General features: G+C 65.0%; 115 protein-coding genes, 1 tRNA gene and 1 other RNA gene (2 of these 117 running past the window's edge). 52 read left to right on the plus strand and 65 right to left on the minus strand.

Annotated elements, in window-relative coordinates; genetic code table 11:
• The 7 genes in view from ABIA30_RS20695 to ABIA30_RS20725 are tightly spaced (at most 27 nt apart) and all read left to right on the plus strand, a layout consistent with a single transcriptional unit that may run on beyond the window.
• Positions 1–228, plus strand: partial view of an MCE family protein gene (locus tag ABIA30_RS20695; RefSeq protein ID WP_370068822.1) — the 3' portion only. The gene continues 840 nt to the left of window position 1, outside the view; 228 of the gene's 1,068 nt are visible here — the last part of the coding sequence; the start codon falls outside the window, past its left edge; it ends in the stop codon at positions 226–228.
• The gene (locus ABIA30_RS20700; RefSeq protein WP_370068824.1) at positions 225–1,397 is read left to right on the plus strand and encodes an MCE family protein; all 1,173 of its coding nucleotides are present in this window, start codon (positions 225–227) and stop codon (positions 1,395–1,397) included. The genes ABIA30_RS20695 and ABIA30_RS20700 overlap by 4 nt, the downstream gene beginning before the upstream one ends.
• A 17-nt stretch (positions 1,398–1,414) precedes the next feature.
• Positions 1,415–2,536 carry an MlaD family protein gene (locus ABIA30_RS20705; protein ID WP_370069044.1) on the plus strand — a complete coding sequence of 374 codons (1,122 nt, stop codon included), beginning with the start codon at positions 1,415–1,417 and terminating at the stop codon, positions 2,534–2,536.
• The gene (locus ABIA30_RS20710) at positions 2,533–3,795 is read left to right on the plus strand and encodes an MlaD family protein (RefSeq protein WP_370068826.1); all 1,263 of its coding nucleotides are present in this window, start codon (positions 2,533–2,535) and stop codon (positions 3,793–3,795) included. The genes ABIA30_RS20705 and ABIA30_RS20710 overlap by 4 nt, the downstream gene beginning before the upstream one ends.
• A gap of 27 nt (positions 3,796–3,822) precedes the next feature.
• A complete protein-coding gene (locus ABIA30_RS20715; protein ID WP_370068827.1) occupies positions 3,823–4,476 on the plus strand; it encodes an Mce protein in 654 nt (217 codons plus the stop codon).
• The gene (locus ABIA30_RS20720; RefSeq protein WP_370068829.1) at positions 4,473–5,072 is read left to right on the plus strand and encodes an Mce protein; all 600 of its coding nucleotides are present in this window, start codon (positions 4,473–4,475) and stop codon (positions 5,070–5,072) included. Before ABIA30_RS20715 ends, ABIA30_RS20720 begins: the two co-directional genes overlap by 4 nt.
• Positions 5,062–5,862 (plus strand): hypothetical protein, encoded by an 801-nt coding sequence (locus ABIA30_RS20725; protein ID WP_370068831.1) that lies wholly within the window; start codon positions 5,062–5,064, stop codon positions 5,860–5,862. The genes ABIA30_RS20720 and ABIA30_RS20725 overlap by 11 nt, the downstream gene beginning before the upstream one ends.
• Here the strand turns inward: ABIA30_RS20725 and ABIA30_RS20730 are convergent.
• On the minus strand, positions 5,859–6,620 hold the full coding sequence (locus ABIA30_RS20730; RefSeq protein WP_370068833.1) for an SDR family NAD(P)-dependent oxidoreductase: 762 nt from the start codon (positions 6,618–6,620) through the stop codon (positions 5,859–5,861). The two genes, ABIA30_RS20725 and ABIA30_RS20730, sit on opposite strands and share 4 nt — an antisense overlap.
• A 152-nt stretch (positions 6,621–6,772) precedes the next feature.
• Positions 6,773–7,525 carry a 3-hydroxyacyl-CoA dehydrogenase gene (locus tag ABIA30_RS20735; protein WP_370068834.1) on the minus strand — a complete coding sequence of 251 codons (753 nt, stop codon included), beginning with the start codon at positions 7,523–7,525 and terminating at the stop codon, positions 6,773–6,775.
• A 441-nt stretch (positions 7,526–7,966) separates the two neighbouring features.
• On the opposite strand from ABIA30_RS20735, the gene ABIA30_RS20740 reads away from it, so the two are divergent.
• Positions 7,967–8,812: a hypothetical protein gene (locus ABIA30_RS20740; RefSeq protein ID WP_370069046.1), complete on the plus strand. Its 846-nt coding sequence runs from the start codon at positions 7,967–7,969 to the stop codon at positions 8,810–8,812.
• Here the strand turns inward: ABIA30_RS20740 and ABIA30_RS20745 are convergent.
• Positions 8,805–9,698, minus strand: a complete 894-nt coding sequence (locus tag ABIA30_RS20745; RefSeq protein ID WP_370068836.1) for a cutinase family protein — start codon at positions 9,696–9,698, stop codon at positions 8,805–8,807. The two genes, ABIA30_RS20740 and ABIA30_RS20745, sit on opposite strands and share 8 nt — an antisense overlap.
• A 291-nt stretch (positions 9,699–9,989) precedes the next feature.
• Here ABIA30_RS20745 and ABIA30_RS20750 point away from each other — a divergent pair, with 291 nt between their 5' ends.
• Together ABIA30_RS20750 and ABIA30_RS20755 are read left to right on the plus strand one after the other, a co-directional pair.
• On the plus strand, positions 9,990–11,120 hold the full coding sequence (locus ABIA30_RS20750; protein ID WP_370068838.1) for a VIT1/CCC1 transporter family protein: 1,131 nt from the start codon (positions 9,990–9,992) through the stop codon (positions 11,118–11,120).
• A 71-nt stretch (positions 11,121–11,191) separates the two neighbouring features.
• Positions 11,192–11,458: a UBP-type zinc finger domain-containing protein gene (locus tag ABIA30_RS20755; RefSeq protein ID WP_370068840.1), complete on the plus strand. Its 267-nt coding sequence runs from the start codon at positions 11,192–11,194 to the stop codon at positions 11,456–11,458.
• Positions 11,459–11,464: 6 nt separating this feature from the next.
• Here ABIA30_RS20755 and ABIA30_RS20760 read toward each other — a convergent pair whose 3' ends face one another.
• From ABIA30_RS20760 to ABIA30_RS20775, 4 genes are all read right to left on the minus strand, one after another.
• Positions 11,465–12,214 (minus strand): hypothetical protein, encoded by a 750-nt coding sequence (locus ABIA30_RS20760; protein WP_370068842.1) that lies wholly within the window; start codon positions 12,212–12,214, stop codon positions 11,465–11,467.
• Positions 12,215–12,525: 311 nt separating this feature from the next.
• Complete coding sequence (locus ABIA30_RS20765; protein ID WP_370069048.1) at positions 12,526–13,278, minus strand: sulfite exporter TauE/SafE family protein; 753 nt, start codon at positions 13,276–13,278, stop codon at positions 12,526–12,528.
• A 49-nt stretch (positions 13,279–13,327) separates the two neighbouring features.
• Positions 13,328–14,695 (minus strand): ferric reductase-like transmembrane domain-containing protein, encoded by a 1,368-nt coding sequence (locus ABIA30_RS20770; RefSeq protein ID WP_370068844.1) that lies wholly within the window; start codon positions 14,693–14,695, stop codon positions 13,328–13,330.
• Between the two features lie 53 nt (positions 14,696–14,748).
• Complete coding sequence (locus tag ABIA30_RS20775; protein WP_370069050.1) at positions 14,749–15,399, minus strand: cysteine hydrolase family protein; 651 nt, start codon at positions 15,397–15,399, stop codon at positions 14,749–14,751.
• A gap of 123 nt (positions 15,400–15,522) precedes the next feature.
• Here ABIA30_RS20775 and ABIA30_RS20780 point away from each other — a divergent pair, with 123 nt between their 5' ends.
• Together ABIA30_RS20780 and ABIA30_RS20785 are read left to right on the plus strand one after the other, a co-directional pair.
• A complete protein-coding gene (locus ABIA30_RS20780; protein ID WP_370068846.1) occupies positions 15,523–16,977 on the plus strand; it encodes an aldehyde dehydrogenase in 1,455 nt (484 codons plus the stop codon).
• A gap of 80 nt (positions 16,978–17,057) precedes the next feature.
• Positions 17,058–17,972 carry a class I SAM-dependent methyltransferase gene (locus ABIA30_RS20785; protein WP_370069052.1) on the plus strand — a complete coding sequence of 305 codons (915 nt, stop codon included), beginning with the start codon at positions 17,058–17,060 and terminating at the stop codon, positions 17,970–17,972.
• A gap of 21 nt (positions 17,973–17,993) precedes the next feature.
• On the opposite strand, the gene ABIA30_RS20790 is transcribed toward ABIA30_RS20785, so the two are convergent.
• Positions 17,994–19,391: an alkaline phosphatase family protein gene (locus ABIA30_RS20790; RefSeq protein ID WP_370069054.1), complete on the minus strand. Its 1,398-nt coding sequence runs from the start codon at positions 19,389–19,391 to the stop codon at positions 17,994–17,996.
• A gap of 76 nt (positions 19,392–19,467) precedes the next feature.
• Between ABIA30_RS20790 and ABIA30_RS20795 the strand changes: the two genes are divergently transcribed.
• Positions 19,468–21,078, plus strand: coding sequence for a CocE/NonD family hydrolase (locus ABIA30_RS20795; protein ID WP_370068848.1), 1,611 nt, complete (start codon positions 19,468–19,470; stop codon positions 21,076–21,078).
• Positions 21,079–21,091: 13 nt separating this feature from the next.
• Here the strand turns inward: ABIA30_RS20795 and ABIA30_RS20800 are convergent, their stop codons facing one another.
• The gene (locus ABIA30_RS20800) at positions 21,092–22,063 is read right to left on the minus strand and encodes an NADPH:quinone oxidoreductase family protein (RefSeq protein ID WP_370068850.1); all 972 of its coding nucleotides are present in this window, start codon (positions 22,061–22,063) and stop codon (positions 21,092–21,094) included.
• A gap of 59 nt (positions 22,064–22,122) precedes the next feature.
• On the opposite strand from ABIA30_RS20800, the gene ABIA30_RS20805 reads away from it, so the two are divergent.
• The 5 genes from ABIA30_RS20805 (at position 22,123) to ABIA30_RS20825 (ending at position 26,614) form a co-directional block, all read left to right on the plus strand.
• Positions 22,123–23,214 (plus strand): NAD(P)-dependent alcohol dehydrogenase, encoded by a 1,092-nt coding sequence (locus tag ABIA30_RS20805; protein ID WP_370068852.1) that lies wholly within the window; start codon positions 22,123–22,125, stop codon positions 23,212–23,214.
• Between the two features lie 60 nt (positions 23,215–23,274).
• Entirely contained in the window at positions 23,275–24,216 is a 942-nt protein-coding gene (locus ABIA30_RS20810; protein ID WP_370068854.1) for an alpha/beta fold hydrolase, read from the plus strand.
• A gap of 75 nt (positions 24,217–24,291) precedes the next feature.
• Positions 24,292–25,770: a flavin-containing monooxygenase gene (locus ABIA30_RS20815; protein WP_370068856.1), complete on the plus strand. Its 1,479-nt coding sequence runs from the start codon at positions 24,292–24,294 to the stop codon at positions 25,768–25,770.
• 194 nt (positions 25,771–25,964) lie between these two features.
• Positions 25,965–26,150 (plus strand): hypothetical protein, encoded by a 186-nt coding sequence (locus ABIA30_RS20820; protein ID WP_370068857.1) that lies wholly within the window; start codon positions 25,965–25,967, stop codon positions 26,148–26,150.
• Positions 26,151–26,239: 89 nt separating this feature from the next.
• The gene (locus ABIA30_RS20825; RefSeq protein WP_370068859.1) at positions 26,240–26,614 is read left to right on the plus strand and encodes a DUF4345 domain-containing protein; all 375 of its coding nucleotides are present in this window, start codon (positions 26,240–26,242) and stop codon (positions 26,612–26,614) included.
• A 157-nt stretch (positions 26,615–26,771) separates the two neighbouring features.
• On the opposite strand, the gene ABIA30_RS20830 is transcribed toward ABIA30_RS20825, so the two are convergent.
• Complete coding sequence (locus ABIA30_RS20830) at positions 26,772–27,887, minus strand: hypothetical protein (protein WP_370068861.1); 1,116 nt, start codon at positions 27,885–27,887, stop codon at positions 26,772–26,774.
• Positions 27,888–29,042 (minus strand): phosphotransferase family protein, encoded by a 1,155-nt coding sequence (locus tag ABIA30_RS20835; protein ID WP_370068863.1) that lies wholly within the window; start codon positions 29,040–29,042, stop codon positions 27,888–27,890.
• Positions 29,043–29,085: 43 nt separating this feature from the next.
• Here ABIA30_RS20835 and ABIA30_RS20840 point away from each other — a divergent pair, with 43 nt between their 5' ends.
• Complete coding sequence (locus ABIA30_RS20840) at positions 29,086–29,688, plus strand: TetR/AcrR family transcriptional regulator (RefSeq protein WP_370068865.1); 603 nt, start codon at positions 29,086–29,088, stop codon at positions 29,686–29,688.
• A 55-nt stretch (positions 29,689–29,743) separates the two neighbouring features.
• Positions 29,744–30,235 carry a hypothetical protein gene (locus tag ABIA30_RS20845; RefSeq protein ID WP_370068867.1) on the plus strand — a complete coding sequence of 164 codons (492 nt, stop codon included), beginning with the start codon at positions 29,744–29,746 and terminating at the stop codon, positions 30,233–30,235.
• Between the two features lies 1 nt (position 30,236).
• On the opposite strand, the gene ABIA30_RS20850 is transcribed toward ABIA30_RS20845, so the two are convergent.
• From ABIA30_RS20850 to ABIA30_RS20975, 26 genes are all read right to left on the minus strand, one after another.
• On the minus strand, positions 30,237–30,998 hold the full coding sequence (locus ABIA30_RS20850; RefSeq protein ID WP_370068869.1) for an enoyl-CoA hydratase: 762 nt from the start codon (positions 30,996–30,998) through the stop codon (positions 30,237–30,239).
• A gap of 102 nt (positions 30,999–31,100) precedes the next feature.
• The gene (nuoN, locus tag ABIA30_RS20855; protein WP_370069056.1) at positions 31,101–32,591 is read right to left on the minus strand and encodes an NADH-quinone oxidoreductase subunit NuoN; all 1,491 of its coding nucleotides are present in this window, start codon (positions 32,589–32,591) and stop codon (positions 31,101–31,103) included.
• A gap of 35 nt (positions 32,592–32,626) precedes the next feature.
• The gene (locus ABIA30_RS20860) at positions 32,627–34,141 is read right to left on the minus strand and encodes an NADH-quinone oxidoreductase subunit M (protein WP_370069058.1); all 1,515 of its coding nucleotides are present in this window, start codon (positions 34,139–34,141) and stop codon (positions 32,627–32,629) included.
• Positions 34,142–34,146: 5 nt separating this feature from the next.
• Entirely contained in the window at positions 34,147–36,030 is a 1,884-nt protein-coding gene (gene nuoL, locus ABIA30_RS20865; protein WP_370068871.1) for an NADH-quinone oxidoreductase subunit L, read from the minus strand.
• A gap of 2 nt (positions 36,031–36,032) precedes the next feature.
• Positions 36,033–36,332, minus strand: a complete 300-nt coding sequence (gene nuoK / locus ABIA30_RS20870) for an NADH-quinone oxidoreductase subunit NuoK (protein WP_370068873.1) — start codon at positions 36,330–36,332, stop codon at positions 36,033–36,035.
• Complete coding sequence (locus ABIA30_RS20875) at positions 36,329–37,078, minus strand: NADH-quinone oxidoreductase subunit J (protein ID WP_370068875.1); 750 nt, start codon at positions 37,076–37,078, stop codon at positions 36,329–36,331. Before ABIA30_RS20875 ends, nuoK begins: the two co-directional genes overlap by 4 nt.
• Positions 37,079–37,143: 65 nt before the next feature.
• Positions 37,144–37,689 carry an NADH-quinone oxidoreductase subunit NuoI gene (gene nuoI / locus ABIA30_RS20880; RefSeq protein ID WP_370068877.1) on the minus strand — a complete coding sequence of 182 codons (546 nt, stop codon included), beginning with the start codon at positions 37,687–37,689 and terminating at the stop codon, positions 37,144–37,146.
• On the minus strand, positions 37,682–38,899 hold the full coding sequence (nuoH, locus tag ABIA30_RS20885) for an NADH-quinone oxidoreductase subunit NuoH (protein ID WP_370068879.1): 1,218 nt from the start codon (positions 38,897–38,899) through the stop codon (positions 37,682–37,684). The genes nuoI and nuoH overlap by 8 nt, the downstream gene beginning before the upstream one ends.
• Complete coding sequence (locus ABIA30_RS20890; protein WP_370069060.1) at positions 38,896–41,229, minus strand: NADH-quinone oxidoreductase subunit G; 2,334 nt, start codon at positions 41,227–41,229, stop codon at positions 38,896–38,898. The genes nuoH and ABIA30_RS20890 overlap by 4 nt, the downstream gene beginning before the upstream one ends.
• Positions 41,230–41,362: 133 nt before the next feature.
• Positions 41,363–42,664 (minus strand): NADH-quinone oxidoreductase subunit NuoF, encoded by a 1,302-nt coding sequence (gene nuoF, locus ABIA30_RS20895; protein ID WP_370068881.1) that lies wholly within the window; start codon positions 42,662–42,664, stop codon positions 41,363–41,365.
• Positions 42,661–43,383, minus strand: a complete 723-nt coding sequence (gene nuoE / locus ABIA30_RS20900; RefSeq protein ID WP_370068883.1) for an NADH-quinone oxidoreductase subunit NuoE — start codon at positions 43,381–43,383, stop codon at positions 42,661–42,663. Before nuoE ends, nuoF begins: the two co-directional genes overlap by 4 nt.
• Positions 43,380–44,693 carry an NADH dehydrogenase (quinone) subunit D gene (nuoD, locus tag ABIA30_RS20905; RefSeq protein ID WP_370068884.1) on the minus strand — a complete coding sequence of 438 codons (1,314 nt, stop codon included), beginning with the start codon at positions 44,691–44,693 and terminating at the stop codon, positions 43,380–43,382. Before nuoD ends, nuoE begins: the two co-directional genes overlap by 4 nt.
• Complete coding sequence (locus ABIA30_RS20910; RefSeq protein ID WP_370068886.1) at positions 44,693–45,367, minus strand: NADH-quinone oxidoreductase subunit C; 675 nt, start codon at positions 45,365–45,367, stop codon at positions 44,693–44,695. Before ABIA30_RS20910 ends, nuoD begins: the two co-directional genes overlap by 1 nt.
• A complete protein-coding gene (locus ABIA30_RS20915; protein ID WP_370068888.1) occupies positions 45,364–45,921 on the minus strand; it encodes an NADH-quinone oxidoreductase subunit B family protein in 558 nt (185 codons plus the stop codon). The genes ABIA30_RS20910 and ABIA30_RS20915 overlap by 4 nt, the downstream gene beginning before the upstream one ends.
• Before the next feature lie 11 nt (positions 45,922–45,932).
• Positions 45,933–46,307 (minus strand): NADH-quinone oxidoreductase subunit A, encoded by a 375-nt coding sequence (locus ABIA30_RS20920; protein WP_370068890.1) that lies wholly within the window; start codon positions 46,305–46,307, stop codon positions 45,933–45,935.
• Between the two features lie 252 nt (positions 46,308–46,559).
• Positions 46,560–46,952 (minus strand): hypothetical protein, encoded by a 393-nt coding sequence (locus ABIA30_RS20925; protein ID WP_370068892.1) that lies wholly within the window; start codon positions 46,950–46,952, stop codon positions 46,560–46,562.
• A 47-nt stretch (positions 46,953–46,999) separates the two neighbouring features.
• Positions 47,000–47,317, minus strand: a complete 318-nt coding sequence (locus tag ABIA30_RS20930) for a DUF6285 domain-containing protein (RefSeq protein WP_370068894.1) — start codon at positions 47,315–47,317, stop codon at positions 47,000–47,002.
• A complete protein-coding gene (locus ABIA30_RS20935) occupies positions 47,314–48,270 on the minus strand; it encodes a phosphotransferase family protein (protein ID WP_370068896.1) in 957 nt (318 codons plus the stop codon). Before ABIA30_RS20935 ends, ABIA30_RS20930 begins: the two co-directional genes overlap by 4 nt.
• The gene (locus tag ABIA30_RS20940) at positions 48,271–49,509 is read right to left on the minus strand and encodes an acyl-CoA dehydrogenase family protein (protein WP_370068898.1); all 1,239 of its coding nucleotides are present in this window, start codon (positions 49,507–49,509) and stop codon (positions 48,271–48,273) included.
• Between the two features lie 13 nt (positions 49,510–49,522).
• Positions 49,523–50,134 (minus strand): TetR/AcrR family transcriptional regulator, encoded by a 612-nt coding sequence (locus ABIA30_RS20945; RefSeq protein ID WP_370068900.1) that lies wholly within the window; start codon positions 50,132–50,134, stop codon positions 49,523–49,525.
• A 1-nt stretch (position 50,135) separates the two neighbouring features.
• Positions 50,136–51,032: a hydroxymethylglutaryl-CoA lyase gene (locus tag ABIA30_RS20950; RefSeq protein WP_370069062.1), complete on the minus strand. Its 897-nt coding sequence runs from the start codon at positions 51,030–51,032 to the stop codon at positions 50,136–50,138.
• 5 nt (positions 51,033–51,037) lie between these two features.
• The gene (locus ABIA30_RS20955) at positions 51,038–52,264 is read right to left on the minus strand and encodes a CaiB/BaiF CoA transferase family protein (protein ID WP_370068902.1); all 1,227 of its coding nucleotides are present in this window, start codon (positions 52,262–52,264) and stop codon (positions 51,038–51,040) included.
• Positions 52,261–53,448, minus strand: coding sequence for an alpha/beta hydrolase family protein (locus ABIA30_RS20960; protein WP_370068904.1), 1,188 nt, complete (start codon positions 53,446–53,448; stop codon positions 52,261–52,263). The genes ABIA30_RS20955 and ABIA30_RS20960 overlap by 4 nt, the downstream gene beginning before the upstream one ends.
• Positions 53,445–54,551: a homogentisate 1,2-dioxygenase gene (locus ABIA30_RS20965; RefSeq protein WP_370068906.1), complete on the minus strand. Its 1,107-nt coding sequence runs from the start codon at positions 54,549–54,551 to the stop codon at positions 53,445–53,447. Before ABIA30_RS20965 ends, ABIA30_RS20960 begins: the two co-directional genes overlap by 4 nt.
• A gap of 84 nt (positions 54,552–54,635) precedes the next feature.
• Positions 54,636–55,787 carry an acyl-CoA dehydrogenase family protein gene (locus ABIA30_RS20970; RefSeq protein WP_370068908.1) on the minus strand — a complete coding sequence of 384 codons (1,152 nt, stop codon included), beginning with the start codon at positions 55,785–55,787 and terminating at the stop codon, positions 54,636–54,638.
• Between the two features lie 35 nt (positions 55,788–55,822).
• Positions 55,823–56,395, minus strand: a complete 573-nt coding sequence (locus ABIA30_RS20975; RefSeq protein WP_370068910.1) for a TetR/AcrR family transcriptional regulator — start codon at positions 56,393–56,395, stop codon at positions 55,823–55,825.
• 246 nt (positions 56,396–56,641) lie between these two features.
• Between ABIA30_RS20975 and ABIA30_RS20980 the strand changes: the two genes are divergently transcribed.
• Together ABIA30_RS20980 and ABIA30_RS20985 are read left to right on the plus strand one after the other, a co-directional pair.
• Positions 56,642–57,625 (plus strand): esterase family protein, encoded by a 984-nt coding sequence (locus ABIA30_RS20980; protein WP_370068912.1) that lies wholly within the window; start codon positions 56,642–56,644, stop codon positions 57,623–57,625.
• Between the two features lie 71 nt (positions 57,626–57,696).
• Positions 57,697–58,872, plus strand: coding sequence for a serine hydrolase domain-containing protein (locus tag ABIA30_RS20985; protein ID WP_370068914.1), 1,176 nt, complete (start codon positions 57,697–57,699; stop codon positions 58,870–58,872).
• A 30-nt stretch (positions 58,873–58,902) separates the two neighbouring features.
• On the opposite strand, the gene ABIA30_RS20990 is transcribed toward ABIA30_RS20985, so the two are convergent.
• The 3 genes from ABIA30_RS20990 to hisN all read right to left on the minus strand — a co-directional run bounded on the left by ABIA30_RS20990 (position 58,903) and on the right by hisN (position 62,429).
• Positions 58,903–60,114: an acyl-CoA dehydrogenase family protein gene (locus tag ABIA30_RS20990; protein WP_370068916.1), complete on the minus strand. Its 1,212-nt coding sequence runs from the start codon at positions 60,112–60,114 to the stop codon at positions 58,903–58,905.
• A gap of 48 nt (positions 60,115–60,162) precedes the next feature.
• A complete protein-coding gene (locus ABIA30_RS20995) occupies positions 60,163–61,557 on the minus strand; it encodes an acyl-CoA dehydrogenase family protein (protein ID WP_370068918.1) in 1,395 nt (464 codons plus the stop codon).
• A gap of 95 nt (positions 61,558–61,652) precedes the next feature.
• Positions 61,653–62,429, minus strand: coding sequence for a histidinol-phosphatase (gene hisN, locus ABIA30_RS21000; RefSeq protein WP_370068920.1), 777 nt, complete (start codon positions 62,427–62,429; stop codon positions 61,653–61,655).
• Between the two features lie 58 nt (positions 62,430–62,487).
• Between hisN and ABIA30_RS21005 the strand changes: the two genes are divergently transcribed.
• Together ABIA30_RS21005 and ABIA30_RS21010 are read left to right on the plus strand one after the other, a co-directional pair.
• Positions 62,488–62,829: a hypothetical protein gene (locus ABIA30_RS21005; protein ID WP_370068922.1), complete on the plus strand. Its 342-nt coding sequence runs from the start codon at positions 62,488–62,490 to the stop codon at positions 62,827–62,829.
• Positions 62,829–63,230: a PPOX class F420-dependent oxidoreductase gene (locus ABIA30_RS21010; RefSeq protein WP_370068924.1), complete on the plus strand. Its 402-nt coding sequence runs from the start codon at positions 62,829–62,831 to the stop codon at positions 63,228–63,230. Before ABIA30_RS21005 ends, ABIA30_RS21010 begins: the two co-directional genes overlap by 1 nt.
• On the opposite strand, the gene ABIA30_RS21015 is transcribed toward ABIA30_RS21010, so the two are convergent.
• A complete protein-coding gene (locus tag ABIA30_RS21015) occupies positions 63,231–64,607 on the minus strand; it encodes an FAD-dependent oxidoreductase (RefSeq protein WP_370068926.1) in 1,377 nt (458 codons plus the stop codon).
• Between the two features lie 147 nt (positions 64,608–64,754).
• Here ABIA30_RS21015 and prfB point away from each other — a divergent pair, with 147 nt between their 5' ends.
• The 9 genes from prfB to ssrA all read left to right on the plus strand — a co-directional run bounded on the left by prfB (position 64,755) and on the right by ssrA (position 71,749).
• The gene (prfB, locus tag ABIA30_RS21020; protein ID WP_370068928.1) at positions 64,755–65,867 is read left to right on the plus strand and encodes a peptide chain release factor 2; all 1,113 of its coding nucleotides are present in this window, start codon (positions 64,755–64,757) and stop codon (positions 65,865–65,867) included.
• Positions 65,860–66,822, plus strand: a complete 963-nt coding sequence (locus ABIA30_RS21025) for a mechanosensitive ion channel family protein (protein WP_370068930.1) — start codon at positions 65,860–65,862, stop codon at positions 66,820–66,822. The genes prfB and ABIA30_RS21025 overlap by 8 nt, the downstream gene beginning before the upstream one ends.
• Positions 66,819–67,331 (plus strand): hypothetical protein, encoded by a 513-nt coding sequence (locus ABIA30_RS21030; RefSeq protein ID WP_370068932.1) that lies wholly within the window; start codon positions 66,819–66,821, stop codon positions 67,329–67,331. Before ABIA30_RS21025 ends, ABIA30_RS21030 begins: the two co-directional genes overlap by 4 nt.
• A gap of 45 nt (positions 67,332–67,376) precedes the next feature.
• On the plus strand, positions 67,377–68,066 hold the full coding sequence (ftsE, locus tag ABIA30_RS21035) for a cell division ATP-binding protein FtsE (protein ID WP_370069064.1): 690 nt from the start codon (positions 67,377–67,379) through the stop codon (positions 68,064–68,066).
• Positions 68,066–68,962: a permease-like cell division protein FtsX gene (gene ftsX, locus ABIA30_RS21040; RefSeq protein ID WP_370068934.1), complete on the plus strand. Its 897-nt coding sequence runs from the start codon at positions 68,066–68,068 to the stop codon at positions 68,960–68,962. Before ftsE ends, ftsX begins: the two co-directional genes overlap by 1 nt.
• Positions 68,963–68,964: 2 nt before the next feature.
• On the plus strand, positions 68,965–69,459 hold the full coding sequence (gene smpB, locus ABIA30_RS21045; RefSeq protein ID WP_370068936.1) for an SsrA-binding protein SmpB: 495 nt from the start codon (positions 68,965–68,967) through the stop codon (positions 69,457–69,459).
• A complete protein-coding gene (locus ABIA30_RS21050; protein WP_370069066.1) occupies positions 69,456–70,301 on the plus strand; it encodes an EamA family transporter in 846 nt (281 codons plus the stop codon). Before smpB ends, ABIA30_RS21050 begins: the two co-directional genes overlap by 4 nt.
• A gap of 113 nt (positions 70,302–70,414) precedes the next feature.
• Positions 70,415–71,269, plus strand: coding sequence for a maleylpyruvate isomerase family mycothiol-dependent enzyme (locus ABIA30_RS21055; RefSeq protein ID WP_370068938.1), 855 nt, complete (start codon positions 70,415–70,417; stop codon positions 71,267–71,269).
• A 108-nt stretch (positions 71,270–71,377) separates the two neighbouring features.
• Positions 71,378–71,749: a transfer-messenger RNA gene (ssrA, locus tag ABIA30_RS21060) on the plus strand.
• A gap of 69 nt (positions 71,750–71,818) precedes the next feature.
• Here the strand turns inward: ssrA and ABIA30_RS21065 are convergent.
• Complete coding sequence (locus ABIA30_RS21065; RefSeq protein ID WP_370068940.1) at positions 71,819–72,604, minus strand: MBL fold metallo-hydrolase; 786 nt, start codon at positions 72,602–72,604, stop codon at positions 71,819–71,821.
• Between the two features lie 270 nt (positions 72,605–72,874).
• Here ABIA30_RS21065 and ABIA30_RS21070 point away from each other — a divergent pair, with 270 nt between their 5' ends.
• Positions 72,875–74,203, plus strand: a complete 1,329-nt coding sequence (locus ABIA30_RS21070) for a PE-PPE domain-containing protein (protein WP_370068942.1) — start codon at positions 72,875–72,877, stop codon at positions 74,201–74,203.
• 15 nt (positions 74,204–74,218) lie between these two features.
• Here the strand turns inward: ABIA30_RS21070 and ABIA30_RS21075 are convergent, their stop codons facing one another.
• Positions 74,219–75,673 carry a DUF4185 domain-containing protein gene (locus ABIA30_RS21075; RefSeq protein WP_370068944.1) on the minus strand — a complete coding sequence of 485 codons (1,455 nt, stop codon included), beginning with the start codon at positions 75,671–75,673 and terminating at the stop codon, positions 74,219–74,221.
• Between the two features lie 289 nt (positions 75,674–75,962).
• Positions 75,963–76,295 (minus strand): hemophore-related protein, encoded by a 333-nt coding sequence (locus ABIA30_RS21080; RefSeq protein ID WP_370068946.1) that lies wholly within the window; start codon positions 76,293–76,295, stop codon positions 75,963–75,965.
• A gap of 346 nt (positions 76,296–76,641) precedes the next feature.
• Between ABIA30_RS21080 and ABIA30_RS21085 the strand changes: the two genes are divergently transcribed.
• Both ABIA30_RS21085 and ABIA30_RS21090 read left to right on the plus strand, forming a co-directional pair.
• A complete protein-coding gene (locus ABIA30_RS21085; protein ID WP_370068948.1) occupies positions 76,642–77,103 on the plus strand; it encodes a hypothetical protein in 462 nt (153 codons plus the stop codon).
• 80 nt (positions 77,104–77,183) lie between these two features.
• On the plus strand, positions 77,184–77,609 hold the full coding sequence (locus ABIA30_RS21090) for a hypothetical protein (RefSeq protein WP_370068950.1): 426 nt from the start codon (positions 77,184–77,186) through the stop codon (positions 77,607–77,609).
• A gap of 6 nt (positions 77,610–77,615) precedes the next feature.
• Here ABIA30_RS21090 and ABIA30_RS21095 read toward each other — a convergent pair whose 3' ends face one another.
• Both ABIA30_RS21095 and ABIA30_RS21100 read right to left on the minus strand, forming a co-directional pair.
• A complete protein-coding gene (locus ABIA30_RS21095) occupies positions 77,616–78,806 on the minus strand; it encodes an acyl-CoA dehydrogenase family protein (RefSeq protein WP_370068952.1) in 1,191 nt (396 codons plus the stop codon).
• Positions 78,807–78,808: 2 nt separating this feature from the next.
• Positions 78,809–79,900 carry an acyl-CoA dehydrogenase family protein gene (locus ABIA30_RS21100; protein ID WP_370068956.1) on the minus strand — a complete coding sequence of 364 codons (1,092 nt, stop codon included), beginning with the start codon at positions 79,898–79,900 and terminating at the stop codon, positions 78,809–78,811.
• Positions 79,901–80,051: 151 nt separating this feature from the next.
• On the opposite strand from ABIA30_RS21100, the gene ABIA30_RS21105 reads away from it, so the two are divergent.
• Positions 80,052–80,651, plus strand: a complete 600-nt coding sequence (locus tag ABIA30_RS21105) for a GNAT family N-acetyltransferase (RefSeq protein WP_370068958.1) — start codon at positions 80,052–80,054, stop codon at positions 80,649–80,651.
• Positions 80,652–80,705: 54 nt separating this feature from the next.
• Positions 80,706–81,398 carry a YceI family protein gene (locus ABIA30_RS21110; RefSeq protein WP_370068960.1) on the plus strand — a complete coding sequence of 231 codons (693 nt, stop codon included), beginning with the start codon at positions 80,706–80,708 and terminating at the stop codon, positions 81,396–81,398.
• Here the strand turns inward: ABIA30_RS21110 and mbtN are convergent.
• The 7 genes from mbtN to crcB (ABIA30_RS21145) are packed head-to-tail and all read right to left on the minus strand — an operon-like array spanning position 81,388 to position 87,902.
• Positions 81,388–82,560 (minus strand): mycobactin biosynthesis acyl-ACP dehydrogenase MbtN, encoded by a 1,173-nt coding sequence (gene mbtN / locus ABIA30_RS21115; RefSeq protein ID WP_370068962.1) that lies wholly within the window; start codon positions 82,558–82,560, stop codon positions 81,388–81,390. The two genes, ABIA30_RS21110 and mbtN, sit on opposite strands and share 11 nt — an antisense overlap.
• 2 nt (positions 82,561–82,562) lie before the next feature.
• The gene (gene mbtM, locus ABIA30_RS21120) at positions 82,563–84,119 is read right to left on the minus strand and encodes a long-chain-fatty acid--ACP ligase MbtM (RefSeq protein ID WP_370069068.1); all 1,557 of its coding nucleotides are present in this window, start codon (positions 84,117–84,119) and stop codon (positions 82,563–82,565) included.
• 17 nt (positions 84,120–84,136) lie between these two features.
• Positions 84,137–85,699 carry a long-chain-fatty acid--ACP ligase MbtM gene (mbtM, locus tag ABIA30_RS21125; protein ID WP_370069070.1) on the minus strand — a complete coding sequence of 521 codons (1,563 nt, stop codon included), beginning with the start codon at positions 85,697–85,699 and terminating at the stop codon, positions 84,137–84,139.
• 17 nt (positions 85,700–85,716) lie between these two features.
• Positions 85,717–86,031, minus strand: a complete 315-nt coding sequence (locus ABIA30_RS21130) for an acyl carrier protein (protein ID WP_370069072.1) — start codon at positions 86,029–86,031, stop codon at positions 85,717–85,719.
• Complete coding sequence (locus tag ABIA30_RS21135) at positions 86,028–87,146, minus strand: DUF190 domain-containing protein (RefSeq protein WP_370068964.1); 1,119 nt, start codon at positions 87,144–87,146, stop codon at positions 86,028–86,030. Before ABIA30_RS21135 ends, ABIA30_RS21130 begins: the two co-directional genes overlap by 4 nt.
• Positions 87,133–87,510 (minus strand): fluoride efflux transporter CrcB, encoded by a 378-nt coding sequence (crcB, locus tag ABIA30_RS21140; RefSeq protein WP_370068966.1) that lies wholly within the window; start codon positions 87,508–87,510, stop codon positions 87,133–87,135. Before crcB (ABIA30_RS21140) ends, ABIA30_RS21135 begins: the two co-directional genes overlap by 14 nt.
• Positions 87,507–87,902 carry a fluoride efflux transporter CrcB gene (gene crcB, locus ABIA30_RS21145; RefSeq protein ID WP_370068968.1) on the minus strand — a complete coding sequence of 132 codons (396 nt, stop codon included), beginning with the start codon at positions 87,900–87,902 and terminating at the stop codon, positions 87,507–87,509. The genes crcB (ABIA30_RS21140) and crcB (ABIA30_RS21145) overlap by 4 nt, the downstream gene beginning before the upstream one ends.
• 70 nt (positions 87,903–87,972) lie before the next feature.
• Between crcB (ABIA30_RS21145) and pgm the strand changes: the two genes are divergently transcribed.
• From pgm to ABIA30_RS21160, 3 genes are all read left to right on the plus strand, one after another.
• Complete coding sequence (gene pgm, locus ABIA30_RS21150) at positions 87,973–89,607, plus strand: phosphoglucomutase (alpha-D-glucose-1,6-bisphosphate-dependent) (protein WP_370068970.1); 1,635 nt, start codon at positions 87,973–87,975, stop codon at positions 89,605–89,607.
• The gene (locus tag ABIA30_RS21155) at positions 89,604–90,869 is read left to right on the plus strand and encodes an MFS transporter (RefSeq protein ID WP_370068972.1); all 1,266 of its coding nucleotides are present in this window, start codon (positions 89,604–89,606) and stop codon (positions 90,867–90,869) included. Before pgm ends, ABIA30_RS21155 begins: the two co-directional genes overlap by 4 nt.
• Before the next feature lie 56 nt (positions 90,870–90,925).
• A tRNA-Ala gene (locus ABIA30_RS21160) sits at positions 90,926–90,998 on the plus strand.
• 80 nt (positions 90,999–91,078) lie between these two features.
• Here the strand turns inward: ABIA30_RS21160 and ABIA30_RS21165 are convergent.
• Genes ABIA30_RS21165 through ABIA30_RS21175 form a run of 3 tightly spaced genes read right to left on the minus strand, consistent with a single transcriptional unit; the run spans position 91,079 to position 93,449 of the window.
• Complete coding sequence (locus tag ABIA30_RS21165) at positions 91,079–92,257, minus strand: tyrosine-type recombinase/integrase (protein ID WP_370068974.1); 1,179 nt, start codon at positions 92,255–92,257, stop codon at positions 91,079–91,081.
• A gap of 2 nt (positions 92,258–92,259) precedes the next feature.
• Positions 92,260–92,838 carry a hypothetical protein gene (locus tag ABIA30_RS21170; RefSeq protein ID WP_370068976.1) on the minus strand — a complete coding sequence of 193 codons (579 nt, stop codon included), beginning with the start codon at positions 92,836–92,838 and terminating at the stop codon, positions 92,260–92,262.
• A gap of 2 nt (positions 92,839–92,840) precedes the next feature.
• Entirely contained in the window at positions 92,841–93,449 is a 609-nt protein-coding gene (locus ABIA30_RS21175) for a hypothetical protein (RefSeq protein WP_370068978.1), read from the minus strand.
• A gap of 59 nt (positions 93,450–93,508) precedes the next feature.
• On the opposite strand from ABIA30_RS21175, the gene ABIA30_RS21180 reads away from it, so the two are divergent.
• The 9 genes from ABIA30_RS21180 to ABIA30_RS21220 all read left to right on the plus strand — a co-directional run bounded on the left by ABIA30_RS21180 (position 93,509) and on the right by ABIA30_RS21220 (position 99,308).
• Positions 93,509–93,736 (plus strand): helix-turn-helix domain-containing protein, encoded by a 228-nt coding sequence (locus ABIA30_RS21180; protein ID WP_370068980.1) that lies wholly within the window; start codon positions 93,509–93,511, stop codon positions 93,734–93,736.
• A gap of 172 nt (positions 93,737–93,908) precedes the next feature.
• Positions 93,909–95,477, plus strand: a complete 1,569-nt coding sequence (locus tag ABIA30_RS21185; protein ID WP_370068982.1) for a YfjI family protein — start codon at positions 93,909–93,911, stop codon at positions 95,475–95,477.
• A gap of 551 nt (positions 95,478–96,028) precedes the next feature.
• Positions 96,029–96,331 carry a hypothetical protein gene (locus ABIA30_RS21190; RefSeq protein WP_370068984.1) on the plus strand — a complete coding sequence of 101 codons (303 nt, stop codon included), beginning with the start codon at positions 96,029–96,031 and terminating at the stop codon, positions 96,329–96,331.
• A 45-nt stretch (positions 96,332–96,376) separates the two neighbouring features.
• Entirely contained in the window at positions 96,377–97,084 is a 708-nt protein-coding gene (locus ABIA30_RS21195) for a helix-turn-helix domain-containing protein (RefSeq protein WP_370068986.1), read from the plus strand.
• Positions 97,081–97,398, plus strand: a complete 318-nt coding sequence (locus tag ABIA30_RS21200) for a hypothetical protein (RefSeq protein WP_370068988.1) — start codon at positions 97,081–97,083, stop codon at positions 97,396–97,398. The genes ABIA30_RS21195 and ABIA30_RS21200 overlap by 4 nt, the downstream gene beginning before the upstream one ends.
• Positions 97,399–97,512: 114 nt before the next feature.
• The gene (locus ABIA30_RS21205) at positions 97,513–97,743 is read left to right on the plus strand and encodes a hypothetical protein (protein WP_370068990.1); all 231 of its coding nucleotides are present in this window, start codon (positions 97,513–97,515) and stop codon (positions 97,741–97,743) included.
• Complete coding sequence (locus ABIA30_RS21210) at positions 97,740–98,384, plus strand: hypothetical protein (RefSeq protein WP_370068991.1); 645 nt, start codon at positions 97,740–97,742, stop codon at positions 98,382–98,384. The genes ABIA30_RS21205 and ABIA30_RS21210 overlap by 4 nt, the downstream gene beginning before the upstream one ends.
• Positions 98,385–98,387: 3 nt before the next feature.
• Positions 98,388–98,597, plus strand: a complete 210-nt coding sequence (locus ABIA30_RS21215) for a hypothetical protein (RefSeq protein WP_370068993.1) — start codon at positions 98,388–98,390, stop codon at positions 98,595–98,597.
• Between the two features lie 129 nt (positions 98,598–98,726).
• Positions 98,727–99,308: a hypothetical protein gene (locus ABIA30_RS21220; protein ID WP_370068995.1), complete on the plus strand. Its 582-nt coding sequence runs from the start codon at positions 98,727–98,729 to the stop codon at positions 99,306–99,308.
• 570 nt (positions 99,309–99,878) lie between these two features.
• Here the strand turns inward: ABIA30_RS21220 and ABIA30_RS21225 are convergent.
• The 5 genes from ABIA30_RS21225 to ABIA30_RS21245 are packed head-to-tail and all read right to left on the minus strand — an operon-like array spanning position 99,879 to position 104,619.
• Positions 99,879–100,652: an SDR family NAD(P)-dependent oxidoreductase gene (locus ABIA30_RS21225; RefSeq protein WP_370068997.1), complete on the minus strand. Its 774-nt coding sequence runs from the start codon at positions 100,650–100,652 to the stop codon at positions 99,879–99,881.
• A gap of 36 nt (positions 100,653–100,688) precedes the next feature.
• Entirely contained in the window at positions 100,689–101,501 is an 813-nt protein-coding gene (locus tag ABIA30_RS21230; RefSeq protein WP_370068999.1) for a mycofactocin-coupled SDR family oxidoreductase, read from the minus strand.
• A 16-nt stretch (positions 101,502–101,517) separates the two neighbouring features.
• Positions 101,518–102,585, minus strand: a complete 1,068-nt coding sequence (locus ABIA30_RS21235; protein ID WP_370069001.1) for a hypothetical protein — start codon at positions 102,583–102,585, stop codon at positions 101,518–101,520.
• A gap of 16 nt (positions 102,586–102,601) precedes the next feature.
• Complete coding sequence (locus tag ABIA30_RS21240; protein WP_370069003.1) at positions 102,602–103,738, minus strand: sulfotransferase; 1,137 nt, start codon at positions 103,736–103,738, stop codon at positions 102,602–102,604.
• Positions 103,739–103,740: 2 nt separating this feature from the next.
• Complete coding sequence (locus ABIA30_RS21245) at positions 103,741–104,619, minus strand: SDR family NAD(P)-dependent oxidoreductase (RefSeq protein ID WP_370069005.1); 879 nt, start codon at positions 104,617–104,619, stop codon at positions 103,741–103,743.
• A gap of 170 nt (positions 104,620–104,789) precedes the next feature.
• On the opposite strand from ABIA30_RS21245, the gene ABIA30_RS21250 reads away from it, so the two are divergent.
• The gene (locus tag ABIA30_RS21250; protein ID WP_370069007.1) at positions 104,790–105,743 is read left to right on the plus strand and encodes a LysR family transcriptional regulator; all 954 of its coding nucleotides are present in this window, start codon (positions 104,790–104,792) and stop codon (positions 105,741–105,743) included.
• A 374-nt stretch (positions 105,744–106,117) separates the two neighbouring features.
• Here ABIA30_RS21250 and ABIA30_RS21255 read toward each other — a convergent pair whose 3' ends face one another.
• From ABIA30_RS21255 to ABIA30_RS21265, 3 genes are all read right to left on the minus strand, one after another.
• Positions 106,118–108,082, minus strand: a complete 1,965-nt coding sequence (locus tag ABIA30_RS21255; RefSeq protein ID WP_370069009.1) for an ArnT family glycosyltransferase — start codon at positions 108,080–108,082, stop codon at positions 106,118–106,120.
• Positions 108,083–108,150: 68 nt separating this feature from the next.
• Complete coding sequence (locus ABIA30_RS21260) at positions 108,151–109,653, minus strand: sensor histidine kinase (RefSeq protein ID WP_370069011.1); 1,503 nt, start codon at positions 109,651–109,653, stop codon at positions 108,151–108,153.
• The gene (locus tag ABIA30_RS21265) at positions 109,634–110,335 is read right to left on the minus strand and encodes a response regulator transcription factor (protein WP_370069074.1); all 702 of its coding nucleotides are present in this window, start codon (positions 110,333–110,335) and stop codon (positions 109,634–109,636) included. The genes ABIA30_RS21260 and ABIA30_RS21265 overlap by 20 nt, the downstream gene beginning before the upstream one ends.
• Positions 110,336–110,561: 226 nt before the next feature.
• On the opposite strand from ABIA30_RS21265, the gene ABIA30_RS21270 reads away from it, so the two are divergent.
• Positions 110,562–111,329, plus strand: a complete 768-nt coding sequence (locus tag ABIA30_RS21270) for a DUF2127 domain-containing protein (protein ID WP_370069013.1) — start codon at positions 110,562–110,564, stop codon at positions 111,327–111,329.
• Here ABIA30_RS21270 and ABIA30_RS21275 read toward each other — a convergent pair.
• Positions 111,313–112,491: the 3' portion of an AMP-binding protein gene (locus tag ABIA30_RS21275; protein ID WP_370069015.1), read on the minus strand. It continues 282 nt past the right edge of the window; only the last 1,179 of its 1,461 coding nucleotides appear in the window; its start codon lies beyond the right edge, outside the window — the gene reads right to left on this strand; it ends in the stop codon at positions 111,313–111,315. The genes ABIA30_RS21270 and ABIA30_RS21275 overlap by 17 nt on opposite strands.

Here is a 112,491-nt window from a genome sequence, read left to right on the forward strand (position 1 = left end):
AGCAGCATGCACGACTTCGCCAAGATGCTTGCCGACCACGATGCCATGGTGCGCAGCATCTTGCAGGTTGCCCCGGTCACGGCGCGCGACTTCGCCAACATCCTGGGCAGTGGTAACGGCGCCGATGTCCAGCTGCCGGCCGGTGTCATGATCGACTCCTGGATGTGTGCGATCAGCGGTCGGGCCCGGCAGTTCAATCTCGTCGAGTACTTCAAGGACTGCAAATGAATAAGCGTCCCTTGATGATTGCCGCAGTCGCGGTCGCCGCCGTGGTGGTGGCGGTCGCCGCGGTGGCGTTCGCCGCGCCGCGATTCTGGCACCGCAACATCACCGTCCGCGCGCATTTCCAGGACGCCGTCGGGCTGTATGCCGGTAACGCGGTGTCGGTGTTGGGTATGCAGGTGGGAAAGGTCGACACGGTAGAGAACAAGGGTGGCTATGTCGAGGTCACCATGGACATCGACCGAAAGGTCCCGCTGCCCAGCGACGTAACCGCCGTCACGGTCTCCACGTCGATCCTGACCGACCGGCACGTCGAGTTGACCCCGCCGTACACCAGCGGACCCAAGCTGCGGGACGGCGATCTGATTGCCTTGGGTAACACCAAGACTCCGGTCGAATTCGACAAGACACTGTCGATGATCGACAGGCTCGGTACGGCGTTGCGCGGTAACGCCAATGGTGGTGGCCCGCTGGGTGATCTGGTGAACCTCGGCTCCCAGATCTCCTCCAACAACAGCGACCAGATCAAGTCCACGTTGGGCAAGTTGTCCGAGGCGCTCAAGGTTGGACCCGATGGTGGTGCCCAGACCGAGAAGAACCTGCAGGAGATCATCCGCAGCATCTCCGATCTGACCCAGTCCGCCGCCGACAATGACAGTGCCGTCCGCAAGTTCGGTTCCAACGTGCACCAGTTGAGCGACATCCTGGCCGATCAGAACCTGGGTGCGGGGCGCACGGGAGCCAAGATCAACGAGATCTTGCAGGAGGTCAGCGGTCTGCTGGACCGGCACCGGGACGAGCTCAAGGGCACGTTCGGGGATGCCAACACCGTCGTCAAGTCTCTGGCTGACAACAAGCGCGAGTTGGAAGAGACCCTGGACGTACTGCCGCTGACCCTCGACAACTTGTACAACGTACTCGATCCGGTGGGTGGCAGCGTTCGAGTCCATCTGGTGACCGACAAAGTGTTGGCCAACAACAACCTCAACAAGGAACTCTGCAACCTCATGGGTCTGAAGCAGCTGGGTTGTGCGACAGGAACATTGCAGGACTACGGACCGGATTTCGGGCTGACCTCGATGATGGACCTGATGGCCAACGGCATCGGCCCGTCCGGACAGGGTGAACCGCCCAAATCGGGAGCATCGCCCGCGCCGGGAGGGCCGACCCGATGACGATGTGCTTGACTTCCGTGTTGCGCCAGGCCCGGTGGGGTGTAGCGCTGGGTAGTGCGCTGCTGCTGACCGGTTGCGCTGCCGGCCTGGACCAGGTGCCGTTGCCGTCGCCCGGGTCCAGTGGACCGACCTATGGCTTGAACGCGGTGTTCTCCGATGCGCTGAACTTGCCGTCGAAGGCGAAAGTCCGCTTGTACGGCGCAGATATCGGCGAGGTCGAGTCGATCAGCGCCGAGGACTTCACTGCAAAGGTCTCCATGCGGATCCGCCGGGATGTGCCGTTGCCGGTGGGCAGCACCGCCGAATTACGTTCGGCCACCCCGCTGGGCGACGTGTTCGTACAGATTCGCCCGCCCGGTGTGCAGGGCGGTGCGGGCCGGCCCGAAACAGATTCCGGCCCGCTGCTGCACGACGGCGACACCATTGCGCTGGCGTCCACCGCCGCGGCACCGACGGTCGAGGAACTGCTCAACTCGCTGGCGATGCTGGTCAACGGCGGCGCCATTCGGGCCTTGACCACCGACGTCAACGGGGCGGGCCGGGCGGTCGGCGGGCGCGGTGAGAAGTTGGCCGGATTGATCTCGGAGACCAACGCGTTCCTGGCCAAGATGTCGGCGCGTTCGGCACAGTTGGATGCGACCCTGCGCTCGACGTCGAACATGGCCGCCGAGATCGCAGGCCACCAGCAGAGCATCGACACCGCGTTATCTGCCGGCGCACCGGCCCTGGCGGTGATCTCCGACAACACCACGCGGATCATGGATGTGGTCGACAACGTCGCCCGGATCACCCGGCAGTTGTCCAAGTTCCCGTCGATGCAGGGCACCGACACCCGAAGTGTGGCAGCCGACGTGAACAAGTTGTCGGCGGTGTCCAACGAGATCGCGCTGGACCCGGACCTTTCTCTGGCCGCGTTCAACCGATTGATCGGTGTCCTGGTCAAGTCCACCAATTCCACTGCGTTGCACGGTGACGCGTACATCTCGAAGATTGCCATCGCCGCTCTACCCGACAAGAACTACCCAGGCGACCCCGGTTTCCACGGACCTGACGGCACTGACTGGCACCTGATGATCGGCAGCCTCCGTTACGAGTGGAACATGCTGGTGGGCCGCATCAACGGACCGGACCGCCCATGATCAGCGCACTCAATTCCGTTCTGGCAGTGATCATTCGCGTCGTCAAGGCGGTGGCCAGCCGCAAGGTCCTGCTCGCGCTGGCGGGGTTGGCCCTCACCGCGGTGATCGCTTTCGGTTACATCGCGATCGATGGTTTGCGGTTCAACCCGTTTCACCGGACCATCGCGGTACGGATCATGTTGCCGGAATCCGGTGGGCTGCTGGCCAATCAGGACGTCACTCTGCGCGGCATCCCGATCGGCCGTGTTGCGGCGGTCAACCTCACCGACCAGGGTGTCGAAGCCGTCGCGTCCATCGACTCGTCGGCCCGCATTCCGACCGATAGTGCGGTGCGGGTGTCGGGGCTATCCGCCGCGGGGGAGCAGTACCTGGACTTTCGGCCCGAGCACGGCGGCGGACCGTATCTCGTTGACGGTGCGGTCATTTCAGGCAAGCAGGCCAGTATCCCGGTGACCTTGCCACACATCATCGACCACAGCCGCGGCGCTTTGGCCCAGTTGGATGCCGACAAGCTCGGCAAGATGTTCACCGAGCTGCATGTGACCAACGACGGACCGCGTAAGCTCGCCGCGATCCTCGATGGCGCCAGCTTGCTGGCCAACACGGTGGATTCGGTACTGCCGCAGACCGTGAGCATGATCCGCAGTACCCGGGTGGTCTTCGACACCGTCGCCGACGTGCGCCCGGGCCTGCAGGACACCACCCGGGACCTGTCTCAAGTGCTGGGCGGGGTGAACCGGATGGACGGAGGCTTCCGCACCCTGGTCGAGCGGGGCGAGCCGCAGTTGGCCACGCTGGACAATCTGATCGCCGACAACCGCCAGAATGTCGTGCAGATTCTGGGCAACCTGACCACGGTGTCGCAGATCATCTACCAGCGAATCCCTGCGCTGCAGTACATCTGGCGTCCAGATCGAGATCCGTTCATCGACCGCTTCTCCTCCGTGTTGCATGACGACGGCATCTGGGCGATCGGTGACCTCTATCCGAAGTACCGGTGCGACTACAACCTGCCTCAGCATTCACCGTCGGATGCGAGTTTCCCTGAGCCGTATAAGTACACGTATTGTGCTGACCAGGATCCGTCGCTGCTGGTCCGCGGTGCCCGCAACGCACCCCGACCGCCAGGTGACGACACCGCCGGCCCACCGCCGGGATACGACCCGCATGCGGTGACCGATAAGACACCGCACTACCCGGGTTACACCATCGACACCCTATACGGCGGCCCATCGATGCCGGCGCCGATGCCGAACTGACGGGGCCAATGAGATACGCGAGATGTGATGAGTAAACGAACCAGCGACCCCGACGTTTTCGAGCAGGCCCGCGACGTCGAACCCGACGCCGCGGACCTGGCGGAGCCAGATCCCGATGCCGGTGTCTCCGAGACCGATTCGGCCGACTCGGACCCGGCCGAATCAGATGTGACCGACTCGGCCGACGACGGCGGCGAGCGGACGAAGCGCCCACGGACAGTGGTTGTGCTGCTGACGGTGTCCTTGATCGTCATCGCGGCGGCGGCGGGCTTTCTGGGCTGGCGGCAGTATCAGCAGTATCGCCTCGATCAGGTCACCGCTGCCGCACTGCAGGCCGCCGAGGACTACGCGGTGGTGCTGACGACGTTGGACGCCAAGAACATTGACGACAACTACCGTAAGTCCCTCGACGGGGCCACCGGGGAGTTCAAAGACGCCTACAGTCAGGGCGCCAACCAGTTACGCCAGGTACTGATCGACAACAAGGCCTCGGGCACCGGCGTCGTTGTCGCCGCCGCGGTGAAGTCCGCGACCCCGGACAAGGTCGAAGTGCTGTTGTTCGTGGACCAGTCGATCACCAATGCGCAGAATCCGAGTCCACGGATCGACCGAAACCGTATCGACATCACGATGGACAAAGTGGGCGACCGATGGCTGGCCGGCAAGGTTGAAATCCTGTGACCACCAAGGAATCTGACGATGTCGACGTCGAGGCCGTCGACGAGGACACCGCGACCGAGGTTGAGTCTGACGGCGAACACGGCCCCAGGACCTACCGGATACGTCGCGCGGTCTGTTGGGCGGTCGGCGTGCTGGTGGTGCTGCTGGCAGCCGCGGCGGTGACGTTGGGAGCCCTGGTATTCCAGCAGCACCAGCGCGACGTCGAGGCGGCGCAGGCGATCGACGCCGCGCGTGCCTACGCGGTCACGCTGACCACCACCGACCAGAACACCATCGACAAGAACTTCGCGGATATCACCGGCGGTGCCACCGGCGAGTTCAAGGACGCTTACACCAAGGCGTGGTCGCAGATGCGAAAGATGTTGATCGACAACAAGGTCAGCACCACCGGGACGGTCATCGACGCGGCGGCCAAGGCCGTCCACGGCGATGACGTCGACGTGCTGCTGTCGGTGAAGCAGGTGATCACCAGTTCGGCGTCGCCGGATCCACGGAGTGATTTCGTCAGTATGTCCGTGACGATGCGCAAGGTGGGGGACAAGTGGCTGGCCGCCAACGTGCTGCTGGCCGGAGCGGACGGCAAGCGTGCTAAGTAGAGTCCTGGCCACGGTCTGTGCCGGGCTGTCCCTCGCGGTCACCGGTTTGACCGGCGCGTCGTCGGCCCACGCCTCGGTGGAGAGCTTCTGCACCGAGCTCGGCGCGGCGTGGGACGGCTCCACCTGCACAGCGGTGGTCAAATCGCAGCGCGAAGCGGAAATGCTGCTGTCGCTGAAGCTTCCGGCGCAGCTGATGGACAATCCGACGGCAGGTCCCGTGCTGCGGGACTACTACACCCGGTTGTTCAACGGCTGGCGCAACACCGGCAACACCACGCCCCGCGACAGCAGCGCCACGGCTGACTACGAGATCATTCCCGGGCCCGGTGGCGTGCAGTCGGTCGTCGTGCACGAGATCTTCGAGCCCTTCGGCATCCAGGCCAACAATGCCTTCCGGTCGTTCGTGTTCGACATGAACACCGGGCGCCGGCTGTATCTGCCGGATCTGTTTCGGCCGGGAGTCAATGTGAACCAAGCGGTTTCGGCCGCCGCCGCGCCGATCCTGCCGCCGCTGCTCGATGCCGCCGCGCCGCCCCACACGCCTGGGACCTACCCGTTCACAGTCGCAGAGTTCCAGCCGGACGTCGACGGCTCCGGTTATTCGGGCAACTACCGCGCGTTCGCGTTGACCGGCGATTCGCTGCGGCTCTACCTGCCCGATCAGCCGATGGTGCGCGAAAGCCCCACTCCGCCGGATCGACGGGTCTGGTCCATGGACGGCGGCGCCGTGGTGGCCAATGTGCCGCTGGCGTCGTTGGCCGGGCAACTGAAGCCGCAGTACGGCGGCTAGGTGATGGACACGCCGCCGTCGACCACGATCGTCTGCCCGGTGACGTAGCCGGCGGCGGGGGAGGCCAGCCAGAGCGCGGTGGCGGCGAGTTCTTCGGGATCGCCCTTGCGGCCCAGCAGCATCCGCGGTGCCATGCTGTCCAGGTAGCCGGGCACGTACTGGTCGGTCATCTCCGAGGCGAAGAACCCGGGTGCGATCGCGTTGACCCGAATTCCCTTGCGGGCGCTCCACTGCTGGGCGAGGTCGCGGGTCAGTCCGATGATCGCGGCCTTGCTGGCGGAGTAGGCGGCTTGGGGCAATGACGCGGTGGTGATGCCCAGGATGCTGCCGATGTTGATGATCGAGGAGCCGGGCAGCATCACTCGTGCGCAGGACTGGGCGGCCCAGAACGAGCCGTTGAGGTTGATGTCGACGACATCGCGGAATTGCTGCGGAGTCTCCCGGGTCGCCGGGACGGCGGTGCCGATGCCCGCGTTGTTGATCAATATGTCGACCCGTCCGAATTCGGTCATCGCCGCATCGACCATCGCCTGGACCTGTTCGGGGTCGACGACGTCCGTCTCGACACACAGGGCCCGCCGGCCGGCACCTGCGACCAGGCCGGCGGTGTCGTCGAGCTTGCCCCGGCGGCGGGCGGCCAGCACCACGTCTGCGCCTGCCTCGGCGAATCCGCGGGCGAAGGCGACGCCGAGCCCGGACGATGCGCCGGTCACGATGACCACGCGGTCGTTCATCTGGAATCGATCGAGAATGCTCACGGTCTGCCGCCCTTCGTCGAAGAATTGTGGGTGCCACGCATCGGATTCAGATTTGCATACGACAGATTGGTGCCGACAGCGAGCACCCTGCCGACGACGTTGGCGACAGGGTGCTCCGACCGGGGTGGATGGTGCCTAGCGCTGCCGTCTGCTCATCGCGGTGCCATCCGGATGGCACCGTCAAGGCGAATGACCTCGCCGTTGAGCATCGGGTTCTCGATGATGTGCTGTGCCAGTGCACCGTACTCGTCGGGGTCGCCGAGGCGGGCCGGGTGTGGAACCTGGGCGCCGAGGGACTTCTGGGCTTCTTCGGGCAGTGAACCCAGCAGCGGGGTCTTGAACAGACCCGGGGCGATGGTGCAGACGCGGATCAGTTCGCGGGACAGGTCGCGGGCGATGGGCAGGGTCATGCCGACCACGCCGCCTTTGGAAGCCGAGTACGCGGCCTGGCCGATCTGGCCGTCGAATGCGGCAACGGATGCGGTGTTGATGATGACGCCCCGCTCACCGTTGATGATGTCGGTTTTGGCGATGCGTTCGGCGGCGAGGCGGATGACGTTGAAAGTGCCGATCAGGTTGACCTCGACCACTTTTCGGAAACCGGCCAGCGGGAAGGCGCCGTCCTTGCTGAGGGTCTTGATGGCGTTGCCGATGCCGGCACAGTTGACGTTGATCCGGACCGGGCCCATGGCTTCGGCGGCGTCGAGCGCGGCGGTCACGCCGGCTTCGTCGGTGACGTCGGTGCCGACGAACTTGGCTCGCGCGCCGAGTTCGGCGACTGCGTCCTCACCCTTGAGGTCGATGACCACGACGCTGGCGCCGGCGTCCAGCAGCCGCTTGGTGGTGGCCAGGCCCAGGCCCGAGGCGCCACCGGTGACAACGGCGACAGAGTCCTTGATCAACATGTACACATTTCCTCTCGTTGGCTGCGACGTGCCGGCGAGCATGCACAGTTCGGTTGATGCACGGTCCCGCCGACTCGACCATATGGTAAACGTAGTTTACTAAGTAATGAACCTCGCGCCGAGGGTGGGTATACGACGTGTGGGCGTGCGCTGGCTCTTGTGGCGCTTGCGATTTGGCGTTGTCATCTTTTGTTGACACTGTCAGCAAAAGGTGACAGGTCTCAGTCGAAGTTGTGAGCAGGAGCGGACGCTGGCCTCAGCCCTTCGGCATAACCACGATTAGGTCGACGATCAGCACTCGGATCGGTGCTCCGACCGTAGCGATGATGGGTGCTGCCATGTGCTTCCCGGGTATCGTCGCACGCGCCCCAGATCGCGAGGGTATCGATAGTGGAGGGTGGATCGGCGGTGTCTGCGAACACGGCATCCCGGCGCACGGAACTGTCCGCGCGCAAGGACGCGGCGCTGCGTCGTGCCGCCCGGGCCTCGGCGCCCAGGCCCGCGGCGGCCCGCCGAGCGGCCGCTGATTTCCAGCAGGGCCTCGGGGCCGCGGTGCGATCGGAGATCCGCTGGGCGTTCACTGCGCCGCGCAGCTGGCTGCTGGGGGTGTTGACCAACGTCATTTTCGCGCTGCTGTGGTTGGCCGCACAGCCGTTGACCACGCACGGCCGTCACCAAGACTGGGTGATCCTGGTCGGCACGTACTTCTCGTCGTTCGTGCTGGCCGACGTGACAACCACCAATGTCCTTGGCGCCGACCATTACCGGGTGGTGCAGGGGCTTTCCAACGGCGTTGCGCCGTGGCGGATCTTGCTGATCAAGAACCTGGCGTTGCTGGTACTGGTGGGCGTGCCGACGCTGGTCGCGGCGGTGGCGTTGACGCTGTGGTTCGAGACACCGGCCAGGCTGGGCATCACCATTCCCACCGTCGCGGTGCCGATCGTGTCGTGGCTTGGCGTCGGCAACGTCATCTCGGTGCTGTTGCCCACCAGCGACGTGCCGTTGACGCGGCGCTGGCGGCAGCGGCACGACCGGTGGCGCACCGGCGTCTGGATCTCGTCTCTGGCGCTGCCGTACGCGCTGTACTACGTTGCCGATCCGATGGGTGGGGTCGAGCATCGCGAACTGTGGCGAAACCTGCCCTTGGTGTTCTCGCACATTTTCGGCCCGGTGTTGGGCCGCGATACCAAAAGCTTTGTCCACCTTGGGTTTGCGTTTGCCGTGTGGATAGTCGGAACGGTCATGGCCGACCAGTGGATACGTCGCCGCGGGGTGAAGTTCAGGTAGCCGGTGGCGGGACGGGCGGGGGTGGGCCGGGGGGCGGCTGGCTGGCCGGGTTCGGCGTGCCGGGCAGCGCGGGTGCGGTCGGCGGAAGATGCTGAGCCGGGCCGACCGGATTGGTCGAACCCGCGGCCGGGGATATCGCCGCGGGCGGCGGGGCCGGTGTGCTCGACGACGGTGTCAGCGCGTCGGCGGCCCAACCGGCCTGCAACTGGCTGACCGCGAAGCTGACGCCTTGGGTGACCATGCCGGTATCGACGTAGCTGTTGTGTGCATCGAAGCTTGTCCCGTGCGGATCACACACGACGTCGTCGTCCTCGCACAGTTCCTTGGTCTTGATCTGGTACAGCGGGCCAACGGTGACCGGCGGGTCGTTGATCGCGCGCATGAAGCGCAGCGACGGCTTGCCGAACAGCACAACGGCAGAAACGTGCGGTGCGACGTCCGGCGGCATCGGTGCCGGAACGTCTGAGGCGGACACGCCGTCCGGGATGGTTCCGGCGGTCACGAAGCCCATCACGGCGGCGCCTTGGGAGAAACCGCCCAGCACCATCTTGGTCTTGGGGCAGCTGACTGCAGTCGCGGTGATGTGGGTGCGGGCGTCGCGGATGCCGTCGACCGCGGTGGGGAAGTCAGTGGTGGCGGGGTAGTCCACGGAGTAGACGTCAAGGGTCTTGGGGGCGAGCTGCGCGCGCAGCGTGTGGACGAACGCATCACCGACGAAGCCGTTGCCGGGATCCTCGGTGGTACCTCGGGCAAAGATGGCTAGGGCGTCTGGGCAGTCCGCAGCATGCGCCGACGGCAGCGATGATGCTTGCAGCGCCCAAGGCGCAATTGCCCAGGTTACTGCTGCCGCAGCGCCGATCAGACTGCTGATTCGGCGTGGACTCACCAGCTAATGCTGACACATGGTGCCGCAATGTGCTTGGTTGTGACGGTCTCGGCGTGGCGTCCAGCAAAGTCCAGGACGCAGCGTGCACCCCGTCCGTGCGGCATCGATCCCGGTCTCGGGGGATCTGGCGAACGATCTATGTGATGTCGTTCCGACGATGCCGCCGATGGCTGGACGCCTCGGCGGGCGATTTTGGCTATTTTGGAATGAATCCAGAAATGATGGGGTTGCTGACTACATCAGCAACCTGCCGGGTCCGACGTCCGGCACCACGCCGCCGAGGAGATTGAGATGGCCACTGGGCAGGCAGACCGGTATCGCGAACTACTGGCCTCCGAACAACGCAGCGCCCGGCAATACGAAGGCCTGGCGCAGGCCGCCAGTGGGGAGCGCCGCCAGATTCTCAATGAGTTGGCCGCGGTCGAGCGCCGCCATGCCGAGCATTGGGCGGGCAAGATCACCGCCCTCGGCGAGCCCGTGCCCGCGCCGGCCCCGCCTGGCTTCGGGTCCCGCCTGATGGTGTGGCTGGCCCGCAAATCGTCGATCGACGCCGTGCTGCCGTACCTGGAGCGCGCTGAGCGGTCCGACGCGGGGCTGTACCAGGATGACCGTGACGCCACGTCGCGGATGGCCATCGATGAGCGCTCGCACGCCCGGGTACTGACACAGTTGCGCGACAGGGGGATTCAGTCACAAGGCGAGATTCGCAGTGCGGAGCGTTGGCACCGCGGTGACCGGTCGGGCGCGCTGCGGGCGGCGGTCTTCGGTGTCAACGACGGTCTGGTGTCCAACGCCTCGCTGGTGATGGGGTTCGCCGGTTCGGGCGCGAGTGGGTCGGTGACGTTGTTCGCGGGTCTGGCCGGGTTGCTTGCCGGGGCGCTGTCGATGGCCGCAGGCGAATACATCTCGATGAGCAGCCAGCGTGAGTCATACGAACGTGAAATCGCGTTGGAAGAGATGGAATTACGCGATGATCCCGAGGCCGAAGCTGAGGAGCTTGCGCTGATCTATCGGGCCAAGGGCTTGGACGAGGAGGCAGCCGAGCACATCGCAACCACCATCATGAAAGATCGCGAGACAGCGCTGGACACCATGGCCCGCGAGGAGTTGGGCTTGGACCCGGATGAACTCGGATCCCCGTGGTCGGCGGCGGCGTCAAGCCTGTTGGCCTTCGCGTTGGGCGCCGTGGTCGTGGTGTTGCCGTATTTGTTCGGATCGGGAACCGCGGCGTTGGTGACCGCTGTGGTACTGGCCGGTGTCGCGCTCTTCGCGGTCGGCGCGGCGTTGGGCCTGCTGAACGGACGCAACGGGTTGCGTTCTGGGGTAAGGCAACTGGTGATCGGCGGCGGCGCGGCGTTGCTGGTATTCGGGATCGGTCACCTGGCGAGTGTGCTGTCAGGGGTACACCTCGGGGCGGGCTGAGGAGTTCCCTTCCCGTGCGGTACCCGGCTACGGTGAACGTCTGTTGGCCGTCCGCACGAGGAGGAACGACCGTGGCATCCATTTTTCCCGACTCGCACCTGACGGACGTGCGCCTGGTCGCGCCACAAACGCACAAGGGATGCCAGGACTGCCTCGAGCTCGGTACCAGCTGGGTTCATCTGCGGTTGTGCCTGACCTGCGGGCATGTCGGCTGCTGCGATTCGTCGCCGATGCGGCACGCCAGTGCGCACGCGCAGTCGGCCGGGCACGCGATCGTGCAATCGTTCGAGCCGGGGGAAGACTGGCGCTGGTGCTATGTCCACGAGAGGTATGTCTGAGTCGGATCAGACCGGCTCGGGTACCAGTTCGCGATCCGTGGCGGGTCTGCGCAGGGTGAGATAACCCAACAGTGCAATACTGGCGGCCAGCAGGGTTGCGGCCACCACACCGTCGCCGTAGCCCAAGCCACCCGCTCGTGCCGGCTTGCCGAGCCAATCGGCAATCGACGCGCCGAGCGGGCGAGTCAGGATGTAGGCCCACCAGAAGACCGCGACGCTGTTGAGGCGGGACGACAGGCCACCGATGGCGGGCATCGCCATGAGGACTGCGAACAGCACGATCGATCCGGCAAATCCCAGGTGGAACCCGCTCGCGGTGAGGTCGCCGGCTGCGGTACCGAGTGCGAAGGTGAAAGTCACTGCGAGCCAATAGAACACTTCGCGGCGGCGGGTGGTGATGCTGTGCATCGACAGAGTGCCCTCGGCACGATGCCAGAGCAGGAAGGTGGCTGCCACGGCCAGTCCGTAGAGCAGCGTCGATGCCGCCAACGGTACGTGCAGTTCGTGGTGCAGCACGTCGGCAGCCATGGTGCCGAACACGGCGACCATCATCACCGCGCCCCAGTAGCCGAATGGTCGGTAGCGGTCCAGCCGGAACTGCAACCACAGGCTCAGCGCGAAGGCGACCGCGCCGAGTGCGACGGCGAGTGGGCCCAGCGTTCCCACAAGGAAGTCGGATGTGGCTTCACCCATCGCGGTGGTGAGCAGTTTGAGCACCCAGAACACCGCAGTGACCTCAGGCACTTTCGATGCCACGCGCGCGACGGTATTCGTTGCCGTTGGGCTGATTGTGGGCATGTGGACAGCCTGTCTGTGTGCCTGACGGAGCGAATTGAGTAGCGCCGCATTGATGTTCTCGACTTCGCCGAGGCTAGGGATCGGATATATGTCTTGCCTGGCTTGCTGCTGTGCGTTCGCTACGTGACGATGGTCACGGTGAATCGCTGACCACGCAGCAACATTCGCAACGGCACAGCGATGTCAAGGTTGTCCCGGATCTCGATCCTCTTGTTGTCGGCAAAGTCCGACACTCGTGTTTTGCGGCCCGTTTGTCCATTTCGGCGAGGTCAGTGCAGCATCATGACAGCGAACACCGTGAAGCTGACCACGACGATGCATGCCCGTAATACGTTCGGCGGCAACCGGCGTCCGGCCTTGGCTCCGATCTGGCCGCCGATGGTCGAACCGACGGCCAGGGTCAGCGCCGGCAGCCAAGCTACCTGCCCGATCGCGATGAAAATCAGCGCAGCCACGCCGTTGGCCACACCGGTGCAGATGTTCTTGACGGCGTTGAGACGCTGGATGTCGTCGCGCATGAACAGTCCCATCAGCGCGAGCATGATGATGCCTTGAGCCGCACCGAAATAGCCACCGTAGATCGCGCACCCGAAGATGCCCACATACAGCGGAACCAGGTTCGGTGAGCCGGTGCCGTTGCGGCGGTCCATTATTCGGCGCAGGCTCGGCTGTAGCAGCACCAGCACGCCGGCCAGGAGCACCAGCCACGGCACCACCAAGGTGAATGCCCCGGGTGGCAGGATCAACAGCAGCAGCGCGCCCACGATCGACCCGAATAGCGTTGTCACACCGAACTTCACGATGCGCGATCGTTGGCCGGTCAATTCGCTTCGGTAGCCGTAGGCGCCACTGAAATTTCCCGGGGCCAGACCCACCGTATTGGACATGTTGGCCACCAACGGTGAATATCCGACCGCCATGAGCACCGGGAAGGTGATCAGGCTCCCCGAACCGACCACGGTGTTGATGATGCCGGCCGCGATACCTGCCAGCAGTACAGCGGTGAGGGCCAGTGGGCTCAGCATGCCCAGGTGTGTCATAGGTGCGTCCTCGGGTGGCTGTCGACACTCGTCACCACGCGAATTCTTCACTGTGGATGTGTTTGCGGTGCACACCGGCCCCGATCGCCGCTGCTCGAGCGGCACGGAGCCAGCCCCCAGGCCCACACAGGTAGACATCGGAGTCGCCGATCGCGGGAACCAACTGGCTCAGTACGTCGACGTCACCGCCGGTGTGACCGGCCGGCAGCCAGGAGGACTCGTCGCGACGCGGGCCGGTGAGGTAACTGACCTGAATGCCGGTGGTGTCGGCCAGGGCATCGAGTTCGTCGACGAAGATCTGCTGCTCGGCCAGTGTGCATCGGTAGATCAGATGCGCATGGCCGGCTTCCGGTTGCAGTTCGCTCATCAGCGCCCGTAACGGGGCGATTCCGAGTCCGGCGGCAAGGAACACCACGTGCGAGTTCTCGCGTCGGTCCAACGTCATGGTGCCGTACGGGCCTTCGATGGCCACCCGGGTTCCCGGGCGCAGTTCGGCGAGCCGAGTGCTGCCGTCGCCGCAGGCCTGCACGGTGACCCGCAGCGCAGTGTCTGTCGGTGTGTCCGACAGTGAGAACGGATGGCCGTGCCACCAGTGCGGTCCGTCGAGGAACCGCCAGATGAAGAACTGACCCGACCGTGCGCGGAGTTGGTTCAGGTGCCGGCCGGACATCGTCACCGACACCACTCCGGGTCGCTCGAAGGTGACGGTATCGACCCGAAGGCGGTGGAAGACGCTGCGGTACAAGGGCATACCCACGCGAAAAATCAGGATCGCCGCGATGGCCGCGCTGTATATGGTCCACCAATAGAACTGGGCGCCCGCGCCATGGAAGTCCGGACCGTGCAGGATCTGGTGCGGTAGTGCAAAACCCATGCCCGCGTACGCGTTCAGGTGCACCAGATGCCATGTCTCGTAGCGCATTTTTCGGCGGGCCCAACGTGTCGACGTGACGACGACCACTGCGATCAGCAAGCTGCCGATGGTCGCAAGCAGCAGCCACCACCGCCACACGAAAAGATCCAGTAGCGCGACTCGTGGTGCGTCGGGCCGGCGCTGCAGGTGTTCGATCGTCTCCACCGTTATGTGCAGGATCATCAACCAGAACGACCAGAATCCGAGCCATCGGTGCCGCCGAGCGAGCAGGTCGTGTCCCCAGGTCTGCTCCAACAAGGGGATTCGGGCGATCAGCACCACTTGCACAACCATGAAGATGGACGCCAGGAGTCCGGCTGACAGTGCGATCGTTCGGGCTGCCTGGCTGCGGTCCAACGTTTGGTGTAGTCCGTGGTGGATCAGCCACATGAGCAGCGGTGAGATGATCAGCGCCAACCATGCCGTGGTCAGCGCGGGTCGGCGCGCGTGTATCGACGCGGTGCGTGCGGAGGCGAGGGTGACCATCGATTTCCCCCGTGGCTCGTCTCGGTACCTCGGATTGATGGTGCCTGGTTTTGCTATGCGTCGGCTAGCAGAGACCTGTCGATATCAGCCATGGTCAACAGCTCGACGCCGATGAGCCGTAGATCGTTGAGTCGTTCGGTGGTCACCTGCGAGGTCGCATCGGTCACCAGAGCGGCCCGGTAGTCGCGTTCCGAGGCGTCGAACAGGGTGGCCCGCGGGCAGTTCGGGAGGTTGCATCCGGCTACCACGACGGTGGTCACTCCCAGGTCGTGTAGATGCCGGTCGAGGTCGGTGCGGTAGAACGCCGACCAGCGCGGCTTGAACATCACGACCTCGTTGGCGCCGACGTGCTGGACGCCGCCCGCCAGCAGCGATTCGTAATCGAGGGGATGGGCCAGCAGCGTTGCGGGAATGGCGGCACCGTCGGTGTGCGGTGCGGCGATCTGCTGTCCTGCTTCGATCACGGCCCGCCGGGGCGGATCGGCGTCGCTGCCGCCCGGGACGTACAACCGGATGACATGGACGATCGGTCGATGCCGTGCTCGGTAGAGCTCGACCAGCCGTGCCATGGCGGGTAGGTGTTCGGCGGTGCCGTCAACTTGTGCGGTCCCGGAGACGAAGTCGTTCTGGACGTCGATCAGCACCAAGGCGCTGCGATCGAGTTCGGGAGAGGTGTAGTCGTGGCCGGCGCTCACGTCGTTGATCTTCTCAGACAATCTCGTGATCCGAGCGAACTCTTGACGACCCGCCAGGACGAATGCTAAGCAGGTGCTCAGCATTCGCGCTCGCTCGTCCGAGGGTGCGCCGGCGATGACGAGAGGGAATCGATGACGCTGCAGTCGGTCTTGGATGACATTGAGAAGCGCCCCGGCACGGGCGATGTCATCACGATCATCGATCCGGTGACCGAGGAGCCGCTCACCGAATTCCGCGACTGCGGTCCCGAGGCGGTCGACGATGCCGTCGCCCGGGCCAAATCGACCTTCGAGGACGGCGTCTGGTCAGGGCTGCCCGGCCGCGAGCGCGCGAAGATCATGTGGCGCATCGCCGACCTGATCGACGAGCACGCAGCCGAATTCGCCCAGATCGACTCGGCCAACACCGGCATGATGAAGATGCAGGCCGAATTGGTGGTGCCGACCTGCGCCGAGTTCTTCCGCTACTACGCGGGCTGGTGTTCCAAGATCAACGGCACCGCCTATGACATTCGCACCAGCGGTATCGCCTCGGACAGCTACGTCGACCAGCACGGCTATACCCTGCGTGAACCGTACGGCGTTGTGGGCCTGATCTTTCCGTGGAACGGGCCGATCTTCAACGCCTGCGCCAAGATCGCGCCCGCACTGGCCGCGGGCTGCAGCAGTCTGGTGAAACCCGCTGAGGAGACTCCGCTTTCGGCCGTCCTGCTGGATCGGCTCATCCATCAGGCGGGGGTTCCCGAGGGTGTGGTCAACCTGATCACCGGCTACGGGTACACCGCCGGCGCCGCCATCACCGCACACCCGGACGTCGAGAAGGTGGCGTTCACCGGATCGACCGATGTCGGCAAGGAGATCGTCAAGGCCTCGGCGGGCAATCTCAAGAAGGTCATGCTCGAACTCGGCGGCAAGTCGCCGGTGTTGATCTTCGACGACGCCGACCTGGACAAGGCCATCTTCGGCGCGGCCATGGGCATCTTCGTCCACTCCGGGCAAGGCTGTGTCTGTGGCTCAAGGATTTTCGTGCAGCGCGGCGTCTACGACCAAGTGGTCGAGGGCATCGCCGGCGTCGCCAATTTCATGAAGCTGGGCGGCCCGTCCGAAGAGGGTGTGATGAGTGGCCCGCTGATCAGCGCCAAGCAGCTCGACCGCGTCATGGGCTTCATCGACGAAGGCAAGCGCGACGGCGTCGATGTGGTCACCGGCGGATACCGGTTGGACCGCAAGGGCTACTTCGTGCACCCGACCGTGCTGACCAATGTCGACCCCGGAATGCGCCTGTACCAACAGGAGATCTTCGGTCCGGTGGTTTCCATCCTGCCGTTCGACACCGAGGATGAGGCTGTCGCGATGGCCAACGACACCAGCTACGGGCTGGCGGCTACCGCGTGGACCACCAATGTGAGCCGGGCCCACCGGATCGTCAAGCGGTTGCAGGCCGGCAGCGTTCAGGTCAACTGTCAGTTGGTGTTTGACCACGATCTGCCGTTCGGTGGCTACAAGCAGTCCGGCTGGGGACAGGAGTTCGGCCGCGAAGGCCTCGAGGCGTACCTGAAGAACAAGAGCGTTGTCGTCCAGCTCTGACCCGCGGACGCCTTGATCTTCAGGGGATTTGGACAGGATTTCACCAGAAACGGCAGCTTCGGCGGCGGCGTAACGTGGCAATCGTGCGATCGGTCGATGATTCCTGGGACATAGTGACAAGCGTGGGTGCCACGGCGCTGGCGGTGGCGGCGATGCGGGCCATCGAAGCCCGCAAGCCCGACGCAATCGCCCGCGACGAGTACGCGCAGCATTTCGTTGCGGCGACCGCGGGGCAGGCGCCGATCTTCACCGAGATGCTGGGCGACCCGGCAATTGCTGCTGAGAACGATGTGGTGGTGTTCAGCAGCTACCTCGGTGCGCGCACCAGGTACTTCGATGAGTTTTTCGCGGCGGCGGGAACAGCGGGCATCCGCCAGGCGGTGATTCTTGCTGCGGGGCTTGATGTCCGGGGCTACCGGCTGGAGTGGCCGGCCGGCACCACGCTATACGAACTCGACCTCCCGAAGGTGCTGCAGTTCAAGGGTGATGTGCTCGGTCAGCACGGCATCACCCCGAACACCACGGTCCGTACGTTGGCTGTCGACCTGCGTGATGACTGGCCGGCCGCACTGATCGAGGCCGGTTTCGACCGGACTCAACCCACCGCCTGGCTGGCCGAGGGCCTGTTGCCGTTCCTGCCCGGCGCGGCCCAAGATCTGTTGTTCCAGCGGGTCATGGATCTGTCGGCGCCCGGAAGTTGTTTCGCTGTAGAAGATTTCGCGCCGCTGGGCGGTGGGGCGTCGCAGATGGGAGCGGCGATGACCGAAGGCGGGGCGGTGCACCGAATGTTCGCAAGCTTCACTGACGGCAGTGCCGATCCGTCGGCGCTGTGGTTCGGTGACGAACGCGCGGACACTGTCGAATGGCTACGACAGCACGGATGGGCGATCAGTACCGTTACTGCACGCGAATTGCTGGTCCGGTATGGCCACACCCGCGATGACGATCTCACCGACCAGATGGGACGGTCTCGGTACTTCACCGCCGTCTTGTGACCCGAATGCGGTACAGGATCGTCAGTTCACGTGCGGCTTGGTGCCGGGTACCTGCACGGGCCGACTCTGCGGCATGGTCGGGACCACGGGCGCCGGCAACTGATCAGTTGCATTGGCCTGCAACACTTCCTGATCGACGTTCGGGAATTGCACGGGCGTGCCGACGGGTTGGTCCAGTCGCAATGCCGACCGGAGATCGCCAAAAGTCTTGCGTCGCCACGCGGAGATGTTGGGCTCGCGCACCCCGGTGAACCACTCCAGAAACTGGAGAATCGATGTGTGGTCGAACAATTCCGAGGCCACCCAGCCGCCAATTGTCCACGGCGACACGATGATGCACGGCACCCGATAGCCACCGCCGATCGGCTCCCCGCGGACGAACTCCCCGGCGGTTCCGGCCGGCGGCAGCGGTGGGATCACGTGATCGAACAACCCGTCGTTCTCGTCGTAGTTGAGTATGAACACGGTCTTGGCCCACAGCTCCGGATTGGCTGCGACGGCGTTGATCCGGTCCGCGATGAACTTGGCGCCATCGGCCGGGCGATAGTCGGGATGCTCGCAGGTCACTGCGCTGGGCATGATCCACGACACCGCGGGCAAACGGTCGGCCCGGGCGTCCGCATCGAAAGAGCCGATGGGGGAGAGCGCAATACCTTTGCGGTACAACGCCGAATCCTTCGGTGCTTGCTGATACTGGGTGAACTGCTCCAGGATGTTCAGCTCGTAGTCGTTGATCTCGTTGTAGACCTTCCAACTGACCCCGGCTTGTTCCAGCCGTTCCGGATAGGTGGTCCACGAATATCCGCCGGCGGGCGTGACATTGCGAGTGATCGGGCCGCCGTGTGTACCGGCCGGGTCGATGGTGCCGGTCATCCACATCATTCGATTCGGCCAGGTGGGCCCGAGCACCGAACAGTGGTAGGCATCGCAGACCGTGAATGCGTCGGCCAGCGCGAAATGAAACGGGATGTCCTCGCGCTGGTAGTACCCCATGACGAACGGTCCGTTGGCGCCGTCGGCCTTGCGGTGCGCCGGCAGCCAGTTGTCCATCCGGCCGCCGGCCAGTGCGGAGTGCTGCACCGACCAGGCGTGTGAGGTCGACGGGATCTTCTGCACGCTGTTGCGCGAGGTGTCGAGATGGAACGGCAAGGTGTACCCGTCGGGGTTCTCCGGATCGGGTTGCGCGAAAACCGATGCACCGTTGGGCAGTCGAGCCGCCGTCGGGTCACCGAACCCGCGTACCCCGCTCATGGTCCCGAAGTAATGGTCGAACGAGCGGTTCTCCTGCATCAGCAGCACTACGTGCTCGATCGGCTTCGGAGGCACCGGTTCCGCGAGCGCCTGCTGCACATGCGACGGCATCGCCGCGAAGGCGGCGGCCAACGCGGACCCGCCGATGAATCGTCGACGGGTGACCATCGGAAGCGAACCGCTCACGGGTGTTGATCCAATCACAATGCTGCACGTCATGACCCGGGTGTGATGACATGGTGCGATGCGTCGCGACATTCTGGCCGAGCTGGGCGCCCGGGTCATGTTGCGCCGCATGAAGCTCTCGCGCCGCCCCGTCCGCTTCCGGGTGCAGCGGTCACTGCCCGTGCCGATGCGCGACGGCGTGGAGCTGCTGGCCGACCACTACGGCCCGAGCACCCGTAAGCCCGCCGGAACCGTGCTGATCAGAACTCCCTACGGTCGCGACGGCCTGCCGACCCGGGTGATCGCCGGGGTGTACGCAGCGTACGGATTCCATGTCGCTCTGCAGAGCACTCGCGGAACCTTCGGTTCGGGCGGCGAGTTCGAGCCGGGACGACACGAGGTCGAGGACGGTGCGGACACCGCCGACTGGCTGCGGGTGCAGAGCTGGTTCACCGGGGACTTCGTCACGGTGGGGGCGTCCTATCTGGGCTACACGCAACTTGCGTTGCTGGTGGACCAGCCGGCCGACCTGGCTACTTCGGTCATCACCATGGCACCTCACGACTTCGGTCAATCAGTTTGGGGCACAGGCTCGTTCGCGTTGGGTGACTTCCTGGGGTGGACCTATCAAGTGGGTATCCAGCATGACGGTGGCTGGATCCGGCAGATGGTGCGGGGCAATGCCATTCGCCGGACACTGCGGCCGGCGTTGAGTGCGTTGCCGGTGAGCCAGGCCGCTGATGACCTGCTGGCAGGTCGCACGCCGTGGTTCACCTCCTGGCTCGGACACGACGATCCGGCAGCGCCGTACTGGCAGGGACTGCGGGTCGACCACGCGCTGGACCGGCTGAGCGGCCCGCTGCTGCTCATCACCGGTTGGCAGGATGCGTTTCTGGAGCAGACCATGGAGCAGTACCGGCGGCTACGGGAGCGCGGCATCGACGTTGCCCTGACGGTCGGGCCGTGGACGCACGGCGACGGCGGCACCGAGGCGCTGCGCGAATCGTTGGAATGGCTGGACGGCGCCCGCCGCATTGGTGCTCCGGTGCGGGTCTGTACCAATGACGGCGACTGGCTGGAGCTGCAAGACTGGCCCCCGCCCAGTGGTGAACAGGTGCTGTATCTGCATCCGGGTGAGGCGCTGACCGACGCACCGTCGCGGGGCGGACAACCATCGACTTTCGTCTACAACCCGATCGATCCCACGCCCAGTATTGGTGGGCGCCTTCTGGTTTCGGGCAAGTCGGGCTATGTGGACGACACCGAACTGGCGCACCGCAGCGACGTGCTGTGTTTCACCGGCCCGGCGCTGGCCGACGATGTCGAGACCCTGGGCGCGCCGATCGTCGAGTTGACCCACAGCACCGCCAACCCGCACGCCGACGTGTATGTCCGGATCAGCGACGTCGCGCCAGATGGGCGGTCCCGCAACGTCAGTGACGGCTATCTACGGTTGACCGTGCCCACCGTGGGGCCGCTGCGGATAGAGCTGGACCCGACCGCCTACCGGTTCCGGGCAGGCCATCGCATCCGATTGCTGATCGCCGGCGGTTGCTATCCGCGGTTCGCGCGCAACCTGGGTACCGGAGAACCGGTGGGCAGCGGTACCCGGATGGTGTCGGTGGTACACACCGTCGCGCACGGTGACGGTGGGCAGTCTCGGTTGATCCTGCCGGTCAGCGCACGCTGACCCCGGCTGACAGTCAGCGCACGCTGACGACCACTTTCCCTGTCGCCGAACGATTTTCCAGCGAACCGATGGCCTCGGCGGCCCGCTCCAGCGGAAACACCACCGGCTCCGGCGGCGCCACCGCACCCGAGGCCAGCAGCGGTGCCAGCTCGGCCCACTGCTCGGCCAGATAGCCCGGATGGCTGGAAACCCAAGCACCCCAACCCACGCCGACCGCATCGACGTTGTTCAACAGCAGCCGGTTGACCTTCACTGTCGGGATGTCGCCTCCGGTGAAGCCGACCACCAGCAGCCGGCCGCCCGGGGCCAGCGACCGCAGTGAATCGGTGAAGCGATCGCCGCCCACCGGGTCCAATACCACGTCCACTCCGCGGCCGCCGGTCAGTTCGGCCACCGCATCCTTGAATCCGTCGGCCATGACAACATCGGAAGCACCTGCCGCACGGGCGATCTCGCCCTTTTCGGGAGAGCTGACGACGGCAATGGTGCGCGCCGCGCCCAATGCCGGCGCCATCCGCAGCGTCGAGGTGCCGATGCCGCCTGCGGCACCGTGCACCAGGACCGTCTCGCCGGCAGCCAACCGGCCTCGGGTACGCAGCGCGCAGTGCACCGTCAGATCGTTGAACAACAGCCCCGCGCCCGCCTCGAATGACACCGTGTCGGGCAATGCGAACACCAATTCGGCCGGTAGCGCCACAACTTCTGCCATCGCACCGCTGAGCATGGTCAGCGCGGCCACCCGATCGCCGGCCGCCACGTGCGCGCCGGGCGGCGCGCTGCGCACCACTCCGGCCAACTCGGCGCCCGGCACATACGGCAACGCCGGCTTGTGCTGGTAGAGGCCGCGCGACTGCAGCGCATCGGGGAACGCCACACCGGCCGCATGCACCTCGATCACCACGGCATCGGTGCCGTCGGGTTCGGCGATCTCGGTGAGCTCGGCGGCCGACGGGCCGTCCAACCGGGCGATCTGTATGGCGCGCATGGTGTCCTCCTTATGCGCCGGGCTGTCCGGGCACAGATGCCTCCATCTAACATGCCGGAATGATCGACGCACGCGCGGCCGTACTGCGGCACGGGGGATCCGACCCGACCCTGCTCGACGTCCAGGTTCGGGAGCCGCAGGCCGACGAGGTCCTGGTCGCCATCGACGCGGTGGGTATCTGCCACACCGATATCAGCATCGCGGCGCGATGGCCCGACAAGCGAACGCCCATGGTGTTCGGCCACGAAGGCGTGGGCACCGTCGTTGCCGCCGGTCCGCAGACGCGGATCGACATCGGTAGCCAGGTGGTGTTGACCTTCGCCAGCTGCGAGCGGTGCGCACACTGCACTGCGGGCCGGCCCGCCTACTGCGACGCGGCGACCGGATTGAACATGGCCGGGGATCGTGGTGACCAGTCCAGCGCGCTGCGCCTCGACGGAGCACCGGTGCGGGGTGGATTCTTCGGTCAGTCCAGCTTCGCGACCCACGTCATCTCCAAGGCCTCCAACACGGTGGTGCTGACGGAGGCGCTCGACCCGGTGCTGGCCGCACCGCTGGGCTGCAGTGTGCAGACCGGGGTGGGTGCCGTACTGAACACGTTGGCGGCCAAGCCCACCGATTCGATCGTCGTGTATGGGGCTGGTGCTGTGGGGCTGTCAGCGGTCATGGGTGCGCGGATCGCCGGTTGTGCAACGATCGTCGCGGTTGATCCGATCGCCGAACGACGCACGCTGGCAGTCGAATTGGGCGCCACCGGTACCGTCGACCCGGCGTCGGACGACCTCATCGGCCGGCTCCGCGAACTCACCGCCGGCGGGGCCACATTGGCGGTGGACACCACCGCGCGCGCCGATGTGATCAGCACCGCGCTGTCGCTGCTGCACAAGTGCGGCACCCTGGCGTTGGTCGGGCTCGGGGCCCTGACGGCCGAACTGCCGGTGGGGTTGATCCTGGCCAACGGTCTGCGTGTGCAGGGCGTCATCGAGGGCGACAGTGAGCCGCACGCTTTCATCCCACAGCTCGCCGGCTACCTGCGTCGCGGTGAACTGCCGGTGCACAAGATGGTCCGCAGCTACCGGTTCGACGACTTCGATCAGGCCTGGGCCGACGCCAAAGGGGGCCGAACGATCAAGCCGGTTTTGGCGATGTAGGTAATGTGCGGGTTCTGGGGTTTCCCCACCGGCAACGTCGCCGAACAGAACGGAGCAACCGTGACCGTGTTCAACGAGGCCTGGTTGGCCAGACCTGGACGCCCCGCGGCGCTGCCGCCGGGCCAGTCGCTGGAAGTGCGCGGGGTTGACGGCACCCGGCTGCACGTCGAGGTTTTCGGCCCCGACGATGGCTACCCGATCGTGCTGGCACACGGCATCACCTGCGCCATCGGCGTGTGGGGTAACCAGATCTCCGACCTGTCCAAGGACCACCGGGTCATCGCCTTCGACCACCGCGGGCATGGCCTGAGCCAGGCTCCGCGCGGACGGGGCAAATACAACCTGGATTTTCTGGCCGCCGACCTGGACGCGGTGCTGGCCGCGACATTGCGACCGGGGGAGCGTGCCGTCATCGCGGGGCACTCGATGGGTGGCATCGCGATCACTTCCTGGGCTGAGCGGTATCCGGAGCGCGTCGCGGAATGTGCGGACGCCGTCGCCCTGGTCAACACCACCACCGGTGATCTACTGCGGCTGGTTCAGTTTCTCCCGGCGCCCCGACAGTTGGAAACTCCACGGGAGCGGGCCGCCGGCCGACTGCTCAAGACCTTCGGCGGTGCGCCTCTGGTGCCGGGCTCGCGTCGGCCCGGGCGACGATTCGTCGCGACCGTCGCAGTGGGTCATGACGCCGACCCGGCCATCGCCGACTTTGTGTTCGAGCTGTTCGAGGGCACGTCGGCGGCCGGCCGCAGTGGCTGGACGAACGCCTTGGTCGACAGCCTCGGCCCGCGCCACATCGGACTGGCCAATCTCACGGTGCCCACTTTGGTCATCGGCAGCGTCAAGGATCGGCTGCTGCCCATCGCGGCGTCCCGGCGGATTGCCGCCCACGCTCCGAATCTGTGGTCGTTCGTGGAGCTGACGGGCGGGCATTGCGCCATTCTCGAGCGCCCACACGAGGTCAACCAGCAGTTTCGGGCTTTACTCGCGGCAGTGTCCTAGCTTTTCTGTTCGCGTCGGCGGCCGTGTCCTAATGTGGTACCGGTGGTACCGGTTACGAACCAAGGGAGCTTCTTGATGGACGGGCAGCCCGAGTACTTCGATGTGTTGATCATCGGAGCCGGCATTTCCGGTATCGGCGCGGCGTACCGGTTGCAACAGCGCAATCCCCAGATGACCTACGCGCTGCTGGAACGTCGTGAACGCATCGGCGGCACCTGGGACCTGTTTCGCTACCCGGGCATTCGCTCCGACAGCGACATCTTCACGCTCAGCCTGCCGTATGAGCCGTGGACCCGGCCGGAGAACATCGCCGACGGCGACGACATCCGGGAGTACTTGACCGCGGCGGCGCGCCATCACGGCATCGACCGGCACATCACCTTCAACACTCATGTGCGCTCGGCTGATTGGGACTCGTCGACCGATACCTGGACCGTGCAGACCGTCCAAGAGGGGGTGCCCAAGGCCTATCGCGGGCGCTTCGTGTTCTTCGGTACCGGTTATTACAACTACGACGAGGGCTACACCCCGGAGTTCCCCGGTCTCGGCAACTTCGGTGGTGAGGTTGTGCACCCGCAGTTCTGGCCCGAGTCACTGGACTACGCCGGCAAGAAGGTCGTGGTGATCGGCAGCGGCGCGACCGCGATCAGTCTGGTGCCGGCAATGGCCAAGACCGCCGACCTGGTCACCATGCTGCAGCGGTCACCGACGTACATGATGTCCCAACCGCGGATCGATCCGATGGTCGCGGCGATCCGGAAGCTGTTGCCGCGCAAGATCGCTCACCGACTGGTGTGGTTCAGGAATGTGTTGATCTCGGTGCTTTCCTACAATTTGATGCGCAAGTACCCCGAGGGTGCCCGTCGACTGCTCCGCGGGCGTGCGGTTGCGGCGCTGCCGCCGGGCTACCCGGTCGACGTGCACTTCAAGCCCCGATATGACCCATGGGATCAGCGGCTGTGCGCGGTGCTGGACCGCGACATCTTCGAGGCCATCAGCGAAGGCCGGGCCCGCGTCGTGACCGACCACATCGATCACTTCGACGCGACGGGCATCGTGCTCAAATCGGGCGGACGCATCGACGCCGACATCATCGTGACCGCGACGGGTCTGCAACTGCAGGCGCTCGGCGGTATCGAGCTGAGCCTTGACGGCGTCGGATTCAAGGCCTCGGACCGGTTCGCCTACAAAGAGTTTCTGCTCGACGATGTGCCGAACATGGCCTGGTGCCTGGGCTACACCAACGCTTCGTGGACACTGCGGGCCGACATGACGGCTAGCGCGGTGGCAAAGTTGTTGGCATACATGGATGTTCACGGATACACCCACGCCTATCCGCATCTGGGTGGCGTGCCTATCGCAGAGAAGAAGACCTTCGATCTCGACGCGGGCTACATCAATCGCAACCCGCACGCGTTGCCCAGATCCGGCACGCATCGGCCCTGGCACGTCCGGCACAACTATGTGTTGGACGTCATCGACCACCGGTTCGACAACATCGAGGAGTCGATGGTGTTCGGACGGGCCTCGCAGCGGGCAGCCAAGTCCGCCTGAGTTTTCCTCGGGCCAGGCTGCGTCCTGGGCAAGTGTTTGCCACAGCGGCCCGCCACGGCAGCAGTCCGCCGACGCATGAGTGCCAGGGAATATATCTGTGACTTCGGTTGCTGAGTCCAGCACCAGCGCCGACGTTGCCGACGCCGACAAATCACAGATCCCAACATTGTCGGGGTTCATGAAGGGAAACCGCGATGACTGCTGCCAACACAGCCTTCGTTACTGTCAGGCCCGCGGCTACGGCCGCCCACTTGTGGGAAGCTGCGACCGCCGCCATCGTTGCCCGGGTGCATCGCGCCCTGCGGACGCACGAACACGAAGCTGATCGCTTCCGGTACCTCGAGCAGTCCGCCATGGAACGCGAAATGTGGAGGCTCTGAGTCATTTTCAGCAAGATCGACGGTTAGGTGCGGGCTGAACCACACATGAGTCATGCTGGGTTCCTGTCAGTTCTTGTCGGGAGGTCACCGTGTCCACAGCTTCCGTCGTCGTTCTCGGAGCCACTGCAGTGTTCTTCGCAGCCATGGGGTTGCGTGCGCTGACGGCTCCGTCCGCGATGCTCAATCCGTTCGGGATTGTCTTGGGTCAGGCGGCATCCCGGGCTGAGGTCCGCGCGGTCTACGGAGGCTTTGGGTTGGCCATGGCCGCTGTGCTCGGGTATTCGATCACTGCGGCCGAGCAGATCCGGGCCGGCATCGTGCTCACCGTGAGTATCGCGTTGGCCGGGATGGCGTTCGGGCGGATGTACTCAGCGGTCGTCGACCACCGAACCACGTTCTACCCCAACTGGTTCTACTGTCTGGTCGAGCTGATCGCCGCCGCGCTCCTGTGGTGGGCTCGTTGAGCCGAGCCCATAGGCGCGTTACGTAACTGGCCACGTCGTTTGCGCACCGTCCAGTCGTAACGAGATGAGCCTGAAAAAACAACTGTCCCCAGCACGCCATTGGGCCGGGGACAGTTGGCTCCGCTCGCCGAGGGGACGGAGCGGAGGACTTGGGGGGCTAAGGAGCCATGGTCAGCCAGTCCGGAAATCCCGACGGGTCATGTCGGCCGAGTGCACCGTGCTCGAACAGGCCCCAACCCTCGGCCGGCGGCTTGTTGCCTTCGTGGCAGACCGCGCGTCCGACATGGTCGATGACGCCGAAGCCGGAGCGGCCCACGACCGCGGGGTCGTTCATGTCGTAGGTGAGCCGCTCGGTGAACTTGTCGCCCTTCCACATGCCGTGCAGCCAGTCAGAGTCGCCACCGTAACCGCCGCCGACGTGAATCGGCACGGGCAGTTTGGATTCCACGTCGAACCGCACCGGCGAGCCATCCAGCGCCGTCGCCTCGATGGTGGCGCCGGTGGGGATCCGGGTGCCGGATCGGTAGTGAATCTTCACCCGTGGCCAGCCCAGCTGCTCGACGCGGCCGTCCTTCCAGATCCGGCTGCAGTCGTTGAGCGAGCGGAAGCCGTCGGGGGCTTCCTGGATGATCATCACGATCGCGAACTCTTCGAAGGCGATCGGCACGTACAACCACCACATGCCTTCGAACGGCGGATCGGCCGGCCGGCCGGCGGGTTCGGCCTCACCGATGGGCCGGATGCCCCAGGACCGGTCGCGGGATCCGATCCACGTCGACGGGTCAACCTTGATCTCCTCGCCGTCGATGGCGAGATGGCCGCTCCAGGAACCCAATTGGGCGAAGCGCTGGGCATTCAGGGAGAGCCGGTTGCCCTGCCGCATCAAATGCGGCTGCTCCTGGACGACATCGAACAAGCCGGCCCAGGTCAGGTCGGCGGCGATGCCGTCGGTCTCGTCGAGCACGATACGAATCTTGCGCAGCGGCTCGGTGACCTCGACTCGGTAGCCCAGGACGTGTTGATTGATGCGGTCCTGATCGATCGCGTCGGACAGGTGCACCGCTGTCTGCGTATCACCACGGCGCACCAGGAAGTACGCGTCCTTGACTCCGAGGTTCGGGTAATAGCCCAGACCGGTGATGATGAAGATGTCGCCGGTGCGGTCGTGCGCATTGAAGTATGAGCGATCGTAGAAGTTCCGGTCGCTGGACCCGGGCCAGGCGATCGGCTGCGGTATCTGGTGGATCGGGTATTCGTCCATGGGGCCGAGCATTTAGGCGGATCCTTCCAGAAGCTTCTCGAGCAGAGACCGGTGGTAGAACAGCGATTCGATGTCCGCGGGCCGTTCCATCTCGCCGAAATGCACCCGACGGGCTCCGGTGCGCATGAAAACGCAACACCACACCACGCCGGAGTAGATGTAGAACCAGCGCAGATCGCCGACCTCGACACCGGTCAGGTTCTTGTATTTCGCGCGGACGTCCTCTTCGCGTAGTACGTCCGGTAGTCCGGGGAGCCCGGCCAAGCCAGCGAGTTCCTCGAATACCTTGTGCGCGAAGATGATCCATGACACGTCGAACTCGCGGGGGCCGACGGTGGCCATCTCCCAGTCGAGCACCGCCGACGGCTTGAAGTCCTGGTACATCACGTTGCCGATCCGCGAATCGCCCCATACCAGAACCGATTCCGAGGCGGCGACGTCGTCGGGGAAGTTGGCCTCGAGCCATTCCAGCGCGCGTTCGACCAACGGCGAGCGCTCCAGGCCCGCTGCCGCGTACTGATACCAGTCCTTGAGCCAGCCGAAGTGCCGGCGCAACGCGGTGTCTCCGGGTGGGTCGATCTCGGTGAGGAAACCGAATGTTTTGTCGGCGTTGGGGATCGAGTGCAGCTTTGCGATGGCGTCGACGGTGGAGTCCTGCAGGGTGCGCTGCTGCTCCGCAGTGGCGTCGGCGAACCAGTTGCCGCCGAAGGTGTAGGGCATCACGTCGGGCGGTACCTGGCCGTCCACACAGTCCATCAGGAAGAACGGGGCGCCCAGCACCTCGCCGGTGGTCTCCAACCAACGCACCCGGGGGACGGGAACGTCGGTCAGTTCGCCGGCCAGGCGCATCACGTCGAATTGGTGGTCCAGTCGATAAGACGAAAACACCGGAACGTCTTCGTCGGTCGGTGCCACCCTGGCCACCCATTTCTGTTCCACCGGCCGGCCGTCCTCGGTCCACCTGCCGGTGAGAATAATTGTCTCCGAGGACATTCCGTTGGAGTCGATGCCGCTCTCCACGGTGATGTCCGGCCTGGTGCCGCCGTCCATGACCGTCGACAGCCACTGCGACAGGATGTCGGGCACGGTGGTGACGTCTCGGCTGGAGCGCTGGATGTGATCGACGTTGGTCTCGACCGACACCTCAGCAGCTGATTCGTTCGTCACAGACCGTCCTTTCCGGAATAAATACGATACTATGCGTAGCGTTATGAAATCAGACCTGCAACCGGTTGACAAGCCCTCGGGCGCCGGGCGGCCGCGTGACCCGCGGATCGACACCGCAGTATTGGCCGCTGCCGCTGAGTTGTTGCCCGAAGTCGGTTACGCCAACCTCACCATGGCAGCCATCGCAGACCGCGCGGGGACCACCAAGACGGCCCTGTACCGCCGGTGGTCGAGTAAGCCCGAGTTGGTGCACGAGGCCGTATTTCCGACCGCGCCCACCGCATTGGCGACCCCGGAAGGAGATATCGCCGGTGACATCCGTGGCATGATCGCGGCCGCTCGGGATGTCTTCACCAGCCCGCTGGTTCGCGCGGCGCTACCCGGGCTGGTCGCCGACATGAATGCCGATCAAGAGCTCAACGCACGTGTGGTGGGCCGCTTTCACGGACTGTTCGACGTAGTGCGGGTCCGGCTCGAACATGCCGTAGAGCGGGGAGAGGTGCACCCTGATGTCAACCCGGAGCGGCTGATCGAAATTATCGGTGGTGCAACACTTTTACGCATGCTTCTGCATCCGGCTGACGAGCTCGGCGAGAGCTGGGTCGACGAGACCACCGCGATCGTCGTCCACGGCGTCGTGCGCTGACCGCCGTCATCGCCCAAACGGACACATGGGTAGCTGCGGTGTGTTAGCAAGAGCCATGTTGTCGAAAATGTGCCTGGCGCCGCTGATCGTGCTCGGGGCACTCGCTCCGTCCGCGCACGCCGACCGTGCTGAACCGGTACCGCTTTACGGTTCATATGACACGTATCTGGACCATTCGCGCCAGACTTTCAATGGGCGTCCTGACGTCTCGGATCCGTCGACTCAGGCGGCCTCGTTCAGGACGGTGTGCGATGTCGGGGGCTGTGTGGCGCACTGGTTGAGACTGACTGAACTGCAAGAGAATCCGAATGCGCCGGCCCTGTTCGACTATCGGTGGAGTGGCGACCGGTGGGAGTCCTCCGGCGACTATCCGTTCCACTGCGGCCCGGGTGGCACTGCGGTGAACGCCGTCCGGTCGGACTTCCTGCGGCCCAACGGCGATGGCAGCTTCTCGGGTGAACGGACCTTCACGGTGTCCGGAGCCGGCTGCCCGGGTGACGGCCCGGGCGCCTATTGGTTGCCGTTCACCTTGACTCCGACGCCTTGATTCACAGCTGACTCTTGTTGCGTGCAGACACCGCCTGGAACCGATCGCCCAACCCCGCGAAATCTCGGGTCTGGGCGCCGGCGATGTCGTGTTCGGCAGCCAGTGCCGGATCGACGGCCGCGGCCGAGCCGCGACGATAGATCTCCTTGAGCCCGAGCATCGTCGGGCCGGGCACCTCGGCGATCTGAGCGGCCAGTTCGATGGACCGAGGTAGAAGCTGTTCGTGCACCACGACTTCGGTGACCAGTCCGATGTGTTCGGCACGTGCTGCGTCGATTACCTCGCCGGTCATCGACATCCGGCGGGCCATGGCTGCGCCCACCAGGTGCGGCAGGCGTGCGGTCATCCCGCCCCCGGGCAGAATGCTCACCCGGGCATGAGTGTCGGCGAACACCGCACGCTCGGAGGCCAGCAGGAAGTCGCAACCGAGTGCAAGCTCCAGCCCGCCGGTGAATGTCGCGCCGTTGATCGCGCCGATCAAGGGCTTGCGCAACTCGGCTGCGGCAGCGATGCAGTTGTGGGCCTGGAATTCGGCGAAGTAGTCCATGCCGTCGGCGGCCGCCTCTTTGAGGTCGACCCCTGCGCAGAATGCCGGATCACTTCCGGTTAGTACGACCGCGCGCACCGAGTCGTCTGCGTCGGTGGCAGTCAACGCGCTGTACAAGGAGCCAATCATGCTACGGCTCAATGCATTCCGAGCCTCCGGACGATTCATCGTGATGACACGTACAGCACCGTAGTCGGTTTCCAGGACGACGCTCATATGTCGAACTTAACCCAGATGGTGGAAGGCACTGTAGCGTCGAGGGACGCGGCCGTAGCCCTCGGCGACGTCGAACCAGACCTGCGCGCCGGCGGCCGGCGCTCAGCGCAGAAACTGGTCGGCGTTGTCAGCCAGATCCAGCAGCGGCTGTGGAAGCGCCCCCAACAGCAGGGTTACCGCCGCCGTCAGCACGATCATGGCTCGGCTCAATGCGCCCAGGTGTACTTCGGGAGCATCAGCGGGGGCTTCGGTGAAGAACATCAACACGATCACCCGCACATAGAAGTATGCCGCCACCGCGCTGGCGATCACACCGACCACCACCAGCGGGGCCGCACCGCCTACCGCCGCCGCCTTGAACACGGCGAACTTGCTGACGAAGCCACTGGTCAACGGGATGCCGGCGAATGCCAACAGAAACAACGAGAACACCACACCGATGAACGGGTATCGCCGGCCCAGACCGGCCCAGCGGCGCATGTCGGTCTCCTCATCGCCGGTGGCGTCGCGAACCACGCTGACCACCGCGAACGCCCCGAGTGTGCTGAATCCGTATGCGAACAAATAGAACAGCGACGCCGACAGGCCGCTGTCGTTGAGTGCGACCACTCCGGTCAGGATGAAACCGGTGTGGGCCACCGACGAATACGCGAGCATGCGTTTGACGTCGTGCTGTGCAATGGCCGTCACGGTACCCACGACCATGGTCAGCACAGCGATCACGGACAATACCGGGCGCCAGTCGGCCGCCAGTCCGGGCAACGCGACGTAGAAGACCCGCAACAGCGCGCCGAAGGCTGCGATCTTGGTCGCCGCTGCCATGAAGGCGGTGACCGGCGTTGGTGCGCCCTGATATACATCCGGCAGCCACGAATGGAACGGCACCGCACCGACTTTGAACAACAGACCCACCGACAGCAGTGCGATGCCCACCAGTGCCATGGCTCGCGAACCGGTGGTAGACGCAATCCCGGTCAGGCTCAGGGTGCCCGAGTAGCCATACAACATGGCGATGCCGAACAGGAAGAACGCTGATGAAAACGCGCCCAGCAGAAAATATTTGAGCGATGCCTCCTGTGACAGCAGCCGTCGCCGCCGGGCCAGCCCGCACATCAGATACAGCGGCAGCGACAGCACTTCCAACGCGACGAACAGTGCCAGCAGATCATCGGCAGCGCCGAACAGCATCATCCCGGTGAGGGCGAACATCGCCAACGGGAACACCTCGGTCTGCATGATGCCTGCGTCGTTGGCGGCCTTCTCGGTGGCGCTGCCGGGCACCGACGAGGCCTGGGCGGTGAAGGCGACCAATCCTCCCGCCGGAATGCGTTGTCCGATCAACAAAGTGGCCAACGGACCGATCAGTAGCAGGGTGCCTTGCAGGAAGAGCGCCGGCCGGTCGACGGCGACGGCTCCCACCACGGTGACCCTGCCCAGCGACGAACCCAGGTGCAACGCTTGGCTTCCGACCGCGGCCAGCGCCGCGATCTGGCCGCCGATGGCCAAGACCAATTGAGTCCGGTATCGGGCTGGGCGTGGGATGAACGCCTCCACCAGCACACCGAGGATCGCTATTCCGAGCATGATCAGCATCGGCGACAGCAGGCCGTATTCGATCGAGGGTGGTTTCACTGGAGCGACCCCTGGGCCGTGCTGGACAGCGTGTGACCGACAGCGGGGTTGATCACGTCGAGCGCGGGTTTCGGGTAGATGCCCAGCACCAGTAGCAGCGCGATCAAGGGCACCACCACGGCCAATTCGCGTGGTACCAGATCACCGATGCGCTCGTTGTCCGCCGACACCGGTCCGGTCATCATCCGCTGGTACATCCACAAGATGTAGATGGCGGACAGCACCAATGCGGTGGCCGCGGTGGCCGCGAACACCGGGAAGTGTACGAAAGTGCCGATCAATACCAGGAATTCGCTGATGAACGGCGCCAGCCCGGGTAGCGACAGGGTGGCCAGGCCGGCGACGAGGAAGCAGCCGGCCATTATCGGCGCCACCTTCTGCACCCCGCCGTACGCGGAGATGTTCCGGGAACCGTTGCGGGCCACCAGGAATCCGGCGATCAGGAACAGCGCAGCCGTGGAGATTCCGTGGTTGACCATGTACAGCGCGGAACCTGACTGTCCCTGGTCGGTCATCACGAAGATACCCAAAATGATGAACCCGAAGTGCGAGATAGAGGTGTAGGAGATCAACCGCATCACGTCGGTCTGCCCGATGGCCACGATCGCACCGTAGACGATACCGATCACCGCCAGCGTGATGATCAACGGCCGGAAGGTAACTGCCGCGGTCGGAAAAAGCGGTAGGCAGTAGCGGAGCATGCCGAATGTTCCGACCTTGTCGACAACGGCCATCATCAGCACAGCGGTGGCCGGGGTCGCCTGCACTGCGGCATCGGGTAGCCACCGGTGCAGCGGCCACAGCGGCGCCTTCACCGCGAAGGCGAACATGAATCCACCGAACAGGGCGTTGGCCAGCGCCGGGCTGATGTGCAGTTGCCCGGTGCTCACTGCGCTCACGATGGCGCGGAAATCGAAGGTGCCTGAACCGATTGCCGGGCTGTCGGCCGTCGCCACGTACAGGCCGATCACTGCGGCCAGCATGATCAACCCACCGAACAGGTTGTACAGCAAGAACTTCACCGCGGCCTTCGAGGCCGCCTTCCGGTCTGCGCCGAAGCCGCCGATCAGGAAGTACATCGGGATCAGCATGGCTTCGAAGAACACGTAGAACAGCAGGATATCCAGTGCGGCAAGCGATATCAGCACCATCGACTGCACGGCCAGGATCAATGCCAGATATGACTGGCTCTGTTCGCCGCCATCGTGCCAGCCGGCCACGATGAGCACCGGCACCAACACCGCGGTCAGCACCACCAATGCCAGTGCGATGCCGTCCAACCCGAGGATGTAACCGGTGCCGAATGACGGAATCCACCTGTGGTTCTCCACGAATTGGTACTGCGGTCCCGTGGGGTCGAACCGGACGGCCAACATGACGGCAACCGCCAGCACCACCAGCGACGTCCCCAACGCGACCCATCTGGCCGTGTTCCTCGCGGACGAGGGCAGCAGGATCACCAGGGCGCCACCGGCCATCGGCAACGCCCACAACGTCGTCAACCACCACATCCCGGTCACCACGCCCTCACCGCGAGAATGGCGGCCACCAGTAATGCCGCTCCGGCCAACATGGACAGTGCATACGAGCGGACGAACCCGGTCTGCCAACCGCGTAACCATTGGGCGGCTGCGCCCACCGTCGAGGCAAGAGTGCGGGTGACCCCCTCGACGGCGTTGTCGTCGAAATCGACCAGGTCGTCGGTGAACCGCTGACCCGGCAGCATCAGCACGCGCTCATTGAATGCGTCACCGTACAGGTCCTGGCGAGCAGCGGTGGTCCAGCCGGAAACCACGGTCGGCGCAGTCACCGGAATCGGACGTTGCCCATACATCCGGTACGCGACCCAGACCCCTCCGGCGACCACGGCCACAGTGATCAGGGTGAAGACCCAAGCCGGGACGCCGGCTTCGGACTCCGCGTGGCCGACCACCGGCTCCAGCCAATGCTGCAATGCGCCGCCCACTGCCAGCAATGCACCGGCGCCGATGGATCCGGCCGCCAGGATGACCATCGGCCAGGTCATGGTCGACGGTGACTCGTGCGGATGGGCGTCGGTACGCCAACGCTTTTCGCCGAAGAACGTCATCAACATGACGCGGGTCATGTAGAAGGCGGTGATGCCGGCACCGAGTAGCGCGGCGCCACCGAACAACAGGCCCGGGATGCCGCCGACGGCGAATGCGGCCTCGATGATCGGGTCCTTGGAGAAGAAGCCGGACAGCGGCGGCACTCCGATGATCGCCAGGTACCCCATTCCGAACGAGGCGAAGGTGACCGGCATCGCGGTCCGCAGGCCACCGAAGCGTCGCATGTCGGTCTCGTCGTTCATCGCGTGCATCACCGAGCCGGCGCCCAGGAACAGGCCGGCCTTGAAGAATCCGTGAGCCAGCAGGTGCAGGATCGCCAGCGCGTAACCAGCCGGGCCGAGACCGGCCGCGAGCATCATGTAACCGATCTGGCTCATGGTCGAGGCCGCGAGCGCTTTCTTGATGTCGTCCTTGGCGCAGCCGATCACCGCACCGAACAACAAGGTGACGGCGCCGACGATCGCTACGGCCAGTCGGGCGTCGGGGGATTCGTTGAACAGCGGCGCCGACCGGACGACCAGGTACACACCCGCGGTGACCATGGTCGCCGCATGGATCAACGCGGACACCGGGGTGGGGCCCTCCATGGCGTCACCGAGCCAGGACTGCAGCGGCACCTGTGCCGACTTACCGCAGGCCGCGAGCAACAGCAGCAGCCCGATCGTGGTGACCTGCCCGCTGGTCAGACTTGGCGCGGCGGCGAAAACACCTGAGTAAGAAAGGGTTCCGGCATAGCTGAACATCGCGGCCAGTGCCAGTGCCAGACCGATGTCGCCGACGCGGTTGACCACAAAGGCCTTCTTGGCGGCGGCCGCCGCGGACGGCTTGTAGGACCAGAAGCCGATCAGCAGGTACGACGCCAGGCCGACGCCTTCCCAACCGACGTACAGGCCAAGGTAATTGTCGGCCAGCACCAACAACAGCATCGCCGCGACGAACAGATTCAGATACGCGAAAAACCTTCTGCGAGCGGGATCGTGCTCCATGTAGCCGACCGAATACAGGTGGATCAACGATCCCACGCCGGTGATCAGCAGTACGAAGCAGATCGACAGCGGGTCGACGCGCAAGCCGAAATCGACGTGCAACTCGGCCACCGGGACCCAGGAGAACATCCGCTCATCGATACTGCGGTCCGCCGGTTCCCGGCCGGCCAGCCCGACAAACAGCAGCACGCCGAGAACGAACGAAGCCGCCACGGTCGCGCACCCCAAAAGGTGCCCCCACCTGTCGGTGGCCTTGCCGCCCAACAACAGCACCGCGGCACCGGCCAGCGGCAGCGCAATCAGCAGCCATACCTGGGTCGTCATGGTCAGTGCTTCAACAGGTTCGCGGCATCCACCGATGCCGAACGCCGGGTGCGGAAGATAGCCATGATGATCGCCAGACCGACCACCACCTCACAGGCTGCCACCACCATGGTGAAGAACGCCACCACCTGGCCGTCGAGGTGGCCATGCATCCGCGAGAACGTGACGAACGCCAGGTTGGCCGCGTTGAACATCAGCTCGACGCACATGAACACAACGATGGCGTTGCGCCGCAACAGAACCCCTGCCGCGCCGATGGTGAACAGTACCGCCGACAGCACCAGGTAATTTGCGGGATTCATGACCGAGACCTCCCCTCATCGGACATTGTCCGTCGCGGCAGGATGGCGCTGACCGAGATGTCAGCATCGGATCCATCGGGCAATCTGGCGGGCACATCGACTGCGTTGTGCCGGGCGTACACACCGGGATTGGGCATTGGGGTGGGATGGCCACCTGCGGTGAAACGTTCGACGGACAACTCGCGCTGGGTTTTCCTCCGATCGAGCCGCTCCCGGTGCGCCAGCACCATCGCTCCGAGCGCCGCGGTGATCAACAGTGCGCTGGTCAGCTCGAAGGCCCAGAGGTAGCGGGTGAATATCAGCGTCGCCAGTCCCTGCACATTGCCGGCGGCGTTGGCATCGTCGAGTCCGACGAATTGGATGGTGAGGTTGCCCATTCCGGCGATCAACACCACGCCGAACCCGAGACCGGCGACGATCGCGGCAATACGTTGTCCCTGAATCGTTTCCACCAAAGAGTCCGCGGAATCGACCCCGATGAGCATCAACACGAACAGGAACAGCATCATCACCGCGCCGGTGTAGACCACGACCTGAACCACCCCGAGAAACACCGCATCCTGGGCTGTGTACAGAACAGCCAGGCTGATCATGGTGGACGCCAGGAACATCGCGGAGTAGACGGCTTTGGGTGCAACCACCATCGCGATCGCACCGAGTACCGCCACCGTGCCCAGAATCCAGAATGCCGCCGCTTCAGCGGTTGACGTCCGTTGCAGTGCCTCGGCTGCCAGATACGTTGACATTCACACCCCCCGTCGCTTCGCTCGCCCCGGTGTCCTACCCCGTCGCTTCGCTCGCCCCACCGTCGTCATTCGGCCGCTCCCCGTCGGCCGACACCTTCAGCGGTGATGTTGCCGAGGTAGTAGTCCTCGACGGTGCTCTCCGCCGCCATCGCGTGCGGTGGGGCCGTCATCCCGGGCTGCAGTGGTGCCAGCAGCTTGTCCTTGCCGAAGATCAGGTCGGCCCGGTTGTCGTCGGCCATCTCGTAATCATTGGTCATGGTCAGTGCTCGGGTCGGGCAGGCCTCGATGCACAGCCCGCAGCCGATGCACCGGAGATAGTTGATCTGATACACCCGGCCATAGCGTTCACCGGGCGAAAAACGTTCTGTCGCGGTGTTGTCCGCGCCTTCGACGAAGATGGCGTCCGCGGGACAGGCCCACGCACACAGCTCACATCCGATGCACTTCTCCAGGCCGTCCTCATACCGGTTGAGCTGGTGCCGTCCGTGATAGCGCGGCGCCACCGGCCCGGGTTGTTCGGGGTACTGCTCGGTGATCGGCTTCTTGAACATGGTCCTGAACGTGACACCGAAGCCGGCGATCGCATCGATGAACTTGGGCCTATCAGGCATTGGTTACCTCCTTGGCCGGCAACGGCGGGACCGGGAACGCACCGGCGCCGGTCGGTGCCGGCTCGGGGGGAATGCGACGGTGGCGCAACGAGGACCACAGTCGTTCGCCGATCACCACCGCCACGACGAAGCCGCCCGCCACGAGCGCCATGGTCCACGTGGGATGGCCCTCGATTCGCGCACGCACGACCGCCACCGTCATGATCCACACCAAGGAGATCGGAATGAGCACCTTCCAGCCCAGCGACATGAACTGGTCGTAGCGCAACCGGGGCAAGGTGGCGCGCAGCCACATGTAGAGGAACATGAAGGTCCACACCTTGCCGATGAACCACAGCAGTGGCCACCACCCGGTATTGGCGCCGGGAATCAGACTCAACGGCCACGGCGCCTGCCAGCCGCCCAGGAACAGTGTGGTGGCCAGCGCAGACACCGTGGTCATGTTGACGTACTCGGCGAGCATGAACATCGCGAATTTCAGCGACGAGTACTCGGTGTGGAAGCCACCCACCAGTTCGCCCTCAGCTTCGGGCAGATCGAAAGGCGCACGGTTGGTTTCGCCGACCATCGAGGTGACATAGATAAGGAATGACGGAAGCAGCAGGAACACATACCAACGACCCTGCTGGGCCGAGACGATCTGTGACGTCGACATGGTGCCCGCGAGCAGGAACACCGAGGCGAACGACAGCGCCATAGCGATCTCGTAGGAGATCACCTGGGCGCTGGACCGTAGACCGCCCAGCAGCGGGTAGGTCGACCCGGATGCCCAGCCGGCCAACACGATTCCGTACACCCCGATGGAGGTAACGGCCAGTACGTACAGAACTGCCACCGGAAGATCGGTGAGCTGCAAGGGAGTCCGGTGCCCGAACACGCTGACCAGCGGGCCCAACGGAATGACTGCGAAAGCCATGACCGCGGGGATGACCGCGATCACCGGGGCCAACAAGTAGATCGGCTTGTCGACGCCCGAGGGGATCAGACCCTCCTTGAGGGCGAGCTTGATGCCGTCGGCCAGGGATTGCAGCAGCCCGTACGGGCCGACCCGGTTGGGGCCGAACCGCATCTGCATCCGGCCCAGGACCTTGCGTTCGACGAGAATGGCGACGAGCACCGTCAACAACAGAAACACAAAGATGCCAAGGGCTTTGGCGATGACCAGCCACCACGGGTCGTGGCCGAAAGAGTTGAGGTCGGGATAGTTCACGACGGATCACCGCCGCGGCGGACGGCGACGAACGATGCGGGCCCCAATGTCTCGTATACGTGCGAGCCCGGGGAGTTCATCGGCACCCATGCCACCTGATCGGGCATCTCGGTGATGCTCAACGGCAGGGTGATGGAGCCACGGTCGGTACTGACGGTCACTGCATCGTCATCCCCGGCGCCGATCTGGGCCGCGGTGCCGGTAGACATGCGGACCACCGCGGTACGGGCGGTGGCCGCCAGGCTGGCTTCACCGTCCTGGAGTCGACCGTCGTCCAACAACATCCGCCAGGTGGCCAGCGACACCTGGCCGGGTGGCAAGGCGACCGTAGCGGCGTCCACGGTCGGCGTCGACGCCCGCGAACCGGTCCAGGGGCCGAGTGCGTTGAGTTCGGCCCGCACGGTGGCAGCGTCGGGTAGTTCCAGATCGATGCACAGCTCATCGGCGAGCGCGGCGAGCACCCGCATGTCGGGGGTGGCGCTGGGGGACAGTGCTGCGGGGAATGACCGTTGTCGGCCTTCCCAGTTGACGAAGCTGCCGGCCTTCTCGGCAACCGGCGCTACCGGGAACACCACATCGGCCCGGTCGGTGACGGCGCTGCGGCGCATCTCCAGGCTGACCACGAAACCGGCCGCATCGAGCGCGGCCAGTGCCAGCTGCGGATCGGGAAGATCGGCCGGGTCCACGCCGGCGATCAGCAATGCGGCCAGAGAGCCGTCGGCCGCGGCGGACAGGATACCGGCGGTGTCCCGCCCTGCAGCACTGGGTAATTCGTCCACGCTCCAGGCGGCAGCGACCTCGGCGCGAGCCTGCGGGTCGGCCAGCGGACGACCTCCGGGCAACAGGTTCGGCGCCGCGCCGGCCTCCAACGCGCCGCGCTCACCGGCCCTGCGTGGCACCCACCCGATCCGGGCGCCGGTGCGGGCAGCCAGGTGCGCGACCGCCGAGAAGCCGCCCGCCACACCGGCGAGCCGTTCGCCGGCCAGGATCACCGAACCGGGCGGCATGACTTCGATGGCGTCAAGGGCCCGGGGTTCGCGGCCGGGTGCGGCGGTGATGAGGGTGCCGCCCATATTGCTCAGGCCGCGACTTGCAAATGGCGCGACGGCGACCACTTTCAGCCCATGGCGGCGGAATGCCTTGCGCAGCCGCAGATACACGATCGGAGACTCGTCCTCGGGTTCGAATCCCACCAGCAGCACGACTGGGGCCGCTTCCAAATCGGCGTAGGTGACGCTCATCGGTTGTCCGGCGACGGTCGATGCCAGGAACTGCTCTTCTTCCTGGCTGTGTGCTCGGCTGCGGAAATCGATATCGTTGGTGCCCAGGACTATTCGCGCAAACTTGGCGTAGGCGTAGGCGTCTTCGAGCGTCAGCCGCCCGCCGGTGAGGACGCCGGTGCCCGCTCCTGCGGTAGTCAAGCCGCGCAGGGCCACCACGATGGCTTCGGACCACGATGCCGGACGCTGAGTCCCGTCGTCGTCGCGCAGTAGCGGCGTCGTGATGCGGTCGTCGGCCCCGGTGTACGTGAATGCCCAGCGACCCTTGTCGCAGTTCCATTCCTCATTGACTTCGGGGTCGTCGCCGGCCAGGCGCCGCAGCACCTTTCCCCGCCGGTGGTCGGTGCGTTGCGCGCAGCCGGAGGCGCAGTGCTCGCAGACGCTGGGCGAGGACACCAGGTCGAACGGGCGGGCCCGGAATCGGTAGGCGGTCCCGGTCAGCGCGCCGACCGGACAGATCTGCACGGTATTGCCGGAGAAGTACGAGTCGAACGGGGCATCGTTCGCGATGCCGACCTGTTGCAGGGCACCACGTTCGAGCAGTTCGATGAACGGGTCGCCGGCCACCTGATCGGAGAACCGGGTGCATCGCGCGCACAGCACACAGCGTTCCCGGTCGAGCAGCACCTGGGCTGACAGGTTGATCGGTTTCGGATAGGTGCGTTTGACATCGTCGAATCGGGAATCGGTGCGGCCGTTGGACATTGCTTGGTTCTGCAAGGGGCACTCGCCGCCCTTGTCGCATACCGGGCAGTCCAATGGGTGGTTGATCAGCAGCAGCTCCATGACGCCGTGCTGGGCCTTGTCGGCGGCCTCCGAGGTCAGTTGGGTGCGCACCACCATGTCGGGGGACACGGTGGTGGTGCACGACGCCAACGGCTTACGTTGCCCCTCGACCTCGACCAGGCACTGTCGGCAGGCGCCCACCGGATCGAGTAGTGGATGATCGCAGAACCGGGGGATCTGAATGCCCATCAATTCAGCAGCGCGAATGACCAAGGTGCCCTTGGGCACACTGATCTGCTGGTCGTCGATGGTCAGCGTCACCATCTCGACGGCGGTGTCCTTCTCCGACTCGGCCAGCGTCACGCGCGAACCCCCTTTTCTTCCGCGAGCAGACGCAAATACTCCCGACACGCCGGGTATTTCGGTACATGTATGTCTGCTCGCGGGGGAACTGGAGTCATGCGCCGACCTCCTCGGTGGCGAAGACGGTCGAGGCGTGCGGATCGAATGGGCACCCACCGTCCAGGTGTGCCTCGTACTCCGCGCGGAAATACTTGAGCGAGGAGATGATCGGGCTGGCCGCGCCATCACCGAGCGCGCAGAACGACTTGCCCAGGATGGCGTCGGAGATGTCCAGCAGCTTGTCCAGATCGGATGGCTGGGCCTGACCGCTTTCCAGTCGTGCGTAGATCTGGGCCAGCCAATAGGTGCCTTCGCGGCAGGGCGTGCACTTGCCGCACGACTCGTGGGCATAGAACTGCGTCCACCGCCGCACGGCCCGCACCACACAGGTCGTTTCGTCGAAAATCTGCAGCGCCTTGGTGCCCAGCATCGACCCGATACCTGCCATACCCTCGTAATCCAATGGCACATCAAGGTGTTCGGGTGTCAGCATCGGGGTGGACGACCCGCCCGGCGTCCAGAACTTCAACTGATGACCAGTCCGCACGCCGCCCGCGTACTCCAGTAGTTCACGCAGGGTGACGCCCAGTGGTGCTTCGTACTGTCCGGGCCGGGTCACATGGCCGGACAGCGAGTACAGCGTGAACCCTGGCGAGCGCTCCGAGCCCATCGACTTGAACCACCCGGCGCCACGGCGAAGCACCGCGGGCACGCTGGCGATCGACTCGACATTGTTGACCACGGTCGGACAGGCGTACAGGCCCGCCACCGCGGGAAACGGTGGGCGCAAACGGGGTTGGCCGCGGCGTCCTTCGAGCGAGTCCAGCAGGGCGGTTTCCTCGCCGCAGATGTAGGCACCGGCGCCGGCATGGACCACCAGATCGAGGTCGAACCCCGACCCGGCGATATTGTGTCCCAGATGGCCGGCCGTGTAGGCCTCGGCCACCGCGGTCTGGAGCCGTCGGAGCACCGGCACCACTTCGCCGCGCACATAGATGAACGCGTGCCGGGCGCCGATGGCATACGACGCGATGATCGCCCCTTCCACCAGTGTGTGCGGTGACGCCAGCATCAGCGGAATGTCTTTGCACGTCCCCGGTTCGGACTCATCGGCGTTGACCACGAGGTAATGGGGACGGCCGTCGTCCGGGGAGATGAACGACCATTTGGTGCCGGTGGGGAAGCCAGCACCGCCGCGCCCGCGCAGCCCGGAGTCCTTCACGAGGGCGATCACGTCTGCGGGCGCCATGGTCAGCACCTTGCGCAGCGCCTGATATCCGCCGTGGCGCCGGTAGCTCGGCAGTGTCCAGGATTGTGGCTCGTCCCAATGGCGACTCAGCACCGGCGCCAGCGTCATTCTGGTGCCTCCATGCCGCGCTCCTTGGCGACCTGCAGGCCGGCCAGGGTCGGCTGGCCGGGGTCGGAGTCATTGCTGCCCGGCCGCTCATCGGCGAAGCCGGCGAGGATTCGGGCCGTCTCGCGGAACGTGCACAACGTTGCCCCGCGGGTCGGGGCGACCGGCGTCCCGGACTGTAGCGCATCGACGAGATCGCGTGCCGAACTTGGCGTTTGGTTGTCGAAGAACTCCCAGTTGACCATCATCACCGGTGCGTAGTCGCAGGCGGCGTTACATTCGATGTGTTCCAGGGTGACCCGACCGTCGTCGGTGGTCTGGCCGGGCTCCAGGCCGAGGTGTTCCTCGAGTGCGTCCAGTATCGCATCGCCGCCCATCACCGCGCAGAGCGTGTTGGTGCAGACGCCAACCAGATAATCGCCGGTGGGGGTGCGACGGTACATCGAGTAGAAGGTCGCGACCGCCGTGACCTCGGCAGGGTTGAGGTCCAATTGCGCTGCGCAGAAGGATATGCCGGCCGGTGTGAGGTATCCGTCCTGTGCCTGCACCAGATGCAGCAGCGGCAACAGGGCGGATCGGGAATTCGGGTACTTGGCGATCACCACCGCCGCGTCGGCCGCCAGCTGCGCGGTCACCTCGGCCGAATATGATTGCGGCCCTTCGCCGATCGGCGGTCCAGGCTCGTCGGGACGTTGACCGAGGCGGAGCTCCACGGCAGTCATCTGTCCACCCCTCCCATCACCGGGTCGATCGAGGCCACCGCGGCGATGGCATCGGCCACCATCGCGCCCTCACACATCGCCGCCACTGCTTGCAGATTTGTGAATGACGGATCACGGTAATGCACGCGGTAGGGCCGCGTGCCGCCGTCGGACACCATGTGCACACCCAGCTCACCGCGGGGAGATTCGACCGCGACGTACACCTGCCCGGCCGGCACCCGGATACCCTCGGTGACCAGCTTGAAGTGGTGGATCAGCGCCTCCATCGACGAGCCCATGATCTTGGCGATGTGCTCGTTGGAGTTGCCCAGACCGTCGGGACCGACCTTCAGATCCGCGGGCCAGGCCAGCTTCTTGTCGGTGATCATCACCGGGCCGGGTTTCAGACGGTCCACACATTGTTCGACGATCTTGATCGACTCGCGCATCTCACGGACGCGAATCATGTAGCGCCCGTAGGCATCGCACTGATCTTCGGTGATGACGTCGAAGTCATAGTCTTGGTAGCCGCAATAGGGTTGGGCCCGGCGCAGATCATGCGGCAGTCCGGTGGAGCGCAGCACGGGACCGGTGATGCCGAGCGCCATGCAGCCGGTCAGGTCCAGATACCCGACTCCCTGGGTCCGGGCCTTCCAGATGTAGTTCTCATTGAGCAGATCTTCGATGTCGCGCAACCGCTTTGGCAGCAGCTTGAGCAGGTCGCGTAACTGGGGCAGTGCTTCGTCTGGCAGATCGGCGGCCAGGCCACCGGGTCGGATGTAGGCGTGATTCATCCGCAGCCCGGTGATGGTCTCGAAGACTGACAGCACCAGTTCGCGTTCGCGGAATCCGAAGAACATCGCCGACATGGACCCCAGTTCCATGCCCCCGGTGGCCAGCGCCACCAGGTGGCTGGATATCCGGTTGAGCTCCATCAGGAGTACCCGAATCACGTTGGCACGCTCGGGAATGTCGTCGGTGACGCCGAGTAACTTCTCCACGCCGAGGCAGTATGCGGTCTCATTGAAGAAGGGGGACAGGTAATCCATCCGGGTCACGAAAGTGACACCCTGGGTCCAGTTCCGGTATTCAAGGTTCTTCTCGATGCCGGTGTGCAGGTAGCCGATTCCGCACCGGGCTTCGGTGATGGTTTCGCCGTCGATCTCCAAGATGAGCCGCAGCACTCCGTGGGTGGACGGATGTTGCGGACCCATGTTCACCACGATGCGTTCGCCGGCGATGGCGCTTTCCCGGGCCGCGGCGACCACCTCTTCCCAGTCCTGACCGCCGACGGTAACCACCCGGTCCTGGGAATCGTTGTGTGCGTTCATCAGTTGTAGGCCCGCCGCTCGTCCGGGGGAGGAATCGTGGCTCCGTGATACTCGACCGGGATACCGCCCAACGGATAGTCCTTGCGCTGTGGGTGTCCAACCCAGTCATCGGGCATCTCGATCCGGGTCAGTGCGGGGTGACCGTCGAAGATTATGCCGAAGAAGTCGTAGGTCTCGCGTTCGTGCCAGTCGGTGGTCGGGTACACCGAAAACAGCGACGGCACATGAGGATCAGCGTCTGGAGCTGTGGTCTCCACCCGGATCCGCTGGTTGTGCGTGATGGACATCAATGGATAGACCGCATGCAGTTCGCGGCCGGTGTCGTCGGGGTAGTGCACGCCGGACACTCCCAGGCACAGCTCGAAGAGCAAGGTGTCGCGCAGGGCCTGGGACACCGCGAGTAGGTGCTCCCTGTGGACCTCCACGGTCAACTCGTCGCGGAATACCACGATGCGTTCCACCGCAGCGGCAAAGCCGTCCGGGCCCAGAGCCTGTGCGAGGGCATCGACCACGTCATCGAAATAACTGCCGTACGGACGCGGCGAGCTGCCCGGCAGCGCCACCGTGCGAACCAGTTTGCCGTAGCCCGACGTGTCGCCACTGCCACGCACGCCGAACATGCCGTGCCGTGTCCCGATCGACTCGGGAGTCTCGGAAACGGGACCGTCCGTCATGACCTGAGCAGTCCTTTCAATTCGATGGTCGGGCGGGCCTGCAGCGCAGCCTCTTCGGCGGCGGCGATGGCCTCGGCCCGGTTGACCCCCAACGGCATCTCTTGAATCTTGGCGTGCAGCTTGAGGATTGCGTTGAGCAACATCTCCGGCCGCGGAGGGCAACCCGGCAGGTAGATGTCGACGGGAACCACATGGTCGACACCCTGGACCACTGCATAGTTGTTGAACATGCCACCGGAGGATGCGCAGACCCCCATGGCCAGAACCCATTTCGGTTCGGCCATCTGGTCATAGACCTGGCGGAGCACCGGGGCCATCTTCTGGCTGACCCGGCCGGCCACGATCATCAGATCGGCCTGGCGTGGCGTCGCGGAGAACCGTTCCATGCCGAACCGGGCAATGTCGAAGCGGGGGCCTGCGGTGGCCATCATCTCGATGGCGCAACAAGCCAGTCCGAAAGTGGCCGGCCACAGCGAGCCCGCCCGCACATAGCCCGCGACTTTCTCGACAGTGGACAGCAGAATGCCGCCGGGTAAGCGTTCTTCCAGTCCCATCTGTCCGCCCGTCAGTCCCAGTTCAGTCCGCCGCGGCGCCAGACGTAGGCGTAGGCGACGAATACCGTCAGCATGAACAACAACATCTCCACCAGGGCGAATGTCCCAAGGGAATCGAACGAGACCGCCCACGGGTACAGGAAGACGATCTCGATGTCGAAGACGATGAACAGCATCGCGGTCAGGTAGTACTTCACCGGGAACCGTTGTCCCGTCATCTGGTGTCCCGGCGAACCCGGCTCCATCGGTTCGATGCCACATTCGTAGGCCTCGAGCTTGGCCCGGTTGTACCGGCGCGGACCGATCAGTACCGCGATGCCGACCGAACCCACCGCGAACGCTGCCGCGATCACGCCGAGCACCAGGATGGGGATGTACACGTTCATGATTTCGTCATATCCGCGCGCGGCTCCTGGTCGGGCTGTCGATGTGAGCTGGCCCACAGCTTAGCCGTGTTAACGGTCGGGGTGGCCCGTTTTGGCTAGGATGATCTTGAAACTTCGGCGATCTCACGCGTCAGTGTCAAGAATACGAAGCGTCAACGGCCGCAGGCGATTTCGTGCTGTTAACGCCGTGTTGAGATGCTGTGAACGGCCTTCTGCGCAGCCGGTGCCGCGGGTTTGGCGGTATCGCTGAGGTCAGCGCTGGGGGGACAACACGGCTATGACCGCCTCGCCCAGCCGGATCGGATCGATCGGATGCGGCACCGCAGCTTCTGCACGTGACCACGATGCCAGCCAGGCGTCGTCTGGCCGGCCGGTCAACACCACGATAGGTGGGCAGTCCTCGACCTCGTCCTTGAGCTGTTTGGCCAGCCCCATCCCGCCGACCGGGGTCGCTTCGCCGTCCAGGATTGCCAGATCGATGCCGCCGGCGCCGACCGAGTTGACCACGACGGGCGCGGTCGCCACCTCGAGGTAGGTCAATTCAGGCAGGTCGGGGTGAATGCGGCGGCCCAGCGCGGTGCGTACCCGGTCCCGGGTGTTCGGATTGTCGCTATACACCAGGATCGTCAGCGCAGTGTCGGCCACCTTCGCGATGCTACGACAGTATGGTCGTCGGATCGGCCCGGATGGGCCTACTCGTTCTGGTAACCGGGATGTGCCGCGTCCAGGCGGTACCGCACCAGGGCCCGCAGCGCCGGGTTCAATTCGTCTGCGCGATCATCGAAGTCGCCGGCCCGAACGGCACCGGCCAGCTGCTGCTCGTCGCGATAGCCGAGCAGCTCGGGTTCTGGACCGTTCTGCTGCAGTTCGCGTTCGACGATCCGCAGGGCGTTCGCGGCGACTCGGGCGTGGAAATTGAGCGCCCCGTCGGTGGCCGTCCGAACGTCGGTCTCCAGGAATTCGGCCACCGCGGCGATGAGTTCGGTCGCAGTGGGGCGGTAGTGGTTCATCGCGCCTCCAGCAGATTGAGCAAATCCCACTCGGTTTCACAGACCCGGCGCCCGATGGCAGCCAACTCCACCGAACGACTCTGACCTGACAGGTGACGCTGCGCCTGGTACCGGCAGATGATGCCCCAGCGCAGCGTGGCCATCACCAACCACCAGTGGAAGTCATTGCGGTCCACGGTGACTGCGGCAGCCTGTTCGTAGGCGGTCACGAAGTCGTCGATATTGCCGAGTCCACCGGCGTCGAGGCGACGGGGTGCACCGAAGCGCCAGGCCCTGATGCAGAACCAGGCCAGATCCTCGGTGCGGGATCCCAGGTGGGTGAGTTCCCAGTCGAGCACGGCGGCCAGCCCGTTTGCGTCGACAATCAGGTTGCCCATCCGGAAGTCCCCGTGCACCAGGACCGGCCCTTCGGTTTCCGTCCGCCGATTGCGCTCCAACCACCGGAACGCCCACTCGAATACCGCTGTGGTGTCGCCCATCTCGTCGAGCTGCTGCCGCCAGTCGGCGAGTTGGTCGTTGGGGGACAGGTCGATTCCAGCGGGGTCGGCACGGTGAACGGCGGCCAGCGCCTGGGCGCATTGCCACAGAAGCGTGGCGCTGCCGTCGTCGTCGAGTGCCCGCTGGATCTTACGCACGATCGTCTCGCCGGGTACGAAGTCGCATATCAAAAATGGACTGCCCAGGGCCGCAACCGAATTGCTGGCCGCGAGCACCTGGGGGACCGGCGCTCCCGCGTCGGCTGCGCGGGACGACGCGGCAGCCTCCAACTCCATGCCGGCATGGGGCTCATCGGGTGGGCCGACCCGCAAGATCAGTGCACGGCTGTCCTCAGCGGTCACTGCGGAGAAGGCCCACGTTGTCCGGCTGGCGCCACCGGTCAACACGCGCAGCTGCTCGATGCTGACCTCACCCAGTACCGGTTTCAGTACCGCAGCGATCGCCGATGCCTCCATCTACCGTTTGCCGAACTTGAGCATCCGCTGCGCTACCCGGCGGATCTGGATCTCTTCGGCGCCTTCGGTGATCCGATAACGCCGGTGATGCCGGTAAATATGTTCGAACGGCTCATGACGGCTGTATCCGATACCGCCGTGAATCTGCATCGCGCGGTCGGCCGCTTCGCACACCAGCCTGTTGGCCCGGTAGTTGGCCATCGACACCTTGTCCGAGACTTCCATGTGGTGATCCCGGTCGAGGTGCCAGGCGGTGTAATACACCAGGAGACGGACCATTTGGGCTTCGGTCTGCAACTCGGCCAGCGGCCACTGCACGGCCTGGTTCACCGACAGCGGCTTGCCGAAGACGATGCGTTCGCCGGCGTAGCCCGCGGCCCGGTCGATGCAGTACTGCGCTGCACCCAGGCTGCTGGCGGCCTGCCGAATCCGGTTCTCGTGCAGGAAGGTCTGGCCGACCTCCAGTCCGTGGTCCACCGCGCCGAGCACCGCATCGTCGGGCACCCGGACGTCCGTGAGCTCTACCTCGCCGTGGTCGCTAGGCATGTTGAAGGTCCACCAGTAGAAGGGGACGGTGAATCCTGGCGCGTCGGTGGGCACCAGGAACGCGGTGATGCCAACCGCGTGACCGGCTTCTCCCGACGTCCGAGCGAAGATCAGGTCGTGGGTGGCGCGGTGCACCCCGGTATTCCAGCGTTTGCGGCCGTTGATGATCCAGCCGTCACCGTCCTTGACGGCCGTGGTTTCGAGCCAGGTCGCGTCGCTGCCGTGGTCGGGCTCGGTCAGGCCGAACGCCATCGACCGCCGGCCGGTGATCATCGCTTCGACCCATTCGGTTTTCTGGGCCTCGGTGCCGAACCGGCTCATCATGATCGCCTGCGGAAAATTTCCGACGATCGAGGACTCGTCCTGCAGATCGTTGTGCAGGCCAAGGCCCTTGTGCGCCAGGTGTTCGCGAATGACGGCCATGTCCAGGTTGCTGCCGTCGCGGCCGCCGAACTCACTGGGCAGCCCGTAGCGCAACCATCCCGCCGCATCGGCGCGCCGCCGCATCTCGTCGAGCAGGTCTTCCCATTCCCGGGTCGGCACGCCACCGTTCTCCAGGTCGGTCCGGGCGAACTCCCGTCGCCGGTCGAAGAACTGCATGTTCTCGCGCTCGAGTGGCTTGATCTGGTCCTCGATGAAGGCATCCATCTCCGCCAGTAGTCCCGGAAGGTGTTCTGGTAGTGCGAAATCCACAGTGCTGCCTTTCCTAACGGCCGTACAAGGTCTTCTTCCAGATGGTCGACAGTGTGGCGATGGCGTCGGCATCGCTGATCCGCAGGCCGGCGCTCGGCGTGCCGACCAGCACCACGGTGAAGTTCTCGAACAGCAGCGCAATCGCCGCCGCCGTGTGTTCGACGTTCAGGTCAGTGGCGAAGCCCTGGTCCTGCGCGCGGTGGATCGAGGCTGCCACCATGTCCATGCCGAAGCGCCGAAATTCGTTCTGCACCTGCGCGAATCGGGGTTGGGTGGCGGCGAGCTGGGCGACCGCGATCATGATCCCGATGTTCTGTTTGAAGAGGTTCCAGTAGCCCGTCACCACCGAGGTGAAGAACTCTCCGTCGTCGGCCGACCCGGGAAGGTCGACGCTCAGTCCCGACGGCGCGACGATGTCGTGCAGGAACGACTCGGCCAGGCCGGCCAGCAGATCTTCCTTGTCATCGAAGTAGCGGTAGAACACTGCCGCCGATTTGCCCGCAGCCGAGGTGATGTCCGCCAGAGTGGTGCCGTGAAAGCCACGCTCGGCGAACAACTTGCGCGCGGCCGATTCCAGGGCCTCGCGGGTTTGACGGCCCTTGGCCGTCAATGTCTCGGCGGGCACGTCAGCGCAACCGGTCACCCGCGCGCAGCAGCGCACTGGGCAGGTCGTGGCCGACGAGGCGCTGCGCAACCCGCGCCGCATCGATTGCCCGATCCAGGTCGACGTCGGTACCGATCTCGCTGTCGCGCAGCAGGTAGACGAGATCTTCGGTGGCGATGTTGCCGGTGGCCCCCGGAGCGAAGGGACACCCGCCCAACCCGCCGACCGAAGAGTCCAGCCGGGTCACACCCGCCCGCACCGCGGCGTAGGCGCTGGCCAGGCCGGCACCCCTGGTGTTGTGGAAGTGCGCGCCGAGCGGCAGATCTCCGATCACCGGGCGTACCTTGGCGACCAGGTCGGCGGTCCGCCGCGGGGTGGTAGTGCCGATGGTGTCCGCGATGGCGACCCGATCGGCACCGAACAACCGTGCTGCAGAGGCAATCTCGACCACCCGGGCTGGATCGGTCGGGCCGTCGAACGGGCAGTCCCAGGCCGTCGCGATGATCACTTCGACACTTGCCCCGCCGTCGCGGGCGATCCCGACGATGTCGGCGATCAACTGAGTCGATTCGTCAGCTGAGCGCCCGACGTTGGCTTGGCTGTGCCCGTCTGCCGCCGACACCACGTATTCCAGCGACCGCATGCCTGCCGAGATCGCCCGCCCCGCACCGCCGGGACCAGCCACCAACGCTGAGAACTCGACGCCCTCGAATCGTGGCAGTTCGGCAGCCAGAGCGGCGGCGTCGGCGAGTGCGGGAACCTTCGACGGTGACACGAAGGCCGTCGCCTCGATCTCCCGCACCCCGGTGGCGACGATGGCCTCCAACAGTTCCAGCTTGGCGGACAAGGGAATCGGGTCTTCGAGCTGCAGCCCGTCCCGCAGGCAGACCTCGCGGATGGTGACGTGGTCTCGTCCTATGGCGCTCACAGCACCCCCTCCTCGCGCAGGCTTTCCAACTCACTCGGGCTCAACCCCAGTAGCTCGCCGTACACCTCGTCGTTGTGCTGACCCGGCCGCGCCGACCCGGCGTTGCGAATGGCTCCGGGCGACTCGGTGAGAACCGGAACGATGCCGGGCCCCTTCACGTTTCGCTGTATCCGTTCGTCGAAGTGGTCAGCGATCATGTTGCGCGACTGCAATTGCGGGTCCTGCACCACTTCGGCGACCGTGTTGATCGGTCCGCTGATCACCCCGGCCTCCGACAGCGTCGCGATGATCTCGTCGGGCTCACGCTCGGCGGCCCAATCACTGATGATCGCGTCGAGCTGGTCCTGATTGCGGCCTCGCGCCAGGTGATCGGCGAACCGTTCGTCGCAGGCAAGCTCAGGCCGACCCATGGCACTGCACAGTCGACGGAAGACGGTGTCCTGGTTGGCGGCGATCACCACCCAGCTGCCGCCCGAGCTCTGGTAGATGTTCGACGGCGCGATACCCTCCAGCCGGGTACCCGACGGGCCGCGAACAACGCCGCCGACGTCGTAGTCGGGGATGGTGGATTCCTGGATGGCCAAGCAACTTTCGGTCAATGCCGTATCGACGATCTGTCCCTCACCGGTGACGGTGCGCCGGTACAGTGCGGCCAGGGCGCCCTGGGCGGCGAACATCCCGGCCAGGCTGTCACCCAGCGACAACGCCAGCCGTGGGGGAGGGCCGCCGGGGAAGCCGTTCATGTGCCGCAGGCCGCTGGCCGCCTCGGCGACTGAGGCGTACCCGGCCTTTCCGGCTTCCGGGCCGGTCTGCCCGTAGCCGGACACGCGCACCAGGATGATCCCCCGATTGTGCTCGTGCAGAACGTCATAACCGAGATTCCATTTCTCCAGTGTGCCCGGTCGGAAGTTCTCCACGATGATGTCGGACTGCTCGACGAGCCGCAGGAACAGATCGCGGCCGCGCTCGGCGCGAAGGTCGAGAGTCACCGCCTTCTTGTTGCGCGCGTGGACCGTCCAGAAGAACCGGTGCCCGTCCAATTCGGCCTGGCCCCAGGTGCGCAGCGGATCAGGAGCTGTCGGCAGTTCGATCTTGAGCACCTCGGCGCCCATGTCTCCGAGCAGCCGGCCGGCGAACGGACCGGAGATCAGCGTGCCCAGTTCCAGCACCCGGATTCCGTCCAGCGCACCGGCGAGAATCCCTGGGTCCTGCTCGTCGGTCATAGTGAAAACCCGTGCCGGTGCAGCCAATCCGTGCAGATCGCAACTGCCTGGCGGAGCGTACCTCGCTGATCGGGGCCCGAGTAGTAGTGGTTGGCGCCGGGGATCTCGTGCATCTCTTTGTCGGGATGCCCGATCGCCTCGAACAGTCGACGGGTGTGGCTGGGCGTACAGGCGTCGTCGGCGAGGTTGCCGATCACCAGTGTCGGCACCGCGATATCCGGGCCCGCCTTCACGGCGTCGCCGTTGGCGTCGTCGTAGCTCCACTGCGAGAGCCAGCTGCGCAATGTGCAGAAGCGGGCCAAGCCGACCGGGCTCATGTTCACCACCTGGGGATCACCCAGATAGCACTGCCCGGGCGTGCGGTCATTGGGATCGACCGTCGGGTCCAACCAGCGTGGGTCGGCCATGGTGCCGTGCACCACGAACGCGAATTCGTCCTCGGGCCGGCCGGCGGCCTTCAGTGCGGCCAGTTTCTCCTTGACCCAGACCGTGATTCGTCGATTGCGGGCGATCTGCGCCGCGTGGTAGCGCTCCAGGAACTCTGCAGCGTACGGCGGCTGATTCGGGTTGTCAGGGTTGTAGAGGTCCAGTTCGGGATCGCGCTTGGATGGATCGTTGTCGTCCAGGATGGAGGCGTCCATCCACTCGGTCATGGTGCCGTGCCGGCTGATGTGCGCGGCCAGCAGCATGACTCCGTCGGCCGGGATCAATCCGAGCTTGGTCAGATCAGGTCCGTCGCCGGATGGGCTGGCGGTGACGGTGGGGTGCTGGGCTTGCTGTTGGTAGAACACCGATAGTGAGCCGCCGCCGCTCCAGCCGCCCAGCACCACTTTCGAGTAGCCGAGCCGGTTCTTGGCATCCTTGATGCATTCGCCGAGATCCTCGACCACCTTCTCCATCAACAGGGCAGAGTCGGTGCCGCGGAATCGGCTGTTGCAGTAGATGACGTGGTGCCCGGCGCGGGCCAGGGCGTTGATCATCGGCAGGTAGGCACCGCCACCGATCGGGTGCATGAACACCACCACGGTGTCCGACGATTTGTTCGGGCGAAGTAGATAGCTTTCCAACACCACCAGCTCGGCGACGCCTCCATACACGTCGCGGACAGCCGAATCATTCTGGTAGGCAACCAGATACGGGACGCGCTGGTAGTCGTACTTGACTGGTGCCGCTGTGCTGCTCATGCGTGTTGCCCCAGGTCGTTGGCCGATATTTCTGCAGACGGGATCAACCGTCGGCGGGTGTCGATCGCGATCACCTGCCAGTCCACGCGTTGATAGTCGTCGAACTTGCGCCGGGCCCGTTCGCGAGCCTTCTCAGGGGCGCCGTGGTGAACACCTTGTGGCGCATGGGAAAGCAGGCCCGGCGGCATCGGGATGCCGTACAGCGAGCCGCCGTGGAAGAACGCGATCTCGTCATAGTCGACATTGCGGTGATACCACGGCGTGCGCTCGGTGCCGGGTACGCCTTCGGCTGGCCGGGGCAGGAAGTTCATCACGTACACCCCGGTCGCCTGCATGAACAAGTGCACAGTTGGCGGCAGGTGCACGCTGTCGGAGGTGATGACGTGGTAGTGCTCGATGTTGAAGGCGAACGGGAAATTGTCGCCCTGCCAGCCCACTACGTCGAGCGGATGATGTTGGTAGAACAGCGAAGTCGTCACCACTCCGTCGATCGGGTTGTGGACCAGCCGCACCTCGTACTCGTCACGTCCGTCGCTCTCGATCGGTGAAGGGTCGGGGATCACGGCCTGCGATGGATCGAAAGGGAAGTGCCGACCGAGATAGCCCGGCGCGGGTACCCGGAAGTCGTCGGTTGCCTGAATCATCAGCATCGTGGTCTGTGCGTCGGGCACCTGGCGCCACGTACAACCCTTCGGGAGGTACACCCAGTCGCCCTCGCGGTAGCGCAGCGGCCCGAACTCGGTTTCGAGTAGGCCCGCGCCCTGATGCACGAATGACAACACATCGCCATCCACATACCGGGCGAAGAATGGCATGGGTTCTGCCCTGCGGGACAACGAGATTCGGCAATCGTCGTTGTGGAACAACAACATCGGGTGGCCGTCGGCGTGGGTGGCGTCGGTGGGCTTGAGTTCGGAGGACAGGACGTCCACCGGCCGCAGCGGGCCGGCGCAGCGATACGCGGTGGGGTCGTTGAGGCGGTACAGGTTGACGGTGCGACCGGTGAATCCGCCGCGCCCCAACTCGTCGTCTTTGAGGCCGTCAAGGTTGGCATGCATGCGCTTCGGCGTGGTGCCCTTGCGCAGGTGAACGAACGATTCCACGGCCAGCTCCAGTGCGTCGGTGGGGAGGTAAATAAAAATGAATTCAGTTTTACTTTATGGCCGCGGACGATTGCCGTCAATGGCTCAGACCATCGAGGTTCGCGGAATCTTCATGCCCAGTGCCAGGGCGCCGGCCAGCTCGCGACTGGTGTCGTAGTCGAACACCACGTGCCCGCAGATGACGTCGACGTCGCGCTTGAAGCGCTGCAGTGGATTGGTGGTGAAGTGCGCGCCGGCGCCCGAAGCTTCCATCAAATCGTCGATGACTGCCCGCGATTCGTGCACGATGTGCGCCGCAGCAAGCCGGGCTTCGCCGCGCACCAGCCGGGACACCGGATCGCCTGCGGCAAGCAAGGTTTCGATCTGTCCGACGGTGTCGTCCAGGAGCCCGCGCAAGGCGCGCAGCCGCACCCGTGCAGCGCCGAGGCGGGCTTGTGCCAGCGGCTTGTCGCGTTGCGTTACGCCCTCATATGCCAGCACCCGCTCGGCCAGTCGTTCGGAGAAGATCTCGGTCACCCGTTCGGCGCTGCCCAGCGCGGGCATCGCCGCGAGCAGTGCAAGCGCGGGCACCATCGGCCAGCGATAGGTATCGGCGTCGTGCAGACCGGCGCCCGGTGCGGTGCCGTTGTAGATGTCAGTCACCGCGACCAACCGGTGTTCCGGAACGAAGGTGTCGGTGATGACCACGTCGTTGGAACCGGTGGCCCGCATCCCGTCGGTGTGCCAGACGTCCTCAACGGTGATCTCGGATGCGGGCAGCAGGGCCAGGGCCGGATGGAGCGCGGTATCCGGGCCGCATAGGGCGCCGACGATGATCCAATTTCCGTCCATCACCCCGGTGGCCCATGACCATCGTCCACTCAGCCGAATGCCGCCGTCGGTCGGTAGGCCGCGGCCGGTGGGGGCGAGGGGGGCGGGCGCCAGGAACGGCCGGTTCGCGAACGCCTCCTGCTGGGCCTGCTCGCCGAACAGCGCGAGCATCCAGTTGTGCAGTGCGTAGAAGCCGATGGTCCACGCGCTGGAGACGCACCCGTGGGCCATTCGCCGCACCGGGTCGAGGATCTCGGGGAATCGGGCCTGCATGCCGCCGTACCGTGCCGGAACCAGCAGTTCGGTGAATCCGGAGAGCTCGGCGACGGTGGCCGCCGGCAGTCGTCGGATCTGCTCGGCTTCGCTCGCGCGGGCGGTCAGGCGGGTGACGAATTCATCGGTGATCAGAGAACTGGGGTCGGCCATGCGCCGGAAGTTACCATACCTTTTAGTATGTTGGGCTAGCGTGCGAGCATCAGGTCCAGGAACCGCTCGGCGCGCGCTTCGTCGCCCGCTTCGGGCGCAGCCAGGTGCAGAAACCCGATTCCGGTGGCGAACGTGACATCGGCCCGCAGGCCGGCTTCTTCGTCGGCGAATCCGAAATCGAGGTACGCCTGCCGCACCGCGCGCAGTAGTCGGCGGTCGGCGTCGCGCACGCTGGCCGCAACGTCGCCATCCGAACGGGCCCACTCACGCATCGCCCGCTCGAGCGTCCAGTGCCGCGGGCTCATCAATGAGTTCATCATCGCCGACAGCCGTTCGCGGGGCGTGATCTCACTGAGCGCGTCGAAGCTGACGCGGTCTTGGTCGCGCAATTCTCCCCAGGCCGCAACCAATGCCGTGCGGTAGCTGGGCATGTTCTCGAAATGCCAGTAAAAGCTGCCCTTGGTGACGCCGAGTCGGGCGCAGAGGCGGTCGATTTTTAGGGATTTGATGCCCTCTTCCGCCAGAATCGCGTATCCGGCGCTGAACCAGTCGTCCAGGTTCAGACGGACTCCGGATTTGCCGTGCGGGGCGTTCGAGCCGTTTACCACACCCGGCAGCCTACGGTCGGTTACGTTGGCATTTGGGTCGGTTCGCGTCTTGCACCGGCTCCGCAACAACCTGGTCTCAGCTGTGAACGGACCTATCTAAGCCCGCTAAAGCCATGTTTTACTGCCTATAGACAACTGAATCTCCCAGTCTGCCCAGCTCGGTTGTGCTGAGTCCGGGGAGATGGGACAACACCGCGGCTTCGGGTCGCGGTCATCCAGGTACCCGAACTGAAATGGGAATTCTCGATGTTCATTGACAAGCTTCGCGGGCGCTTGGCGCGCAGGATCCTCGGTGCCGTTGCGGCCACCGTCCTGCTGCCCGGCATGGTCGGCCTGGTGGGTCAAACCGCCACCGCGGGAGCCTTCTCCCGCCCGGGCCTGCCGGTGGAATACCTCCAGGTGCCATCCGCTGGAATGGGACGTGACATCAAGGTCCAGTTCCAGAGCGGTGGCCCAGACTCACCGGCCGTCTACCTGCTCGACGGCCTGCGCGCGCAGGACGACTACAACGGCTGGGACATCAACACCGCGGCGTTCGAGTGGTACTACCAGTCCGGTCTTTCGGTTGTGATGCCGGTTGGCGGTCAGTCCTCCTTCTACGCCGACTGGTACCGTCCGGCCTGCGGTAAGGCCGGTTGCTCGACCTACAAGTGGGAGACCTTCCTGACCCAGGAGCTGCCGGCTTGGCTGCAGGCCAACCGCGAGGTCAAGCCCACCGGTATGGCTGCGGTCGGTCTGTCGATGGCCGGTTCGGCCTCGATGACGCTGGCTGTGTGGCACCCCGACAAGTTCATCTACGCGGGTTCGCTGTCGGGCTTCCTGAACCCCTCCGAGGGCTGGTGGCCATTCCTGATCGGTGTCTCGATGGGTGACGCCGGTGGTTACAAGGCCGACGACATGTGGGGCCCGTCCAGCGATCCCGCCTGGCAGCGCAATGACCCGATGGTTCAGATTCCCCGGCTGGTCGCCAACAACACCCGCCTCTGGGTCTACTGCGGCGACGGCAACCCGAGTGACCTGGGCGGCGACAACGTGCCGGCCAAGTTCCTGGAGGGCCTGACCATCCGCACCAACCGCACCTTCCAGGACAACTACGTCGCGGCCGGTGGCCGCAATGCGGTGTTCAACTTCCCGGACAGCGGTACCCACGACTGGGGTTACTGGGGTGCGCAGCTGCAGCAGATGAAGCCTGACCTGCAGCGTGTGCTCGGCGCCAACCCGTCGTCGTAAACATCGAAGAGACAGGACCCCCGGTTGCCAACCGGGGGTCCTGTTTTGTTGTGGCGGTGCATGATTGAGCAATGACCCCGCAGCCCGTCGACCAGATCCTGCCGGACCCGAAGGACATGCTCACCTGGAGCCAGGCCGAGCGCGTCGTTGGCTTTCGCAATACCTACCGGGCGTACCCGGGCAACGTGTTCCGGTGCGGGGCAGCGCATCCGTTACCACGAGCCGCCGACGGACTCGCTGACCTGACGTACACCATGAACGGGACGCGCTATCGCATCAACGACTACCTGGACCGACAGAACGCCACCGGGTTACTGGTGCTCAAAGACGGCCGAATCGCCTGCGAGTTCTACGGATCCGGGAACACCGCGACGACGTTGTGGACCTCTCGCTCGGTGGCCAAGTCGGTGGTCTCGACGTTGGTCGGCGTCGCGGTCCGGGACGGGTCCATCGGGTCGCTGGACGATGCACTGATCCGTTACGACCCCGAGCTGGTGGGTACCGCCTGGGACGGCGTCACTGTCCGGCAGTTGATGCAGCACACATCAGGGGTGCAGTGGAACGAGGACTACACCGACCCGGACTCCGAGTTCGCCAGGTTGACCCGGTTGGAGGCCGGTGCCGAAGTGTACCGGGCGGTGTCCGATCTGGTGCGAAACCTCAAGCGCCGGGACGGGATTGAGCCCGGCCAGGGGTGGTCGTACAACAGCGGGGGAGCCTGGTTGCTCGGCGATGTGCTGGAGAAGGCGACCGGCATGCCGATCAGCCGGTACCTGGAACAGAAGATCTGGAAACCCTGTGGCATGGCGGCCGACGGCATCTGGCATACCTACGAAGGTCACGACACCGGAGCCCACGGATTCAATGCCACGCTCGCAGACTGGGGTCGTTTCGGGTTGTTCGTGTGCAGCAACGGGGTGCTGCCCACGGGCGAGCAGATTCTGCCCGACGGGTGGATTCGGGATGCGTCGCACTGGTCGGTCGCATCGGCCTCGCCGGAGCATCCGAACGGCTGCTACGGCTATCAGTGGTGGAACAACGCGCTGCCGCCCGAAGGTCAAAAGCCCGGCAACCCGGGGGAGAACCTTTGGGCGCTGGGCATTTTCGGTCAGATGATCGCGATCAATCGGGCAGAGAACGTCGTCATGGTGCAGTGGTCCACCTGGCCGGTGGCCGAACCCGACTTCGCCGCCCAGCCGCTGGAGGCTGCGGTGCTGTTCGACGCGATCGCGACAGCGCTCCGGTAGCCCGGCTTCCCGGACCACCGGAGCAGCGAATCACTTGAGCTGCGCCGACGACAGGCCCAACAGGCGTCGTGCCACGACGAGCTGTTGAATCTGCTGGGTGCCCTCGAAGATGTCCAGGATCTTGGAGTCCCGCGCCCACTTCTCCAGCAGGGTGTGCTCGGAATACCCGGTGGTGCCGGCCAATTCGACGGCCTTGAGGGTGACGTCGGTGCCCATCCGGCCGGCCTTGGCCTTGCTCATGGACGCCTCTTTGGAGTTCGGGATCTTGTTGTCGGCCTGCCATGCCGCGCGCAGCGACAGTAGGTAGGCGGCCTCCCAGTCGGACTCCATCCGCAGGAACTCCGCGGCCGGCGCGCTCTGCGCGTGGGCCGGCTTGTCGTACGAGATCTCGATCCCGGCGTCGGTCAGGATTGCCCGCAGTTCCTCCAGGGCGGCACGGCCCACGCCGACGGCCATGGCCGCCACCATCGGGCGGGTGTTGTCGAAGGTCTCCATGACCCCGCCAAAACCCTTGTCCACCTTGATCTCCGGATCACCGAGCAGGTAGTCCTTGGGGATCCGGCAGTTGTCGAAGCGGATGACCGCGGTGTCGGAGGCCTTGATGCCCAGCTTGTGCTCGAGGCGCTCGACGATGACGCCGGGGTGCTCCCGCGGCACCGCGAACGACTTGATGGCCGCGCGGCCGAGCGAGCGGTCCAGCGTCGCCCACACCACGATGTGGGTGGCGCGCGATCCGGCGGTGACGAAGATCTTCTCGCCGTTGATCACGTACTCGTCGCCGTCGAGCACCGCGGTGGTCGAGACGGCGGCCGAGTCCGAACCGAAGCTGGGTTCGGTGATGGCCATCGCGGCCCACACCTTGCCCCACTTGGCCAGTTGCTCCTTGGTGGCCACCGCCGAGATGGCGGCATTGCCCAGGCCCTGGTAGGGCACCGTCAGCAGCAGCGCGACGTCACCCCAGCTGACCTCCAAGGCATTCAACAGCGCAGACATGTTGGCGCCGTTGGTGTTTGCGTGCTTGCTCTTCGATTCGGTGGCTGAGAACCCAGCTCCGGCGATAGAGACTGCGTTCGATTCCTGGATGCCTTCGAACAGGCTGGCCAGGGTGTCCAGCTCAGCCGGGTAGGCGTGTTCGGCCAGGTCATACTTCCGGGAGATCGGGCGGAGCATCTCCGCGGCGCCCTGATGTCCCTTCTCGACGACGGCTTGCAACTTGCGAGGTATTTCCAGATTGATTGCCATGATTGGTCTTTCGGAGAGTGAGAAGAATTGGGCGATTACCGGGCCGCGCTACAAGACGACGACACCTTCGGCGACGCCGAGAGCCCGCAGGTCGCGGTACCAGCGTTCGACCGGGTGTTCCTTGGTGTAGCCATGGCCGCCCAGCAGCTGGACGCCGTCGAGGCCGATCTGCATACCCTTGTCGGCGGCGAACCGCTTGGCCAGCGCGCCTTCGCGCAGGAACGGCATACCCTGCTCGGCGCGGGAAGCGCCGCGCCAGACGATCAGCCGCAGGCCGTCGAGCTCGATGGCGATATTGGCGCACATGAACGCCACCGACTGGCGGTGAGCGATCGGCTCACCGAACGCCTCGCGCTCCTTGACGTAGGGGACCACATAGTCGAGCACCGCGTGCGAGGTGCCGACTGCCAGTGCGGCCCAACCCAATCGGGCCAGGGCGATGGCTTCGGAATAGTCGTTATCGGTGGCCTCGTCCTCGCCGAGCCGATTGGCCAGCGGGACTGCGACGTTCTTCAGCTCGATCTGGCCGAGCGCGGCGGCCCGGATGCCCATGCTGGGGTCGGCGGTGACGGTCAGGCCCTCGGAGTTGGACTCGACGATGAACAGCGCCGGCTTGCCGTCGAGCTGGGCGCCGATGACGAACAGCTCAGCGTTGGCGGCGGCCGGTACCAGCGACTTGATGCCGTTGAGGCGGTACCCGCTCGGGGTGCGGATCGCGGTGGTCCGCAGGGCGGTGGGGTCGAACAGCGCGTGCGGTTCGGCAATCGCAACACAGGCTTGCGGCACGTTCTCGCCGGCGAACGCAGGCAGGAAGGTGGCCTGCTGGCCGGCGCTGCCCCAACGGGTCAGGGCCGATGCAACACCGCCGGGGGCCAGGATCGGCAGGGCCAGCCCCATGTCGCCGTAGGCCAGTGCCTCGGCGACCAGTGCCGTGGTGACCGTGCTCTGGGTGGCGGCGATGCCGTCGAAGTCCTCGGGCACGTTGATCGCGGTGATGCCGAGTTCGGCCGACTTCGCGATCAGGTCGGCGGGGTAGGTCGCAGCCGCGTCGGCGTCATGGGCGGCGGGCCGGAGGATCTCCTCGGAGAACTCGCGGACGGTGTCGACGATCATCTGCTGGTCTTCGTCGGGATTCAGGTCGAAGTAGTCCGAACCGCTGGGCTTGAGGCGCGTCGGCGCGCCGCTGCGTCCGGGGATGCGGTTGAACTGACGGCCCGCGGCGCCGGCGGTGGAGAACGCCGTCTTGATGCCGTACTTCAGGCCGCGGTTCAGCGGATCGCGCAGGTTGTACTTGTCGAGAAACTCTTGGCCGACCAACGGCGTGATCAGCGCCAGACCGATGTCGGTCGCTGTCCGCTTGTGTCGTTGCAGGCCGATGGCGCTCTCCGGGCCTTTGCGCGTGTGGCGTTGGGTCGAGCCATTCTGGGGAAGGGTGTTGGTCATTTCGACAGCCTCGCTTCGTTGGGGCAGTGCTCGATGACCGTATCTTACTCCTGAGTAAGATAAGGGGCAGTTGTTATCAACTTCACATCATGCGGTCAGGCGAGGGCGTTCAGAACCTGTTGATGGAGAGCGCCGTTGGTGGCCAGAGCGCTGCCGCCGTGTGGTCCCGATGCGCCGGCCACGTTGGTGAACGTGCCACCGGCCTCGCGGACCACCACGTCGAGGGCGGCCAGATCCCACAACTTGACCTCGGGCTCGACGGCGATGTCGATCGCGCCCTCGGCCACCAGGCAGTACGACCAGAAATCGCCGTAGCCACGGACCCGCCACACCGCGTCGGTCAGCGCCAAGAACTGCTCGCGCTTGTCGTCCCAGCCGGTGGTCAGATCCGAAAACGACAGGCTCGCCGCGTCGAGCGTGTCCACGCCGGACACCGAGATCGGGCGGGCCCGGCCGCCGAACGAGGTGAATGCGCCCTGACCGGTGCCGGCCCACCACCGCCGGCCCAGCGCCGGGGCGCTGACCACTCCGACCGTCGGCACGCCGTCGGTGAGCAATGCGATCAGGGTGGCCCACACCGGTACTCCGCGAACGAAGTTCTTGGTCCCGTCGATCGGGTCGATCACCCACTGTCGACCCGCGAAAATGGCTGTGCCGCCGTACTCTTCGCCCAGCAACGCGTCGTCGGGCCGGGCGCTCGCCAGCGTCGTACGCAAGACCTGTTCGACGCCCTGGTCGGCGTCGGTCACCGGCGTCAGGTCCGGCTTGGTCTCGATGCGCAGATCCAGTGCGCCGAAGCGGGCCAGGGTCAACTCATCGGCCTGATCGGCCAGTTGCAGTGCCAGGGCGATGTCGTTGGCGACGGTGCTCATGCGCAATCCACCTTCGCTTCTTGCTGGGGACTCATGGGTGCAGTCCTACCATGAGGGCGTGTGGGAATTCGTCGTGCTCATGGTCATGGTCGGGGCTCTCGCGCTACTCGCGGCGCCGTGGTTGCGACGCACCCGCGGCGGGGAGAGCGGGACGCTGCTGGTGACGGGTGTCAGCCCGCGCCCGCAAGCCACCGGCGAACAGTTCGTCACCATCACCGGCGTCATCTCCGGCCCATCGGTCAACGATCACGAGGTGTACGGGCGGCTGGCTGTCGACGTCGCCGATTGGCCCGTGATGGGGCAGATGATTCCAGTGGTTTACTCGCCCAAGAACCCGGACAACTGGAGCTTTGCGCCCAGTCCCGGCGCCAACCAACCGCCGAACGGAGAAACGATCTGATGCCAACGCTGCTGCCGGCCGGCCTGCTGGAACTGCTGAACAAACCGTCCCTGTGCTTCGTGGCGACGCTGATGCCCGACGGTTCACCGCAATTGAGTCAGACCTGGGTCACCACCGACGGCGAGCATGTCGTGATCAACATCGTCGACGGAATGCAGAAGGCGCGCAACCTCGCTCGCGATGGGCGGGTTGCGCTCAACATCGCCGACCCGGACAACCCGACTCGCTATTACGCGGTGCGCGGCCGGGTCATCGACATCACCATCGATGGTGCCAAACAGAGCATCGACGACATCTCACACAAATACCTGGGCATCCCGTACCCGTATTTCAGCGGCAACCCCGATGAGACTCGGGTACTGATCACGATTGAGGCCGACCGGATCAGCCCCGCGGAGTGACTACGGGTGGGCCACCCGCAGCATGTGATCCACATTCGTCAACTTCACCCTCGGCCGGCCTTGATCCTGGCCGGTGCCGACCTCGTGATCGTTGATCAGTCGCCAGTGTTCCTCGGTGACGAGCGCGGGTTGCCGCTCCGCCAGCCAGGCGGCCAGGTCATCGGAATGCGAAGGGCCGAAGTCGGCCAGGTCGATGTCGGCGATGTCGGCGATCAGCGTGTTGACGGTGTCTTGTGAGTCCTTCTTGTTGCTGCCGATCACGCCTGAGGGCCCGCGCTTGATCCAGCCGACGACGTATTCGTTGCGGCTGCCTTCGACCCGGCCGTCGGTATGCGGAATGGTCGCTGACCGTTCGTTGAACGGCAGACCGTGGGTCGGCACGCCCCGGTACCCGACGGCGCGGACGACCAACTGCGCGGGCAACTCCTCGCGGGCCCCGGTGTCCTTGGCCACGATCCAGCCGCCATCGTCGACGAGTTCGTTGTGGCCCAACACAATTGACTCGACGTGCTCGTCGCCCTTGAGCTCGATCGGCGAGGTCTGGAAACGGAACACGATGCGGCGCTTACGTCCCAGCACCCCGCGCTCGGCGTAGCCGCGCAGAATCTTGATGTTCTGTCGGACGGTCTTGCTGGCGCCTTCCAACTGCTCGTCGGTGATGCCGTCGACGTCGGCCGGGTCCACGACGACGTCGACGTCGGCCATCGCCGCCAGATCGCCCAGTTCACGCAGTTCGAGAGTGGTGAACGGAGCCTGCAGCGGACCACGTCGGCCCACCACCACGACCTCCTGGACACCACGGGCGCTCAACGCCGTCAGCGCATGGTCGGCGATGTCGGTGACCGCCAGTTCTTCCGGCGCGCTGACCAGGATGCGGGCCACGTCCAGCGCGACGTTGCCGTTGCCGACCACGACCGCGCGGTGCTGCGACACGTCGGGGGACATGTCTTCGAAATGCGGATGCGCGTTGTACCAACCGACGAAGTCGACCGCAGCGACACTGCCCGACAGCTCCTCGCCCGGGATGCCCAACGGACGATCGGACTGTGCGCCGATGGCGTAGATGACCGCGTCGTAACGCTCGGCGAGTTCGGCGGTCTGCACATGCTCGCCGACTTTCACATTGCCGAAGAACCGGAACCGCGGATCGTCGGAGGTCTTTTCGAATTGTCCGGTGACCGTCTTGATCTTCGGATGGTCCGGGGCCACCCCCGAGCGCACCAGCCCCCACGGGGTGGGGAGCATTTCCAGCATGTCGATCCGGACATCGGCCGGGTCTTCCGAATCCGCTTTGAGGTCAGCGAATTTCAACAGCGATGCGGCGGCGAAGAAGCCCGATGGGCCTGAACCGACGATCGCCACATGGTATGGGCGCATTGCGGGTGCTTTCTTGTTTTGCCCGGTGCGCGCAAGGGGCTGTCGCGACGCGGTCGAGCGGGGTCCATGGGCGATGCTAAACGTGTCTAAGCGATCCGGGGCTGACTATGCGAAGGTCTGTCCCACTGGTCGGTACCCTCATGCTTTGTGGACCTCGACCGTCAAGCCGACATAGCCGCCCTCGACAGCACCCTGACCACTGTGGAGCGGGTGCTCGACGTCGAAGGCCTGCGTGCGCGGATCACCAAACTGGAGGAAGAGGCGTCCGACCCGACGTTGTGGGACGACCAGGCGAACGCGCAGAAGGTCACCAGCAGCCTCTCGCACGCCCAGGGCGAGCTGCGCCGGGTCGAGGAACTGCGCGGCCGGATCGAGGACCTGCCCGTGCTGTACGAGCTGGCCGAGGAAGAAGAAGGCACCGCCAAAACCGAGGCCGTCGCCGATGCGGATGCCGAGCTGACCAAGCTGCGCGAGGAAATCGAGACTCTCGAGGTTCGGACCCTGCTCTCCGGGGAATACGACGAGCGTGAAGCCGTCGTCACCATCCGCTCAGGAGCCGGCGGTGTCGATGCCGCCGACTGGGCCGAGATGCTGATGCGGATGTATATCCGCTGGGCCGAGAAACACAACTACCCGGTCGAGGTATTCGACACCTCGTACGCCGAAGAAGCGGGCATCAAGAGCGCCACCTTCGCGGTGCATACCCCGTTCGCCTACGGCACGCTGTCGGTCGAGCAGGGCACCCACCGGCTGGTGCGGATCAGCCCGTTCGACAATCAGAGCCGGCGCCAGACCTCGTTCGCCGATGTCGAGGTGCTGCCGGTGGTGGAAACCGCCGACTCGATCGACATCCCCGAAGGCGATATCCGGGTGGACGTCTATCGGTCCAGCGGCCCGGGCGGGCAGTCGGTGAACACCACCGACTCCGCGGTCCGGCTGACGCACATCCCGACCGGCATCGTCGTCACCTGCCAGAACGAGAAATCGCAGCTGCAGAACAAGGTTTCCGCGATGCGGGTGCTGAGCGCCAAGCTGCTGGAACGTAAGCGTCAAGAAGAGCGGGCCGAGATGGACGCGCTCAAGGGCGACGGTGGCAGCTCCTGGGGCAACCAGATGCGCTCGTACGTGCTGCATCCGTACCAGATGGTCAAGGACCTGCGCACCGAGTACGAGGTCGGCAACCCGGCTGCTGTCCTCGATGGTGACATCGACGGCTTCCTGGAAGCCGGAATCCGCTGGCGCAATCGGAAAGATGACTAGCTTGTTCCCGGTCGATCGGCTGACGGTCACCTTCTACGCGAGTGCCGCTGAAAAGCACTCGCTCAGTTGGTGGGCTCAGCAGTGGCACAACTTCTGGCGCGGCTCGATCGGTGAGTGGATCATCACCCGCGGCCTGCGGATCGTCATGCTGGTCATCGCCGCGATGCTCATCTCGCGGTTCGTCACGTGGTGCGCGCACCGGATAACCAGCCGCATCGACGCCCGGTTCAGGGAGAGCGACGCGCTGGTGCGCTCGGAGACCACCAAACACCGGCAGGCCGTCGCGTCGGTCATCTCCTGGGTGACCATCGCCTTGGTGTCGGTCATCGTGCTGGTCGACATCACCGAGATCCTCGCCATCCCGATCGGCTCGCTGGTCGCGCCGGCCGCGGTGCTTGGTGCGGCCTTCGGATTCGGCGCCCAGCGCATCGTTCAGGACCTATTGGCTGGGTTCTTCATCATCACCGAAAAGCAGTACGGCTTCGGTGACCTGGTGTCGCTGACCGTCGGCGGCATCGCGGCACCGGCCGAAGGCACCGTCGAGGACGTCACGCTGCGAGTCACCAAACTGCGCTCCAGTGACGGGGAGGTCTACACCATCCCCAACGGTCAGATCGTCAAGACGGTCAACCTGTCCAAGGACTGGGCGCGTGCGGTGGTCGACATCCCGGTGCCCTCCAATGAGGATCTGGGCAAGGTCAACGAGGTGCTCAACCAGGTCTGCGTCAGGGCCATGGAAGACCCGCAACTGCGTGCGCTGCTGCTGGACAAGCCTCAGTTGATGGGTGTGGAGAGCATCGAGTTGGACACCGTGAACCTGCGGATGGTGGCACGCAGCCTGCCTGGCAAGCAGTTCGAAGTCGGGCGGCGGCTGCGGGTCATGGTGGTCACCGCGCTGAGCCGGGTGGGTATCGCGAGTCAGGCCAAGACCGGGTCGGAGGTGGAGATCGAATGAAACGTCTGACTCACGGCTGGCCGGCCTACCTGCTCGGGGGACGGATCCGTACCTCGACGGTGGTCCTGATCATCGCCTTCTTCGCCGCGTACTGGCTGCATCAGACGTACGCGCCGCCGCCTCCTCCGCCTGCGCCGGCACCCGCTGTGGTGCCGCCGGGGTTCGTGCCGGACCCGGCATACACCTGGGTGCCGCGTACCAACGTCAGCGAGGCGCCGAGGACGACCACGGAGACGACGCCAACCACCACTGAATCGACCGAGACCACCGAGACGACGGCACCCAGCGAGACCACGCCGAGTACGCCGACGACGACCTCGGCGCCGCCGACCACCACGGTCATCACCCCGGTACCCGGACTGCCGCCCCTGACGTTGCCGGTCCTGCCCGGGCTGGCGCCGCCTCCGCCGCCAGGAACGACGATCACGACGGCGACACCGGGACCGATACCGGCACCGACGCCGCAGGCCGGGGTGAGTTCGCCCTCACCCGCAGCACCGCCGCATTAGCCTGACCGGGCTCGGTCACCGACCCGGCTACACTGGCGTGCCGTGATGATCACCCTCGACAAAGTGAGCAAGCAGTACAAGTCCTCGGCTCGCCCTGCCCTGGACAACGTCTCACTCAAGATCGACAAGGGTGAGTTCGTGTTCCTCATCGGGCCGTCGGGTTCGGGCAAATCGACGTTCATGCGACTGCTTCTCGCCGAGGAACATCCCAGCTCGGGGGACATCCGGGTGTCCAAGTTTCATGTCAACCGCTTGCGGAATCGGCATGTGCCGGCGTTGCGTCAGGTGCTGGGCTGCGTGTTCCAGGACTTCCGGTTGCTGCAGCAGAAGTCGGTCTTCGAGAACGTGGCCTTCGCCCTGGAGGTGATCGGCAAGAAGCCCGACATCATCAACCGCGTGGTGCCCGACGTGTTGGAGATGGTCGGTTTGTCGGGCAAGGCCAACCGGCTGCCCGGCGAGCTGTCCGGTGGTGAACAGCAGCGGGTCGCGATCGCCCGGGCTTTCGTGAACCATCCGCTGGTCATCCTCGCCGACGAACCGACCGGCAACCTGGACCCGGAGACGAGCAAGGACATCATGGATCTGCTGGAGCGCATCAATCGCACCGGCACGACGATCCTGATGGCCACCCACGACCACCACATTGTTGATTCGATGCGCCGGCGCGTCGTCGAACTCGACCACGGCTGCCTGGTTCGCGATGAACAGAGCGGCGTCTACGGAATGGATCGCTAGTGCGCTTCGGCTTTCTGATCAGCGAAGTCCTGCAAGGTTTTCGCCGCAACATCACCATGACGGTCGCCATGATTCTGACGACCGCCATCTCCATCGGCCTGTTCGGCGGCGGTCTGCTGGTGGTCCGGTTGGCCGACCAGTCCAGCAAGATCTACCTGGACCGCGTGGAGACCCAGGTCTTCCTCACCAACGATGTGTCTGCCAACGACCTGCACTGCGACGCGGACCCCTGTAAGTCCTTGCGCAAGTTGATCGACGACCGCAAGGACGTCAAGTCGGTGCGGTTCCTCAACCGCGAGCAGGCTTACGACGACGCGGTGGCCAAGATCCCGGCGCTGAAGGACTTCGCCAGTAAGGATGCATTCCCCGCCTCGTTCGTCGTCAAGCTGGACGACCCGGAGCGGTACACCGATTTCGAGAATGCGTTGAAGGGCCAGCCCGGCGTCTTGAACCTGCTGAACCAGAAGCAGCTCATCGATCGGTTGTTCGCCATCCTCAACGGCCTGAGCAACGTGGCGTTCGCGGTGGCGCTGGTGCAGGCGGTCGGTGCGATCCTGTTGATCGCCAACATGGTTCAGGTGGCGGCGCGCACTCGGCGTACGGAGATCGGCATCATGCGACTGGTCGGCGCCAGCCGGTGGTACACCCAGCTGCCGTTCCTGGTGGAGGCGATGCTGGCGGCGTTGGTCGGCGTGGTGCTGGCGATCGTCGGTCTGATCACGGTCCGCGCGCTGTTCCTGGAGAGTGCGCTCGACCAGTTCTATCGCGCCAACCTGATCGCCAAGGTCGACTACAACGACGTCATCTATTACTGCGCCCCGTGGATGCTCTTGCTCGGTCTGGGCATGTCGGGCATCACCGCCTACGTCGCCCTGCGTCTGTACGTCAGGCGGTAGCGGTGGCCAATAAATCCAAGGACGACAAGTCGGGCAACAACAAGGTCGTCGCGACCAATCGCAAAGCCCGGCACAACTATTCGATCATCGATACCTACGAGGCGGGCATCGCCTTGATGGGGACCGAGGTCAAGAGTCTGCGTGAGGGTCAGGCCTCGCTGGCCGACGCGTTCGCCACCGTCGACGACGGCGAGATCTGGTTGCGTAACCTGCATATCGCCGAGTACTCGCACGGCAGCTGGACCAATCACGCGCCGCGGCGCAATCGCAAACTGCTGTTGCACCGCAGGCAGATCGACATGCTGGTGGGCAAGCTGCGCGACGGCAATTTCACCTTGGTGCCGCTGTCGCTCTACTTCTCCGGGGGTCGGGTCAAGGTCGAATTGGCGCTGGCCCGAGGCAAAGAGGCACACGACAAGCGTCAGGACATCGCCAAGCGCGACGCCCAGCGCGAGGTGGTTCGGGAACTCGGCCGGCGTGCCAAAGGCATGAGCTGACTGCCGTTCTATGGGCGCTGCTGTCAGCGTTCGGCTACGGCGTCAGTGACTTCGTCGGCGGTATCGCTTCTCGTCGGGTGCCTGCGCTGCGTGTCGTACTGATTTCCTACCCGATGGCCGCGGTGTTCCTCGGTGTGTTGGCTTGCGTTGTCGGCGGCCACATTTCGTCCGGCGCCGTGCTGTGGGGTGCGTTGTGCGGCATCGGTCAGGCCTTCGGTGTGTGGTGGTTCTACGCAGCCATGGCGGCCGGCCCGATGTCTGTGGTGTCGCCGCTGACCGCGATCTTGGTCGCCGGGGTACCGCTGGGCTTCGGAATCGCCATGGGGGAACGCCCCAGTGCGGTTGCTTGTGCCGGCATCCTGCTGGCGTTGGTCGCGGTGTTCCTGGTCAGCGCGCAAGCCACCGACGAGGACTCGACGCCGCACAGGTTCACCGCCAAGGTCGCCTGGTTGACCGTCGGTTCCGGTTTGGCGTTCGGGCTCAATTTCGTGCTGATCCATCAGGCACCGCATGATGCGCGGTTGTGGCCGTTGGTGTTCGGGCGGTTGTCGGCTACGGCAGTGGTGCTCTGTGTGGCACTGCTGACGCGCAATCTCGTTGCGCCGCGGGGACTGCCGTTGCGCCTCGCCTTGTTCGCATCGTGCTTGGACACCGTGGCGAACGTGTCCATGCTGTTGGCGTTGCAGGGGTCGATGCTGTCGTTGGCCAGCGTGCTGATCTCGTTGTATCCGGCCGCGACCGTTGCGCTGGCGCTGGTGGTGCTGCGCGAGCGGGTGACCACGTGGCAGACGGCCGGGATGGTGTTGGCGTTGGGAGCCGTCGCGATGATCGCGACTGGGTAGCCGCGGCGCGGTTCGGTGGCCGTGCTGCCCGCCTTGTTGCGACAAAACGACCCCGACGTGACGCTTCGTCGAAAGTCCGGGTTTCGGGTGGGTGTGCGACGTACTGTCAGCCCGTGAGCAGCTCAACGCGCCCTGTCACCGTCATGGAGAAATCCGCCGTCCTGCCCGGTTTGTTCGGCGTGTGGGACGGCCTAAATGATTTGTTGTCAACGATTTCCGAAGCGGAATTGCTGACGACGCAGACCGAGCTGCCGGGATGGCATGTGCGCGATGTTGTCGCGCACATCATCGGAACCGAGCTGACGCTCAAGGGCGAGCCGTTGCCCGACACCGATATCGATGTCTCCGAACTGGACCACGTGCACAACCCCGTGGGTGTGATGAACGAGTGCTGGATCCGGCAGCTGGCCGCGTTGTCCGGTGATGAACTGCTGGCCAAGTTCCGGTCCGTCACCGATGAACGGCGTGCCGTGCTAGAAGCCATGTCCGATGACGACTGGAACACCCCGACGATGACGCCGGTCGGCTTGGACAGCGTCGGGCGGTTCATGCGGGTCCGGACCTTCGACTGTTGGATGCACGAGCAGGACATCCGTGAATCCGTTGCCCGGCCGGCCTCTGATGCTGCTCTGCAGACGCTCGCAGCGCAGCTGTCGCTCGATGAGATCGAAACCAGCATGGGGTTCGTGGTGGCCAAGCGCGGGGGAGCGCCGGCTGGTTCTCGGGTGGCCTTCGAGCTGACCGGGCCGCTGTCGCGCACCATTCGGGTCGCCGTTGACGGCAAGGCGGCGGTAGTGCCGGACTTCGGCGGCGTGGAACCGACCACCACGATCCGGATGGACGGGTGGCAGTTCACCCGGCTGTGCGGCGGGCGTCCACTGGGTGCGGTGCGGCCCGCCGGTATCGAGTTCGAAGGCGATGCCGAAGTTGGCCGGCGCATCGTCGAGCACCTCGGCTACGTCATGTGACCTGGCCATCTGGCTACTTGCCGGATACTCGGTGGAGCTTGTCGGAGCTATCTCCTATGATGGAGTGTCCTGCCGAAAGTCGACAGGGTGAGCGAAGTTCACAGGCAAGGGGCTGAACGGTTTCGACTTCGCGCATCGAATCAAGGGAAGCGTGCCGGTGCAGGCAAGAGACCACCGTAAGCGTCGTTGTAACCAATTAAGCGCCGATTCCAATCAGCGCGACTACGCCCTCGCTGCCTAAGCAGCCAGCGCGTGTCTGTCAGACCGGGACCGCCCTCGGCCCGGACCCTGGCATCGTCTAGAGGGACCCACCCACGGGTTCGGTCGCGGGACCTGTGGGGACATCCAACAGCGACTGGGATTGTCATCTCGGCTTGTTCACGTGACCGAGAGATCCAAGTAGAGACATAGTGAACTGCGCACGGAGAAGCCTCGAGGGAATGCCGTAGGACCCGGGTTCAATTCCCGGCAGCTCCACCGAGTGAAACCCCGCCCGTCAACACGGGCGGGGTTTTCCTTTTGTAGGTACTCGCCGTGACGTGCACAGTCTCACGTGGCCCGCGCTCGTTCGAGTAGATCCGGATCGTGGGCGGTGATGACAAGCCGGGTTGGGTCGCCTTGCTGGTACAGGTCGGCGAGCCGCTGGCGGTCCTTGCGCAACCGCCTAATGTCATGCGCCACAAAACGTTCCTGAACCCGAATGGGTATCGGGGAACGCCGGCCCGAACCGTCGAGCGACGAGCGTAGGTAGGCCGCATCTCCGGCATGTAGGACCCAGCGGTGGCCGGCGTCGACCGCGATCGCGGTGTGCCCACGGGAGTGTCCCGGAGTGGAGATCATCACGATGCCGGCCGCGACGTCGGTCAGTTCGTGAGCCTGATGGAACGTCTCCCACGACTCGCCGACCGGTTCGTGGACGACCAGGCGACTGTCGAGCGCCCAGCGCGCGTGCCGGTAGCGGGCCCGGTCGGCGACGGTGCGGGGGTCGCGGACGGCGTCGGTCTCGGCCCGGGAGACGTGTACGTGGGCTTCGGGGAAGTCGGTGACGCCCCCGATGTGGTCGACGTCGAGGTGAGTGAGCACAATATGACGAACATCGTTGCGCCGGAAGCCAAGTCGCTCGATCTGCCGGACGGCGGCCTCGGCAGGGTTGAGGTCGGCTTTGGCGATATGCCGGTAGGGACCGAGCCGGTGCGCCGGGTCGGCGATGTCGGCCAGTCCGTAGCCGGAGTCGACCAGGACGAGGCCACCAGCTGTCTCGACGAGGAGCACGTGACAGACCAGATGCGTGCCCAGCAAGTGCATGGTGCCGCAATTGAGGTGATGGACCTTCATGCACCCATTCTTTTGGAAGAAGATTCGCCGTGATCGCGTGGGGTCGGCGGCTGGCCCAATAGGGAAATCACAGTCAATTGACAGCATATATACAGAATGCGAAATGAGGGCAAAGGCGTGCGAATATGTCCGAGCTTCAATGGAATTGGGCGGTACGTGGCCTCATCCCGGTCGAGCATACCCATGGTATGAACATCAGCAGGCTGTCGTCATGGCACCAGGGGAGGGCTTGACATGCATCGTGTCTCGAGTATGAGAACTATTTGGTCGATGATCGTCGCTGCCGTTGCCTTCGCGGTAACGGTTGCAATGGGTTTCATGTCCAGCATCGGTGTCGGGGTCAAACTGCTCGCGGGCACGCTGGTCCTGATCGGCGGCAACAGCAACCCGACGAGTGCGGGCATGAACCAGCAACTCGGCGGTGACCCGCTGCCCGTCGGCGTCAAGACTTCGGTACTGCAGCCGGTCGGGGTCGCGGGCCAGGCGTACCTCGACCCGACCAACCCTGCTTCGCCGTTCTACGGCTATAACCCGGTCTTCGTGCAGTGGCCGTCGCAGATCCCGTTCACCACCAACTGGAGCGGTGGCGAGACTTTCGAGCAATCGCAGCAGGCCGGGCTGACCGCTATGCAGGCCGCGATCGCTTCAGGGCTGGCCGGCGGCGGACCGGTCGAGGTGGCGGGCTATTCGTCGAGCGCCAATATCGTTGTGCAAGAACTGAAAGCGCTCAAAGCTGAAGGTTCACCGGATACCAGCGAGCTGCAGTTCATGATGCTCGCCGGCATGAACCGGCCGAATGGTGGTATCGCAGAACGCTTCGCGGGCATTGTTGTTCCGTTCATCAACGTGCCCCTGGGTGGGTCTCCGCAGACCAAGACCAACTACAAGGTCACCGATGTCAGCTGGCAGTACGACCCGATCTCGGACTTTCCGAACTATCCGCTGGACGTCGTCTCCGATCTGAACTCGCTCGTCGCGTTCTTCACCCAGCACTCCGACTACTACTACGCGAACGTCAGCCCGAGCGCTCCGAGGGTCACCCCGGATACGACGGTAGGCAATATCACTTACATCACGCTCGCGGCTCCCACGCTTCCGCTGGTCGTGCCTTTGGAGGCGCTCGGGTTTCCCAAGCCGTTCATCAATCTGATCGAGCCGGCGCTGAAGGTTCTCGTCGACTTCGGCTACAACCGCAGGATCAGCCCCGGCACGCCGACTCCGTGGAGCTTGGCGCCGACACCAGACCAGTGGATCTCGTTGCCGTTCGCGCTGATTCAGGCGGCCGGCCAAGGCATCGCGGACGCATTGAACCCGAACTACGGCAAGACCAAGGCGGCGACGACGTCGGCTACCCCCGTCGCTGCCGTCAAATCGGCTGTGCGGCAATCGAAGGCGCTAGCTGCCACCCCCGTTGCCGCGGGACCGAACGTCAAGCCGGACAACAACAAATCGCAGAAAGCCGGGCTGCCCAAGGGCGACAAGGATTCATCCGGCCAGCGGCATACCCAATCCGGCGACCACAGCGGCGCCGATGATCAGTCCGCCGTCAACGCGCCGAAGCACGCCAAGAGCACTGGTGCCCACGGCCACGGTCACTGACCTGGGGCAGACCGCTTACGGCAGGACGGTGTGCAGCAGCATCACGTTGTACGCGGACCACAGCGACAAGTTGAAGTACAGGTCTCGTCCGGTCGACCAGGGGTGCAGGAACGGTGCGTAAACCCCGCCGGGGAATTGCATCGCGGACACGACCAGTCGCTCAGGACTCCACGGCCCGACCGGGGTCGGAGAAGTGCGGAACACCACGTCGGAGAGGTTGTTGCAGTACATCACCAGGTATTGCTTGAGGTAGGTGTTGTACTGCACCGACATCTCGCCGACCGGCCCGGGGATCACCGGAGACGCGGCGGCGGGGTTGTTGGGCACCCAGGACTGGCTGTCGTTGCTCCAGTACTGGTACTTGCTCACGTCAGGCAAGAAGTTCGGGGTTACGCGGGAAATGTATCCCGAGCCACTGCGGCCGGGCGGCGTGCCATAGGAGTAGATGTAGCCGTCGTTGCCCTTGAGAAACGCGCCCTGCTGGAAGTTTTCGTTGCCGGGGACGTAGGCAACCTGTGCCACATTGCCCGGCGCCATGGGGCGAACGCTGGTCGGATAGACGCCCCAGTTCTGGCCGTTGTCGTTGGAGACCGCGATCCCCGAATAGTTGGTCGTCCACGAGCCCGTGTTGTCCCAGCTCTTGATCGACATGAAGCTGGCGTACTGCGTTTTGCCGACCGCGATTCCGGACGTCGGGATGATGCCCTTCTCCGGCTCGGCCCACCGGATGGTCGGGATGACCTGTTTGGACAGGCTCGGTTGCCATTCGGGGGAGCCTGAGTACGGGTCACTGACGGAGCCAGCGGGCACACTGACGCCGTGCGACAGGCTCCGGTCGCTGGTCCGCAGCAGCGTGTTGTAGCGCCATTGCAGATTGGCGGCGTTGCAGTTGCCGTAGGTGTCGCCGAACATCATCAACACCTGGTGATTCGCCGGATCGCCGTTGTCCCACATGATGCCCAGGTCGGTGCCTGAGATGCCGAACCGGGGCAGTGTGCTGCCGCCGGCGCTCTGATCGCCGGTGGTCCAGCCGACCAGTGATGTCGTGCCGGCGTCGATTGCAGGTGCCGGCGGTTCGGTGGGCTGGGCTGCGGCCGGGGCGGGTTGGACCGTCTGTGCGCGCGGCGTCAGTGGTGTGCCCGGAACGACCGCGGCCTGTTGCTGCAGGGCACCCGTGCCCTGGGCGATGGCGCCGATGAGCGAGCGCGACAGCTGGCCGAGCCTGGGCAGTGGCGCGTTCGAATTCGCGTTACTCGGCCGGTGACCAGATGGGCCAGAGATGGGAGCCGTGGCTGAGCCGTTGGCACCCGGGCACGGTTCTGCGGCTACCGGCGGCGCGACGTGCACCGTCATGGCGGCGACTGTTGCGGCCGTCAGCGCGACCGAAGCGAAGCGAGGACGCGGCGACAAGGTCACACCTTTCGAGAGATCGACGCCGTTGCGGACGTCGGCAGCGGACCCCTGTGACATTAGTGATTGGTGTGGTTGAAGTGATCATCGAGTTATTGATGGGTATATAAATGTGACCGCGTCGCAACGGTCGTTCCGCGCGCGCCGCGCCATTGCCGTGAACGCATTCGGCCCCGACCGGAGAACCGACCGGGGCCGAATGACGGGCATGGCGTGCGTGACGGGCTGCAAAGGCATCCGGATCCGCACGCAAAAACGCAGCCCAACCTGATTGCTGTGCTCCGGGCAGAACGGGTCAACTGCCGGGAGCGTGGCGTTACAAGTCGGGCTGCGCTCTAGCTGACGAGTGTCAGAAGTTGTTGCAGGTGTTCGCGACGTTCATGATCACGCCGGTGTACTGCGTCACGCCCGGGGTGGCTTCAGCCTGCTGAACCATCTTCGCGCGCTGATCCGGACCGGCGTTGACCAGCTGGTGCAGCCAGCCGACAGCCATCGGGTTGGCCTGGAGCTGCTGTGCCAGTGCCGGGTTCTCCGCGTTGAGCGCGGCGATGACCTGAGGGTAGGAACAGGTCGAGTTGATGATCGGGCCTGGGTCCGGGAGCGCAGAAGCGATGCCGGAACCGGCCATCAGCGACAGCAGGACGCCGCCGGCCCCAGCGATCATTCTGTTGGTCAATGCCATTTCTAATTCCCCTCCCGCACCAGCTTTGTGATGCGAACAAAGTTGCTAACGACCACGTTAGCAGTTGTATCGACGCTCATCCTGTGTGCGTTACACGGCAGCTGTAGTCAGGTGACCGGCGCGGGCGCCGCAGCGTTCGATCGACGCAATAGTGCCTGTACAAATCACAAATACCAGCTGATCTGATTCGGCTGAAGGCGAAACCGGCCGCCGCCAACACTCCTAAAGCTACCTCGTAGTTTTCGGTCAGGCCATTCACATCGTTCGGCCAGCTCAGGCTGCCAGCTCCGACGGTAGGTTGGCGAGCGAATTCGAGGATGTGAGGTGCTCTATGGACGTCGAAACAGTGGACCGGCAGTACGCCGCCCTGCAGCAACAAGCGCAGCAGACCGGCGCGCTGATCCAGGCGCTCGCCGGCAAGCTGGCGACGGCAGTGGCTGCCGGGGATGTCAATGCGCGGGAGTGGCAACTCGACCTCAAGGAGATCGCGCTGGCCGTTCGAGACGAGGAGAGCGCCACCGGCGCTGTGTTCCAGGCCATTCACGCACTGGTGGACAACCACGTTCAGAGTGCGCCGATCCCCGAGCCCCAGTATCAGCAGCCCGCGTATCAGCAGCCCGCGTATCCGCCGCCGGGCCAGTATCAGCAGCCGCAGTATCAGCCGCAGGCTTACGCGCAGCCGCAGTATCAGCAGGCCGGTGGCACGTTGCAGCGATTCCTCGGCGGCAACTTCGGTCAGTCAATTGTCCGCGGTGCCGGATTCGGTATCGGAGACGACATTGTGAACAGTATTTTCGATCGCATTTGACCAAATCCGGTGCCAATTTCCGGTGAACGGATTTGGCCGGCCAGGCATTTGTGGTGACGCCTGCGACGTAGGGTCACCGCGTGGATGTAGCCATACGGTTGGCCGTGGCAGTGGTGTTCGTCTGGCTGGGCATGGTCCTGGCGATCTCATTCATGGAAGCTCCGCTGAAATTCCATGTGCCCGGCGTGAGTCTGCAGGTCGCACTCAGCATCGGCCGCGTCGTGTTCTTCGCGCTCAACATCTGCGAGCTGTTGTTCGCGCTGGTGTTGGGGTCCGCGGTCTATAGCCACGACACCCCGCTGTCAGTGGATCTGGCGTGTGCGGTGGCGATCACCGCGTTGATGATCCAGTTGTTGATGGTGCGACCGACGCTGGCGCGGCACACCACCTCGGTATTGGGTGGGGATGAGGGGCCGCGGTCCGGCGGCCACTACGTCTACGTGGGCCTTGAAGTGGTCAAGGTGATTGCGTTGATCACTTCCGGAGTCATCCTCACGGGTCTCTGAGGACCGTCAGCTCCGTCGCGCCTGACGGAAGGGAATGTCGCGGTCGACGTCGGGTTCTTTTGGCAGCCCCAGCACTCGCTCACCGATGATGTTGCGCTGGATCTGATCCGTGCCGCCACCGATGGAGGTGAAGTACGCGTTGAGCGACAGGAAGTTGACGTCGTCGGCCTCGGGACTGTCGCTACCGGCCAACAGGGCCTGCGCGCCCAGGATCTCGGTCTTCAGCCTGGCCTCGCTGTGCAGAATTCCTGACATCGCCAGTTTTCCGAGGGACATGATCGAGCTCGACGTGCCCTGGTCGGTGCCGGCCTTGGCCCGCAGGCCGTTCAACTTGTTCAACTCGCGCAGCGCCAGCACCCTGGCCAGTGACTGCCGGATCACCGGGTCGTCGAGGCGACCGTGCTCGCGGGCCAGTTCGACCAGGCTGTCGGCCTTGGACTTGTTGCGTGACGACCGGCCACTGTCACCCATGAGAGAGCGCTCATAGGCCAGCGCGGTCTGGAGAACCTTCCAGCCGTTGCCGACTCCACCGATCAGATTCGTCTCGGGCACCGTCGCGTCGGTGATGAACACCTCGTTGAAGTGCGATTCGCCGGTGATCTGTACCAGCGGCCGGACCTCGATACCCGGCTGACGCATCGGGATCAGAAAGAAGCTCAGGCCCTGGTGCTTGGGCACGTCCCAGTCGGTTCGCGCCAGCAACAGGGCGTATTCGGACGTCTGGGCGCCGGAGGTCCACACCTTCTGTCCGTTGACCAACCATCGGTCGCCGTCTCGTACCGCGGTGGTGCGGACGGCGGCCAGGTCCGACCCGGCGCCCGGTTCGCTGTAGAGCAGGCAGGCCCGGCAGCGTTCAGTCAAAAAGTCATACAGCACAGCACTTTTGAGCTCATCGCTGCCGAATTTGAGCACGGTGTTGGCGGGAATGCTGTATTTGTCCTGCCGGGCGCCGGTGGCTTTGGCTGCGGAGAACTCCTGGCCGATCACCGCGGCGAGGTCACTGCGGTATCCCCGGCCGAACCATTCGGTGGGATAGGTCGGTGCGCCGTAGCCGGCGTCGACGACCTTTTCCAGCCAGGCGATCCGTTCGGGGGAGCTGACCCAGGGATCAATCGATTTCGGTAGGCCGGTCCAGTGCTGGGCAAGCCAGTCGCGGACCTCGACGCGCAGTTGTTCGGTACTGGGTGACTCCGTCATCCTCAGGCTCCCTTCGAGACCAGGTAGCGCTCGCGGTGCGCCGCCGAGCTGCCGAACAGCTGAAGTCCGCTCCGGGCACGCCGCAGGTACAGGTGTGCGGGGTGCTCCCAGGTGAAGGCGATGCCGCCGTGCATCTGGACCGCCTGCATGGCTGTCGTCAGATAGGCGTCGCCGCACGCAAAGCCCGCCAAGGCGACTGCGCCACTTCGATTTTCGTGATCTTCGATCGAAGCGGCCGCATGTCGGGCGGCCGAGGTGGCCGACTCCACGTCCAGGAGCAGGTCTGCGGCCATGTGTTTGAGTGCCTGGAAGCTACCGATCGGTCGGCCGAATTGGATTCGGGTCTTGAGGTATTCGACTGTGATGTCGAAGATCCGGCGGGCGCCGCCGACCTGTTCGCCGGCCATGGTCACCACGGCCAGGTCCAGGGCGTGCTGCACGGCCGACCAGTCCGCGTCACCCAGGCGGCGGGCGGGCGTGCCGTCAAAGCTGAACGTCGACAATCGCACCGTGGGATCGAAAACCGTGGCCGCGGTGCGCGTGAAGCCCGTGGCATCGGGAGTCGTTTCGAAGATTCCGATGCCATCCGCGCCGCGTGCGACCACCAGAATCACGTCGGCGGCCTGGCCGAAGACCACGTAATGCGATGTGCCGCTGAGTGTTCCGTCGGCATTGGCACGTACATCCACCCCGTCGGTCGTCCAGGTACCAGCCGTGCCGGTGATCGCCACGGTGCCGATGGATGAGCCGGAGGCCAGGCTGGGCAGCAGCCGGGCGCGGTCCTCGTCGGATCCGGCGGCCTGGATCAGTGCAGTGGTGAGTACCGAGCTGGAGATGAACGGCGCGGGCAGCAGCACGGCACCGGTTTCCTCGGCGACCGCTTCGGCTTCCAGTACGCCCAGGCCGATCCCGCCGTACTCGGGCTCGATGAGCATTCCGGTCACGCCCTGTTCGGCCAGCCGCCGCCACAGCGTGCGGTCAAAGCCATCATCACTGTCCATGACTCGGCGAACGTCGGATTCGGTACAGCCGTCGTCCAGCAGATCTTTGACCGCTGCCCGCAGCTCGGCCCGCTCTGTGGTGCTGATCGCCATCGGGGACAACCCCTATTCACTCGTTTGTGCGCCGATTCGGATTCTGGCACTGCGGGATCGCCGCGATGGGGCCGGGTATCAAACTGAGTTAGATAAGAGCAAATATGTAGGCAAACCTACCCTAATTAGATGCGGTAGGGTCACTCCTCAAATGACTGAGATTGACCAAGCGCCGGCGCTGCCCCGCGAGTTGACGTCGTTGTCTGCCGAGGTGAGTGCGGTCGGCGCCCCGCCGACCCCGCATCTGGCCGATCCATGGACGATTCGCCTGGCCCACGCCGACAACGATGCCGAGCTGTTGTCCGAATGGATGAATCGACCGCACCTTGCCGAAGCCTGGGAGTACGACTGGCCACCCGAGCGCTGGCATCGTCACCTACAGGCGCAGCTCGACGGTACGTACTCGCGGCCGTTCATCGTCGGTTTCCGCGGCCAGGACGTCGGCTATATCGAGGTCTATCGAGCGGCCAAGGACTCTATTGCGCCGCGGTATGACGCCGACCCCCACGATCTAGGCATACACGCCGCGGTGGCCGACCTCCGGTTCGTCAATCGCGGCATCGCCCCCATGTTGCTGCCGCGCGTGGTGGCCAGTCTGTTCGAGATCGAATCGCCATGTCGTCGCATCATGTTCGATCCAGATCATCGCAACGTTGGTGCTCGACGGCTGTGTGAGCACGTGGGCTGTGAGTTCCTCGGCGAACACGACATGGCGAATCGCCGGATGGCCTTGTACGCGTTCCAGCGGTAGATCGGTGCCGGCGCCGTCTGTGTACGACGACGGCGCTACCTGTATATAGGGGGAGTGGCGAAAAGGCTCCTGATGTTGCTGGCCGTACTGGGCCTGGTCGGCGTGGTCGGAGGGCCCTGGCTCTACAGCGAATACCTCGAGGGTGCGCCCGACCCAGCGCTGAAACTGCCGTCTGAGCGGCATCCGGCCACGACCGACCTCGGCGGTGTATGGGTGGTCACGGCCGGTCCTGGGGACGAATCCAAGCGCTCGATGGTCGGTTACCGGGCCGATCAGCAATTGCTGTGGGAGACCGTGACGGTCGACGGCCGCACCAACGGTGTCAGCGGCACCGTCCTGGTCGACGGAACCACGCTGCAGTCAGCCAACATCACGGTTGACGTGGCCTCAATGCAGTCGCCGCATCACGGGCGGGACAAGAAGTTTCGCAGCTCCGATGTGATGGCGGTCGATCAGTTCCCGACCGCCAAGCTGAAGGTCTCCGACCCCGTCGACCTGTCGGGCATACCGGCCAACGGCGCTCCCGCGTCGTTGGAAGTCCCTGCGGACCTCACCCTCAGAAGCGTCACCCGGCATGTGGAGGTGCGACTCGATGTGCAGCGTTCGGGCGACCGGGTCTTCGCGGTCGGGCAGACCTCGATTGCGTTCGCCGACTACAACATCGCTCCGCCGGCACCGTTCGCCGGGATCCTCGAAGTGCAGCCGATCGCGACCATCGAATTTCAGGTGATCCTGGTCAGACAGTGACCCCGGGTGACGAGATCACCTCGTCGTAGCCGTCGTAGTCGGGCTTCATGCCTGCCGCGACCAGTTCCCAGAGCACCTCGTCGGTGCCGCCGCCGACTCGTGCCAGCTTCATATCTCGCCACCAGCGTCCCAGCGGCGTTTCATCGACCAGATATCCGGCGCCACCGAAGATGTGCATGCACTCGTTGACCACCTCGACACCGAGTCGTGCCGCGGTGACCTTGATGGCCGCGGAGGCCCTCAAGTCCATCCGGCCTTGCGCTGCAAGCCCATCCAAGCCATAGCCCAGCAGGTCGACGCGGGCTTGAAGGTCGGCCAGCCGCATCCGGAGTGCTTGATGCTCGTACAACGTGTGGCCGAACTGGCGGCGCTTCATCATGCGGGCCAAGGTGATTCCGATGACCCTGCGGCAACTCGCCTCGACCTGTCCGGCGACAGAGAGCCGTTCCTGGGCCAGGCCCCAGGAGATGGCGGCCAGCCCGGTGCCGGCGCGAGCCACCAGCGCATCGGCGGGCACCCAGGTGTCGATGTGCACCGCAGCAGTGTCGAGCGGTCCGGCACCGACCTTGCGGAAAGGCACTTGCACATCTACCTGTGCGGTCGGTACCGCGATCACCACGACGCTGCCGTGCCGGCTGTTCGGATCGTGATCGACGCTCCGGGCCACCACCATGATGTGGTCGGCGATCGGGGATAGCGACACGAACTTCTTGATTCCGCGAACCTCGAAACCGCCACGCGCGGAACGGACTTCGGTCTCGACTATCTGCAGGTCCGAACCGCCCGATTCCTCCGATGCGGCGATGCACAGCACGGTCTCGCCTCGGATCGCCTGCTCGGCGATGTCGCGCAGGTACTCCGACTTGCCGAACCGGCGCAGGATCGCGATCGCCGAGTCGTGCAGGCTGACACCGACGCCGATGCCCGCCGATCCGAGCTTGCCCAGCTCGTTGGCGAGTGCGAAAACCTTTGCCACATCCGGGTGTTGAGCCTCGCCCCACTTGGCCGCGAACACCCCGGACCGGCCCAGGTGTTCGATCAGCTTCCGCGGGAAGCGCTCGGTTTCTTCGGCTTCGGCGGTCCAGGCCCGGACCTGATCGTCGAACGCCTCACTGAGCAGCGCCCGGTAGAGCTCGATCGAAGGGGCTTCGAAGGTCGTCATCATCACACCTTTTCTAGATTGCGTTTGACCTCGAGGCGGCGCAGTTTGCCCGACGACGTGCGAGGCAACGAGCCCGGCAGTACGAAGTGCACTTCGGCCGGCACGATGCCGCATTCGGAGGCCACGAGTGCGACCACCTGACTACGTGCGGCCGCTTCGTCCGGACCCCGGAACTCGGCGGTGATCACCAGGCCCTGTCGGCTGGGGTTTCCGTCGGTGGCAACGGCCACAACGGCGCCTTCACGCACGCCCTTGACCTGTGCGGCCACCCGCTCGATCTCAGTTGGGAAGATGTTGCGTCCGGCCACGGTGATGAGCTCTTTGATCCGCCCGCAGACAACCAGCCCGTCCTCGGTGAAGTACCCGAGATCACCTGTGGGAAACCAATCCTCGTGGTCGATTGGATGTTCGCCGTGATAGCCGCGCATCAATGATGTGCCACGAATCTCGACCTCGCCGACCTCGCGTCCGGTGAGCTCGTGTGATGCGTCGGCCGGGGCGATGCGAACTTCCATGCCTTCGATCGGCCGGCCGAGGACGGCGTACCGATGCACAGTGATGTTGCTGTCGAGCGCGATCGTGACATCGTCGTAGCGCAGTCCGTCACCCGGCGCGGGAACGGTTACCGCGCAGGTGGATTCGGCCAGACCGTAGGACGGTGACAAGGCTCCGGGGTCGAACCCGAATTTGGCCATCTCGGTGGCGAAGAGAGCACTGCCCTCGCAGTTGATCGGTTCGCCACCGTTGAGGGCGAACCGCAATGCACCCAGATCGACCTCGGTGACCCGCCGCGCGTACTTGCCGAGCAGGCCGTAGGCCATGTTCGGTGCGGCGGTCATGGTTGCGCGGCTCATGGTGAGCCACTTGAGCCAGTTGAACGGAGAGACGGCGAAAGACGTGGTGGGCGCTTGCCACAACTCGGTGCCGCCGACGGCCGCCGCGAGCGTGAATGCCAGACCCATGTCGTGGTAGACGGGCAGCCAACTGTGCGCCACGTCCGAGTCGGTGAGGCCGACTCTGGCCAGCAGGCCGCGCAGGTTGGCCAGGGCGGCATCGGCGGGGATCTCGGCGGTGCGCGGTGTTCCGGTCGAGCCGGCGGTACCCTGCAGGATGCCGATCTCGCTTGTCGTGGATCGTCGGAAGGTCGTCGACCGCTGTTCGTGGGCAACTGTGCTCACGTCGTGCAATTCGGTATCGGCCGCGACAGCGCGCAGCTGCTCCAGTTGTGAACCGTGGCTCAGCACGGTCTGGATCCCGATGCTGCCGAAGCGGTTCAAGGTGGCCCGTGCCCAGGTATCTGCGTCGGCGCCGCGGATCGGCCCGGGCAGGATGGACACCGCTGCTCCGGCCAGTATGGTGCCGATGACACCGGCCAGGAACTCGACGGTGGGTTCGCCGACCAGTCCGACTCGGTGTTGACCATCAACGCGGGCGGCGACGTTCTCGGCGCGAGCGTGCACCTCCTGCCACGGATGGTGTTGCCAGTCACTGGATTTGGGATCAAGGATGACCAGATCGCGAGTGGTTCGGGTCATCGACTCCGTCAGGGCCGATGCCAGCGCTGAGTCCGGGACGCTCATGAACTTACCGATTCCAGGTTGTGTTTGACTTCGAGGCGGCGCAGCTTGCCCGACGAGGTGCGGGGCAACGAGCCAGGCTTGAGGAACACCACGTCGGCCGGCACGATGCCGCATTCGGAGGCCACCAGTGAGACCACCTGGGTGCGTGCGGCAGATTCGTCGTCGCCCTTGAACTCGGCGGCGATCAGCAGGCCTTGACGGGATCCGTTTTCGTTGGTGCCGACTGCCACGACGGCGCCGTCCCGAACTCCGTCGGCCCGCGCGGCAACTCGCTCGATCTCTGTCGGGAAGATGTTCCGGCCGGCCACGGTGATGAGTTCTTTGGCCCGGCCGCATACCACCAGTCCATCGTCGGTGAAATAGCCGAGATCGCCAGTGGCGAACCAATTGTCGGGATCGATCGGGTGCTGCCCGTAGTAGCCGGTCATCATCGAGGTGCCCCGCACCTGGACTTCGCCGACCTCGCGTTCGACGAGTTCGTGGGGCGCGTCAGTCGGGGCGATGCGGACTTCCATGCCGTCGATCGGGCGCCCGAGTACCGCGTACCGGTGCGTGGTCCTGGTGTCGCTGCGAACGACGTGTACCTCGTCGTGGCGCACCCCGCCGCCAGGCACGGGAACAGTTACCGCACAGGTTGATTCGGCCAAGCCGTAAGACGGGCAGATTGCGCCCTCGTCGAATCCGAACCTGGCCATCTCCGTCGCGAAGAGCGTGGTCGCGTCACAGTCGACGGGTTCACCGCCGTTGAGGGCGAATCGCAGCGAGCTGAAGTCGACATCGCTGACCAGTCGGGCGTACTTGCCGATAAGGCCGTAGGCCATGTTCGGGGCGGCGGTCATGGTTGCACGGCTCTCGGTGAGCCACTTGAGCCAGTTGAACGGTGACGCGGAGAAAGCCGTCGTGGGCGCCTGCCACAGCTCTCCGCCGCCGAGCGTCATGGTGAGCATGAAGGCCAATCCCATGTCGTGGTAGATCGGCAGCCACGAATGCCCGCGATCCGCGTCGGTCACGTTGACCCGGGAGACGAGTCCGCGCAGGTTGGCCAGGGCGGCATTGGCGGGGATCTCGGCGGTGCGCGGTGTTCCGGTCGACCCGGCGGTGCCCTGAAGGATCCCGGCTTCGGCGGTCCCGGACGGTGCGAATGTTGTGGAACGACGTTCGTGCGCGATGGCACTGACGTCGTGGAGCCTGGCGTCGGGGGTGCCTGCGCGCAATTGCTCGAGGTGCGAACCGTGGCTGAGCACTGTGCGGATGCCGATGCTCTCGAAGCGGTTCAGAGTCGCCCCGGCCCAGGTGTTGACGTCCGCGCCGCGGATCGGTCCGGGCAGGATGGACACCGCGGCCCCGGCGAAGATGGCGCCGTAGATACCCGCCAGGAACTCGACCGTCGGCTCACCGACCAGACCGACCCGGCTGTGGCCATCGACGAATGCTGCGACGTTCTCGGCGCGGGTGTGGACTTCCTGCCACGGATGGTGTTGCCAGTCACCGGATTTGGGGTCCAGGATCACCAGATCCCGGGTGGACGCCGTCATTGCCTGCGACAGCGCGGATGCCAGGGTGGGGTCAGCGCTGCTCATGAATGCTGAGCGGTCGGCAGTTTCGCGGCGATGGCGTCTTCGAGATCACCGACCGTTTCGCTGCTGAGCAGGTCTTCCTCCGACAATGCGACTCCGAAGCGATCTTCGATCGCCACCATGCCCACGGCGAAGGCCACCGAGTCCAGGCCGACATCATCGATGAGCCGAGATTCGCGGGTGACTCGTTTGATGTCGACGTTCATGTCCTCACGCATGATCGCCGCGAGACCGGTGCTTACTGATTCAGTTGTTGGCTCCATGTCGAGGGACCGTACTTGATACGAAGCATTTAGGCTAGGCTTACCTCTTATGTGGGAAAGTGGCCCAGATTGGTACCGCCGTGCCGGTATCCACTGTCTACCGAAACCAGCGCGGGCACCCGTTCGCAGGTGACCACCCCGTGGTCGGCGGTGATCTGGTCGATGACGTCGAAAGCGGTGGTGATGTTCTCCGGCGTGTCGACGACGATGGTGGTCACCGGAACCTGGCGACCCAGCTGAAACAGCTTGTCGCCGTGTGGCATCCGGTTGTCGGCGAAGCCCCAGATGCCGCGCAGCACCGTCACGCCTCGGCTGTTCGCGATCTGCCGCAGCCGTCGGACGATCTCGCGGTGTACCGGTTCGCCGTTGTGCAAGGTGTCCTCGGTGGTGTGGATCATCAGTTTCTGCCAGAGCTGTGTGCCGTTGGCGTCGTGCGCCGGAAGCGTGCCGGGACGGGCCAGCAGTCGGCCGCCTTGCTTGCACAGTTCGGCGCGCTCGACGGTGATCAGCGGGTCGGGTAGCAATCGCTGTAGTTCGGGGACCAATCCCGCTGCGACGGCACTGTCGCCGATCGCGATGATCATCACCGGGACGTCGACGTTGCGGCTGAGGAACCGGGCCCGCTCACGGCGCCCGCGCACCGTGCCGTCCACCCCGAGGAACACCGACGCGCAGACGAAGCCGTTGCGGTGCAACAGATCACACACCGTCACATGGGCGGGGCGACCGTCGATGCGATGCTGGCGACCCACGTACACACTGAGCTTGGTGTTTTGGGGCGAGCGAAGCGACGGGAAAGGTGGCTCGGGCGAGCGAAGCGACGGGAAAGTTGACGGGCCGGTCGGTGTCGCGGTGGCCAGCTGTGCGCGTTCCAGGGTGACCAGACCACGCTGGGTCAACTCGACTGTCCGCTGAGCCAGCGCCGAGATCTTGTCGGCGGTGTCGACCGCCGCGATGGCGATCGGCAGGTCCTCTGACTGGCTGAGGGTCTGATCGGTACGCAGCTGATGGCGGGGCCCGAACCCGGCGATGCCGCGCAGCACCACGCTGGTGGCCACGTTCTCGGTGCCGTACAGGTTCAGCAGTTCCTCGGCCAGGAACCGCTGGCCGGCTCGTTGGCGTTCGCCGAAATAGGTTGTCAGTTTGAGGTAGTCAGTGGTGGACACACAGGCCTCCCATCCACAGTCCCAATGCCGCTGCAGTCGGGCCGAGCACCACACTCAGCGCGATGTTGGCGAAGGCGAAAGACAGCTGACGTTCCTCACCGAGTCGCTGGGTCTCCAGCATCCAGGTGGAGAACGTTGTATAGGCCCCGACGAACGCCGTACCGGCCAGCAGGGCCACGTTGGGGTTGTGCACAAACCCACCGAGAAAACCCAGCAGCCAGGCGCCGCTGATGTTGATCACGAAGGTGCCGAGCGGGAAGCTGTTGCTCTTACGCTTTGTCACCGCACGGTCGACCATGAACCGCGCGACGGCCCCGACGCCGCCGATGAGTGCGACGCCGATCCAGATGAGCGCCGTCGTCATTGCACTCGCACCCGCCGGACCAGCACGGTGGCCAGATACACCGCGACCATCCCGGCCACGATGCTCGCGACGGTATAGCCCACGGCCAGCGCGTAGGCCCCGTGCTGGACCATCCGGACCGTCTCGACCTGCATGGTGCTGAAGGTGGTCAGACCACCGCACACCCCGGTGCCGAGCAGCGGACGCAGATAACTCGACACCGGCAGACGCTCCAGCAGTCGGGTGGTGAAGTAGCCAACCAGGAACGCTCCGACGATGTTGACGGTGAAGGTGGTCCACGGCCATTGGTCCGCGGGGGTGGTGATGAAATGCGCGAGCACGGCACGGGCCATGGTGCCGATCGCGCCCCCGACGAACACGGCGGCCAATTCTCTGTTGTCGTGGCCGAACATGAGGCAAAAGTATGGTGTCCATTCCTGAACGGCACAGCGGCGGGGGAGAATCTCAAGCACAATCGTGGCCATGACGGCCAATCCGCGTGCCGGGCAACCGGCGCAGCCCGACGATCTCATCGACGTGGCCCACGTGGTCACCGCGTACTACACGGTGGCGCCTGACCCGGATAACGTCGACCAGCAGGTGGTGTTCGGGACCTCGGGGCATCGCGGGTCCAGCCTGGACGCGGCATTCAACGAGCCGCACATCCTGGCGACCACCCAGGCCATCGTCGAGTACCGGGCCGCCCAGGGGACCACTGGGCCGTTGTTCATCGGCCGTGACACTCATGCGTTGTCCGAACCGGCGTGGGTCACCGCGCTGGAAGTGCTGGCGGCCAATGAGGTGGTGGCGATGATCGACTCCGCCGACCGCTACACGCCGACCCCGGCCGTCAGCCATGCCATCCTGTCGTTCAACCGTGGCCGCGACACGGACCTGTCCGACGGCATCGTTGTCACACCTTCACACAACCCGCCGCGCGATGGTGGCTTCAAGTACAACCCGCCCAACGGTGGCCCGGCCGACACCGACGCGACGTCGGCAATTGCCAAGCGCGCCAACGAAATACTTCGTGATGGCCTGCGCGATGTGAAACGTATGCCGTTGGCCCGCGCGCTGGGATCCACGGAGCGGCACGACTACCTCGACGCCTATATCGATGACTTGCCGAATGTTGTTGACCTGCATGCGATTCGCGCGGAAGGCATCCGGATCGGCGCTGACCCGCTCGGTGGGGCGAGCGTGGACTACTGGGGTGCCATTGCCGAGCGGTACGACCTGAACCTGACCGTGGTGAATCCGTTGGTCGATTCGACCTGGCGGTTCATGACGTTGGACACCGACGGCAAGATCCGGATGGACTGCAGCTCACCGAATGCGATGGCATCGCTGATCGCGAACCGGGACAGCTACCAGATAGCCACCGGCAATGACGCCGACTCGGACCGGCACGGCATCGTCACTCCTGACGGCGGGCTGCTCAACCCGAATCACTATCTGGCGGTGGCCATCGACTACCTGCTGGGCCATCGGCCGGGGTGGGCGGACTCGACGGCGGTCGGCAAAACCGTGGTCAGTAGTTCGATCATCGATCGGGTAGTCGCGGGTCTAGGGCGCAAACTGATCGAGGTGCCCGTCGGGTTCAAATGGTTCGTCGATGGATTGGTCAGTGGCACAATCGGTTTCGGTGGCGAGGAAAGTGCCGGGGCGTCGTTCCTGCGGACCGACGGATCGGTGTGGACCACCGACAAGGACGGCATCATCTTGGCGCTGCTGGCCTCGGAGATCCTGGCCGTGACCGGCCGTACACCGTCGCAGCACTACACGGAACTGACCGAAAAGTACGGTGCCCCAACGTACGCCCGGGTTGACGCTCCGGCCGACCGGGAACAGAAGGCCCGGCTGTCGAAGTTGTCGGCCGATCAGGTTACCGCCACCGAACTCGCCGGCGAGCCGATTACCGGCAAGCTGACCGCGGCACCCGGCAACGGCGCCCCGATCGGCGGACTGAAGGTGACCACCGAGAACGCCTGGTTCGCCGCCCGTCCGTCAGGCACCGAGGACGTCTACAAGATCTACGCCGAGTCATATCTGGGTCCCGATCATCTGGCGCAGGTCCAGGATGCCGCACGTGAGCTGGTGCATACAGTTATCGGGTGAGTTCGCTATCGGAGGGCGACTGTAAGACGCCCGTCGGCTCGCCGCTACCCGCGGAGATCTGGGTGCTGGCCGGCGCCAATGTGGTCATTGCGCTCGGCTACGGCGTGGTGGCGCCGGTGCTACCGCAGTACGCGCGGCACTTCGGGGTGAGCATCAGTGCGGCGACCTTCGTCATCACCGCGTTCGCCCTGATGCGCCTGATCTTCGCGCCGCCCAGTGGCGTGCTCGTGCAGAAGCTCGGCGAGCGCCGCGTCTACTTGAGTGGGCTGTTGATCGTCGCGGTATCGACCCTGGCGTGCGCCTTTGCGCAGACTTATTGGCAGCTGTTGCTGTTCCGGTCGCTGGGCGGTGCCGGCTCGACCATGTTCACGGTGTCCTCGCTCGGGCTGATGATCCGGATGTCGCCGCCCGATGCCCGCGGACGGGTCGCCGGATTGTTCTCCAGCGCCTTTCTGATCGGCGGCGTGGCCGGGCCGGTGCTGGGCAGTTTGACCGCTGGGTTTGGACTAGCGGTGCCGTTCGGTATCTATGGGCTGGCGCTGTTGGTGGCGGCCGCGGTGGTGCTGGTCAGCCTGCGCCATTCGGCCCTGGCTGCGCCCGAGGAGGCGACCGGGCCGGTGGTCTCCGTGCGCGCGGCGCTGCGGAACCGCGCGTACCGCGCGTCGCTGCTGTCCAACTTTGCGTCCGGTTGGGCCGCGTTGGGTCTTCGTGTGGCGCTGGTGCCGCTGTTCGTGGTCGACGCGCTGCACCGCAGCGCTGGCATGGCGGGACTGGTTCTGGCGACCTTCGCCGTGGGCAATGTGTGCGCGGTGATCCCCAGCGGGCACCTGTCCGACCGGGTTGGTCGGCGGGTCCTGCTGATCGTCGGTCTGACGGTGTCAGCAGCGACGACGGTGCTGCTCGGCTGCACCACATCACTGCCGGTGTTCCTGTTGGCTGCGTTCGTCACCGGAATGGCGACCGGCGTCTTCATCTCGCCGCAGCAGGCCGCCGTTGCCGACATCATCGGCAACAAGGCTCGCGGCGGCACCGCGGTCGCGACCTTCCAGATGATGTCCGACCTGGGCGCCATCGTCGGCTCACTGGCGTCGGGGGAGATCGCTCAGCACGTATCGTTCGCGGCGGCGTTCGCGGTCAGCGGCGTGACTCTGCTGGTGGCGGCGCTGGGCTGGCTGATGGCCCCGGAGACCCGGATTTTCAGTGACGAAGAGCAGACGCCAATCTGTCCATTGGGCCACGAGCCGGTAGAGGGGTCGCTCTGAGCAGCTGTTTTGTCCCCGGTAGTGCTCGTGGTGTAGCTTCAACAAGCACAAATCAAGGGGCTATGGCGCAGCTGGTAGCGCACCACACTGGCAGTGTGGGGGTCAGGGGTTCGAATCCCCTTAGCTCCACAGGCAGAAAACCCGCTGCGACCTCGGTCGACAGCGGGTTTTCTCGTTTGCTGGCAAGAGTGCTTGCCGGGCCAAATGTCCTAACTTTGTCCTATCGCTGTCGAGAACACAGCCGAGGCGGCGGTGAGCCGGTCATCGGTCACGCGCCCATATACGGCCATCGTCATGCGCTCGGTGTGACCGTGCCACGCGGCCACAACATCGGCGGCGACACCCGCTGCCCGCATCCGCGAGATATTGGAGTGCCGCACCTTGCCGAGCGGTATCGCTTTGAGTCCCGCCGCCTTGCGCTGGGCGGCGAACGCGCGCGAGTAGTCGCGCACCGGCAGCGGCGTGCCATCGGCGCGTGCGAGTAATAGATCAGCGTCGGTCAGAGGTCGGCCGATGGCCAGGTGCTCGCGTTGGTGGACTTTGCGCATGGCCTTGAGCATCGCCAGCTCGCGGGGCGGCAGCGGTAGATCGCGGGCTGACCGGTCTGTCTTGGTCGGCACAATGTGATCCTTGCCGTTGACGTCGACCCGAGCTTGTCGGATGCGCAGCGCGCCGGTATCTAGGTCAATGTCCTGCCAGCGCAGCCCACCGACTTCCTCGCGACGCAGCCCTAGCAGGGTCAGGGCGAAACACCCGCTGAGGCGGTGACCGGCAACGTGGTCGAGAAACGCGCCCATCTGCGCCGGGGTCCATATGTCGTCGGCAGCAGCGGCGGTGATGGCCTTCTGTTCGGGTGCGGCGAGGTCGGCGGCGGCGTCGTAGGTGACCCAACGCATCCGCTTGGCGTGCGCCATAACCGATTTGACTCGAACGATGGCCCGCCGTTTGGTGGCCGGTGCCAGTGCCTTGCCGCCCTTGCCGGTCAGCGTGGCCGACCAGTCGGCCAGGGCGGCGGGGGTCAGCTTCTGGACCGGCACCGCACCGAACGCCCGGCGTGCGTAGGCCAGCGACTCGCGGTCAGCGCGGACGGTGTTCGGGCCGATGGATGAATCGGCGGCGCGCAGCTTGAGCCAGTGATCGGCCACGTCATCGAAACTTTGGTCTGACTTGGGTGCCCATGTCGCCGCGCGCCACTGCTCGCGTTGCTCGGTAACCCAGTCCTGCGCAGCTCGTTTGGTGTCGAACACCTTGGTTGGCCGGACCTGCTTACCGGTAACGGGGTCGGTGCCGAGCGTCGGACGTGCGCGCCACCGACCGCCGGGCAGTTTCTTGATACTGCTGTCGGCACGCTCGCCGCGCGGACGGGGCTGTTCGTTCGTTGCGGTCATCGTCAGTTCTCCTGATCGGCGGGTTGCCGAAGTTCGTGGAGTTCGATCGGAGCGTCGTCCAAATAGAACGGGTCGAGCACGTACTCATCTTCACCTCGACCGTTCTCTCCCCGGCCGTGTGTGACGCGGGCAAGGACGTGCGCGGGCTCGACACCACGCAGAACGTAGACCCGCCCGCCTGCGCCATGACTGTTGCTGTAGCGGTCGGCGAACCACTGCGCAACAGCCAGCGTGCCAGTCCACGACATGTGCGCGGCTGCCCATTCGTGACGTACACCGCGGTACAGAGTGACGGGTGCGGTGGGAACTTCTAGGTGGTCCCGCGCACGATCAAACATGATCTGCCACAGTTCGTGATCATCTAGTTGGCCCTCGGGATATTCGGCTGCCGTCCAAGTGCTCTCAACTGCTACCGCGAGAAGCTGCGTGTCGAGTTGTCCGCTATCGGATAGGAATGCACCTGCATCGAACGCATCGGATAGACACCCGGGCAGATCGTTCCGGCCGGGGATAAGTCCGCCGTTGAAGTGGCGCGCGATTTGGTTCCAGCGGCGATGTGTCTGTTCGTTCGTTGCGGTCATCGTCAGTTCTCCCGGTCGGCGTCATTGGTGGCCCAGTCGCGGGGGAGGAACCCCCGACGTTTGGACTCGGCAATCCATCGGTCGAACGTGGGTTTTGTCGCGCCAAACTGTTCGGCCACCCACGTCCGCGATTCGCCGATGGTTCGGGCGGCGATGAGCAGATCGGCCACGCGGCGGTAGTGCACGTCATCGAGCTTGTGGTGCTTGCCGACGCCCGCTGGCCTGTCAGGCCGGAGTCTGATGGTGGGATCGCGCGACTCGGTCACGCCGATGAATGACCCGTCGGAACTTGCGATCCAACGGGCCGCAGCGTTGGCGAGACGTCGGACTGGCACGTTTCGGATAGTCGCCGGGCTTATCTCGGCGGGGGCGTCATGATCGGCGGGCAGCAAGTGCAGTTCCACCAGTCGCGGCGCAGTGCCGCCGACTTCCGCAATGGCTCGATATGGGTCGTCCACCTGGACGCGCACCCGGTATCGATATGGGTGACCGACTAGACGCAGCTCGATCAGCCCGTCATCCTGTCCGCGCGTGCCGCTGATGCGCCGGATGCTGCCGAGGTCTACGTCACCCTTGATCGCCCGCGATGCGGGGCCGCTATCAGAACTCATGTGCAGAACGATAGCAGAATGCCCTGGCAACTATCAGTACAAACTGACAACATGTAGGAATGACTCAGACAACCACCACACGAACGGCACCGAGTTTGGATGAATTGCGCAGCGGCCCACCGACAATCAGCGTCGAACAGGCTGCGCGATACCTCGGCGTGAGTCGCGGCTACGCCTACGGCATGGCGCGCGAAGGGCGATTGCCGACTATCCAGCTCGGCGCGAAGCGCGTTCGCGTGCCTTCTGCCGGTCTGCTCCGCCTGCTCGGCGACCGCGACCAGCTATAAGCCCGGCGGTGGCCGCGCGGTGATCGCTCGCCCGCAGCCCGGTCGCCCGGTCACCGCCGCCCAAGCTCCGAAAACGATGAACGCCGCCGGTTGACGGTGACCGGCGGCGTTCTTTCCGAGGTGAGAGGCCATACCCCCATGTGCATGACCCAACAGAATCAGGATACCGCCAATGGCTGACCACGGTGAGTTTCATTCCGGCGATGAGCAGCAACGAAACGTCGTCGCCGACAAGTTCGACGGTGACCCGCAACCGTTGCGGGCCGGGTATCTGCCGCCGTTTCCGCTCGCCGCGCTGCCGGGTCCGTATGCGTTGATGGCCGGTGCGGTGGCCGAGGCGCTACAGGTCGACACCGCCATGAGTTGCACGATGGTGCTCGGCGCACTCTCGGCAGCGTGCGGCGGCTGTGTTGAGGCCGAGGTACAGCACGACTGGCGCGAGGTAGGCGTCCTTCATTTGGTGATCGCCGTCGGGCCGAGCGAACGCAAATCGGCTGCCCAGTCACCGATTATCGCGCCGCTGCGCGCCGCCGAGACGGCCATGATCGAAGCAGTGCGACCGCGCCGCGACGAGGCCCTGGCCCGCAAGCGGATCGCCGAGCAGAAGGCTAAGAATGCCGAGCGCAACGCGTCCGCCATCAACAAGGACAAGGCCCGTCGCGGCGACGATGCAGGCGGTGAGGATCGAGTGGCCACAGCCGTTCGACTCGCCGCCGTGGCAGCGACAATCGACGTGCCCGAACTGCGGCGTCTGCTGGCCGACGACGCGACACCGGAGGCCCTGAACAGCCGCCTCGCGGCCAATCGTGGACGGTTGGCTGTGGTGTCAGCCGAGGGCGGCATGTTCGACACGCTGACCGGTCGGTACTCAAAGGGCGGCGCGAACCTCGATGGCTGGAATAAGGGCTACACGGGTGACCCGATCATCGTTGATCGCGTGGGCCGTGAAGGCGAGTCGATCGACCGCCCGGCGCTGACTGTCTGCCTGGCTGTGCAGCCATCGGTGCTGGACAAGGTGTGCGCCGATGAGCGGTTTGCCGGTACCGGCCTGCTGTCCCGGCTGTCGATCGCACAGCCGCGCTCGATGATCGGCAGCCGCGATCCTGACGCGGCGGTGCCGCTGCCCGAACACGTCACCGCCGCCTACGCCGCCGCGCTGTCCGACCTGGCCCGCCGGTTGCACGAACGCGACGGCGCACCGGTCGCGGTCAAGTTCAGCCCGGCGGCGCGTGCCGAGATCGCCGAGATTCAGCGCCGCGTCGAACGGCGGCTGGTCAACGGCGGCGATCTGAGCGGCGACCTCGAATCGTGGGGTGGCAAGCACGTCGGTCGCGTGGTCCGCATTGCGCTGCTGTGCCACATGGCCGAGCACGGTGCGACCGGCGTCGACCTGCCGATATCGCCCGAAACGGTCGTCGCTGCCCGGCATATTGGCGAGTTCTTTGCCGCTCACACCCGCGCCGCGTTCGGTATCGCCGACACCTGCGGGGTGAAGGTGTCCGACCTCGCCGCCGCTGGTGACTACCTGCGACGGTGTGAGGCGGCGATGCCGTTGGCCGCTATCCCGGTGCGGAACATCGGCAAAAGTGGTCCAAGTGTGTTGCGGCGCAAGAGCATTCGTGAACCGATACTCGACGCGCTGGCCGACTTCAACATCATCACCCGCGGCAAGGATCTTGGTCGCGAGGTGGTGTGGTTGCACCCGCTGGCGACGCTGCCGCACGGAGCGACGCTGTGGTGACCGCCGCACGGTGCCGCATGGTGCCGCACGGGTGCCGCATTGCAGGCACCGCTACTGACCTGCAAAAACACCTAGATGCCGCACGTGCCGCACGGTTTCCCGTGAATGTGCCGCACATGCGCAGGGTCTCTAGAACTACAAAATTAGACCTTTATGTATGTTTACCTGCGGTTTTGTGCTCCGAGCGGTGGCACGGCGGCGGCAAGGACGCGGCGGTGAACACCGGAAACGTCCCGAAATCGTGCGGCTCGTGCGGCACATCGGCGTTTTCGCTGCTCAGGCTGTGTGAGCGTCGTGCGGCATTACATGCGGCACCCATGCGGCACCGTGCGGCATCTGCCGGTTGCAGGCAGCGGCGGCAACCGATATCCGCAGGTGGGGCTGTGTTTTCCGGTGCCGCACTACGTGCCGCACGCGGTGCCGCACGGTCATGCGGCGGGCGGTGACCCCGTGACCTAGAACCCATGCCGCACTGCCGGGCCTCGACGGCAGCGGCGGCGACCACCGATGACCGATCCACAACACCGACTCACCGAAAACGAGGCGTGACTATGACCGAGAACCACAACACCGACACCGGGATGGCAGCGGCGATCCGGGCCGAGCTGACGACCGAGCTGCAACCGTGGGCGGCGGTGCGGGCACGGATACCGGGCAGCGATCAGGCGAAGGCGGCGGCGATGACCAACCTGTTTGAACGCCACGAGGTCACGGCGGTGAAAGTCGGCGGCCAGAACTACGTCCGATTGGCGACCGATTGGGACCGTGCCGCCGCCGCCGCTGAGATCGACCGGCACCGACAGGCCCGCCGACCGCTACCGGTGTCCCGCTGCCGGGCTCACGTGGCGGTGTGAGCGGTGTCCGTCCTTGAACCTGTCCGACCCCGAAAGGTGTGAACCATGTCCCGACCTGACCGACCCGAACCCGACGAGCGGCAACGTGCCGTCCAAGCCATCGAACTGCGAAAGACCGGCGCGACCTATCGCGCGATCGCCGCCGAGCTCGGCTACTCCGATGAGAGCGGCGCACGCAAGGCGGTGGAACGTCTGCTGTCTCGCGTCGAGCACGAGGGTGCCGCCGAGCTGCGGGCCATCGAATGCGAGCGGTTGGACGCGCTCACGGCGGCGCACTGGTCCGCAGCGATCGGCGGCAACACCGACGCCAGCATGATCGTGCTGCGGGTGATCGACCGCCGCGCGAAACTGCTCGGATTGAACGCACCGCAGCGGGTACAGGTTGCGCCAGACGAACTGTCACACGTCGACTTCGCCGAGCGGATGGCCGCGCTGATTACGGAGCTGCGGCCCGAAACATTGAGGCAGGTGTTCCCCGACGTGCCCGAGGTGCGGGCGGTGTTCGACGCAGGCCGCCAAACGGGGCCGCTCGAGACTGACGGGCCAGCCGACGGCGAATCGTCGCTCAGCGTGGCGCACAGCGGCGGAAACGACGGTTGGTCGAATATCGGCGTGCCGACGCCGGTCGAGCACGAACCCGAACCGGTCGATCTGGCCGGAATTCCGGATCACGTGCTCGCTGTTGCCGCCGCTGCCGCCACCGACGACGAGGCGGCGGCGATCCTTGCGCGCTATCGCAGGTTGGCATCGTGAGCGGCCTGCGCGACCAGCTGCGCCGCGCGCTGGCCGAACCGGTGCAGCCGCCGGTCGAGCCGGTGCAGCCGCCGGTGCCAGTCGCAGTGCAGCCGGTGCTGCCGCCGGTCGAACCCGAACCGCTGCCGCCGGGGCAGCGCCGTGTGCGCGTGACGTTGGCCGAGGTTCTGGCCGCGCGCGACGTGACCGGCGTCGGTCACGTCGGCGGGTTCGCGCGCAAGCTCACCGAAAGCAGCGACGTCGATCCGCGTCCGAGCCTCGCGCGCCGTGCCGGGTTCGACGGCGACGTGATGTTTCCGCGTCTGGACGACTGACCTGCATGGCGGCGTAATCGGCTGCGGCACAATGCGTTAACGGTGCTGCATTGTCGAAACGCCGACGCGGTGCGGTCGCCGCTGCTGTGCACCGTCGGGTGCAACGATGGCGTCATGGCAACTCTCACAAGCGACCCGGCCAGCCGGTCGGCGTCGAGCTGGTCGGCCACGCTGGCCAGTCTCAAGAGCCGCGGTGCGCCGGACACCGATCCTCGTTGCATCGAAGCTCGGCAGGGTCTGGCGTATCACCGCGCCAAGCGCGCCATTGACGCCAACGCGGGCCAGCTCAGCCCTACCGGTGTCGATCGACTGGCCGCTGATCTGCGGGCGGCGGTGGCGCGGTGATCGGCCACAAGCAGCCGCAGCCACCGCGCCGCGCCGTGTCACTGGACGAACAGCGCGACCGCCGTCGCAAGGTGCTGCCCATCGTCTACGGCGGCACGTTCGATCTGACACGCGAGGTCACCGCGATCTGTGGGCCGCTGGCCTACTCGGTATCGACGCTGGTCAGACCTGTTTCCGCACGCCGTGAGGTCGACCAGCTCGCCGACGCCGTTGCCGAGGTGGTGCACGCCGCCGCTGGTTTGGTCGGAGAATCCCGGGCCGCCGACGGCCAGACGCGCCGCCTGGCGGTGGACCTGGCCGTCCGGCCACGTCAGCCGGTCATCACCGACGACATGCTCACCAGTGGCACATGGTCGGCGGTGCTGGCTGACTACGCCGCCGAGGTGACCGCTGACCTGCGCAAACTGCTCGGCCGCGCACTGCCCCCGGGTGCCAACGAACTGCGCGGTAAACCGTCCGCGAGCGAGCGCATCGAGCGCGCGTTGCGCGAGGTCGACACCGCCGCACTGGCATTGGAGCGGCGTATCCCGAAACTCCGCGAGCGGCAAGCACTTCCAACGCTGACCGAATTCAACGCCGAGCAGGCCGGACGACGGGACGCCGAGCGCGCAGCTCGCCGCCTCGCACAGATAGGACGATGAAAAATGCCTGATCAGGACACCCAAAGCGGCGGCGGCGACAAGATGGACGACGTCACCCGACACACCGCACAGGACGCGACCGGGTTCGTGCCGCCGTATCCGTACCGGGCAGCGGACGACCAGACCGCCATCGCCGCGGATGACGTGCCGCCGCCCCCGCCCAACCTGAGCGCAGCGCCGTATCTGGGCACGTACGCACGAGGCCCGCAGTGAGCTACCGATCGCCCGAAACACCTGGTCAGTGCTAAGGGAGGCGGCGCTGAGTCGGGTGCATGGCTGTGGGCCTACCCGACTCAGCGTCACCGCTAGACCGCCCAAACCAACTACATGTAGGAGCACATCGTGACCAGGGGAATTGCCGGTCTGAGCGCCGACGCGAACCGCCGCCTTGCCACCGCCGTGCACGAGAGCGCGCACGCCTGCCTCGCTGTGGTGCAGGATCTCCGCGTTGATCGGGCCGAGCTGCTGAGCACACCCGCGCGCATCGGCCAGCAGCCACACGCCGCCGGATACGTGAAGTTCGAGCCGTACGGCTCGCTGGGCGAGCATCGCGCGCCGGTCGCACTGGCAGCCGGTGCGGCCGCTGAGATGACGTTCGACGCTGGGCGCGCCCCGTCGTTGAAGGAAGTGCTTGTGGCCTTGTCGACGCACCACACGCACGACAACGGCGAGATCGAACGCATGTCGTTCGCGCACGGGCAGAACCCCATGGGTGCGGTGCTCGACGCGTTGCCGCAGGTGAGCCGGTTGTGGGGTCCAATCTGCCGACTCTCGCTGCAGCTCGACAAACAGCGCCGGATCGAACATGCCGACGTGCTCGCCGCGCTCAGCATCCCGTCGGCGACCGACGCGCACCGGTACACCCGGGCGATCCGTGAGGGTGCCGAACCGGGCAGCCTGTACGCCGCTGGTCGGTACTACTGACGCCGCTGCGCACACCCGTTCGATGTGTCCTAACGGTGTCCTAACACTCTGAGTCACGGGCAAACACGAGTTAGACAGATCAGCACAAATCGGACCGTTTGACGTGGACGTTTAGGTATACGTTGGACGCCCGAATACAGACCAGCACAACCTGTTTCACCCTGGCAGTGTGGGGGTCAGGGGTTCGAATCCCCTTAGCTCCACGTTTGAAACCCGTTCCGACCTCGGTCGGGGCGGGTTTTGTTTTGCTGACAAGGTCGCGTTCTGTGCCGTTGTCCTACCTTTGCCCTATCGCTGTCGAAAATATGGCTGAGGTGGCGGTGAGCCGGTCGTCGGTCGGCCGTAGACAGCCTGAGTCATCCGCTCGGTGCGACCGAGCCAGGCCGCGACCACATCAGCGGCTACCCCGGCCGCATGTATACGCACGAGCCGTCTCCGCGATGTGGTAATCCAGCAGATCGCGTAGTAGAGCAACGAGATGAGGCAAGGTGAGGTGGACAGGTGGACCGTTCAAGCAGTCGTTCGTTGGCCCATATGTTCCCATTGGGACCGATCGACATAGCCCCGGAATCATTGCCGCATGTGTGCCGCACCGCCGATATACCACGTTTGACCATTGATCCACTCGCCCTCGTCAGACAACAGCAAGGCCACGATGCCGGCGACATCAGATGCCCGCCCGACTCGGGTGGTCTTGGCTGATGCGATGAACATGTCTTGGAGACCGGCGAGTTGTGGTTGGTTCTCCTGGGTCTCGCCCCACACCAGGCCCGGCATCACGCAGTTGCACCGAATACCTTCTTTGCCATAGTTGTTCGCGACGTGACGCGTCAGTTGATTCACCGCGGCCTTCGACGCGTTGTATGCCACGTGCATCGGATCGACGCCCAGAGATCCTCCCGAGGAGGTGTTGACGATGCTGCCCGCGCCGTGCGCACGAAGGTGGGGGAGGACGGCACGGATGGTGCGTACGTAGCCGAGCAGATTGACGTTGAGGGTTCGCCACCAGATGTCCAATCCGGTGTTCAGTACGGTGAGGTCGCGACCGTTGACCTCTGCCGACAAATCCGCACCGACGTTGTAAAGGCCGTCGACATGGCCGAACTCACGCAGTGTCGTGTCGACGAGGTCACTGACCGAGTGCTCGTCGGCGAAGTCGAACTCGACGGCGATGGCTCGTCCGCCCTTGGCGTTGATGGCGTCGACTGTCATCCGCGCGGCGGTGATGTTGACGTCGCCTATGGCGACGTAAGCACCCTCTACCGCAAGGCGATTGGCCGTACCGGCGCCGATGCCGGTTGCGCCACCCGCGATGATGAAGGTCTTGCCGTGCAGTCCTCGCATCAGCGTGGCTCCCTTTCGTTTCCGGTTACGTGATCGTCAGCAGTGCGACACGCCGAGGTCTACCAAGAGTTCCGTTGCTGTAACGAATTTCGACTCGTCCGACGCCAGCCAGGCGACCGCATCGGCGATGTCCTCCGCCATCACGATTTCCTGCGGTAGCAGCGGCGTGTGGAGGTTGCCGAGTCGTGGGTTCGACTCGCGGGCCAGGTTCAGCGCCTTGACCATGCCGCCTGTCGTGACCATCGGGCTTGCGACGGAGCCGGGATGCAGGCTGTTCACCCGGATGTTGTGCACCCCTAGTTCGACCGCAAAGGCTCTCGCCAGACCGGTAATCGCGTGCTTGCTTGCGGTGTAGTGAACCATGAACGCCTGAACCTTCACCGCCGCAGCGGATCCGATGAGGATGATGGAACCGCCCCGATTACCGTCGATGATGTGGTGTGCCCCGGCCATCACGGTGTTCCACGTGCCGACAACGTTGGTATCGATGGTGTCTTGGAAGTCCTGTCCGCTGATCTGATCCCATGCTGCGGGACAACAGATTCCGGCGTTGGCAACGATCGCGTCGAGTCGACCCAGTTGCGTGACGCCGTCGTCGACTGCCGCACGTAGAGCTTCTAGGTCACGAATGTCGACCGCCGCGGTGATGGCGCGGCGGCCGTTGGCAGTGACGAGCCGGGTGGTTTCATCGAGATCGGCTGGGGTCGGTGAGTCGTAAGGCACGCCGGGCGGCAGTTGTCCGGCGATGTCGGCCAGGATGAGGTCGGCGCCCTCGGCGCTCAGTCGCACGGCATGGGCTCGGCCTTGGCCGCGAGCTGCGCCAGTCACCAAGGCGACCCGTCCGCTCATTCGTGGCTCCACGCCACTAATCCCGGATGATCTTGTCGAGCGGGTTCGACCGCTCCAGCATGCCGTAGGTGTCCTCCCCGTCCCAGCGGTAACGCACACCGGCTTGTTGAAGAGCGGGGAAGATCGGCATCTCCTGCTTGAGCGCATGCATGGAGTACATGTCGTCGTCGTGGTGGATGTCGTGGGTCGAGAACACCGTCTTACCCTCGATTCGTACTGTGCCAGTGGAAGTTTCGAGCACCAGAGACACGTCTTCACCGAGCGCTTGCAACCGGGTCAACCACGGCGCCTCGATCACACGCGCGGGGATGAGCTCACCATCACCGGTGAACAGGTAGCCCTCGTTGAAGGTGGGCTGTCCGTCGGGGCGCGGCGGATAGGCGATGTATCCGAATGCCTTGCCACTGGGGAAAACCGCGGACTGCCACGTGTGGCCCCAGAATCCGGCTAATTTTCGGACACCCTGGCGGCGGATTCGCAGCCCGCTACCGGTGAAGTCCAGGCGCTCACCTCCGTCTATGGCAAGCGAACCGGAGGCACGGTAGAGCTGTTCGTAACGTGGGCCGCCCATCAGGTCGCCTTCGATCGACGTCTTGAGCCGATCGGCCGCATCCAGATGAAGTGCGCCCTGAATCCACGGCGGCACTGCCATTTTCGCTTCCACGGTGAACGCGACGTCCACCAGCGGACCGTCCTTCTTGCCGGCAAGCAAATCAGTCGTCGAGGTCTGCACGGCCTTACCGTCGTAAGTCATCGTCCATGTGTCGAACGGATTCACACAGCGAAACGCCAGACCACCCGCTCCCAGCACAGTGGGGTTCCCCTCGGGTCCTTCGGCAGGCAGAGATGGTCCGTTACTGCGCAGCCGGTATACCCGACCGTCGGGGAACGCGACGTTCACTTGAATGTCGTGATTGTCCCAATTGGCGGCAACGGCCTCAATGCCGATCCGCGGCAGACCGACTTCGCCGCGATCATCCATCGTCCAAAAACTCACCGAGTCGCGCATCTCCGGATTGTCGGGACGTGTCGCGTACACGTACTCGCGGGCCGGGTCGATGCCACCTGTCAAATCGACTGCCATTCCTAGTTCCTGACTCTCAGTGGTTCTCGTGGGTGGTCCAGCGGTGCGCGTGCTCCACGTAGTCGGCGAACCGGGGTCGGACTCGCTCGGGGTCAATACCGAACTCGATGGGGTCCGCGCGTTGACTTGGCTCTCGCTCAGCTGCGGCTCGCGTCCACCAATTCCGCATGCGCGCCTCGAACTCCGCGCTGACCGATTCGTCCAGCCATCGGTACAGCCCTTCTACTTCACCGATCGGGTCATCTTGCATCGCCCGGAAGTCGATGTCGTAGAACCGGTCTGCGGCCGGCCCGGCCCTGAAGGCCAAAACTCGATCCATACCGAGCGACCAGTGGTCGACGTTGAGCCGTCCAAGGTAAGGCTTGTCCATGTCATCGGTGAACGATCCGACGATGTCGGCATAGAGCTCGGCCACCGACAGGATGACATCGGTCGGATCGCGGTGCGTCATGACGTATTTCGCGTCGGGGAACACCGAATCCAGTTGTTCGAGCCACAACACGTGTGAAGGGCACTTCAACCGCCAGCGCCGCGTTGGCTCGCCCCACTGCAGCAGTTTCATCACCCGCCGTTGATAGGACAGTGTGGAGTGCAGATCGGCCGTCTCGACCAACCATGTCGAGTACGTCGGCATCTGCGCGAACGACTGAAAGATGTGAGAGCAGAAGCTCAGCGCCATCAACTCGTGGCACTCCATCGGCCCGTGCGTGTCGGTCGGCACGTGGTAGCGCGAACCGATCATCTCGCCCTTGTCCGGCGGGACGCGGGGATCGACGCCCTCTACGGTGGATGGTGGCGGGCAGGGCTGTGACGACTCCCAGCGGCGCAGGTACCGTACGTCGGGGTCCTGTGCGAGCAGCATCGACAGAGCGGTGGACCCGGTGCGTGGCAGCCCCAATCCGATCAGTGGCGCAGCGATCGGTTGGTCGTCGATCTCGGGGTGGCGGTGATACCAGTCCTCCACCTGTAACCGCTGACCGAGGTAGCCGATGATGCGCTGGCGGATGAATGCCTCACCGCGAGCGTTGAGCCGCGCTTCGTCGCGCAACGACGCCAGCAGGACTTCCAGACCCTCCCGATAGGTGTCGTCTCCGAAGTCGTCGAGACCTGTGTGCGCGACCGCCGCGTCCTGAATGTCCTTCAGGGTCGCCATGATCAACCCATCCACTGTCCGCCGGCGACGTCGATGGTCTGCCCGCACATGTAGCTGGCCGCGTCGGACGCCAGAAAAGCCACCATGTTGGCTGCCTCTTCGGGAAGCGAGGCGCGGCCGAGCTGGACCTGGTGGGTGATGGATTCGATGATCGCTCTGCGTCCGGCGCGTTGTTGGTCGTTCTGCGGGTCGAAGAGGTACTGCTTCATCTGTTCTTTGATCATGATGCCGGGTGCTACACAGAACACGTTCACTCCGCGCGGCGCGACTTCGTGGGCGAGGTTGCGCGTGAAGCCGATGACTCCAGACTTGCACGCGTTGTAGGCGGTTAGGCCACGCTGTTGGACTCGTCCACCGACCGAGCCGATGTTGATGATCTTTCCCGAACCTTGCGCAAGCAGGTACTCCAGGGCGGCATGCGCGCCATACATCATCATGGTGAGGCTGCCGAGCACCGTGAGGTCGATCTGATCCTTGGTCTGCGTTTCGAACGGGCCGGCTGCGACCATGACCGGGTTGTTGATCATGATGTCCAGCCCGCCGAGGTTTTTGTGGGCTTCGCGGACCGCCCGGTGTATCTGATCCCAGTCGGACATGTCCGCCTGGACCGGGATAGTGCGCACTCCCCAGCGCGCCGCAATCTCGGCTGCGCGGCGTTCCAGCGGCTCCAGGGTTCGACCGACCAGGGCGATGTCTGCGCCCAGGCCTGCCAATCGGTTGGCGATCGCGTGGCCGAGGCCGTCGCCACCGGCTCCGGTGCAGAACGCCTTCTGGCCCGTGAGATCCATCAAGTCGGTGACCCGCTTGTCGACGATGTGCGTCGGCAGCCGATCCAGATTGAGTGCCCGTATGGCCGCCTCGTCGTCATTCGGCATCGTCATCGATGCTCCTCACCTGTCGTCTCGGCACTGAATAGCCTGCTCGGCATGGGCATTCTCTGTGCCGTCTTGCTCGTCGGTGGCGACACTATGGCGGCCAGAGGTCAGGACGGTAATACCGATTTCGTGGTCCAGCCATGCCGATATTGGATGCCTGGTATAGCTGAACAACGATGGATACGCACCGACTGAAGTACTTCCTGCGCGTCGCCGAAGAAGGCTCGATTACCCGCGCGGCGAGCCTGTTGGGAATCGCGCAACCGGCACTGAGTCGCCAGGTGCAGCTGCTCGAAGAGGACTTAGGTGTCACGCTATTCCACCGGACTCGGCGGGGCGTTCAGCTGACCGAGGAAGGCGAACGATTGCGGTCGTCGACGGCCGCTCCGTTGCGCCAACTGGAGCTCGCCGTGCGGTACGTCGGATCCCCGCTGGCGCGGCTCGAGCGCGGCATTCTGCTCGGGCTACCCGAGACCGCAATCGGAGTCTTGGCGGCGCCGCTCATAGCAAGCCTGAACACCGTGTTTCCCGGTGCGACTTTTTCTGTGGCAGTCGGGAGTACGGATCAATTGGTCGAGGCGATGTTGAAGGGTTCGGTCGATGTCGCCGTGATCAATCCGGTTCCCGACGACCGTGTGTTCTTCCGCGAACTCCTCGTGGAGCACCTCGTACTCGTTGGAGGTCGGCAGTCGGGCATGGAGCCGAGCCGCGAGATCACATTCGCCGAGCTCGTCGAGTTGCCGCTCGTGATACCGCGATCACCGACCGGCGTTGGTAACTCGCTCGAGAATGCAGCACTACGAATGAAGGTCGCTATCGGCTACCGAACTACGACTGACTCCCTGCAAGTTGTCAAGAGTCTCGTCGAGGCGGGTCTTGCGTACGCGGTACTGCCGCTCTCCGCGGTTGGACGTGAGCTCGAAGATGGCCGAATGCGCTACTCGCCCATCGCTGAACCCTCCCTCAGTCAACATCTCGGCGTTGCGGCGACCGCACAGTTGGATCTCCCACGACAGTTCGTGGCCAAGGTCGGCGACACGATCCGAGAAGAGACCGCCCGATTGATCAAGTCCGGGCGCTGGCCGGCCCAGCTCCTGTCGACAGAGCCGTGGAACCCGAGCTTCGCTTAGCTATCCGGTGGCGTTCGGTCGACCACAATTCTGACGACAACGCTGACGACCGTTGCACGCGAAACCACCTCTATAACAGTGTATTTCGCCTACTCGTCGCATTCACTCGCTCCTGGCAGTGTGGGGGTCAGGGGTTCGAATCCCCTTAGCTCCACGTTTGAAAGCCCGCTCCGATTTTGAATGTCCATGCAGCACAGGCAGTGTCGTCGACCGGCGCAGGTGCTTGTCGACGGGGCTGCGTTCTTTAGTGCGGCAGTTGCCGGTGCCCAGCCTCCTCCGCCTCGATTCTGGCTCGCCGGACGAAACAATCAACCGCCAGGTTGTGGCCGACTACTGCGGACCACAACCTGGCGGTTGAGTTTCGTGAGCGGCCGCTAGTGCGTGTGCGGTGCGGTCAGGTCGTAGTAGGTCACCCCGTCGACAGTGGCGGCAGTGAAGTTCTGCTTCACCCAGTCGGCGATCTTGGTGCCCTCGGTCTGCTCTTTGGCACCACCGGCCTGCGGCCCCTCGGCGTCGCCGAACGGCGGCCGGTCTCCCGGGCCGCGGGACACGATGTAGTAGTGGATCTTTCCATCGGCGACGTACTGCCGGAACTGGGCCAGCGTCGGTGACGGGTCGCTGCCCATGAAGCCACCCACGGGCATCACGGGATCACCCGTGGCCAACTGGTAGTTGGCGGCATCGTTGGACCCGTTGGTGGCCGCCGCCCAGATGTAGTTGCTGCCATTGGCTTTCAGCAACTGCACCAGGTGATCGCTCGGCGTCTTGTCGAATCCCGGAGGACCGCCGGGGAAGTGCTGGTCGCCGACAGGCGGGCCGGCGGTGATGATGCCGCCGGTGTGCGGAGTCGCGATGGTCTGCACGCTGTACGCGAGCGGGCCGGCCACCGCCGCTGCGGTCGCCAACATGGCCGCGGCCAGAACGACCCGCCGCGACAACGATTCCCGCAGCACCTGAAGCGCCAGTAACGCTGCTGTCACCACTCCGACCACCAGCACTGTCCACCGTAACCAGGGCACGAAATCGGCTGTGCGGCTGAGCAATACCCATGACCACACTGCAGTGAGTGCAACCGTCGTAGCCAGTGTCAGGCCAACCCACTTGATAGACCGGTGCTGCCACAGCTGCGTCACGCCGATGCCCACCAACGCAGCGATCGCCGGCGACAGAGCCACCGTGTAGTAGTCGTGGTAGATGCCCGACATGAAGCTGAAGACGATGCCGCTGCCGAGTAACCAGCCACCCCACACCAGGTACTGGGCGCGCTGCGCATCGGTTCGGGAAGCTCGCCCGCGCAAGATGATTCCGACGACGAGCACGACCAGAGCGGTGGGTAGCAACCAGGAGATCTGGGCGCCCGATTCGCCCGTGAACAGCCGGGCCCACCCGGCCTCGGTTCCGAACGCGAACCCATGGCCACCGGGAGGGACGCCGTGGCCGCCCTGCGGAAATCCCGGTGCGCCAGGGCCACCCGGTGACATCGGGAAGCCACCCTCGCCACCTTTGCCGCCGGTGAGGCGGGACAGTCCGTTGTACGCGAAGGTCAGGTTCAGAAAGCTGTTGTCCGTGGAGCCGCCGACATAGGGACGGTCGGCCGCCGGCACGAATGTCACCAGAGCGACCCACCATCCGGCTGCGGCGATCATCGACACCAGCGCCGCGATCAGCTGCACCAGCCGGGTCCGCAGACGGGTAGGACCGGCGATCAGATAGGTCAGTCCCAGGCCGGGAACTACCAGCATCACCTGCATTTGCTTTGTCAGGAAACCGAATCCGACGAATACACCGCACAGCACCAACCATCGGGTTCGGCCATCCTCAACGGCGCGCATCAATGCCCAGACTGCGGCGACCATCAACAACGCCAGCAGTGCATCGGGGTTGTCGTAGCGGAACATGAGTGTGGCCACCGGCGTCAACGCCAGTGCCGCACCGGCGATCAGGCCCGCCGCGGCACCGAATTGGCGCCGCACGATGGCGTACAGCAAAGCCACTGATGCGACGCCCAGCAGCACTTGTGGCGCCAAGAGGGACCAGGTGTTGACCCCGAAGATCCGGGCGGACAGCTCCATCGGCCACAGTGAGGCAGGTGGCTTGTCGACCGTGATCGAGTTCGCCGCATCGGACGAGCCGAAGAGGAAAGCCTTCCAGCTCTTGGTGCCGGCCTGCACCGCTGCCGCATAGAAGGCGTTCGCCCAACCCATTTTCCCGAGTGTGGCGATCCAACTCACCGCAGTCGCCACCAGCAGCCCGGCGAGTGCGGGGCGCGTCCAGCGCGGGTCCGAAGTGGCCGGCGTCGAATCAGCTTCGTCCGGTCGACTGGACACAGATGCGGTCATGGTGTGGAGCATGCCTCTCATGATCTGGGGGCCAACTGGGCCCCCCGTGAGTGAAGGCTCTGTGCAGGCTATGAATTGAGGGCGGCCGTGGGCAACGTCACGGTGAAGGTGGGCCCCTGTGCGCCGTTGGCAGCCACGATGGTGCCACCGTGAGCTTTGACAACCGCGTGGGCGATGGCCAGGCCCAGGCCCGTGCTGCCCGCCGCGCGCGACCGTGATTCGTCACCGCGGGCGAAGCGTTCGAAAATTTCGGGTAGCACGTCGGCCGCGATGCCGGGCCCGTCATCGGTTACCGACAGCACCACGGAATTGTCGGGGTTACAGACAAGGGCAGTAACGACCTTGGTCCCCGGTGGTGTGTGCGTCCGGGCGTTGGCCAGCAGGTTGGACAGCACCTGCTGCAGTCGCTGTCGGTCGCCGTTGATCGACACCGGCTGGTCGGGCAGATCCAACGTCCAACGGTGACCAGGGGCGGCGATGTGCGCGTCGCTGACCGCGTCGATCACCATCTGGGACAGATCGACGTCCTCGTGCTCCAGGGGGCGGCCGGCATCGAGGCGAGCGAGCAGCAGCATGTCCTCGACCAGCTGATGCATCCGGCCCGATTCGGAGTGCACCCGGGTCAGCGCATACCCCAAGTCCTCTCGGGTTGAATAGTCGACGTCATCGGGGATACCGGAGATCAGCCGCCGGGCCACCGACGCGTAGCCCTGGATCGACGTCAGTGGCGTACGCAGTTCGTGGCTGGCGTCGGCGACGAACTGGCGCACCCGGGTTTCGCTGGCATGCCTGGCTGCGAGCCCTCCGGCGACGGAGTCGACCATGTGGTTCAGGGCGGTGCCCAGCCGACCGACCTCGGTGTGTGCGACGTCGGCGGCCACTGGCTCGATCGGCGTGGGCAGCCGGACGTCGCCCTGGTGCAGTGGCAGTCCCGCAACATGTTGTGCCGCAACGGACATCCGCGACAACGGAGCGAGTTCGCGACGGATCATCACCGAGCCCGCGGTGATTGCGCCCAGCAGCGCCAGCAGGGAAAATCCACCGATCATCCAGCTGACCGAGTCCATGGTGTGCATCATGGGTGTCAGCGGGAGTCCGGAGACCACCACCTTGTCTTGTGCTGACTGTGCGATCACCCGATAGGGGCCGACACCGTCGAGGTCGATGCTCACGGTATGTCCTTGCGGGACAGCGGATAGCTGAGCGATGGCGGCCTGGTTGAGCTGCTGCCGATCGCCGCTGGTGAGGATGACGGAGGCCTCGGTGGGGTGCGGCGGGGCGACGATGGCCCCGAGGGTCCCGGCAGACTGGCCGGGGCCGTCGAGAAACGTCGGTCCGGGCCCGGCGAATCGAAGGAACGGTGGGGGACCCAATTCGAAGAATGTCAGAGATCGCGATTGGGTGTCGAAGACCTGATCGTCGAGTTGATCGATCAGGAAGTGCCGCAAGGAGATCAGTGTGCCGGCGGCCACCGCGATGCACAGGCCGGTGCCGAGCATCGCGACAGCGCCGATCAGTCGGGCCCGGAGGCTCCAGGTCCGCGGTCCGAATCTACTGCGGTTTGAGGACATAGCCGACACCGCGCACGGTGTGGATCATCGGGGTGCGATCCGCGTCGATCTTCTTGCGGAGGTAGGAGATGTACAGCTCCACCACATTCGAGCGTCCCTCGAAGTCGTAGTCCCAGACACTGTGCAAGATCTGGGCTTTGGTGAGGACCCGTCGTGGGTTGGCCATCATCAGTCGCAGCACTTCGTATTCGGTTGCGGTCAGCTTGATCTCTGATCCGCTTCGGGTGACTTCGCGGCTGTCCTCGTCGAGTACCAGGTCTCCGACAACGAGTTGGGAGTTGTTGGCGACGACACCGCTGCCCGATCGGCGGACCAGTGAGCGCAGCCGCAGCACCATCTCCTCGACGTTGAACGGCTTGGTCAGGTAATCGTCGCCGCCGGCCGACAGTCCGGCGATCCGGTCCTCGACGGTGTCTTTCGCGGTGAGCAGCAGCACCGGCAGATCGGGGCGGATCCGATGCAGTTCGGCCAGTACGTCGAGCCCGCTCATGTCAGGCAGCATGACATCGAGCACCACGACGTCCGGCCTGTCGGTGGTGGCTTTGCTGATCGCGGTCCCACCGTCGTGCGCGGTGCTGACCTTCCAGCCCTCGTATCGCAGGACCATCGATACCAAGTCGCTGAGTGCGGCTTCGTCGTCGACGACGAGCACCTCGATCGGGCTGCCGTCGGCATGGGTCATCGGTTCGGGAGCCGACGCCGACGTCCGACGCACAGCCGCATTCGCGTCATTCACAGCTTCATTGTGGCGAATCGGACTAGCGGCGCTCTGTGGTTTCACTATGCGTAGTCTATGGATTGGCACATTTGCGCTGGTAGATGTGAGTTTTTCGGGGCGAATGAGGTTCCCGCGGTGGTTTGAGCCCATAATTCGGGGCGTTTTCGGCTGTGGCCACTACGGTGCTGGCATGGTGAATTTCGCACTGCGGTCCTGCGGATTGCACGGTCATGCCACGTTCGCCCCCGACGAACCCGAGCTGCGGGCCCGCTTGTTCGTCGATACGCCGGTGGGTGAGGCGTGGCGCTGCCTGCGGTGCGAGGCATTCGTCGTCGGCCCGCCGGCTGGAAGTGGACCGGCCGAGTCCGCCCCGGAGGTGCCGCGCGGCCGGCTGTTACGCGACCGGTTTTTGATGCGCGCACTGGCGGTCGAGCGCGTGATCCGGGCGCTGGTGCTGTCGCTGGTCGGCGCCGGCGTATTGCACGTGCGGGCCCGCCGCTCACATCTGCAGGACATGTTCCACCAGGATCTGCCGCTGCTGCGCCCGCTGGCCGACCAGATCGGCTGGAACATGGACAGCTCCCGGATCATCCAGCACATCCACGAGGCCTTCACCTTGTCGCCCACCACGATGCTGTGGATCGCGGTGGGCATCTTCGCCTATGCACTCATCGAGTTGGTCGAGGCGGTCGGCCTCTGGGGAATGTGGCGGTGGGGTGAGTACTTCGCGGTCGTCGCCACCAGTGTCTTCTTGCCGCTGGAATTCTACGAACTGACCGAGAAGGTGACGACGCTGCGACTGGGTGCATTCCTGATCAACGTCGCCGCCGTGGTCTGGCTCTTGTGGAGCAAACGGCTCTTCGGACTCAACGGCGGCGGCAAGGCGTACGAAGAGGAGCATCACACCGAAAGTCTGCTGAGCGTCGAACGTGCCGGGCTGGCTACGGCCGAGAACTGACCTGCTCCCGAACTCGCTCGCGCAGTTTCTGTTTGGCGATCTTGCCATTGGTGGTCAGCGGCAGTGCATCAGTAAACAGTACGTGCCTGGGCCGTTTGAAGGCGGTGAGGCGGGCGCGGACGTAGCCGATGAGTTCCTCGGCGTCGGGCTGGGCGCCGGCCCGGGGAACTACCACCGCGCAGATGGCCTCTCCCCAGTAGTCGTCTGGAACACCCACCACCGCAACCTGATCCACCAGCGGGTGAGTGGACAACACATCTTCGACCTCGCGGGAAGAGACGTTCTCACCACCGGTGATGATGATGTCTTTGAGACGGTCGAACACCAGCAGGCGCCCGGCGTCATCGATGCGACCGACATCACCGGTGTGCAGCCACCCGTCTTCGGTCGCCGGCCGGTCCGGCCAGTATCCGGCCGCGACTTGTGTACCGCGAACCAGGATTTCGCCGTTCGCCCCGATCCGGATCTCGACGTCGTCGTGTGGGCGACCGGCGGTAGCCAGTGCCGCGGTATCGCCGGCAGCGCCGGCGCGGTGCTCGTCGGGCCCGAGAAAGGTGACGTTGCCTCCGGTTTCGGTCATCCCGTAACCCTGGTGGAAGCCGACATCGAGTCGATCCAGAGCGCGCCGCAGCAGGCCCGCCGGGATGGCCGATGAGCCGTAGGCGATGTCGCGCAACGACGGCAGGTCGACTCCGGTGTCGTCGAGATAGGCCAGCAGGCTGTGCAACATGGTCGGCGCGAGTGAGCACGATGTCACACCGTGAGCGTTGACGGCTGCGGCGAAGGCATCAGGGCGGAATGTGGCCACCGGCAATACCGTGGACGCCGTGGCATGTTGCACCAGCATGTTGTATCCGGCGATGTGGCACATCGGAAACGGCAACAGATACACGCCACCGGCGCGCACCGATCGGCCCGCGATGGTGCCGTGTACCGCGGCGGTGATGGATCGGTGGGTGTGCACCACTGCTTTGGGGACCCCGGTGGATCCGCTGGTGAACAGCATCCAGGCGGGGTCATCGGGGTGCGGGGGAGCGACGGTCGGTGAATCATTTTGTGCGGCAGTCCATTGCGGATCCTGGAATGAAACGGTCGGCTGACCGTCCAGCTCCGCCAGGTAGCGCGCATCGCCGACGACCAGTGTCGGCGTCACCGTGTCCAG

Origin of the sequence: Mycobacterium sp. MAA66 (assembly GCF_041261665.1) — a bacterium.
GTDB lineage: Bacteria > Actinomycetota > Actinomycetes > Mycobacteriales > Mycobacteriaceae > Mycobacterium.

What these genes read in the sequence shown, in the direction of transcription:
- ABIA30_RS21215 (WP_370068993.1), top strand. Translation starts at nt 98,388, where the DNA reads ATGCCTGATCAGGACACCCAAAGCGGCGGCGGCGACAAGATGGACGAC.
- ABIA30_RS21170 (WP_370068976.1), bottom strand. Translation starts at nt 92,838, where the DNA reads ATGACCGCAACGAACGAACAGACACATCGCCGCTGGAACCAAATCGCG.
- ABIA30_RS21010 (WP_370068924.1), top strand. Translation starts at nt 62,829, where the DNA reads ATGCCAACGCTGCTGCCGGCCGGCCTGCTGGAACTGCTGAACAAACCG.
- ABIA30_RS21065 (WP_370068940.1), bottom strand. Translation starts at nt 72,604, where the DNA reads ATGAAGGTCCATCACCTCAATTGCGGCACCATGCACTTGCTGGGCACG.
- ABIA30_RS20995 (WP_370068918.1), bottom strand. Translation starts at nt 61,557, where the DNA reads ATGACCAACACCCTTCCCCAGAATGGCTCGACCCAACGCCACACGCGC.
- ABIA30_RS21265 (WP_370069074.1), bottom strand. Translation starts at nt 110,335, where the DNA reads ATGACCCATGCCGACGGCAGCCCGATCGAGGTGCTCGTCGTCGACGAC.
- ABIA30_RS21030 (WP_370068932.1), top strand. Translation starts at nt 66,819, where the DNA reads ATGAAACGTCTGACTCACGGCTGGCCGGCCTACCTGCTCGGGGGACGG.
- ABIA30_RS20850 (WP_370068869.1), bottom strand. Translation starts at nt 30,998, where the DNA reads ATGAGCGTCGTCCTGGAAACCGACTACGGTGCTGTACGTGTCATCACG.
- ABIA30_RS20820 (WP_370068857.1), top strand. Translation starts at nt 25,965, where the DNA reads ATGACTGCTGCCAACACAGCCTTCGTTACTGTCAGGCCCGCGGCTACG.
- ABIA30_RS20780 (WP_370068846.1), top strand. Translation starts at nt 15,523, where the DNA reads ATGACGCTGCAGTCGGTCTTGGATGACATTGAGAAGCGCCCCGGCACG.
- crcB (WP_370068966.1), bottom strand. Translation starts at nt 87,510, where the DNA reads ATGACGACGGCGCTCATCTGGATCGGCGTCGCACTCATCGGCGGCGTC.
- hisN (WP_370068920.1), bottom strand. Translation starts at nt 62,429, where the DNA reads ATGAGCACCGTCGCCAACGACATCGCCCTGGCACTGCAACTGGCCGAT.
- ABIA30_RS21025 (WP_370068930.1), top strand. Translation starts at nt 65,860, where the DNA reads ATGACTAGCTTGTTCCCGGTCGATCGGCTGACGGTCACCTTCTACGCG.
- ABIA30_RS21185 (WP_370068982.1), top strand. Translation starts at nt 93,909, where the DNA reads ATGGCTGACCACGGTGAGTTTCATTCCGGCGATGAGCAGCAACGAAAC.
- ABIA30_RS20920 (WP_370068890.1), bottom strand. Translation starts at nt 46,307, where the DNA reads ATGAACGTGTACATCCCCATCCTGGTGCTCGGCGTGATCGCGGCAGCG.
- ABIA30_RS21100 (WP_370068956.1), bottom strand. Translation starts at nt 79,900, where the DNA reads ATGGCGATCAGCACCACAGAGCGGGCCGAGCTGCGGGCAGCGGTCAAA.
- ABIA30_RS20770 (WP_370068844.1), bottom strand. Translation starts at nt 14,695, where the DNA reads ATGGTCACCCTCGCCTCCGCACGCACCGCGTCGATACACGCGCGCCGA.
- pgm (WP_370068970.1), top strand. Translation starts at nt 87,973, where the DNA reads ATGACGGCCAATCCGCGTGCCGGGCAACCGGCGCAGCCCGACGATCTC.
- ABIA30_RS20715 (WP_370068827.1), top strand. Translation starts at nt 3,823, where the DNA reads ATGAGTAAACGAACCAGCGACCCCGACGTTTTCGAGCAGGCCCGCGAC.
- ABIA30_RS20830 (WP_370068861.1), bottom strand. Translation starts at nt 27,887, where the DNA reads ATGCTCGGCCCCATGGACGAATACCCGATCCACCAGATACCGCAGCCG.
- ABIA30_RS20970 (WP_370068908.1), bottom strand. Translation starts at nt 55,787, where the DNA reads ATGGCCGACCCCAGTTCTCTGATCACCGATGAATTCGTCACCCGCCTG.
- ABIA30_RS20840 (WP_370068865.1), top strand. Translation starts at nt 29,086, where the DNA reads ATGAAATCAGACCTGCAACCGGTTGACAAGCCCTCGGGCGCCGGGCGG.
- ABIA30_RS20800 (WP_370068850.1), bottom strand. Translation starts at nt 22,063, where the DNA reads ATGCGCGCCATACAGATCGCCCGGTTGGACGGCCCGTCGGCCGCCGAG.
- ABIA30_RS20790 (WP_370069054.1), bottom strand. Translation starts at nt 19,391, where the DNA reads ATGGTCACCCGTCGACGATTCATCGGCGGGTCCGCGTTGGCCGCCGCC.
- nuoD (WP_370068884.1), bottom strand. Translation starts at nt 44,693, where the DNA reads ATGAACGCACACAACGATTCCCAGGACCGGGTGGTTACCGTCGGCGGT.
- ABIA30_RS20955 (WP_370068902.1), bottom strand. Translation starts at nt 52,264, where the DNA reads ATGACCGACGAGCAGGACCCAGGGATTCTCGCCGGTGCGCTGGACGGA.
- ABIA30_RS21165 (WP_370068974.1), bottom strand. Translation starts at nt 92,257, where the DNA reads ATGACCGCAACGAACGAACAGCCCCGTCCGCGCGGCGAGCGTGCCGAC.
- ABIA30_RS20845 (WP_370068867.1), top strand. Translation starts at nt 29,744, where the DNA reads ATGTTGTCGAAAATGTGCCTGGCGCCGCTGATCGTGCTCGGGGCACTC.
- ABIA30_RS20930 (WP_370068894.1), bottom strand. Translation starts at nt 47,317, where the DNA reads ATGAACCACTACCGCCCCACTGCGACCGAACTCATCGCCGCGGTGGCC.
- nuoE (WP_370068883.1), bottom strand. Translation starts at nt 43,383, where the DNA reads ATGACTGCCGTGGAGCTCCGCCTCGGTCAACGTCCCGACGAGCCTGGA.
- nuoL (WP_370068871.1), bottom strand. Translation starts at nt 36,030, where the DNA reads ATGACGACCCAGGTATGGCTGCTGATTGCGCTGCCGCTGGCCGGTGCC.
- ABIA30_RS21095 (WP_370068952.1), bottom strand. Translation starts at nt 78,806, where the DNA reads ATGACGGAGTCACCCAGTACCGAACAACTGCGCGTCGAGGTCCGCGAC.
- nuoI (WP_370068877.1), bottom strand. Translation starts at nt 37,689, where the DNA reads ATGCCTGATAGGCCCAAGTTCATCGATGCGATCGCCGGCTTCGGTGTC.
- ABIA30_RS21225 (WP_370068997.1), bottom strand. Translation starts at nt 100,652, where the DNA reads ATGCGAGGACTGCACGGCAAGACCTTCATCATCGCGGGTGGCGCAACC.
- ABIA30_RS21255 (WP_370069009.1), bottom strand. Translation starts at nt 108,082, where the DNA reads ATGACCGCATCTGTGTCCAGTCGACCGGACGAAGCTGATTCGACGCCG.
- ABIA30_RS20890 (WP_370069060.1), bottom strand. Translation starts at nt 41,229, where the DNA reads ATGGTGACGCTGACCATCGACGACCAGCAGATCAGTGTGCCCAAGGGC.
- ABIA30_RS20875 (WP_370068875.1), bottom strand. Translation starts at nt 37,078, where the DNA reads ATGTCAACGTATCTGGCAGCCGAGGCACTGCAACGGACGTCAACCGCT.
- ABIA30_RS20735 (WP_370068834.1), bottom strand. Translation starts at nt 7,525, where the DNA reads ATGTTGATCAAGGACTCTGTCGCCGTTGTCACCGGTGGCGCCTCGGGC.
- ABIA30_RS20915 (WP_370068888.1), bottom strand. Translation starts at nt 45,921, where the DNA reads ATGGGACTGGAAGAACGCTTACCCGGCGGCATTCTGCTGTCCACTGTC.
- ABIA30_RS21190 (WP_370068984.1), top strand. Translation starts at nt 96,029, where the DNA reads ATGACCGAGAACCACAACACCGACACCGGGATGGCAGCGGCGATCCGG.
- ABIA30_RS21075 (WP_370068944.1), bottom strand. Translation starts at nt 75,673, where the DNA reads ATGTCACAGGGGTCCGCTGCCGACGTCCGCAACGGCGTCGATCTCTCG.
- ABIA30_RS20985 (WP_370068914.1), top strand. Translation starts at nt 57,697, where the DNA reads ATGACCCCGCAGCCCGTCGACCAGATCCTGCCGGACCCGAAGGACATG.
- ABIA30_RS21235 (WP_370069001.1), bottom strand. Translation starts at nt 102,585, where the DNA reads ATGGCAGTCGATTTGACAGGTGGCATCGACCCGGCCCGCGAGTACGTG.
- ABIA30_RS20935 (WP_370068896.1), bottom strand. Translation starts at nt 48,270, where the DNA reads ATGGAGGCATCGGCGATCGCTGCGGTACTGAAACCGGTACTGGGTGAG.
- mbtN (WP_370068962.1), bottom strand. Translation starts at nt 82,560, where the DNA reads ATGACGACCTTCGAAGCCCCTTCGATCGAGCTCTACCGGGCGCTGCTC.
- crcB (WP_370068968.1), bottom strand. Translation starts at nt 87,902, where the DNA reads ATGTTCGGCCACGACAACAGAGAATTGGCCGCCGTGTTCGTCGGGGGC.
- ABIA30_RS20960 (WP_370068904.1), bottom strand. Translation starts at nt 53,448, where the DNA reads ATGAGCAGCACAGCGGCACCAGTCAAGTACGACTACCAGCGCGTCCCG.
- ABIA30_RS20805 (WP_370068852.1), top strand. Translation starts at nt 22,123, where the DNA reads ATGATCGACGCACGCGCGGCCGTACTGCGGCACGGGGGATCCGACCCG.
- ABIA30_RS21270 (WP_370069013.1), top strand. Translation starts at nt 110,562, where the DNA reads ATGGTGAATTTCGCACTGCGGTCCTGCGGATTGCACGGTCATGCCACG.
- nuoK (WP_370068873.1), bottom strand. Translation starts at nt 36,332, where the DNA reads ATGAATCCCGCAAATTACCTGGTGCTGTCGGCGGTACTGTTCACCATC.
- ftsE (WP_370069064.1), top strand. Translation starts at nt 67,377, where the DNA reads ATGATCACCCTCGACAAAGTGAGCAAGCAGTACAAGTCCTCGGCTCGC.
- ABIA30_RS21245 (WP_370069005.1), bottom strand. Translation starts at nt 104,619, where the DNA reads ATGACGATGCCGAATGACGACGAGGCGGCCATACGGGCACTCAATCTG.
- ABIA30_RS20795 (WP_370068848.1), top strand. Translation starts at nt 19,468, where the DNA reads ATGCGTCGCGACATTCTGGCCGAGCTGGGCGCCCGGGTCATGTTGCGC.
- ABIA30_RS21015 (WP_370068926.1), bottom strand. Translation starts at nt 64,607, where the DNA reads ATGCGCCCATACCATGTGGCGATCGTCGGTTCAGGCCCATCGGGCTTC.
- nuoN (WP_370069056.1), bottom strand. Translation starts at nt 32,591, where the DNA reads ATGCTGATCATGCTCGGAATAGCGATCCTCGGTGTGCTGGTGGAGGCG.
- ABIA30_RS21070 (WP_370068942.1), top strand. Translation starts at nt 72,875, where the DNA reads ATGATCGTCGCTGCCGTTGCCTTCGCGGTAACGGTTGCAATGGGTTTC.
- ABIA30_RS20990 (WP_370068916.1), bottom strand. Translation starts at nt 60,114, where the DNA reads ATGGCAATCAATCTGGAAATACCTCGCAAGTTGCAAGCCGTCGTCGAG.
- ABIA30_RS20700 (WP_370068824.1), top strand. Translation starts at nt 225, where the DNA reads ATGAATAAGCGTCCCTTGATGATTGCCGCAGTCGCGGTCGCCGCCGTG.
- ABIA30_RS21250 (WP_370069007.1), top strand. Translation starts at nt 104,790, where the DNA reads ATGGATACGCACCGACTGAAGTACTTCCTGCGCGTCGCCGAAGAAGGC.
- ABIA30_RS21105 (WP_370068958.1), top strand. Translation starts at nt 80,052, where the DNA reads ATGACTGAGATTGACCAAGCGCCGGCGCTGCCCCGCGAGTTGACGTCG.
- ABIA30_RS21205 (WP_370068990.1), top strand. Translation starts at nt 97,513, where the DNA reads ATGGCAACTCTCACAAGCGACCCGGCCAGCCGGTCGGCGTCGAGCTGG.
- nuoF (WP_370068881.1), bottom strand. Translation starts at nt 42,664, where the DNA reads ATGACGCTGGCGCCGGTGCTGAGTCGCCATTGGGACGAGCCACAATCC.
- ABIA30_RS21240 (WP_370069003.1), bottom strand. Translation starts at nt 103,738, where the DNA reads ATGGCGACCCTGAAGGACATTCAGGACGCGGCGGTCGCGCACACAGGT.
- ABIA30_RS21180 (WP_370068980.1), top strand. Translation starts at nt 93,509, where the DNA reads ATGACTCAGACAACCACCACACGAACGGCACCGAGTTTGGATGAATTG.
- ABIA30_RS20910 (WP_370068886.1), bottom strand. Translation starts at nt 45,367, where the DNA reads ATGACGGACGGTCCCGTTTCCGAGACTCCCGAGTCGATCGGGACACGG.
- ABIA30_RS21260 (WP_370069011.1), bottom strand. Translation starts at nt 109,653, where the DNA reads ATGTCCTCAAACCGCAGTAGATTCGGACCGCGGACCTGGAGCCTCCGG.
- ABIA30_RS20980 (WP_370068912.1), top strand. Translation starts at nt 56,642, where the DNA reads ATGTTCATTGACAAGCTTCGCGGGCGCTTGGCGCGCAGGATCCTCGGT.
- ABIA30_RS21175 (WP_370068978.1), bottom strand. Translation starts at nt 93,449, where the DNA reads ATGAGTTCTGATAGCGGCCCCGCATCGCGGGCGATCAAGGGTGACGTA.
- ABIA30_RS20750 (WP_370068838.1), top strand. Translation starts at nt 9,990, where the DNA reads ATGGCCACTGGGCAGGCAGACCGGTATCGCGAACTACTGGCCTCCGAA.
- ABIA30_RS20710 (WP_370068826.1), top strand. Translation starts at nt 2,533, where the DNA reads ATGATCAGCGCACTCAATTCCGTTCTGGCAGTGATCATTCGCGTCGTC.
- ABIA30_RS20815 (WP_370068856.1), top strand. Translation starts at nt 24,292, where the DNA reads ATGGACGGGCAGCCCGAGTACTTCGATGTGTTGATCATCGGAGCCGGC.
- ABIA30_RS20860 (WP_370069058.1), bottom strand. Translation starts at nt 34,141, where the DNA reads ATGTGGTGGTTGACGACGTTGTGGGCGTTGCCGATGGCCGGTGGCGCC.
- ABIA30_RS21080 (WP_370068946.1), bottom strand. Translation starts at nt 76,295, where the DNA reads ATGGCATTGACCAACAGAATGATCGCTGGGGCCGGCGGCGTCCTGCTG.
- ABIA30_RS21195 (WP_370068986.1), top strand. Translation starts at nt 96,377, where the DNA reads ATGTCCCGACCTGACCGACCCGAACCCGACGAGCGGCAACGTGCCGTC.
- ABIA30_RS21230 (WP_370068999.1), bottom strand. Translation starts at nt 101,501, where the DNA reads ATGAGCGGACGGGTCGCCTTGGTGACTGGCGCAGCTCGCGGCCAAGGC.